Here is a 115,343-nt window from a genome sequence, read left to right as displayed (position 1 = left end):
AAACCAGCCGAACTGCTTTCTTCTTTTTGGATCGTAGGGTATGTAAAAAAGACATGATACAGAATCATTAACACAAAAAATGGAAAGAAAAGTCCTACTCCATATTTAAAAAGCAAATTCCGATGAAACATCCGAATTCTCCGTCCTCTATAGACGAAAAACTTCTTAAGCATATTTCCTCCTTTCCTTATACAAATATCTTCCTTTGGCTCATTTCTTGAGCAAAAGGAAGAATCGTATTATTTTCTGTTTTTAAATAGCCTTGTTTCAGCATGAAAGCAATATACCCGCTTACACGTTTCAACATAGCATTTTCAGTACATTTATCAATGAAGCAATCCTCTAGCTTTGTTGCTTGCTTTTTTGGATCATATCGGTATTTTGAGAACGAATAAAGTTTTTTCCCATTATAAGATTCAAGAGAATTTTCCACTATTAAGAAATATCTTGGTGCTTCTAATAGATATATCTTTTCTGAATTATCCTCCAAAACCATGAACCCCATGCTTCTCATGCAAATAGCTAAATCATCCATCGCTCTTTACCGATATTTGTGATTTCTTTCAAAATCAGCCATATCTTCAAAACTACTTGAGGGAATAGAATTCCATTCAAAACTAAGCGATGCCAGCTCTTTTTTCATTTGCTCATATTCTTCTATTGTTAAACAGCAGGTGTGAAACTTGTCCCATTTATTGTAAAAATCCATCGCAAGACTTCCAGCTCGTAATAAATCTTTTTGCGCCTGACCACCTGAGTCATAATCCCTCAAATTTTTATTAAACTTACAAGCCGAAGTCGAAAAATACGGTTTCTGATTAGCCTTTAAACTACCGTATTCAACCTGAAAATAGGTTCCTTTTCCAACACGAATTGAGACTTCAAATGACTTTTCATAATTTGCGAAGCCAGCTTCGGTTAACCGCTTATTGTTTTCATCACGAGACAAACTACTATCCCAAATATTCGACATTTGGTTGTTTTCCGTCAAAATTTCAATTATTTTCCTACCTGCTGCCAATAATTCTTCCAGCAGTTCATTTAGCAAACATCGATCTTTTTCAATTTCTTCTTCTTCAAATTCTTTTGATCTAACAAATCCCAAGTAACCTCTCATAAAAGCATCATTAATAAATGGCTTGTTATAGTTATCACGTATTAACCAATTGCCGCAATATCCAATTTTGTCACTGCCGTACTTATCTTCTAATTTTTCAGAGAATGAGACGAACGCTTTACTCTCTTCTAAATCACTCCATAAAACCGCTGAATCCATGTAGAGCCTCCAATCTTTTTTTCAAAATTAAAAGCGATAGCTCGTTTAAACTATCGCTCAAAGGTTATTTTTTGTTTTTGTCTGTTTGTGGTTGTGAAGCAGGTTGTGCGGCTTTCCCTGTTTTTTTCTTCACGTCTAACGCTTCAATTGTTACAATCATATTTGGCTGACGTTCGTTGTTAATATTACGCTCGAACACTTGTGGTTCAACTAGCTCAATTTCATCGTCCATAGAAAACTGAGACAAGTCAATCATAGGATTGTCTGTCAAGTCAATTTTCACACGAAACTCAACTCCCTGAGTTTCAGAAAGCACCTCAAAACGAACAGCCGTTGCGCCGCCACGTGAACCATCTTCTTCTCGTGCTTCTGCATCTGCAATCTGTTCCAAGAAAGTCAGCTTTCCAAATGTTTCTTCAAAATCAATGTACTCTGTCAAGTTATTCTCCGGAATTTTAATTGATGACATATTATTTTTCCCCCTTTAATTTCAAGCTATCTGCAATGATACTTCTTTCGATGAATGCGACATGATCCGTTTCTCGTTGACCTGCTGCATTTGTTCGTGATGTACTGTTTACTCTTCCGATTGACAGGAAACACGGATTTACCATTTCAATCTCTAAATGCGGTTGAACAGCCACGCCGCCTCTAGCCGGAACCAATGCTTCAAATGCGCCAAATTCAGGATTCCTTAATGAGTATGCTTTCATTGTGAGCTGCACACCATCAACCCAAACCCTACGATTTTCTACACGTCCATTCACTTTTGTACCTGCTAATTTTTCATTTTTCACTTTTGGTCGTTTTAATTCTCCCATTTCTTTTTCCTACTTTCTTTTAGTGTTATGCTTCCTGTAATTGAAGCATTAGATTTATTTTTTGATTTACTACGATGTTCCATTCTTCATAACGCTTTAAAAACAGATTTCTGAGAATTTTCATATTCATCCCTGTAAAAAAATACTGCTCTATAAACATCACTGTCGCCTCTATACCTTCTCGCTCTGCTTCATACCTGATAATTTCTTTCATTTCATCAAGTTCAACTTTATTTCTTTCTTGATTAATATTGAACTTCTTAATTTTATGATCTATTTCTTTCATCAGTTCCTCTTCAAATTGACTCCACCAATAACGCACCTCTTCCATTTCTTTTAGAATCAACTCCATAAAAAACTTTCCTTTCCATAAAAAATAAGCCTTTGTAGGCTTTTCAACATAAAACTTGACTTAATAAATTCACATGTTCAGTCGCTTTTGTTCGTAAACAGATACAGCGCACTCTTATTTTATTTTGTTGCGATCTACGTATCTCCCTATCAATCAATTTATCAACCTAATTCCACACCGACAATTTCTTCAAGATGTTTTTTATCACTATTCAATTGATCGAAAGAATACCATTCTGGTTTATCATCATCCAAAAAACTTTCTAGGATTTTTCTCATTGTAGAAAAATGTTCACTTTTTCCACCCCACAAATGATTTTCTAACAGATAATCAAACTCAGTGTTGCCATCCTCTTTCATTTCAGCAGCTAATCTTATGACATAACGAACATCAAGCCTCATTCTATCAAGTAGTTGATATCGGAATTTATCATCATGTGCCAAAACATCAAAAGCCATCTTAACACCTCTTTTCTAGCTATTCATATTTTCTAAAATTTGCTTGATGAAAGAAATTTTCTCTTTTGTTTCGTCAAGCAACCTATGTTCATGTTCTTCGAACATATCAGTTAGCCTAGACAGTGGCATACCCTCTTCTGAAAATTTATCATTGAATAATTCTTCCGCATGATATGCAGCAGAGCTAATTTCATCACTAACATAAGATTTCAGGTTATGAATATTTTTTTCATGAACAGTTATATCTAAACCGAAGTCTTGAACCGCATTATCTATTTTTTTGAATAGTTCTTTTTCCAACCCTTCCCAAATTTCGGAAAGTTGGTCTATATTTCGAATAATCACTAAACATCCCACCTTTTTTTACTAATACCTGAATAAAAAGATACAGCGCACACCTCTAATAGTTTGTTGCGATCTACGTATCTCCCTATACTTTATCTAATCTAATCTTTTTGCAGCAATTCTCTTAATAGTTTGACGTTTGTAAAATCATGAATGTTTTCATTTTGCCTAAATTTCCTCCTTGAAAGTTTTTATATTATTGCTTTTTATTATTTGATTAATTGCCAAAGTGTTTAATTTCATCACATATGATCGTTCACTTTGGCAATTCATTTTGCATTTTACTTAGCTTTTATTTAACCCTTTTCTTCGCTTCTCTTCTTAAGAAGAAGGATCATGGCGTTTCTTTCCGTTAGGGTTAACGGACAATAGACTCTTTGTCAGTCAAGCGCCCTTACGTCTGTTACCAGAGCTATAAGTTCCATCTAGCGCTATCAGCATTCCCCTTCTATTTTTCAAGCTCAGCGAACGACTACTGATTTTACAAATGCTTCAGCAAGCAGCCAACAGGCAGATTTTACAAAAATCATTTCATCCCTTATACTTAAAACACCACATTTTATGCAGGAGGGAAACCTCTTGTAGTAGGAGTATTGATCATTTCTGATTAATACTCCTTATTCATTTTTCAAGGATCAACAAGGCGATTCAGCCTTATCAGAATATCCATATTTTTTTACAGATACTCTCATAAAGAAAAATTGCTCATTTTACAAGGTGTTCTGCTGTTCAAGCTCTTACCACCTTATCTTAAAAGTAATCCTGATAATTTTTCTACTAACCAAAAAGCAATATAAAGAGCCATGTAAGACAAAACCATTGCTAAAGGTAGTTTGATTGTTTTCCAAAATAAAAGTAGATTGCTTTTGCCTTTTTCCATCATCACGCCTCATTTCTTCTTTACATCTATGCCTTTTTTGGGAGCAGTTTTTTTCTCAGCCCATAATTCTCTATCCCAATACATCTTTTCTAAATCGCTCATCATTTCATAAGATTCCCAGTTCAACAATTCATGCTTAAGGTACTTATGAAAATCGGCGCTATAGATTGCTCTTAAGCAACGTTCCTTATCTACTACACTTAGCTTCTTATAGTCCGAAAATGTAAACCATGATCTCGATTCAACATCATCCGGTTTTTCTTTAGTTGATTTCAGTTTCAAAAATATCGTCAGGGTCGCTAAAGGTAAAATAATGATTGTACCTAATGGCAACCAGATATTTGAGATTAGTAGCCCATAGACACACCATAGGATCGTATTGATCGCTACAATGATTTGAGTAGCAATGCTGACACCTGAAAGCGCCTGTATGTTATTCCGATTCTTCCACGTCGTCTTTGCTTGCGGAACCCATAGAATCAAACTAGTGAGGTTTGCAATAGCGCCTAAGATGTTTATAATCATTTAACTTCTCCTACTTCTGGAAAGTCAGCATCAGCGACAAAATCAACATTCCCCACAATTTCAAGTTCTCCATCCGGGTAAACATCTAGCCAATCTCTCAATCCGATAAAGTCATTGTTCGCTGTAAGCCCTGTTGTTTTGTGACGATGGTTAAAACCTTTTTCAATCAAAAGCATTTCTCCATTAGATAATCGGCAAACATCATGATATTTGATTACCTTTCCGTGTTTATCTTTGACCTCTTCAACACAATTTTTGTATTTTTCAATATTCATTTTCTGTTCCTCCGTTCATTCTGCTAAGTGTACGATCTTTTCATGAACAAACTAACATAGTCGGTTATTCCATAAAAATTTTCATTCATATAAAAATCTATCGGCTGAAAGTTATGCTTAATATGCATGAGAATAGATTTTTTGTTTTTTATACTCACGTGAGAAAATAAATCTTCTTGATACTTTTTTTGCAGAAAATCAACCATAGCAAACGCAACACCTTTTCGTTGATACTCCTTTAAAACAAGTATTTGTTCTATATAGAATCCCTCATGTGGAAGTACACCTCCAACATTTCCAATTTGAACATAATCATAAATTCTTGAAAATGCACAATAACCAATAATTTCTTTTTCAACGCTTGCTACAATGAGTATTTCTGCATCATATATAGCTATTTCACTTAGTATCCCTTTCCCATCATTTTTAACGATATTTTCATTCATCAAAGTTTCACATATTTTAAAATCTCGATCCGCAATGACAATTTCATATATTTCCAAATTATCCATAATCCTATTCCTTTCTGTTACACAACCATTAGTTGATATACTCTAGCATTATATGAAGTTATCCTTTCAACCCTTGAATTTTACTTTTCCTGTTTCGTGAAATATAATTGGTACAGGTGGGGGATTAGCACTAAAGCCTGATTCTTTAGGCTTCCTGAACAGGCCTAACTCTTTGATAAATATCAGCCCCCCACTTTTGTTCTGTTATTTTTTTGATTCTTCAATAGTTCTCAACTCTTCTTCTGTAAATTCCTTCACTTCTATTTCGAGCCAGAACTTATCTTTCAGTTTTTTTGCCATCGTTTCAGCTCTTTTTTTTGATTGATATACCTTAATTCGACGTGTATTATAACCGCCTACAAATTCGGTTGATAAAAACTGCTCTCCTTGAAATGTATACTCGCCAATCACAAATCCTTTCAGATTAATCGCCTCGCAATATAACCCATACATACTTATTCATCCTCTCTTGGTGGGGTGGTTGCTACTCTTCATCACTCTTTTCACATAAGGAAGCAAAATACTTTTCTCGATAATCCAAAAGTGCAGGGTATTCAGAATCAGTTGTATCAAGATAATATTCTCCTTTACCTTCCATCATTTCATTCAAAAAAGTAAGCCTACACAAATTGTCAAAAAATTGATATTTATCTAAAACATCGCTTATACTTTTCACTTGAATTAAACTACTCATTTTTTCATCACTCCTCTCACAACGTAGGGTGGTTGCTCAATCTAAACGACTAGCCCTCTTAATATCTGAATGTAACTTGTCCATTTCAAGCCACTTTTCTTCCAGCAATCCTTGATAGAATTCATAGTCTCTTCTCATTCTTGAAATAGATTCTGAATCAGACGGAACTTCTGTAAATTTTGAATGAAAATCATTTTTAAGCCTTTCTACATGTTCAGCAGCATCTTTGTATTCTGCAATTAATTTATTCATCTATATCTCCCTTTCTATCAGTGGAGTGGTTGCTATTCTATATAAATACATGACCCATCAACACTCAATGTGGCGTGATATGCTGTTTTCCCATTAATATCTGCTATAAATTCTTCAACACAGACCTCTCTTTTCTTAAAAGAATACGTTATAATCGTAAGCTGCTTTTCTCTTCTCAATGTTTCGATGCAATAGTTCCAAGCCAAGCCATATCTCGCAAGAATCGCTCTAAATACTTCAATTTCTTCCATTTCTTTCATCCTCTCTTACACAATTAGTTGGGACGGTTGCTATTTATCTATATTCATATTCTTTATATAGATATCTATATTCTTCAAGCCAACATCGAGCAGTCTTTGCAGGTTTGTATCCCAACTCTTTCCATTCCCCTTCATCCCACATATCGAGTTCATGTAAAACAGAAAAATATGTATCAGCGAAATTGTTTTCACTACTCGGATCATAGTTACGGAGGCTATTTATTTTTAATCTACTCAATCTATCCATAGCCTCTATGCAGCGACTATCTTTTGAACTATCTTTAAATTCTTCTCCACTCATTTCGAGTCTCAGCCTCGATTGTTCTTCAAGAATCAACTCCCTGATTTGATCAAACTTTTCCATTTTTGGAGGTAAAACAACCCTTTCAAACACTTCACTCATATTTTGTTCGGTTGGTTTAGTGAATCCTTTTACCTCAACAAATTTGTACGCATAATGCATTAAACTAGTTGGCATTTTTTTCATCCTCTCTTGTGTAGGTCGGTTGTTAATTACCACTACCCATTAAACCTGTTCATTCTTTCGAACAAATAATTTCATGATAACGACCTTCATTTGTGGTGCATGAAAACTTTGACTTAATACACTCATTTCCATGTTTCAAAACATCTTCATTTTTTAACAAGACATGTACTGTACCACGCACCCAATTTCCATTTGAAAAAGTAATATGACATTCGCTTGCTGATCCTAAACGTTTCAGTTTTCTAATCAATAACACTGACATTCGAATCATCCTTTCTCAATGCGATGTGATTTTTTACTCTATATAAATGAACCGCTGATTTGTACTCAACGTAGCATGATAAGCAGTTTTCGCATTAATATCTGCTATAAAAGAAAAACCACTTAAGCCTTCCTCTTCAAAATGGAACGAAGGTACTACGATCTGTTCTTCTTTCAACATCTTTTCTCCGTAATGAATATGGCTCAAACTATATCTCGATAAAATATTTTTCAATCCTTCAATTTCTTCTGACATTCAACCTTTCCTTTCTTTATGCCGGGGCGGACGCTACTTTTCAGATTCGAAGGTTCGTGTCACAAAGCCTTCCTCATCTTCATTTTTATGAAATCCTTTTTTTATTGCCTGTAGAATATAGACTTCTGTTGAATCTTCTGACATTTGAGAATAATGATCACATTCCATATCAAATATTTTTTCAGCTTCATCTAACGAAGAGCATTCATGTGTTTCGCCACCTAAAGTAGAATGGACTAAAAATAAATCAGCATTCATTCTCTTTCTCCTATCAATCGTGATAAAAGGATCATATTGTCAGCAATTTCTTCAACTAGCCACTGAACCTTGTCTTCATCTTCTGCTCTTCTCGCCGATTCCATTGTTACCTTACTTTTCAGATTAATTGCTAAATTATACAATTCTTGTTCTCCCATTTAGTTCATCCCTTCTTTGTTATCTCATTTCACTTGCCCGTGATTGTTTAGTCAATTTGCTGTTCTGTTACCCAATCAGCACATTTATTTTTATTGTAGAATTTTCTTTTTCCTATACATCCAAAAGGCATTCCCAATTTTTCGTATTCCCTTACAGTTGTGGGGCTGATTCTTAGATAGTCAGCAATCTCAACTTGGTTTACAACTTGTCTACCTATACTAGAATCAAACCTTGCTTTTTCAACTTCTTCTGTTATTAAGGAATAAATCATCGATTTAAATTCTTCTGCTTGATTATCTTCCAACAAAACTTTGATTGCCGACATTTTCTAACCTCCTTTTCATATTGCTGTTCTTTGATCTTTTCTATATGTATAACTTAAAGTTGACAAGCTCCCAAAAAAAATATAGTTTTCAGAAACTTGATAGATTGAACACAAGGCTTTAGCCAAATTAATTGGCACATCCGTAGAATCAAGTTCATATTCAGACAGCTTTTGCCTTGTCACAGAAACGTTGTAACCATCGTTCAGAATACTTACAACTTCATTTAAAGTTAACGATCTATTTACACGAACAGCTCTTAAACTTAGTTGTATCATCTCTTTCAACCTCGCTTTCTTTATTTGATAAACCAATAATAATATAACTTTAAGTTATTGTCAATAACTTTGTATAACTTTTTTTATTTTAGATTGTTGAAGAAAATAACTCAATGTTATATAATGGTACAAGAAGTTATACAAGGAGGTTATCATGCAAAATAGGGATAATATAGGAAAACAAATTCAAACATTACGGACAAAAAAAGATTTAACTCAGGAAGAACTGGCTGGGCAACTGAACGTTTCGAAACAAACTATTTCAAATTGGGAAACAGGAACAAAAACTCCTCGCATGGGAGCTATTCAAAAACTTGCTGATTTTTTTAATGTACCAAAGAGTTATATTGTCGATGGAGAGGAAAGAAGCTCGGATAGTCTAACAATGTATAACTTCAAAGACGACGAGAAGGAACTACTCAGAAGATATAGGACGCTTTCTCAAAACTCTAAGGACACTGTTTTAAGATTTGTTATCGACTTAGAATTAAGAGGAACTGAACAAACGCAAGAAAATATCGACTACTTGTCATTGGCTAAAGAACTATCTAGTAGTAACATTATTTCTATTAGAGAACTTGCCATTTACACGGCTCGTAACCTTGAAAATAACGGTAAGGTTAGAGAATCAATCAAGAATTTATTATTTAATTGCAAAGTCTTTGTTGATGATAATAAAACTAACACTGCTGAATTTATCAATGTTAAGCGTAAAATTTACGAGACACTTCTACCGTTAAGCATGTTTTCAGTCGCTTACGAAAATGGCATTTCTACAATTCAGAATTTCGCTAAACATTTCAAACTTTCTGAGGGATTTCTGACTGAAGCACTAAATTATTACGCAGCAATTAAAGGAACTACTTTCGAATACAACAGTAGTTTAAATGATTTCGTTATTGATATAAGTAACATCCCTTTAGAATATGTAGATGAAAAATCTGGAAATGCTGAAATCCTTATTCAAGTAAAAGAAAAAAACTAGACAAATGTCTAGTTTATGCTGAATACATCTTCAACTGTAGATTCCAAGGCAACCGCTAGTAACATCGCAAGCTGCAAACTAGGAATATATTTCCCTGTTTCAATAGCAATAACTGTTTTCCAATATAACCTTATATTCAAATTATATTTATTTTTCGCTAGTAACTCTACCTTTTCAGCAAGACCTTTCTGATCGAGCTGTAGTTGTTCCCTATACTCTTTCACATTATTCCTACTTGAGTAATTTTTCTTTTTATTAAACATAAATATGTACTCCCCCTATTAAAACTATGTAATGACACATGATTTCTATTGTAATCAAACACATGCGTTTTTTAAATAGGGGCATTTATTGTATTAGAAAATATTAATTTATGAACTAACCTTAAGTTCCACTTTCGTTTCTTATAGTAAGATGTAAGCATGTTCATCGTTATCTCATTTCACTTGCCCGTGGTTAGATAAGGAGAATGAACATGGCAACTTTCAAACAATACAAATTAAAAACAGGAGAAAAGAAATGGCTTTTCAAAACCTATCTGGGGATCGATCAATCAACAGGCAAGGACATTAACACAACTCGACGTGGTTTTTCAAGTAAAAAAGAAGCTCAACTTGCTTGCAATAAATTAATTCTCGATTTTGAGAAAAAAAATATCTTAACAGACCAATCTCAAATCAAGACTTTCGCTGCTCTATATGAAATTTGGTTCGATCAGCATAAAAAAGAAATCAAGCTAACCACTCAGCAACGAATAAGAATTTACTTTGATTTACACATCTTACCAGTATTAGGCAATATCAAACTAGCAGATGTCACACCCCTATTTTGTCAAAAAACTATTAACAAGTGGCATGAACAATTTGCGACGTATAAGCAATTACGTATATACACTAGCATGGTTTTCAAATATGCAATTCTCATAGGCGTTATGAATGATAATCCTATGGAGCGTACCATTACACCTAAAAAAAAGAAAAGCAATAAAAAAGAATCTGATAATTTTTATTCAAAAGAAGAACTAAAAGAGTTTTTCTGCTGTTTAGAAAAACTAGAGGACAAAAGAGCTTTTGCATTCTTTAGAATCCTTGCCTTTGCAGGATTGAGAAAAGGCGAGGCAATGGCTTTGCTTTGGAAAGACATTGATCTAACGAACAGGACTATCAACATAGACAAAACGTTAGCAGAACTCCAAAGCGGAACAGCAATCATCCAAGACACAAAAACAGAATCATCCGATAGAGTTATTACGATTGATACAAAAACTTGTTCGATTCTTAGAGAATGGAAAAACCACACCATTCAACAAAAACTTTCTCTAGGAATTAGAGATAAAGATTTTGAAAATAATGTGGTCTTTTGCAACTCTGTTCTAACAAATAAAAATCAGTATCTTTATAAATCGTATGCTAATAATGTAATGAAAAAAGTTGAAAGACATTTTCCTGATATGAAAATAATTAAAGTTCATGATTTTCGAAAAACTAATGCTTCGTTACTTTTTGAGAGCGGCGCAAGCATCAAAGACGTATCACAAAGGCTAGGTCATAAATCTTCAAAAATCACTACTGATATTTACATCATGGTTACTCAAACCAAACAGGATCAGACCGCAGATGAATTCGCTGAGTATATGGCATTTTAAACTGGGTCAAAAACTGGGTCACTCTTTGTTCTGGTGTATATAGAACAAGCTAAAAAGCTTTATTTCAAGGCTTTTCAGATGATACTTTTGCTATTTTTCCTTGTTCGATATACACCATCAAGATACTAATGTCTGCTGGATTTACACCACTGATCCGGCTAGCCTGAGCGATGGTTTCCGGTTGGATTTTCTGCAATTTCTGTCTGGCTTCTGTCGCCAAGCCATTGATTGCTTCATAATCAATGTTTTCAGGAATCCGTTTCGCTTCCATCCGTTTCAATTTATCCACTTTTTCAAGGGCTTTTTTGATGTAGCCTTCATACTTGATTTGGATTTCGACTTGTTCGATTACTTTGTCTTCCAACGCTTCATCAGGCTCAGCAAGAAACTGCTGTACTTCCTGATAAGTCATTTCCGGACGTTTTAGGAAGTCCGCAGCAAGAACGCCATCTTTTAATGGTACAGAGCCTTTTTCAGCTAAGAAAGCCTGCACATTATCTGTTGGTTTTATCCTTATAGTGTTCAGGCGCTTGATTTCTTTTTCTACTGCTTCTTTTTTAGTCAAATACGCCTGATATTGCTCTTCTGTCACCAAGCCAATGTCATGACCTTTTTCCGTTAAGCGCAAATCAGCATTATCATGTCGTAAAATCAAACGGTATTCTGCTCGTGATGTCAATAAACGATACGGCTCGTTCGTCCCCTTCGTCACAAGATCGTCGATCATCACGCCAATATATCCGTCGCTGCGCTTCATTACAAAGGGTTCTCTGCCTTGAACCTTCAACGCAGCATTGATTCCGGCAATCAGCCCTTGACCTGCGGCTTCTTCGTAACCACTCGTTCCATTTGTTTGTCCTGCGGTGAACAGGTTCTCGATAACCTTTGTTTCCAGCGTTGGACGCAGCTGATGTGGAACAACGACATCGTATTCGATGGCATAGCCAGTACGCATCATTTCCACCTTTTCCAAACCGGCAATTGAGTGAAGAATGTCTGTTTGTACGTCTTCCGGTAACGAGGTAGACAATCCTTGTACATACACTTCCTCTGTATTCAATCCTTCAGGCTCTAAAAACAGTTGATGGCGAGGCTTGTCAGAAAAGCGAACGATTTTATCTTCGATCGATGGGCAATATCTGGCGCCTACTCCTTCTACGATCCCTGTGAACATCGGCGCGCGATGCAGATTGTTCTGGATGATTTCATGTGTTCCTTCATTGGTATACGTCAACCAACATGAACGCTGTTCTGTGTTATAGGCACTATCAGGGGTGCTGAAGCTGAAATGATTCGGTACGTCATCACCAGGCTGTTCTTCTGTCACAGAATAATCAATACTGCTTGATTTTACACGCGGTGGTGTGCCTGTTTTGAAACGGTCCATTTCAAGTCCCAGCTCTTTAAGATGATCTGCCAGCCCAATAGACGGCAGTGAGTTGTTAGGACCAGACGAGTATTTCAGCTCACCGATGATAATCTCTCCACGAAGTGCTGTACCAGCAGTAATGATCACTGCGTTACTATGATATCTTGCACCAGTTGATGTCACAACACCTTGGCAAATTCCATCTTCCACAATCAGCTGTTCTACGATACCTTGACGTAGTGTCAGATTTTCTGTCCGCTCGATCGTGTGCTTCATTTCTGATGCATACGCATGTTTGTCCGCTTGCGCACGCAACGCGCGAACTGCAGGACCTTTCCCTGTATTCAGCATCCGCATTTGAATATATGTTTTATCAATATTATGACCCATTTCGCCGCCTAATGCGTCGATTTCTCTTACAACGACACCTTTTGCCGGTCCTCCAACTGAAGGATTACAGGGCATAAATGCGACCATATCTAAATTGATTGTCAAAAGCATGGTTTTACTACCCATACGTGCAGCAGCCAGCGCAGCTTCTGATCCGGCATGTCCTGCTCCAACAACGATGACATCGTACGTTTCTGCATTGAATTGATTCATCTAGTTTGATTCTCCTTCTCTATTTTCCTAAACAGAATTGACTGAACAGCTGTGTGATCAGCTCATCCTGCACACTGTCTCCAACAATCTCACCTAAATAATCCCAACAGCGAGTCATATCGATTTGAACCAGATCAACAGGCATTCCAGACTGAATCCCAAAAATGACCTCATCCAGGGCTATAACAGCTTGATCCAGCAAAGCGATATGACGAGTATTCGACACATAAGTTGCATCTTTTTCGCCTGTTTCTCCACCGAAAAACAGATCAGCAATTTTCAGCTCTAACTGCTCCATACCCGTGCTAGATAAAACAGAAACTGGTAAAATTTCTTCATTTTCTGCCAATTGACGCAGTTCGTCCTTCTCTAATTCAGACGGAAGATCCATTTTGTTCAACAGAATGATCCGCTTCAAGCCCTTTGTTGCTTCAAGTAATTGTCTGTCTTCTTCTGTTAGTGCTTCATTTTGATTCAGCACAAGCAAAATCAAATCAGATTCAGCTAAAGCTTTTCGGCTACGCTCTACACCGATCCGCTCAACAATATCCTCAGTTTCCCGAATACCAGCTGTATCGATCAATTTCAAAGGTACGCCACGAACATTGACATACTCTTCAATCACGTCACGTGTTGTTCCTGCAATATCTGTAACGATCGCTTTTTCTTCCTGAAGCAGATGATTCAGCAGACTTGATTTACCAACATTTGGACGGCCAATGATCGCTGTACTCAAACCTTCACGTAAAATTTTCCCTTGCTTGGCTGTCGTCAGCAGGCTTTCAATCTGAGCTTTGACAAATTCAGCCTTTTCCAACAAAAGCTTGGTTGTCAGTTCTTCAACATCATCATATTCAGGATAATCAATATTTACCTCTACCTGAGCTAACGTTTCCAAAATCTCCTGACGCAAAGAACGGATCAAACCAGATAGATTCCCATCCAACTGATGTAATGCTACCTGCATCGCTTTATCGGTCTTTGCTCGAATCAGATCCATCACGGCCTCCGCCTGAGATAAATCCATCCGCCCATTCAAAAAGGCCCGCTTCGTAAACTCGCCAGGCTCCGCCAAACGTGCGCCCTCTCTCAATAACAGCTGCAGCAGCTGGTTAACAACGACGATCCCGCCATGACAATTGATTTCCACAACATCTTCTCTAGTAAACGTTTTTGGCGCCTTCATCACTGAAATCATCACTTCATCAAGCAACTCTTCGTTTCTTGGGTCAATGATATGACCATAGTGGATTGTATGTGAAGGGACTTCCTTTAGTGATTTCGTTCCAGCACGATAAACCTTATCGGCTATAGCAACAGCATCCTCGCCGCTCAATCGAACAATACTGATGGCTCCTTCTCCCGGAGGCGTGGATATAGCGGCAATCGTATCGAATTCCAGTGTTACTTGCTGCATGTTGTTCTTCCTTTCTCTATGTACAACTTTTCGAGTTTTCCTATTTTAGACTACAAAAAAAGCGCCCACTCCACCCCTTGATTCAGGTGGATTTAGCACTTTGACTGCTTTATTCCGTCTGTTTTTACTGGAAATAGAATAGCATATTTTCTATCGATTGGCAACTTTCTAAAGTACGTTATACTTAGTCCAACAGCATTTCAAAGAAAACAGACGGGTTTACCCACCTTTCTTTTACGCCTCAAAAAAGAGCCCTCCTTGGTCACTGAGAAATATTTTATACCTTTACCTCTTAACTTTGCTTTTCTCCCTCATTATCATTACAATAGGGGTAAGGAAACACCAAAGGAGGAAAAGAATATGCCTTTTTCAAGTAAAAGAGATAGTGAGCGCGAGCGCACGATTATGGAAAACCGATACAACAGCATTACTTTATCTACAGGAAACGTAAACAAGAAATACGTTCTTCGTGATATCATTTTTGCCACTGATCGCGTGGAAATTGATTTATTCGCTGAGGAAACCAATCCAAACGAAGTTTTCCAGAATGTTTGTAAAAAGCTAAAACAGATGGCTTTCGAATATGAAGCAGACGCTGTGATCAACTGCCATTTCGAAGAAAAATTCATCGTAAAAGACAGCAAAAAATACGTAGAGATTTTTGCCTACGGCACAGTCGTTCAATTCACACAAACAACGATTGGTTAATACGAGCTTACAAAACACCACCTGATAAATCCTTTTATGGATGTTGTCAGATGGTGTTTTATTTATCCTATAGAGATCAAAGAATCAATACCACTTGATTTCGTATTCACAGGTTACTCTATGGTGTGCATAACCCATATCTGCATCCTCTGAATCGATTTCAAATTCTGTATCCTTTTCAATCGTCATTGTCAGTGTTTTCGCATCTACTGGAATATCTGTGATATAGAACATATCATCTCTTACCACTATACTCACTGTTGCACCTGTATCAGTTTTGATCCTCAGCTGTGCATTGGGCTGGTTAGAAAAATGAGTAGAGTAGATGATTGGGTTCGCCATAACTAAAGCTTTGTTGCTTCTTGAAACGCCGATCTTACCGCTAGTTATAGCTCTATCGTCTCCCTCATTATCAATGTTGATTCGTTCCATTGTCGGAATAGAATCAAACGCCGATAAGTCTGTCACATTCATGACCATATGGAAATTCTTTAGCTTTGTGAAACCGTCTAAAAAGCTTAAGTCTACTGCATTATCATATGCAAGATCAAGCGATCCAGGACTGTAATGATCGATTACCTCTACACTATCCTTTGCACCACGTAATGGTCTGAAATCAGTGACACCACTACCACCATTTAACATAATTGTCTTTACATTCTTGACATAATCCAATCCTTCAAGAGATTCACTGACTGCTCCTTCATCATGTCCAACCATAAGCAATAAACTTTCATCATGCTCTGTGATCGTTTCAAGTTGTGAAATGGTAGGAAGCTGATTTTCAACCTCATCTGGATGGAGTCCTGCTCCTTGAAGAAGATACTGTCGTACATAAGCATTTGGAATATACACCTTCTGCTCATCTGCACTCGAAATACCTGCCAGACCTAATAACCCAACTGTAACCAACCCAACGCCTAAAATTTTATTAACTTTCACATTGATACCCCTTTCTTTTAATAAGAAAAGTATACCATTTAATAATTTTAGAAACTCATAAAATACAAGTATTATTAATCATTTTCGATATAAATATACTGTTTTACTGAACAAAAAAACACCCGATCCATAAAGAATCGGGCTGGGAGAAGCATCTCTGCTTCAACTACTTTATCATCGTATTTTGGTACGCTGATAAGAATGATTTCGTATAAAATATACGTTGTTTGACAGCATTTGTCAATGTGTTTCGAGAGAATACTGCGAGAATCTCTGATTTATCATCACATTTTTATCATAAAATAATTGGGATTTTTGTACCTATTTTTAATCCTATATAGATGAATCCTGTTAAACAAATAACAACTGCTCCCTATCCCTTTGCTTTATACTTTGGGCAAAGGTCACTTTTCGTGCAATGAAGCTTTAACAGGATTTATGTGGACGAATATCACTGGAAGAGGTACGATAGATAAAAATGCTTGGAGGGGTAGTATGTTCAATACTGTAGATATGCATTGCGATACGATCATGAAAATTTATCAAGACAAACAAGAGGGTATCACTGAAGGACTTAGAAAAAATACCTATCAAATCGATCGAGAAAAGCTGGAAAAAGGCGAATACTTATTGCAAAATTTTGCTTTGTTTATGGATAGTCAAGAAACAGAAGATCCCTACACAACCTGTAAAGAAATGATTGAATGCTTCAATAACGAAATGAAGGAGAACCAAGACTGGCTTCTTCCTGTCACCACTTATAAGGAAATCATAACAAATCAACAAAATAACAAAATCAGTGCTTTACTTACCATGGAAGAAGGAGCACCCATCGAGGGTGACCTCAAAAAGCTAGAAGAGTTCTACCAAGCCGGTGTACGAATGATTACACTGACATGGAACTATCCAAACGAAATCGGCTACCCAAATGCTTCGTTTTTCGATGAAAAACTCCAGCAACTCGCAGTAGACCAACAAGGACTGACGAAACAAGGCATTGCTGTTGTTCAACGGATGGAAGAATTAGGAATGATCATTGACGTTTCTCATGGCTCCGACCAGCTAGTAGAAGATGTTCTAACCTATACAAGTAAGCCTTTCGTTGCCAGCCATTCCAACGCACGAGCAGTCTGCCCTCATTTCCGTAACCTGCCGGATCATCTGATCAAGAAAATCGCTGAACGAGGCGGCGTGATCGGGATGAACTATTGTGATCTATTCATCACTGAAGACGGCAGCGACTCGTTGATCGACGGCTTAGTGAAGCATATTATGCACTTTCGCACCATCGGCGGAATCGACTGTATTGGTTTAGGTTCTGACTTCGATGGCATCCCTGTTACACAAGAACTGGCAGATGCCTCCACTGTTAGCAAACTTTATCAAGCATTAGAGCTTCAAGGTTTTTCCAGCGAAGAGTTGGAAAAAATATTTTCCGGCAATGTTTTAAGATTATACAATGAAATCCTTCATTGAAAAAAGACGGGTACAATAATCAGGATTTTACTGATTATTGTACCCGTCTCTAATATTAATACTCTTAGTAATACTTCTTCACAGGCTCAACTACCAAGTAACGGTAAGGCTCATCACCCTCAGAATGGGTTTTGATATATTCATCCTTACTCAATGTGAAGTGAATCTGTTTTCTTTCAAATGCAGGCATTGGCTCTAAAAATACTGGTTGGCCTGTACGCTTTACTTTCTCAGCTGTACGCTCAGCCAAGCGTTTTAAGATCGCCTGACGCTTTTCACGATAATCGCCTACATTGACAACTACAGACAGCTTGTTTGCCGCTGCACGATGGATGAAGACCTGTGCCAGATACTGCATTGCATTCAGTACCTTACCATGTTTCCCAATCAGGATACCTGGTTTTTCAGTATCTAAATGGAAAATCATGTTATCTGCTGTACGTTCAAGTCTAACTAGTGCCGGAGCATTCAGCTCTTTTGAAATAGTTGTCAGATAAAGTGCTAATTCAGTGATTGCTTCTTCATCTGTCAGCTCCTCCAACGATTTTTCCTGTCCAGCTGTCGAAGTAGAATCAGAAACTACTGCTTGTTTGACAGCTTCCTTCATTCCTATTTCTTCATCCACAGCGACAATATCTTCAATCGTCTCTTCTACAGCTTCTGAAACTTGCTCACTAACAGTTGGCTCAATAGAAACCTGTGCTGCTTTTTTACCAAATCCAAGAAACCCTTTCTTACCTTCGGATAAAATCGTGATTTCTACTGCATCTTTTTTCAGCTGTAATGCACGCAGACCATTGGCTGTTGCTTCCTCGATCGTATTCCCTTCATATACCGGCATATCAAAACCTCCTCTATTTTAGCGTTTTTTCACTCGTTTTTTCTTAGGATTCTTTGCTTTTTCCAAAGCTTTTTCAAGATCTTTCTGTTGTTTCACTTTTTCTGCTCGCTCTGCTCTGATTTTGAATGGATTGTTCAGTAGTAATGTCTGACCTACTGAGAATGCGTTAGAGATCACCCAGTACAGTGACAGACCACTTGCCAGACTCAGACCCATCATAAAGATCATGACCGGCATAACATAGTTCATGATTTTCAATGATGCATTTGATTCCAACTGACTCATACTTGTCAAGTAGCTGCTGGCAAAGGTAAATACCGCTGCTAAAATCGGCAAAATCAGATACGGGTCAGGAGAGGCTAGATTTAGCCATAAGAAGCTTCCTTCTTTCAGCTCCGGAACACGTGAGATAGATTGATACAGTGCCATCATGATCGGCATCTGAACTAACATCGGTAAACATCCTGCATAAGGATTTACGCCATTTTCAGAATATAAACGCTGCTGCTCTTCTTTGAACAGACGCTGCGTCTCAGAATCCTTTGATGAATATTTTTCTTGCAAGGCTTTCATCTGCGGCTGCAGCTCCTGCGTTTTCCGCATACTCTTTGTTTGGAAATGCATCAATGGAAGCAGAATCACCCGAATGACCAATGTGAAGAGAATAATCCCAATCCCGGAATTTCCTCCAACTGACAGAAACTTGATTGCTTCTGCAAAATAATAAACAATATAGCGATCCCAGATCCCTGTACTGCTTTCGCTGATCGGTGCGGTACCACAGGCTGATAAAACAAAAACTAGCATGACCAGACCGGCCATTAATAATAAGCGCTTATACTTTTTCACAAATCTATTCCTCTCTCATTTCAAAATTTTTGCAAGCTTCAGGACATGTTCCAAATTCGTCATAACTTCTTCTGAAGACAGTTCTTCTACACCCTGTCTCGCGATGACGATAAAATCATAAGACGCATCTATTCTGTCCTTCAATGCATAGACAGATGTGCGTATCTTCCGCTTTACAGCATTTCTTGTCACTGCATTCCCGATCTTTTTCCCTACGGAGATCCCAACACGAAAGTGCTTCTGATCCTTTTTCAACACGTAGACAACAAATCGTCGATTCGCGCAGGACTGCTTTTTCAAAAAAACATCTTGAAATTCTTTTTCCTTCTTTACCCTGTAGGATTTTTTCATCTGCATCCCTTGTTTCTCTTCTTTTTACTTACCATACAATGATAGCATATTACCGATTTTTTTTTTAGATTTTCTTCGTTTAAAGAAGCGAAAGATTTTTATTGACTTCAACTGTATATATTATCATTACTGGCAACATTTTTCATCTGTTATTTCATTTTTCAAAGTGAAAAAGAACCCTTTATTATCTCTACATCAACTGTGTTGTATAAGATAATAAAGGGTTCTTTATTTATAAGCGTTATAAAAGTTGATTTGCTATTACGCTGAAATTACTTTTCTGCCTTTACGACGTCTGCTTGCTAACACGCGACGACCGTTTTTAGTACTCATACGTTTACGAAATCCGTGTACTTTTTGACGTTTACGTTTATTTGGCTGATATGTTCTTTTCATTCTGATTCCACCTCCTGGATTGCCATCTATCCATCATTAATATAGACATACTTTGATAGTATAACGAATCCGCCCCCGATTTGTCAATAAATCTTCGCGAATTAATTCCCAATATTTGAGCGAAAGAGGGAGAAAAGTTATCCACATTTTTTTTAAACCCGTGAATATATTGTGGATATCTTATTTATACAATTCGGGTTATTCTGATTTTTCAATTGGTTTTTACACAAAAAAACAGGCTGTGAAAAAGTTTTCCACATCTCTTTTTCTGCCTGTGGATAATCACTTGTTTTCTTTGATTTTACTGGATTTGTTATCCCTATTGTTTTGTGGATAAGTAAATTTCAAGAGAGTTTTCCACGATTCTTTTATCTGCTGGGGATAACTTTTTCCCGTTTTGTTGATTTATTTTCCACAATTCTTAATTGCCTGTGGAAAAAGTCCCGAAAAAATGCTAAAATCTTATTTGCGAATCATCTATATATATCCTGTTACTTTCTGCCGCTCACGAAAAATTGCCTGTCCTGCTTATTAGGTAGGAACAATTTAATCAAATGGCAGGTAAATGAAGGCAAGCTGAAGATCATTCGAGCCTTCCATACCTTCATTTCCGCCAATTCTCAAGGCTTTTAATACCTATGATCACCAGACACAGTCATGTCGTGGTACGATCGGAATTAGAGAGACATATGTTTGCAGCATGAGACAACGGCAGAATCAGCGTCGTTTGTTTAGCAGAATTTATATAGTTATACACAAGACTTTTCATACCCACTTACGAAGGAGGTCTCATAATGACAGATGTGGAAAGTTTCTGGAAAAGTTTAGAAACAGCCTACCAATCCGTTCTGTCGGCACCCAGCTTTGATGCATGGATAAAAACTACCAATCCGCTAAAACTGGAAAACAGTCAGCTTTGGCTTGAAGTTCCCTCTGCAGTTCACAAAGATTACTGGGAAAAAAATCTGGCGGCTAAAATCGTTGAAATCGGTTTTCAGCTGACTGGAACTGAAATCATTCCTCATTTTGTTGTCAGTGGTGATTCTTCCATGATGGCACCTGAATTGGAAGAGCCGAAACCTGAACCAAAAGAATATGCAGATCATGGAAAAAAAGCCTTACTGAATCCCAAGTACTCCTTTGACACCTTTGTCATCGGAAAAGGAAACCAGATGGCCCACGCTGCGGCCTTGGTTGTTGCAGAAGATCCCGGCTCTATTTATAACCCTCTGTTCTTTTATGGAGGAGTTGGTCTTGGGAAAACTCACTTGATGCACGCAATTGGTCATCAGATGCTGCAGAATCAACCACATGCAAAAGTCAAATACGTCAGCAGTGAAACATTCACTAACGAATTCATCAATTCGATCCAAACGAAAAAGTCAGAAGAATTTCGTAACGAATATCGGAATGTTGACCTACTGTTAGTTGATGATATTCAGTTTCTTGCAGAAAAAGAAGCGACACTGGAAGAGTTCTTCCATACATTCAACGATTTGTATAATGAAAACAAGCAAATCGTATTGACCAGTGACCGTCCGCCCAATGACATTCCTAAGCTGCCGGAAAGACTGGTTTCACGCTTTGCCTGGGGACTTTCTGTCGATATCACACCACCTGATTTAGAAACGAGGATCGCGATCCTGCGGAAAAAGGCAGATGCTGAAAGACTTGAAATCCCTGATGATACACTCAGCTACATTGCTGGGCAAATCGATTCTAATATCAGAGAACTCGAAGGGGCTTTAGTTCGCGTACAGGCCTTTGCTACAATCAACGGACAGGATATCACAACTAGCTTAGCTGCCGATGCACTGAAATCACTCAAGGCTGCCGGTAGTAAAAACGACCTGTCTATCCTTCAGATACAAGAGGAAGTAGCGAAGTACTATCACATTCATTTGAAGGATCTAAAGGGGAAGAAGCGAGTCAAATCTATTGTGGTACCGAGACAAATATCCATGTTTCTTTCACGGGAAATGACAGATAGCTCCTTACCAAAAATAGGTGCAGAATTTGGCGGTAAGGATCACACAACAGTGATTCATGCCCATGAAAAAATCCAACAGCTGATGGAAAAAGACCCAACGATCCAAAAAGAAGTCAATGAAATCAAAAATCTGCTGAATCCTTGATTGTGGAAAACTTTCGATAATCATTAAAAGTTATCCACATATTATCCACAGGGGAAAACTCTTGATTTTATCGTGTCTTTTTACTTTTCCACAGAATTAACAGGACCTACTACTTTTATTATCTTTTAATATATAATATAAGAGTAACTATATAAATCTGATTAAAGATTCTATGCTTAAATAATGACCGTGGCAGACAACATGGACAAGAGACGATTGTTTCTTTAATATGATTTATATATGCTATATTTTGATAGCTATTATTCTAAATAAGAAGGAGTGTCGCTAACGATGAAATTAACGATCAAACGTAGTATTTTCCTACAGGAGCTGCAAACAGTTCAAAGAGCTATTTCTTCAAAAACGACAATCCCTATTCTAACAGGGGTAAAAATCGTACTGACAGAAGAAGGATTATCATTAACAGGTAGCAATGCTGATATTTCTATAGAAAGCTTTTTAAGCGTAGAAGATGAAAAAGCACAAATGACGATTGAAAAAACAGGGAGTATTGTACTGCAGGCACGTTTCTTTGGAGAAATCATTCGTAAATTGCCTGAAGAAACAGTGACCTTGGAAGTTCTGGAAAATAACCAAGTAGCAATCACTTCCGGAAAAGCTGATTTTACAGTGAATGGATTGGATGCAGAAAATTATCCACACCTTCCAGTAATTGATGCGAAAAATCAAATTCAGCTGCCGGTTCATCTGTTGACAAAAATCATCAACGAAACCAGCTTTGCTGTTTCTTTACATGAAAGTCGTCCCATCCTTACTGGGGTACACTTTGTTTTAGAAAATCAAAAGCTTTTAGCTGTAGCAACAGATTCTCACAGACTGAGTCAACGAATCATTCCAATCGAACAAGCTGTGGAAAACTTTAATATCGTTATTCCAGGAAAAAGTCTATTGGAATTGTCACGCTCCTTTACGGATGAAGAAGAAATGGTTGAGATCAGTATCATGGAAAATCAAGTACTGTTCAAAACGAAATCTATGTACTTCTACTCCAGACTGTTGGAAGGGAACTACCCTGATACAAATCGTCTGATTCCTACAAGCTTCAACACAGAAGTAGATATCTATGTACCGGAATTTCTATCAGCGATTGAACGGGCATCCCTGCTGTCTCACGAAGGGCGTAATAACATCGTTCGTCTGGCGATCACTTCTGAGTCTGTATTCCTTTATGGTAATTCTCCGGAAGTCGGAAAAGTCGAAGAATCACTGAGCTATGAAAAAGTGTCAGGTGATCCTTTGGAGATATCCTTCAATCCGGATTATATGAAAGCGGCATTACGAGCATTTGGTGATACATCGATCACGATGAAATTCATTTCTCCAATTCGTCCGTTCACATTAGAGCCGACAGGAGCAGATCTTGATTTCATTCAGCTGATCACACCTGTACGAACAAACTAATTTAATGAATAAAAGTGAATCGACCATCAATGATTGTAATCCAATCATTGATGGTCGATTATTCTAATGTTGATTTATTCGAATGTTCTTCCCATAAAGCCACAGGAACAGCTGTCCAACCAACGTGATCAGGCTGAGAATAATAAAAATTTCCTTGAAGCCTCCTGAAGGAGACGCCTCGATCAATAATCCACCAACAATCGGCCCAATAGTATTTCCGATACGAACCGTTTCAGATAGACCGAAGTAAAGACCTTTATTCTCCTCAGTAGAAAACGAATCGACTGAATAATCAAAGTTGCTGCCCAATAATACTTCTCCTAAGCTAAATGAAAGAACCATTACTAGGAAATATCCCCAATTGCTGCTTTGAGGTGTCAGCAGTAAACTAAAACTGAACAGGACATTGCTCAGCATCAGGAGCTTCAATGGAGGAAAACGCTGAGTCACACGCAGAACCGGAAATTGTAAAATCAAGATCAATAGAGCATTCATGGAAAGCATGAGGCTATATTTACTGTTTCCGCCAACGCCAAACTCTTTAGACGTGAAAAATAAGGAAACTGTAGATTGAGATTGGGCATAAGCAAAATAAGAAAAAGCGATTCCTAATAAGAAGCATAGGAACAACAGTAAGTTTTTCCTATCTGTTGCTGATGAAGCGGCAGTATTTATAGGCGGTGTCTTTTCAGCTGGAGGACAATCTTTAAAAAAGCATCGATTGAGAAGAGCAGATACAAGGTAGGTCCCTCCCAGTAATACATACATATGAGCAGTAGAAGTTTTTGGAAATAGAAGCTGCAGCAACGGGCCAAGAAAAGCACCAACAGCTAAACAGGTGTATCTGAGATTGAATACCAGTTTTCTATTGTTCAGTGTGGAATTAAAAGATAATACTTTTTTGACGGTCGATTCATACGTCACATAGCAAATCCCATTTAGACCATTCAATAGCAGGAAGACCGGAAATGTGGACGCCGCAGCAAACGAAAGAAAGATCAGCCCCCAGAAGAAAGGAACGATGTAGAGGGTTTTGCTGCGACTGATTTTATCGGTCAGTCGACCGCCTAATGGACCGAAAATTACTGTACATAATGGGTTGATCCCTATGATCAAGCTGAGCTCTGTTGCTGAAAAATGAAACCTGTTGGATAAGTAAATCATTAGAAAAGGAACACTCATGAACATAGTGATGCGTGTAGCAATTGTTTCTGAAAGTAGTAAAGCGATTTGTTTATTTCTTGTGTCTATCATACTCACCTCTTTTTTTCTTATGGTATCATTGAGAAAAAAAGAACTGATTTTTTGTGAGTGTACTCACTTTTCGGAAGGGGGATGGCGATGAAGCATTACGGTGAAACGATCAAGGAGCTGAGAGTATCGAGAAATTTGAGCCAGCAGGAGCTGTGCAAAGGGATCATGAGTCGCTCAAATCTCTCACGTTTTGAAAATCAGGAATATGTTGCCGGATTTGATAAGGTCATTCAATTATTGGACAGTCTTGGTGTGGAAATGGATGAATTCTTATATATCACTAATGACTATCAAATCAGCGGTTACGAAAAGTATTACAGTCAGCTGATTTATGCTGAAAATAGAAGAAACAGTGTAGAATTGACTCAGACAGCAGCAGCAATCAAGCTAGCCGCTGAGAAACATCCAACGAGGCGTTTTTATGAGCTGTACTTACTTTCTCAAATGGCATTATTAGAAAGCAATCTATCTTCTGAGCTGACGATCGATCAGATTTCTTCTCAGATGAGGCCAGTATTGCTTGATACAGAAAACTGGCTGTTCGCTGATTTTAGACGCTTGAATAACTTTCTGAGAATCTTTAATGTGGAAGAAGCGATTTTTTTATATGGACGAGCAGTAAAGGAATTTGAAAAATATGAAGAATTTCCCAGAGAAAATAATATTCGTATCTATTTAGCCTTGAATTTGGGACAGCTGCTGGTGGAGCATGGTCAAGGGGAGAAAGCGGCGTTTTATTATGAAGAGGCCAAGGACTATGCAGGAAGAAAGAATAAGTTGTTTCAAAAGCTGACAATCGAAGCAGCACTGGAAAAAGTGACACAGACTCAGATAGACCACCAATATGTCAAAGGCTTCTCAGAGCTTTTAACTGTTTTAGATGAGATGGGGTATGAAGATACGGTATCTGCGCTGAAAAACTATCATAACTAACGGTTTGTAGGATGGCGTCAACGTATGAAATTAAAAAGGATCAGACCTCCTTGCTTGGCAGCATGTGGTTCGATCCTTTTTTATTAAGTAAATTAAGTAAGAAGAGGGATGCAGCTGCGATGCTAAAGTCGATAAATAATAGTAGAGCATCAAAAAGTTATCGAATCTCTGCCAACAGCTGCTGTATTTTTTTCGAATCGATCAGATAGTGAGTCCCTTGTTTTTCGATCAAGCCGGCATTTCTAAAGTTTTTGAGTGTATAAAGCAGATGCCTGTAGCTGACGCCGAGGTATTCAGCGATTTCTGTATGTTTTTCCTTATAACTATTGTCAACGGAAACAGTCAATAGAAGCTCAGCCAGCCGATATTTTAGTTCAAAGGTCTGGTTAGTTGTAAAATGCTCCATTCGTGCCAACAGCTTTTCCCCGATATAACAGCTTAGTTTTTTTACAAAGGCAAGATCATTCATTAGTTCTTCCGCTGCATAGGTCATAGGAAGTGCCAGACAAATAGTTTTGCCAATTGAAACAACATCTTTTGTTAAGCTTTCTGCACCGACAAGCGTCAGCTCGCCAATAAAATCCTGCTCCCCAAGAAATTGAAGGATCATTCGTTTGCCATTCGTCTGATTTTTCAGGATTTTTGCTTTTCCATCGAGGATATAGAAGAGATGATTCAGTTTTTCCGTTTCCTTATGGATGAACTCGTTGCCGTTGAATTCAATGATCCAGCTTTGAGCTAAAATCTCACGTGTAAAAAAACTATCAGGAGCAACCAAATTTTTTTGAGTAGAAACAGGATAGGCTGTTTTTTTCATGAAACTCCTCCTTATATATGAGATATCTCATACTGTGTTTTACCTATTCTAGCATATACTTGCTGTAATAAAGGTTTAAGGAGTGTTGAAAATGACTGCTAAAAAAATTTTATGGTCTCTATTTTTCTACCTTATCAGTGCATTTGGTATTAGTCTGACAATCAAAGCAGCAGTTGGGGTAAGCAGCTTCAATTCATTGAATGTGGCTCTTTCAGAAGTTGTTGGTCTAAAAGTAGGGACGATCACTACCATGATCAATCTGAGCTTTTTGCTCATATGCTGGCTGTTGGATAAGAAGCGGAATTGGAAAGGCTACCTGCTGATGCTGTCTGCACTGCTTTGCTTTGGAACAGTGATCAACCTCATCCTGTACAATGCTCTAGCTCATGTGTCGATCACCAGCTATTTTTTAAGAATCCTGCTGTTTATTGTGGGAACATCGATTGCCGGTTTTGGTACAGGACAAGTTTTAGTGCTGAATTATCTGAAGTTCCCAATTGAGAATTTTTGTGTTCTGCTTTCTGAGCGAACGGATAAAAGTTTCAAATTTTATCGGTATTCTATTGATGTCGTCAGTGTTTTTCTGTCGTTGTCTCTGTCAGCAGTCTTTCACTTACCGATTGTTGTTCGGGAAGGTACTCTTATCAGCCTGTTCCTTCTATCAAGTGTGATCGCCTGGTCAAGAAGAATCGAGATCATTCCGCAAGAATCAAAGGAAACGGCATTGAATGAGTAATTATCTGCAAGAAATTCACTGAAAAATCGATGGTTACTGCGTCAATTATCCGAATATGGGGGAAAGAAGAGTCTGGAATGATTTTTATTCCAGACTCTTCTTTTAGTGTAGTTTTCATAGATTTTTGAAAAAAGTTGAAAATTTTTGAAAGAGATTGTTACTTGAATTTGATTGTAAAATGCCATTTAAGAGATTTTTTTTCGAAATAATAGATTTTGTCATTTTTGCTTAGAATTGCTTAGAGCGAAAATTAGACGGATAAGTTTGTTTTATTCCTTAAAAAAGGGTATAATATTAAAGTAAAAGTGAATTTTAAAAGAGGGATGAATTTTGAAAAAAACACTTATTTTAGAAACAGATTACATGACGCTTGGTCAGTTTTTGAAAGAAATCAATGTTATCAGCAGTGGCGGTCAGGCAAAATGGTATCTCGCTGACACTAGTGTTTTTGTAGACGGGGAACTAGAGAATCGTCGGGGCAGAAAATTATATCCCGGCATGATGATCGAAGTGCCTGAAGAAGGTACTTTTTTTATGGCAAAAAAAGAAGAGTCAGCTGATGAGGCTGAATAGCATTACTCTGAAGAATTATCGAAATTACGAAGCGGCTTCATTGGAATTCCCTAAGTCGCTGACAATTTTTCTAGGAGAAAATGCGCAAGGGAAGACGAATATGCTGGAGAGTATCTATGTACTTGCGATGACGCGCAGTCATCGAACCAGCAATGAAAAAGAGCTGATCAGTTTTGGGCATGATACCGCGAAAATCGAAGGCTCTGTAGAAAAGAATGCCGGAACAGTTCCGCTTGAAATCCTGATTTCAAGCAAGGGCCGTAAAACCAAGGTCAACCATATCGAGCAGAAGCGTTTGAGTTCGTATATCGGACAGCTGAATGTGATTTTGTTTGCACCGGAGGATTTGTCGCTGGTCAAGGGCTCTCCTCAGCTTAGAAGAAAATTCATAGACATGGAACTGGGGCAGGTCAATCCAATCTACTTGTATGACCTGGTCCAATATCAATCTGTGCTGAAACAGCGAAATCAATACCTGAAGCAGCTGGCGGATAAACGCCAGACAGATACTGTTTACTTGGATATATTGACAGAACAGCTGGCTGAGTTTGGCGGCAAAGTATTGTTTGCCAGACTGGAATTTATTAAAAAGCTGGAAAAATGGGCCAATGAGCTGCATCGACGGATCAGTCATGGAAGAGAAGAGCTTTCCATAGAGTATGCCTCAAGCGTTACGCTGAGTGAGGTAGAGAACACTGTTGAAGCACTTCAGAAGGCGATTTTGCAGCAGCTGCAGAGCAATCGCAAGAGAGAACTTTTTAAAGCGACGACTTTTCTTGGTCCTCATAGAGATGATCTGATTTTTAACGTCAACGATCAAAATGTTCAAACCTATGGTTCACAAGGGCAGCAGAGAACAACTGCTTTAAGCGTCAAATTGGCGGAAATCGATTTGATGTATGCGGAAACCGGCGAATACCCGGTACTGCTCTTAGATGACGTCATGAGTGAGCTGGATGATGAAAGACAGCTGCATTTATTGGAAGCAATTGAAGGAAAAGTCCAGACATTCATTACAACGACGACACTGAACCATTTAACCAATAAAATTACTGTTGAGCCGGATATATTCCATGTTCAACAGGGAGAGATAGTGAGGGAATCATCGAATGACTGAAGAAGAAAAAAGTATGAAGGAACGCGCAAAAGAGTATGATGCCAGCCAGATACAGGTTCTTGAGGGATTGGAGGCTGTAAGGAAGCGTCCGGGGATGTACATAGGCTCTACTAGTTCAGAAGGGCTGCACCATTTAGTATGGGAGATCGTAGATAACTCAATCGATGAGGCACTCGCAGGTTTTGCGACAAGCATTCAGGTTATCATCGAGGCTGACGGCAGTATCACAGTTATTGATGATGGTCGGGGAATTCCAGTCGGTATTCAGGAAAAAACCGGTCGTCCAGCGGTTGAAACTGTCTTTACAGTGCTTCACGCAGGCGGAAAATTCGGCGGCGGCGGATATAAAGTATCCGGCGGTTTGCACGGAGTAGGATCGTCTGTTGTAAATGCGTTGTCGACTACTTTGGATGTAAAAGTCTACAAGGATGGAAAAATCCATTATCAGGAATTTCATCGCGGCGCAGTAGTCAGTGATCTTAAGGTGATTGATGAAACAGATCGTCACGGGACAACCGTCCATTTCGTACCTGATCCGGAAATTTTTACCGAAACAGTTGAATTTAACTTTGATAAATTAGCAACACGGGTTCGCGAGCTGGCGTTTTTGAATCGCGGCTTGAGAATTTCCATAGAAGATAAGAGAGAAGAAGCACCTAAGCTGAAGGAATACTACTATGAAGGTGGTATAAAGAGCTATGTGGAATATCTGAATGGAGCTAAAGAGGTTCTTTTCCCTGAACCGATTTTTATCGAGGGAGAGCAGCAGGACATTACGATCGAAGTGTCTATGCAGTATACAGAAGGGTTCCACTCCAATATTCTGAGTTTTGCAAATAATATTCATACGTATGAAGGTGGTACGCATGAATCAGGCTTCAAGACTTCTTTGACACGGGTAATCAATGACTATGCGCGTAAGCAAAAGATCATGAAGGACAATGATGAGAATCTGACAGGGGAAGATGTCCGTGAAGGACTGACAGCTGTTATATCCATCAAACATCCGGACCCTCAGTTTGAAGGACAAACGAAAACAAAACTGGGAAATTCAGAGGTTCGTACAGTAACGGATCGTCTGTTCTCTGAATATTTCGGCAAATTCCTGATGGAAAACCCAACAGTGGGTAAGCAAATCGTAGAAAAGGGAATCCTTGCCTCAAGAGCTCGCCTAGCTGCGAAAAGAGCACGTGAAGTGACTCGTCGTAAAGGCGCTTTGGAAATCAGCAATCTTCCAGGAAAACTGGCAGACTGCTCTAGTAAAGATCCGGAAAAATGCGAATTATTCATCGTCGAAGGAGATTCAGCCGGTGGTTCAGCGAAGCAAGGACGAAGTCGTGAGTTTCAAGCGATCCTGCCAATCCGTGGGAAAATCCTTAACGTTGAGAAAGCCAGCATGGATAAAATTTTGGCAAATGAAGAAATCCGTTCATTGTTTACAGCGATGGGAACTGGTTTTGGCGGCGACTTTGATGTAGCGAAAGCACGTTACCACAAACTAGTGATCATGACCGATGCCGATGTCGATGGCGCTCACATTCGTACATTGCTGCTTACATTGTTCTATCGCTTTATGCGTCCGGTTGTTGAAGCGGGATATGTTTACATCGCACAACCACCATTGTATGGCGTGAAGCAAGGAAAGAAAATCACGTATATCCAGCCTGGGAAAAATGCGGAAGAAGATTTGGCTAAAACGATCGAATCACTACCAGCCTCTCCTAAGCCGACTGTTCAACGATACAAAGGTTTGGGGGAAATGGATGACCATCAGCTTTGGGAGACGACAATGGACCCTGAGAGACGTCTGATGGCACGTGTAAGTGTCGATGATGCTATTGAAGCGGATCAGATATTTGAAACCCTTATGGGGGATAGAGTAGAACCACGTCGAGCATTCATTGAAGAAAATGCACACTACGTTAAAAATTTGGATATTTAAGAGGAGGTTGTGTCACATGCATTTAGGCTTGAGAATTAAGACGGGATTTTGAAAAATTGTTTTACAGATTTTTACAAAATATTGACTTAATTCCGAAGAGCCTGCATGTGAAACACCGTTTAAACCAGGAGGTCGGGACACACTAGTATCCCAATCCTATATAGAATAAAGCAATACCAATGGATATCGGATGTCAAAATGTTAAGGAGAAAAATTTATGAGTGAAGAGTTGCATGAAAATATTCGCGACGTCAACCTGACCAATGAAATGAAAGATTCCTTCATAGATTATGCGATGAGTGTTATTGTTGCTCGGGCATTGCCTGATGTACGTGACGGCTTGAAGCCTGTGCATCGTCGTATTTTGTATGGAATGAATGAGTTGGGTGTTACTCCGGATAAACCGCATAAGAAATCAGCACGTATCGTTGGGGATGTTATGGGTAAATACCATCCTCACGGTGACAGTGCGATTTATGAGTCGATGGTTCGTATGGCACAGCCCTTCAGCTATCGTTACATGCTTGTAGATGGTCACGGAAACTTCGGTTCTGTCGATGGTGACGGAGCAGCGGCAATGCGTTATACAGAAGCTCGTATGAGTAAGATGGCGTTGGAAATGCTGCGGGATATCAATAAGAATACTGTTGATTATCATGGAAACTATGATGATTCAGAGCAGGAACCAGATGTTTTACCAGCACGTTTCCCTAACCTTTTAGTCAACGGAACTACAGGGATCGCAGTAGGGATGGCGACAAATATCCCGCCTCATAACCTCAGAGAGGTTGTTGCAGCAATCGAGTTATTGATGGAAGATCCTGATGTAACAACGAATGAGCTGATGGAAGTACTGCCTGGACCTGACTTTCCAACTGGTGGGTTGGTCATGGGGAAATCAGGTATTCGTCGTGCCTATGAATCAGGTAGAGGATCGATCATCGTTCGTGCAAAAGTTGAATTGATCGATATGCCAAACGGCAAAGAACGTATTTTAGTTACAGAACTGCCGTATATGGTCAACAAAGCAAAACTGATCGAGCGTATTTCAGAGCTTCATAGAGATAAGCGTATTGAAGGTATCACTGACCTTCGTGATGAGTCTTCACGTGAAGGAATGCGTATCGTTATCGATATTCGTCGAGATATGAGTGCATCAGTTATTCTAAATAACTTATACAAGATGACGGCTTTACAGAGTTCTTTCGGCTTTAATATGCTGGCAATTGAAAAAGGTGTTCCTAAGATTCTTGGATTGAAACGTATCCTTGAAAATTATGTGGAGCATCAGCAAATCGTTATTCGTCGTAGAACAGAGTTCGAGAAAAACAAAGCAGAAGCACGTGCCCACATTTTAGAAGGCTTGCGGATCGCTTTGGATCATATCGATGAAATCATCAAGATCATTCGTGGAGCTTCTTCAGATGATGAAGCGAAGACAGCAATGATCGAACGCTTTGAATTTTCCGACCGTCAGGCTCAGGCCATTCTAGATATGCGTCTGCGTCGTCTGACTGGTTTGGAACGTGAGAAAATCGAGAATGAATACCAAGAGCTGTTGAAGCTGATCAATGAATTGAAGGATATTCTTGCGAAGCCGGAGAGAATCGATGCAATCATCCGAGAAGAGCTGCTGGAAATCAGCGATAAATTCGGTGATGATCGTCGAACAGAGCTTTTAGTTGGTGAGGTATTGAGCCTTGAAGACGAAGATTTGATCGAAGAAGAAGAAATCGTGATCACATTGACAAATAACGGCTATATCAAACGACTGGCAAACAGCGAATTCCGCGCACAGCGTCGTGGTGGTCGTGGTGTTCAGGGAATGGGCGTACACGATGATGATTTCGTGAAAAACCTTGTTTCCTGCTCGACTCATGATACGTTATTGTTCTTTACGAATACAGGGAAAGTATATCGTGCGAAAGGGTATGAAATTCCCGAATACGGAAGAACTGCGAAAGGGATTCCAGTAATCAATTTGCTGGGAATCGATTCCAGCGAAAGTATCCAGGCGATCATTTCTGTTACAGGACAGGCTGAGGATGGACATTATCTATTCTTTACTACAAGAAAAGGGACAGTGAAGCGCACAAGCGTAACAGCCTTTTCTAATATTAGAAGTAACGGTCTGATTGCTATCGGCTTGAAGGATGAGGATGAGCTAGTCAATGTTTCTATGACTGATGGCGAGCAAAATATGATCATTGGTACCCATAATGGTTATTCTGTTACCTTTGATGAAACGACTGTTCGTGACATGGGAAGAAGTGCATCTGGTGTTCGAGGAATCCGCTTGAGAGAAGATGACTATGTTGTCGGCTCAGCTGTTTTAGGTGCGGAAGACGAAGTGCTGGTAATCACTGAACAGGGCTACGGTAAACGAACCAAGGCTTCTGAATATCCAGTCAAAGGTCGTGGCGGTAAAGGGATCAAGACAGCAAACATTACGGCGAAAAACGGACCGTTAGCTGGATTGACTACTGTTACCGGAGCTGAAGATATCCTGTTGATCACTGATAAGGGTGTAATCATCCGTTTCAATGTTGCAACAGTTTCTCAAACAGGTAGAGCAACATTAGGTGTCCGCCTGATGAGAATGGAAAATGATGCCAAAGTAGTAACAATGGCAGTAGTTGAACCGGAGGAAGCCGCTGATACTGACAGTGAAGAACAACCGGCAACTGAAACACCAACAGAAGAATAAAATAAGTAGAGGTTGAAGGGACTTCCTTCAACCTCTTTTTTGTGATAAAAAACTTTAGGAATAATAGATAATAATTGCGTATTATTACTTTGTAGACACTTGCTAGTGGTATCTACAAGCATGAATATGAAAAAGAGTTGCTGCTGCGTGCTGCAATAAAGAGTAGGATTGCGGGTACTCGCTTGTAGTGGAATCTATCGCCATGCAATCTGTCATGATGAAGGTGCATATTTTTTGATGGAATCAGAAATATTTAACCGTGTATATGTACTTGGGGTTACTCGATTCAGAGAGTTGAAAACAGATTATTTCTCAGGATAAAACCAGAGAACACTTCCACTCAAAATCCTAATAGATACTATTTTTTTAATGGGAATAAAACTAGTGAAAACACTTGATTTCATAAGGTTTTCCATGTATAATGAAAAATTGTGAGTAGTCTAATTTATTAGATAACTCTCCTTGCTCTTAGCAAACTAAGAGCCTTAAAGTCCACAGGGAGGTGAAAATCAATGAGTCAAGTTACGAATTATGAAGTTATGTACATCATTCGTCCGAACATTGATGAAGAAGCAAAAACTGCTTTAGTAGAACGTTTCGACACGATCTTAAAAGATAACGGAGCTGAAGTTATCGAATCAAAAGATTGGGAAAAACGCCGCTTAGCATATGAAATGAACGGATTCCACGAAGGCATCTATCATATCGTTAAAGTATCTTCTCCATCAACAGCAGGCGCAATCAACGAATTTGATCGTCTTGCTAAAATCAATGATGATATCATTCGTCATATGATTATTAAAGAAGAAGCTTAAATTGTTTCACGTGAAACATTTATTAGACGAAAGGAGATGCTAAAATGATTAATAATGTTGTATTAGTTGGAAGACTAACAAAAGATCCTGATTTACGTTATACTTCAAGTGGTTCTGCAGTTGCTACTTTTACGTTAGCAGTCAATCGTAATTTTACGAATGCAAGCGGGAATCGTGAAGCAGATTTCGTCAATTGTGTAATCTGGCGTAAACCAGCGGAAACTTTAGCTAACTATGCTCGAAAAGGAACTTTATTGGGTGTTGTAGGTCGTATTCAAACACGATCTTATGATAATCAACAGGGTCAAAGAGTTTATGTTACTGAAGTTGTTTGTGAGAATTTCCAATTACTAGAGTCTCGTTCAGCATCTGAGCAGAGACAGTCTCAAGATAATTCTACCTTTAATTCAGGTGGCGGCGGATCGTTCAACAACAGTCAACCGCAGAATAATTTTACAGGCCAAAATAACAACAGCTTTAGTAATAATCAATCATCTCAACCTCAGTCTAACAACGGTAGCAGTGGTATGCCTGATTTCGATAGAGATTCCGATCCATTCGGTGGATCAGGTTCTACTATTGACATTTCAGATGATGATTTACCATTCTAAGAATTTTTGATAGGAGGGAAAAAGAATGGCACAACAAAGAAGAGGCGGACGTAAACGTCGTAAAGTAGACTATATTGCAGCTAATCACATTGAGTATATCGATTATAAAGATGTTGAATTGTTAAAAAAATTCATTTCTGAACGTGGAAAAATTTTGCCACGTCGTGTAACCGGTACTGGTGCTAAAAACCAACGTAAATTAACAATTGCTATCAAGCGTGCTCGTATTATGGGATTACTTCCATTTGTAAGTGAAGAGCAATAAAATAGATAATCAAACGGACTGGATATTTCCAGTCCGTTTTTACTTTCTGGAAAATGAATTGATAAAAGTAAGGAAAGAGTTATAATTAACTATAAAAATGTTTTTATAGTGTTTGTCATTATGAATAAGGGGACTGGTAGAAGATTATGAATGAAGCAATGAAAAAAGAAAATATAGAAGAGTACATAAAGAGTAATGAATTGGATTTGGAACTGAATCAAAATTTTCTTTATGCACAGATAGATGCCAAGCTATGGAAATATGCATTGTTTCAAGCTGCAGCAGTACTGGACATTTCCCATTTATTACTATTTTTTGGTGAAAAAGAGTTGACCATTGTTGGGCTAACGACAGTTGGCAATTTTACTTCGGATGTTTTTAGTATATCGTATGATCAGATAAGTGATTTCAAGTTTAAAAAAGGAATGCTGCTTCAGAGCACATTGTCCTTTTTACACAAGAAAGAGAAGTATATATTTAAAATTCCAAATGTAGTGTTAGTGGCGAAATGGCAGAAAGAAAATTTGAATTATTTACAAAGAGAGGGTTTCATACCTAACTAGAGAGAAGTAAATCAAGCTGAATGAACTTTGAAAATCAATTGTTTAGCATCATAAAGGGCCTTGGAGAATGATTGAAAAACAGGAAATGTTTCACGTGAAACATTTCCTGTCTAGGTATGATTCGCCTATATTAGGCTAAATATGGTAAAATAGCTAGGACATGTGTACAAAATTCGTTAGCAGAGTTTTCAATCACATCCTAGTACCCTTATAGGATTCACACACTTTGGAGGCTATATAAATGAAACAGACAAGACTAAAAAGAGTCTTTCTTTTCTTTGTTTTCCTATTCATTTTGGAGATGGGTCTGGTTTTTTTCCTTAATAATAAGATAATAATCATAGCTATTTTAGCTGTGATCAATCTGTACTTAATCAATCGGATTTTAAATTTGATTAGAAGATTAGAATTGTCGAACATAGAAAAGATAAGAGAAGCAACTATCAATGCGGAGGATTCTATTGATTTCGCAATTAAGGAAGTACCTGTAGGGATCATTACGTATAATGCAGAAACCAAACAGCCAATATGGTTAAATCCATATGCAGAAGAAGTATTCTATTCAGATGATCAACAGCTGTTGCAGCTTACGAAAGAAGATGTGCTAAACTACTTATCACTATTTGAAAAAGGAAAAGATATATTTAAGGTAGGCAATGAAATTTTTCGTTTTAAAGTAAACGTTGAGCAACAAACACTGACCTTTGAAAATATCACACAAGAGAATACATTATATCAGGAAAAGAAAGCGATGCAGACGGCTATCGGAATAGTCTCTGTTGATAATTATGATGATGTTACTGACAATATGGATGTAAAGCAAGTATCTTATCTCAATAGTTTTCTGACTACGATAATTTCAGATTGGCTGGAGGAATATCATGTATTCTATAAACGCCTCAATGCTGAAAGATACATATTTGTCAGCCAGTTAGAAGATATTGAAAAGATGATGGACAGTAAGTTTCAGATTCTGGATGAGATACGAAAACGGACGATTGAACAAGGCATCATGGGCATCACTTTGAGTATTGGCATTTCATATGGAGGCGAGAGCTTAAGTATAACTGGAACAGCTGCTCAAACGAGCTTGGACATGGCTTTAGTAAGGGGCGGTGATCAAGTCGTTGTAAAAGAAGCAAATGGAAATAGTAAGCCGATATACTTTGGTGGAAAATCAGCTTCTGTTGCGAAGAGAACGCGCGTTCGTTCCAGAGCGATGAGTACTGCCATTCAAGGATTGATCAATGAATCGCCGGATGTTTATATCATGGGTCATCGGTTTCCAGATATGGATGCGATTGGTTCAGCGTTCGGTGTAGCTAAGCTGGCTAAGTTCTATAAAAAAGATGCTTGGGTCATCTTAAATGATGAGGAGAATATTCCAGATATTTACCGCGTTATGGAAGAGTTGAAAGAGTACCCAGAACTGCATCAGCAAATCCTTACGCCTAAAGAGGCAATGAAAAAAATGCAGAGCAATAGTCTGCTGATCATGGTGGACTATCATAAGCCTTCCTTATCGATTTCAAAAGAACTATATGATAAGTTCAATCGAGTTGTGATCATCGATCATCACAGACGCGGCGATGAGTTTCCTGACAAGTCTCTACTGTCCTATATAGAATCCTCTGCTTCCTCTGCGTCAGAACTTGTAACGGAGCTGTTGGAATATCAAAGCAACACAGATAACAGCAAACTGGATAAATTTGATGCTACTTTGCTGTTGGCGGGTATTGTAGTAGATACGAAAAGTTTTAGTGTACGAACGACTGCACGAACTTTTGATGTTGCCAGTTATTTAAGAACTTGTGGAGCGGATTCATCTTTAGTACAATATTTATTAAGCTCTGACTTGACCAGCTATTTGGAAATGAGTCAGTTGATATCTAAAAATGAATATGTCACTGAAGATACGGTTATTGTTGTCGGGGAAGAAGATAAGGAATATGATAGTGTTGAGGCAGCTAAAACAGCAGACACCTTGTTGTCTATGGCAGGGATCAATGCAGCTTTTGTAATTACGAGAAGGGTTGATAAAAAAATTGGGATCAGCGCCCGCAGCAACGGGGCAATAAATGTTCAATTGATCATGGAAGCATTAGGCGGCGGTGGTCATTTCACGAATGCAGCAACGCAAATTTCTTCCGGTAGTATAAATGATGCAAAAATTAAATTGCTGGAAGTCATTCATAAAAATATAGATGAAATGTATGATAAGGAGTGACAGTGTAATGAAAGTAATATTTTTAGAGGATGTAAAAGGTAAAGGAAAAAAGGGCGATGTCAAAGAAGTTCCAACTGGTTATGCACAAAACTATCTGATTAAAAACGGCCTGGCACAAGAAGCAAACAAAGGCAGCATCAGCGCCTTATCAGGACAGAAAAAAGCACAGGAAAAACATGCAGCTGAGATTCTGGCAGAAGCTGAAAAAATGAAGGAGTTTTTGGAGCAAGAGGATACGGTCATTGAGATCAAAGCGAAGGCCGGAGAAGATGGACGCCTTTTTGGTTCAATCCCTTCGAAACAAATCAATGAAGCGTTGAATAAGCAGTATAAGGTAAAGCTGGATAAGAGAAAAATGGAATTGTCTCAACCGATCCGCACGCTTGGGTTTACAAAAGTTCCTGTGAAGCTCCATCATGATGTGACAGCAGTGTTGAAGGTTCATGTAGCAGAAGAATAAAAAATTAGGAATGGCTGGACGATGTGTTCTAGTCATTCTTTACTTTTTGGTTGAAATAATTTGTTAATAGATATTCAAGTTCCTTTACTCTTTTATACACAATAAAAGAAGAGCTTCGAGTCTGAGTTGAAGGTTTTAAGCATATACATTTTCTTTGATTCTTGTTAGAATAGAAAGACTAGAGAAATTCATTGTAGGAGAGATAAATAGATGAATGAAGTATGGCAGGATCGAGTACCTCCTCAAAGCATAGAAGCAGAGCAAGCAGTTTTGGGTTCTGTTTTTTTGGATGCGGAAGTAATTATTGATGCAATGGAATACATAGAGCCAAAGGATTTTTACCGCCGTAATCATCAATTGATTTTTCAAGCAATGATTACCTTAAATGAGCGGAACGAAGCGGTCGATGTCGTGACCGTAAAAAACAAGTTGGAGGAAGACAATCTTTTAGAAGATGTAGGCGGCTTAAGCTACCTATCAGAGCTGGCGTTGTCTGTTCCGACTGCTGCCAATATCGCCCACTATGCTAAGATCGTGGAGCAGAAATCATTGCTGCGCAATTTAATCCATACAGCGACGGAGATTGTGACCAAAGGATTTGAGCAAGGGGAAGATGTTGAAACAATTCTGGATGACGCAGAAAGAAGCATACTGGAGGTTTCAGAAAAGAGAAACCGCAGCGGCTTCCTGTCCATTTCAGAGGTATTGAATACAACGATTGCAAACATCGATCAGCTGTATCAGCAAAATGAAGATATCACAGGCTTGCCGACAGGATATCAGGCACTAGATAAGATGACCGCCGGACTGCAGGCAGAAGAGCTGATTATTTTGGCCGCTCGACCAGCCGTAGGGAAGACGGCCTTTGCCTTGAATATTGCCCAAAATGTCGGTACAAAAACAGATCGTGCCGTAGCAATCTTCAGCTTGGAGATGGGGGCGGAGTCATTGGTAAACAGAATGCTCTGCGCTGAGGGCTCCATAGAGGCCAGTCACTTACGAACAGGACAATTATCGGAAGAAGAGTGGCAGAACCTGATCATCGCCATGGGCAGCCTCTCAAGAGCAAATATATACATCGATGATACACCGGGGATCAAAATATCTGAGATCCGTGCAAAATGCCGTAAGCTGGCACAGGAAAAAGGCAATCTTGGTCTAATCCTGATCGATTACCTTCAATTGATTGAAGGATCAGGGAAAGAAAACCGCCAACAAGAAGTTTCCGATATTTCCCGTCAGCTGAAAAAGCTTGCTAAGGAACTAAAGGTACCTGTTATCGCTTTGTCTCAGCTTTCCCGTGGCGTGGAGCAGCGACAAGATAAACGACCTGTATTGAGTGATATCCGTGAATCCGGATCGATCGAGCAGGATGCGGATATTGTTGCTTTCCTTTACCGTGATGATTATTATGAGCGTGGTGGAGAAGATGATGACGATAGAGAACCGCCTGAAATCGATAATGTGGTAGAAGTAATCATAGAAAAAAACCGTAGTGGTGCTCGAGGAACAGTAGAGCTGCTGTTTATCAAGGAATACAACAAGTTCTCTTCCCTTTCACCACGAGACGAGTTTTAAAGATTGGATAATAACTTGAGGTGTCGGGACGCAGAATCCCATTACCTCAAGTTGTTTTTGAATCCATCTAAATAGGTCGAATGGTATGAAAAATAGTGAAAGCTGTTTTGTATCATTCGATCTTTTTTTGATGTTCTGTATTTTTCTAGAAATTCATCAGATTTTACTGACTGTCAAAATAGCTATAAAATTCGCTTTTTTTCATTTATTTTCTGAAACAAAAAAATATTGTTCGTCTTTTGGCGCTAAAACTTTTTTTATTTCGATTAATATTCGATTTTTCGTTGAAAACTTCATTCATTGTTGATACAATGGACACGGACCAAATAATATAGAATGAGGTGCTTTAATGTCATCTGTAGTAGTAGTTGGAACGCAATGGGGCGATGAAGGAAAAGGAAAGATCACGGATTTTTTAAGTGAAAATGCGGAAGTGATCGCACGTTATCAAGGCGGAGATAATGCCGGACATACCATCAAATTTGACGGCACAACCTATAAGTTACACCTCATCCCATCAGGTATTTTTTATAAGGACAAAATCAGTGTGATCGGTAATGGTGTAGTAGTCAATCCGAAGTCATTGGTCAAAGAGTTAGCATATTTAAAGGAAAATAATATCGTAACGGACAATTTGAGAATTTCTGACCGTGCTCATGTTATTCTTCCTTATCATATTAAATTGGATCAGCTGCAAGAAGATGCAAAGGGCGATAACAAGATTGGAACAACCATCAAGGGAATTGGTCCAGCGTATATGGACAAGGCTGCTCGTGTGGGTATCCGTGTTGCTGATTTACTGGATAAAGAAATTTTTGAAGAACGCTTGAAAATCAACTTAGAAGAAAAGAATCGTCAGTTTGTAAAAATGTTCGACAGCGAAGCGATTTCATTTGATGATATTTTTGAAGAATATTACGCATATGGACAGGAAATCAAGAAATATGTGACGGATACATCGGTGATCCTGAATGATGCATTGGATGAAGGCAAACGTGTTCTTTTCGAAGGTGCTCAAGGCGTCATGCTTGATATCGATCAGGGAACTTACCCATTTGTAACCTCTTCAAATCCGGTTGCCGGTGGTGTAACAATCGGAAGCGGTGTTGGTCCTTCAAAAATCAACAAGGTCGTTGGGGTTTGTAAAGCTTATACATCACGTGTGGGAGACGGCCCATTTCCTACTGAGCTATTCGATGAAACTGGAGACAGAATCAGAGAAGTCGGAAAAGAATACGGAACAACAACAGGTAGACCGAGACGTGTCGGCTGGTTTGATACAGTTGTCATGAGACACTCAAGACGTGTTTCCGGTATCACTAACCTCTCTTTAAACTCAATCGATGTTTTAAGTGGATTGAAAACAGTAAAAATCTGTACAGCATATGAATTAGATGGGGAACTGATCTATCATTATCCGGCAAGCTTGAAAGAGCTAAGTCGTTGTAAGCCTGTCTATGAAGAGCTTCCTGGTTGGGAAGAAGATATCACACAATGCAAAACATTATCTGATTTACCATTGAATGCAAGAAACTATGTGCATCGCATTTCTGAGCTGGTAGGTGTTCGTATCTCTACATTCTCAGTGGGACCTGACCGTAATCAGACAAACGTCTTGGAAAGTGTTTGGGCGCAAATCTAAACAGCGATTGAATCATCCTATAAAAGAACTGAAATGAGCCGAAAGGTCTGTTTCAGTTCTTTCCTTATTCTAATAGTAAATATGTAAGTGTATGAAGGATTTTATGATAGAATATAATGAGCAAGGAGGGAAAATAAAATGACATTCAAAATAACAACAGATTCATGCTGTGATTTACCATATGAGTTATTGAAGGAAAACGATGTATCGTTTATCAGTATGACAATCACGATAGACAATCATGAACTAATAGATGATTTAGGCGAAACGTTTGACTATGCTGCTTTTTTAAAAAGTATTCAGGAAGGGGCATTGCCGACGACGTCTCAAGTCAATGTCGGACGCTACTTAGAATTCTTCAGATCCTTTGTCGAGGCAAAACAGCCAGTATTGTATCTGGCGTTTTCTTCCGGCTTAAGCGGTTCGTATCAAAGTGCTGTTCAGGCAGTAGAGATGCTGAAGGAAGAGTATGAGCAGGTCGATATTTTTGTAGTAGACACGAAGGCTGCAAGCTTAGGACAAGGTCTGCTGGTTCATAAAGCAATCGAAATGAAGAAAAATGGGCATTCACTGGAAGAGATTCTTCAGTGGATGGAAGACAATAAGATGAAGGTCCAATCTTGGGTTACGGTGGATGATCTAAAGCATCTGGAACGGGGCGGAAGAATTTCAAAAACCTCTGCTGCAATCGGTGGGCTGATGAATATCAAACCCCTTATCACTGTAGATAAGGCTGGCAAGCTTCAAAATGTTGGAAAGGTTCGCGGACGTGGCAAAGCACTAAAAAAAGTTGTCGATGAAACTGTACAGCGAATCAAGCATCCTATAGATCAAACGCTGTTCATTGCCTATGCGGGAGATAAAGAGAGTGCCGTGAAGGTCAAGGGAGAGTTAGAGGAAAAGATCCAGGTCAAGGAGATTCTTCTATTCCCATTAGGACCAACAATCACCAGCCATACCGGCTATGGTTGCATTGCGTTGTTTTCATTAGGAGAGACAAGATAATAATTTAAAAGAGGTCAAGGCTGAGAAAGAGTAAAGCGAGACCCTATAGTGAGACTACATACCGACAGGAGAAATCCGGTCGGTATTTTTATGTAGTTATTCATCTGCGAAGTAGAGCAGAAATTGACTAGGATTGTTCTGCTTCATGAACTAGCTCCTCTCAACACTAAGTCAAATCCATCTACAGGATAAAGGACATCCTGTGCTGTATCTGTCTTATTGTTCGGGAGCTACTCAAGTTCATTCAGCTTTTCTATTTGTCTAGCTTCACAAGCAAGCTCAATCGACAATAAGATAAACTGTTATCAGTGATAAAGAGCATCACTGAACCAGTTTCCTATATTGCTCATGAGCTGCCAAGCTTGTTCAGCTTTTCTATTTGCGCAACTTTTTTTATAAGATGATTCGATGTCTGTCTCGTATAATAAGCTCATCAAGTAAATCGCTAGAGGGTCAAGCGACTGCGAAGGCAGTGACAGGTTCGATTCCTGTATTACTTTTAAAGACACGAACAGCAATCAAAAAACTCTATGTGGGATAGCAGAAACCGTGTCTTGTCAAAAGAGCGTTTACAGCAAACAAAAATAAACTCTTTTCCAAGAAGAAGACCAACGCTCTGTAAAAAAAGGGGGTCGGCGGAGATGACGATGGATCATTTCCGCTGATGAAAAATTAAGGAGGAAACAACATGTTAGAAGAATTGAAGAAGGTATTTAACATAAAAAAAACTGAAAATGATGCGTATACACTGAAAAGCTCGCTGAATGCGCTGGTGGATCTTTTTGCTTTAGGCGGTGCCTATCGCTTGAAATCTGAACAGGAAGTACTGGCATTGTTCTATACTGCTTTTAAGGAAGATAAGGATCTAGCGATGAAAACTCTATTTTATCTGCGGGATATTCGCGGCGGGCAGGGCGAACGACGTTTTTTCCGAATCGTATTGATGGATATGGCAGTCAAAGAACCAGCTGCAGTTCGACAAGTTTTGTCTTATATTCCTGAATATGGTCGCTGGGATGACCTACTTGTATTGTTGGCGACACCGCTGAAAGAAGAGGTGCTTGCAATAGTAACAAAGCAATTTCAAGAGGATCGAAAGAAAAATGAAAAAGGCGAAGCGATATCTCTGCTCGCTAAATGGCTGCCGTCTGTTTCCGTTAGAAACAAGGAGCGAAAGGCTCAGTTGATGATTCTTTTGGATGCATGGAAAATGAATCAAGCTGCTTATCGAAAAATCCTAAGTCGACTGCGTCAGTCACTGGATCTTTTGGAAACAAAGCTTTCAGAGAGTGATTATGACGCGGTTGATTATCAAAAGCTGCCATCTGTTGCAGGGATGAAATATCGTCAGGCTTTCTATCGTAATGATATGGAACGCTACATGACCTTCTTGGAACAATTGAAGACAGGTGAAGCAAAGATAAATACCGCTGCGTTGTACCCAGCAGATATTGTAGGAAAGATTCTTCAAGCAAGAGGTGTTGTAGAACAACGGGAATTGTATAATGGCATGTGGGCGAATCTACCTGACTACATTGGCGATCGTACAGAGAAATCATTGGCTGTAGTCGATGTATCCGGATCGATGACAGGTAAACCAATGGAAGTGGCTATCGCATTGGGTATCTATTTGTCTGAACGAAATCATAGTGAGTTCAAGGATTACTTCATGACCTTTTCAGAGGAGCCGCAGCTATGTGCATTGGAAGGTGTAGACTTTGTTGAAAAGGTTCAGAACCTGAGTCGTGCTTCATGGGGCTATAATACGAATCTTGAAAAAGTATTTACCGTGATGCTTTCAGCAGCGAAGCGGGCACGCCTGTCACAAGAGGAAATGATCGATAAGCTGTACATCATTTCCGATATGGAATTCGATGCGGCCGTCTGCGGAAGGAATCGTAATTTTCGGAGAGATACACTGTTCAAGACGCTGAAGAGTATGATGCGTCGAGCAGGATATCAAATGCCGGAGATCGTTTTCTGGAATGTCAATGCACGTCAACATCAGCTGCCTGTCTCTGCTTCAGAGGAGTACGTGAAGCTGGTTTCGGGATATAGTCCATCATTGTTCAAGGATTTGATTGAAGACGCAACGATCACACCGGAAGAGTTCATGCTGAAGGTGATCACTTCAGAAAGATATGAAGCAATCAAAGCAGCATAAAAAATAGAGTAAGGTAATCATGGAAATGTAATCTCCTTGATACCTTGCTCTATTTTTCTTCTATTAGCGGTTATCTTGGCATAACATCTGCTGGAATCGCTGAGCGATAAGAGCCGCCTACTTTTTGTTCATGCTCTGCTTTGGCCTGTGCCAGCAGTTCAGGGTTGGACAGTAGGTCATAGGCTGTTGCTGCAATAACTTTTCCTGCTGAAAGTAGTCCTTTATGGGCAACAGAGGATTTTCCGTTTGCTACCCATTGCCAAGAATGTGGAGGTGTTCCTTGAGGCTCACACCCAATCAATACTTGTGCTGTAGGCACAACCCAGCTGACATCTCCAACATCGGAAGAGCCGGAGGTCTTGTCTGAAAAGCTTAGCGGCAGAACTTCATCAAAAATTGGTCGTTTTCCGATAGCAGCTGCTTCTTCTTCACTTAAATCTGGGAAGCAAACTTTTGCTCGCTGGATCAATCCTTGCTTTGTTGCATCTGTTAAGCTGTCATAGTAGCGTTGCTCATAGGATTGGTCTTCTTCAGTGATGCCCATATCTCCAACTGCTGTCAGATTTTGATACATGGCTGTTGTGATGGCCTGATTAGGAATATAATCTGCACAGGCGGAATCAAAATCGATTTCCAGCTCTGTTTCGGTCATCAATGCTGCTCCTTCAGCAATTTTATTCACTCGTTGATAGATGGCATCTGCCTGATCCAGTTTAGGTGCTCGGATAAAATAGTATAAACTTGCTGTTGGCTGAACCACATTGGCAGACTCTCCACCAGCATCCATAAATGCATAATGCACACGCCCTTGATCGATGATGTGTTCTCTTAGAAATTGTACACCGATATTCATCAGCTCTGCAGCATCTAAGGCACTACGTCCTTGTTCCGGTGCTGCTGCAGCATGAGCAGAAGTTCCTTTGAAGTTGTAATAAACCTGATACACAGCCAAACTACTGTCTCCCCAAGCGGAGGTTACATCCATGGGATGCCAAGTCAAGGCAGCATCGATCCCGTCGAATACGCCATCTCTTGCCATAAAGGCTTTCCCATAACCACTTTCTTCTGCCGGACAACCAAACAGCTTGATTGTTCCTTCCAGCTGTTCCTGCTTCATATATTCTTTGATGCCTATTGCTCCTGCCAAGGCACCAGTTCCTAATAAATTATGTCCACAACCATGTCCATTTCCACCTTCGATCTCTGCCTTTTGCTGACCTAAGTCGGCCACTTGACTAAGATTACCCAATGCATCATATTCTGCCAGAATCCCGATTACTGGCTTTCCACTACCGTATGATGCAACAAAGGCGTGTTCCATATTTGCCACACCTTTTTCAAGAGAGAAGCCCTCATTTTCCAGAATTCGGTAGTAATGCTGAACAGAGTCCTTTGTAGCAAACCGAGTTTCCGGTGTTCCCCAGATAGCATCAGCGGCTTCAATCAATTCTTTTCGTTTGGCTTCAATCAGTGCAGCAATTTCTTCTTTTGCGTTCATTGTCATTTTCCTCTCCTCTTATTCTATTTTTTATCATACATAATCTATAAACACTTTTTCATATAGCTCCCTTTTTTCCATTAAATCAAAGTGGTTCTTTTTGCTATATATCGGACTATCGATCGATGCCGAAAAGCTCTTTGGCAATTCGTTTTCCGGTTGCTGTTCCAGCCAGGCCCCCAATGCCTGTTTCCCGAATATCCGCAGACATGTTTCTTCCTACTCGATACATTGCTTCAATTACCTCATCAGCAGGAATTTCACTTTCTACATCTGCCAGCGCCATTTCGGCTGCTGCAATAGCATTAGCAGTTCCTCCAGCGTTTCTTTTGATACAAGGAATTTCCACCAGACCTGCAACAGGATCACAGGCTAGTCCAATCAAATTTTTTAGAGCAATGGCAAAGGCATGTCCTGCTTGGCGAGGCGTGCCTCCTGCTAATTCGACTAATGCTGCTGCTGCCATCGCTGAAGCTGAGCCAATCTCAGCTTGGCAACCACCTTCAGCACCGGAAATCATTGCATTATTTGCTACGACAAAACCGCAGGCAGCTGAAGTAAATAAAAATTCCAGCATGGCTTCCCGTGTAGCAGTCAGCTTTTCACTAAACGCAAGAAGAACACCGGGAACGACACCGGCAGATCCAGCAGTCGGTGTTGCACAGATCATTCCCATCGCAGCATTTACTTCATTGGTTGCTACAGCATAGCATAGTGCTTTAACAAAGGTAGTATCGGTTAAGACCGTTTTTTGATCCAAGTATTTCTGCAATCTTTTTGCATCATAGCCTGTTAATCCTGAATGTGATTTCACGCCTTGAATCCCTTTTTCTGCCGCCGCTTCCATTGTTTCTAAGTTTATTTCCATTTGCTGCATGATCTCTTTGCGGCTACGACCGGACATCTCTATTTCCTGAGCAATCATGATCTCTGCCAGCTTGCAGTGCTGCTCTTCCGCTCGTTGTATTAATTCTTCTATTGATTCAAACAAAAAATCACGTCCTCCAATTAACCTGTTGTCGCCATAACAGTCGTAATACCAGGTAAATTTTTTATTTTTGCCAGAAGTTTCTGGCTGATATCACTTACTGTTTCAACAAAAATGATCGTCTCTTTATTCAATTCCTGAACTTGAATAAACTCGGGACTCTCTAGTGCCTCTCTGACATTTGGCAGAGTGATCTGCGGCTCGAAGGTGGTCAATAATAACCCATTCCCTTGTGAATGCTCCAACAGTGTTGAATGGTGGTTGATCTCAGTCAATTGAATACTGCCTCCACCAATAGAGATGGCTGTGAGGTTTAGTAGTTCCGTGTTATCGATCAACTCTAAATTTACTGTATTGGCATGGTCAGTAGGTGTCCTGCTGACTAAAAATTCTACGTGAACACCTTGCTGCTCAGCTATTTCAAGTGAATCAGGTATTCGTTCGTCATTTGTTTCAAAGCCTAAGACACCGGCAACGATCGCTACAGCAGTTCCATGTCCCTTATAGGTTTCAGCGAATGAGCCAAAAAAAGTAACAATCAGCTTGCGGGGCGTATGCTTGAATAAATCTCGTGCCATCTTGCCGATGCGAACAGCACCGGCAGTGTGAGAACTGGAAGGACCGACCATGATTGGTCCGATGATATCGAAGGCACTTTTATACTTGAATTTTCTCTTTGTCATGCGTTTTCTTTTTTCACTCCTAACACAGTTAAGCCGCAAAGCAAGCTGGCTGCTGCCATGAATCCAAAGGCTAAAGTAAAGGAACCGCCCGCTGATTTAATCAGTTGTCCTAAGATCAATGGCGCTAAAAAGCCTCCTAGAGTACCCCCAGTGTTGATGATCCCAATCGATGAGCCGATGATCGAAGGGTCCATGATTTTATGAGGCCAAGTAAAGATTGCTGTAAAGGCGCCTACAGAAACCATACTTACTAAAATCAACGAAATCATAGATAGGATCAGGTTATTAGATGTGACGAATACTAGGATCAATCCTGCTGACAGGACGGTTGCACCGATAATAAAAATCCGTTCTTTTCCAAGAAATAGTTTGGATAGCAGCATACCGGCAAACATAGTTGCTAATGTTTGAAAAACAGCATTGACTGCTAATAGATAACCAATAGTCTTGATATCTAATGTAAATTTCGTTGCAAGGAAGCTAGGAAGCCATGACATATTGCCGTATAAAAGGAAGTTCAACAGCAACATAGCAATGAAAAGGACCAGTACGTTTCGATTGGTCAATACTTGTCGGAAGGTTACTTTTGGTGCTGTACCGTTTGTTTTCTTTTCGCTGACGGCTTGCGTTGGAACAAAGATGCCGACTAAAACTAATGCCACTGCAAACAAGGTACCTAAAACAAGATAAGCATACCGCCAATTGGCATTGATCAGGTTCGCTCCTAAGGTAAATGCTAAGATCCCGCCAATCCCGGATGTTGAAAGGATCAGGGATTGAATGAAGGTTCGACGTTCCTGCGGAAAGTTGTCTGCAATCGATTTAGAACAGCTTGGCGGATAACCGCCATGCCCGATTCCTGCAAAGAAGCGAACAGCCATGAAGAGCATCAAGCTGCTGACAGTTCCAAAGGCAAATGAAAAAATTGAAATAATTGCTAACGACAGCATCAAAACTTTTTTTGCACCGATCTTATCAGCTAACCAGCCCCCGGGAATCTGCATCAACGAGTAGCCTAAAAAGAATGCAGACATGATCAAACCTGTCTGACCGGCATCAAGACTGAACTCTTCTGCGATTGGCAGTACGGCGGTGGAAATCATACTCTTGTCCATATAGACCATTGAGTAACCAGCCATCAGCGCAAAAATCAAACCAACACTACTTTTTTTAGTACCCTCTTTCTCAATTTGTGTGTCCATTTTTTTCCTCCAATATTCATTTGTAGAAAACGTTTTCTGGTTTTTAGTATAAAAAAGATATGGCAATTAAACATTCTCTTTTTTGCGTATTAGAATGAAAATAGTTGGATATAAAACAAAAAAATATCCATTGAGCAAAAACAAAGAGGTTGTTTTTGCTCAATGGATAGGTTGAAAAATATAAAGCTGGCAGGCGTTCAAGGTCAATGTCGAATCAAGCGTGAAGCCTTCAGGCGAAACACATTCTCTAGATAGTTCAAATTTCGGCATGATTTTCTTTGTCAGATAGGTCAAAAGCTCCAAATCAATTTCAGTCTGACCACCAACACGAATCCAGTCATTGTAAATCCCGCCATGATCTTTATCAAGGACATAGTGTCTTAGTAGATAATCACCGGCAGGCATATTGTTCAGATGAACAGCCATTTTCTTTGATTGATACTGAACCTGATAAGAATCAACGGAATACATCGGGTCTAGATAACTAGAGTTATAAAGCAGCAGCTGGTAATGACTGTTGTGCTGAGTCAGCAGATAGCCATCACCTTTAGAAATCAACTGTCCAGACATGCGATCCAAAAATGACAGAGAAAAGAATAGCGGTCGTCGTAGCTCTTCGTAGAGAAATACAGACAGACTGCTGTCTTCTCGGCGATGTGTCTGGCGTTCCTTCACTTTGATGTTCAACCAAAAGGCCATACCTGAAATTTGTTCAGACAGCTCAATGATTGATTCCAGAATCAACGCTGAGCGGAAGAATGTTCCCGCTAGTGTATCTCCTTCGCCGACTAATGTGTTCCAATTGGTTAAATAAATTTCCGGCTGCCAACCCATGTCCTCTTCTGATTGAATGAGAGAGATACCGACAAGAACTCGGTCCAAAATATTTTTTTGATACTCTTTGAAATATAGTGAGTGTTCCTTTTTTATTTGGTAGCTGTCATAAGGGTCCGCTTGAAAGCTGATGAACCCAGGCAGGCAATGCTGTTCCTTTTGTAATTGAAGAAATTCACAATAAGAAGAGTACGCCCGATCATCTAAAGAAGTCAGTGCTTGAAAGCCAATCGTACACTGGGGAATCAGTTGTTTCAATTTCCGATAGAAATAATTATATCCCCAATAACTGGCAGCCTTCTGTTGTTCATTGTCTGAACCAGAAAGATGCCATTCGAGAAACCATTGGTCCATTTCTTCATATCCATATCGATTCAAGAAATGGCGCAGCATTTTCAATTGTCGGTCACACCAAACTTGCATTTCTTTTCGATGGAGAAGCTGTTCTGATGGAATGAGCTGAATCATTGGTTTTAGCTGAATCTGTACTAAAAAATCGAACCATTGATTATTCCTTATATACTCTGAAATCAAATGAACATCACTTTCAAAATTAGACTCTTCACAAAAGCCGGTAAATTGAATCAAATCAAAATGACTTTCTTTTTGCAGACTGTTCAATTCTCGTTGAACCGTGTTGGATAATCCTTCAGATGCCTGACCGATTTTAATGATTTTTTTAGTCTGTCGGTATTCCGGCTGTGCAGTATTTGGAATAGTTAGTGATAGTTCTTGCTTAATGACCACACTTTCATCATCAATATCGTTTTCCACTAAATATTTGGCAAGCTCCTGTAAAGCAATCGTTCCTGAAAGTTCCTGAAAATCAGCCGCATCGTCAGTATTTTTCAGTAAGTTTCTGTCCGCAGAGTGTTCCTTTCGATAGACTGAGGGGGTCAGCCCATATTTCTTCTTGAACACCTGATGAAAATGCTTAACGCTGGCAAAGCCATTATTCAAGGCAATTTTTACGATTGCATGATCTGTTAGTAAGAGCTCCTCTGTTGCATGGATCAGCTTGATTTGATTTTGATACTCTGTAAATGTCACGCCCACCTGTTTTTTGAATAGGCGAGACAGATGATAATAAGAAAGGTCAGCTGCCTTGGCCAGCTGTTCCAATGAAATCGGCTCATCATAATTTTTTTGGATATGCTCAATAATAGCATTGATTTTTTCGTCGGTTGTCGTGATGCTTAATGGGTGTGTCGGAATAGCTGCCTTTTTGAATTCTTTTATTAAGCAGGTCAGTAGAGTAAATAAATACTGGTAGACTTCTAAATCAGTTTCTTCATTTTTCTTGAAGTAAGCGACCATTAAGCGAGCTAAAGTCTCTCTCAGCTTCTTGAACTGCTCTTTTTTAGTTTCGGAGGCATCCAAGGAACAGCAATCAAAATAAGGAAGCTCCGTCAATGAAACATGCTGAGCCATTTGTTCTCTGGAAATTTGTAAATATAAAAAGAGATTTTTTTCTGTCCCGACTATTTTGTATTGTTGAAAAGGATTGATGATCAGAAGATCGTCTGTGTGCAGTAAATACTCCTGATCGGGCGTACTGATATTGATTGAACCGTTCAGCATCAAAAATAAATTAATGCTGTCATTCATTTGTGTTGGAATAACAGTTGCATTCATCAGGCTCATTCTAAAGGGAAACTGTTTAGACAGACGCATAGAATCGATCACTCCTCTTTTTTCTTACTCGTTAGTTGTATCAAAATATAGCATCTATCCATCCGGTAAACAAGTTTTTCTTTTTTGAACAGCAGTTTTTTTGCTTTTCCACACAAAAAAATCAGGTGTGAACGTTGTACGTTCTCCACCTGATTTTTTTATTGATTATTAAATAATTTGGGATTTATATCAGTTAATGAAGTATTTTTTATATGGTTCAAGGTCATTATTTCAAAGCATAAAATAACAGGATCAGGATACTGCAGCACTTTTTTATACTGATCTAAATGCTTTGAGATGGAGTCGTATTTACTAATGGAGTCGATGGTTAACAGGCCCTTCAGTAAAAGACTTTCATATGTATCAGACTGAAGCACACAAAGGCTGCCTTTGCTGTTTTTATGTGCATTTTTAACAGTTTGACTGCTCGCGCTCAAGTAAAATTTCATCGAGTGATAGCTTTGCCTCAGTATGGGTTGAGAAATAATTTTGGAATGAGGGAATCCGGCTTCATCACTTGTGCTCAATATCATGAAATCACTTTCGCATAAGATTCGTTCAGCATCGTTGTTCATATTATTCTCTCCTTTCAAATTATGAGAATAATATATCAGAAATATATTATTAAATATAAAATAATGCGTTCCAAAAAGTTATTTGAGAGAATTATGTCATTAAATAAAAACAAGGCTTGAGATTCAGCGAATCTCAAGCTTTGTTTTGGATTTTCAGGTATTAATATTCACCATTGAATAATTGATCCAGCTGCTTTTGAACGTCCTTGTTGTCAAGGAACTCATCATAAGTTGTATCCGCTCGGTCAACGACTCCTTTATCGGAAACGGCAATGATCCGATTCGCCAGTGTTTGAATGAACTGGTGATCGTGAGAGCCGAATAGAATAGCACCAGGGAATGCAATCAACCCATCATTCAGGGCTGTGATGGATTCTAAGTCTAAGTGATTGGTTGGATCGTCCAGCACAAGCACATTTGATTTAGAAAGCATCAGCTTAGAAAGCATAACACGTACTTTTTCTCCACCGGAAAGAACCTTCACTGATTTCAGGACTTCTTCACCTGAAAACAGCATTCTACCTAAGAAGCTTCGCAGGAATGTATTGTCATCTTCTTCCTTGCTGGCAAATTGGCGCAGCCAATCAAGAATCGTTAGATCTGTATCGAAATCTTGGCTGTTGTCCTTCGGAAGATAGGCTTGACTAGTTGTTACACCCCAACGGACGCTTCCGCTGTCAGGAGTGATTTCACCCATAAGAACTTTGAATAATGTTGTAGTGACAATATCATTGTCTGCAATAAAGGCCACTTTATCATCTTTATTCAGCGTGAAGCTGATATTATCCAGCACTTTTTTTCCATCTAATGTAACAGACACATTTTCTACTTGAAGCAAGTCATTCCCGATTTCTCTTTCAGGCTTAAAGCCAACGAAAGGATAGCGGCGAGAAGAAGGTTGAATATCATCTAATGTGATTTTATCCAGCATTTTCTTCCGTGAAGTTGCTTGCTTCGATTTAGAAGCGTTGGCACTGAATCGTGCAATAAAGTCTTGCAGTTCTTTGATCTGCTCTTCTTTTTTCGCATTAGAATCAGATTGCAGTCTTGCAGCTAATTGACTGGATTCCAACCAGAAATCATAGTTCCCTACATATAGTTTGATTTTTCCAAAGTCTAAATCGGCCATATGTGTACATACTTTATTCAAAAAGTGACGGTCATGGGAAACGACAATAACAGTGTTGTCAAAGTTGATCAAAAATTCTTCCAACCATGCGATCGAACGAGTATCCAGTCCATTGGTAGGCTCATCCAGAAGTAAGACATCTGGCTTACCGAACAGAGACTGGGCCAACAGGACTTTGATTTTTTGTCCGGCTGTCAATTCACTCATTTTCTGGTCATGCAGGCTTTCAGGGATGTTCAGCCCTTGCAGCAAAACAGCCGCTTCCGGTTCAGCTTCCCAGCCATCTAATTCAGCAAATTCGCCTTCCAGCTCAGCCGCACGAATGCCATCTTCGTCAGAAAAATCTTCTTTCATATAGATCGCATCTTTTTCTTTCATTACTTCGTATAAACGCTTATGTCCCATGATAACTGTTTCAAGAACGGTATATTCTTCATAGTCAAAATGGTTCTGTTTCAGTGTTGCCATCCGTTCGTCCGGCCCCAATGTTACGGTCCCTGTTGTTGGCTGGATGTCACCAGACAAAATTTTCAGAAAGGTTGATTTTCCGGCACCATTTGCGCCAATCAAGCCATAGCAGTTCCCGGGGTTGAATTTAATATTTACATCATCAAAAAGTTTGCGGTCAGAAAACAACAAACTTACATCATTTACAGTAATCAATCTTTTTCCTCACTTTTCTATTATTACTATTAATAAATCCCACTAAATAGAGAAGCATGTCTCACATGTCTTTTGCCGACGGTACAAACAAAAGACATATTTTAGGCAATGTATCATTTAAATAGGATTTATATAGAGCCTCTTTGCATTATAGCGAGGAAACCCTTATTTTTCAAGCAGTTTCAATGGATTCTTAGATAGAAGAAGAGTGAAGAGAAAGAAAAGAATAAAAATCTATGGGCTAACTAAGGAAAAAAGGAGAAGACAAAGGGATTATCAACTAAGCGATCAAGTAGATATTAGTGTACTTTTTTGAGGATACACTGTATGATACACATGAGGAAATAGTGTATCATTGATAAATGAGGGGATAAATAATGAAAAGAATCGAGAGAATCTATCTGTATGTAAAGGAAAAAACAGAAAAGTTGTCTTCTTCAGAGCTATCGATGGGGTTTGGGGTCACTACTTCAGAGCTGTCAGAGGCAATGGATATCCAGCGAACAAATGCTAGTAAGGATTTGAACCAGCTTGTTCGGGAGGGGCTTCTTGAAAAAATCGATGGTCGTCCGGTAAGGTATGTTGATAAGTCGGTGGTTCATTATCAGCCGTTGAAGGGTCATGTAAAAAGTTATCGGGAGAAGGCGCAGGAGTCAAAATCAGCAAAGACTGCTAGAGCGGTATGGTCCAATAGCGAACCGGACAATAGCCAAAGCAGCTATCCGTTGGATGATATTTTCCAAAAGATGATCGGAGCGTCCGGTAGTATGAAGACACCGGTTGAGCAGGCCAAGGCAGCAATTCTATATCCGCCGAAGGGCTTGAATTGTCTAATTGTTGGACCGACAGGCTCAGGAAAGACTTATTTTGCCCATGCGATGTTTCAGTTTGCCCAAATCAACAATATTGTTCATGACCAAAAAGAACTGATTGTTTTTAATTGTGCCGACTATGCTCATAATCCGGAGCTGCTGATGTCTCATTTATTCGGTTATGTAGAAGGGGCGTTTACTGGGGCGACTACAACAAAAGAAGGCTTGATTCATGAGGCGAATGGTGGGATTCTGTTTTTAGATGAGGTCCATCGTCTCCCTCCGGAAGGCCAGGAAATGATTTTCTATTTTATGGATCATGGCACGTATTCTCGCTTAGGAGAAACGACGAAAACCAATCATGCGGATGTTCGAATCATCTGTGCGACGACAGAGAATCCGGCATCGGCGTTACTGAATACCTTTGTTCGACGGATTCCAATCATTATTCAATTGCCCCATTTTAATAACCGTCCTGCCAAGGAAAAGGTTGAACTGGTCAAAATCATGGTGGCGATGGAAGCCAATCGAATCCAACGGAAAATCACTCTGTCTGAAGATGTGGTCAAAGCCTTGATCGGAAGTGTGACCTACGGGAATATCGGACAGCTTAAATCGAATGTTCAGCTGGTAACTGCCAGGGGATTTTTGAACCACATCGATCAGCCGGAACTGGTGATCACTATGACTGAGCTGACTGATGGAATCAAAGATGGGATGCTGCAGCTGGCCAGCAATCGCGAAGCACTGGCGGAGCTGTCTCAGTACTTAGAGCCTAAGATGGTGGTCTCTCCAAATGAATCATTGGTTACTGTTCAATCCGATTCCTATGAGCTGCCTTATAATCTGTATGAGATCATTGGAGATAAAGCTGCACTTCTTAAGGCAGATGGACTGGATCAGGAAGTAATCAATAATTTCATCACGACAGATATCAATGTTCATTTGAAGTCATTCTATCGAAACCACGGCTTTACCTTCGATACAGAAAAGAAGCTGGCAGAGATCATGGATCAGCAAATTATCGATATTACCAGAGAAATTTTCAGTCTTTCCAAAGCAAGACTGGGGTATGACTTCCAATCGAATTTCATTTATGCGATGAGTTTGCATATCAGTTCGTTCCTAAAACGAATCCAAATTGGAGATAAAAGACAGCATGACTTAAATGAAAACTTGAGAAATATGGTGCTGGACTATCCAAAGGAGTTTGAAACAGCACAGGAAATCAAAGAAATGATCGAAGAGGTCTATCAACTTTCCATTCCGGAATCGGAAACCTACTACATTGCTGTTTTGCTTATTTCTTTGAGAGAAAACAAAAGTGCCGGCAGAATCGGTATTGTTGTTGCAGCACATGGCAAGAGTACAGCAACAAGCATGGTTGAAGTCGTAGTAAAGCTGCTGAATGTCGATAACTTGAAATCTGTCGATATGCCGCTTGAGATGAAGCCACAGGAAGCATTGACGGAAATCGTTCAGGCTGTAAAAGCAGTTGATGAGGGAAGTGGTGTGATCCTATTGGTTGATATGGGCTCATTAAGCACCTTTTCAGATGAGATCATTCGGCAGACGGGGATCGATGTACGGACGGTCGATATGGTCACGACACCGATTGTGTTGGAGACGGCCAGAAAGACAACGCTGCTGGACACCCATCTGAACGATCTGTACGATTCTTTGAAAAATTTCCACGGTTATGCTGGGATGAATACACTAAAGAATAAAAAAGAATTGGGACTACCGCCTATCAAGAAAAAGATGATCCTTGCTATCTGTGCTTCCGGAGAAGGAACAGCACAGCGGATGAAGGAACTGATTGAAGGGTATCTGACGCCGCAGACAGAGCAGCATCTATCGGTCGTTCCTTGTTCGATTCTGGACGTTCAAAAGAGGGCAAGGGAATTGCATCAGCAATACCATATCATTGCGGCGACAGGGATCACTGATCCTAAAATCAATGTTCCCTTCATTCCTATGGAAACCTTCTTTTCCGGTGAAGCTGCTGAGGTGATCGAGCACCTTGTTTATGACGATGAGCTGGCGATCCATGACATGAGCATTGACGAGCAAGCAGCGAAGCGAATCTGTATTGATTATATGGAGCAGAGCTTTACCTTTATCAATGCGCAGAAAGTCCTGCCGCTTTTATGGCAGTTTGTGGATACGGTCCAGACAAAGCTGAGTTTGGAAGAGTCCTATACCTTCTATATAAATATGATCATGCACATGGCAGGGGTATTGGAAAGAGCATTACGGCAAGATCCTTTAAGTGTAGAGCCAACACTTTTGGAGGAAATGAAAGAGGATGCCTTTTATGGAGAGATTTCAAAAGCGCTGCTCTTTTTGAACGAGTCCTTTAAGTTGGTGATTGCAGAGCCGGAGATTTACTACATGGTCCATATGGTTCATAACTCACAGAAGGATATACAAAAAAATACAGATGATTTATTCGACTGAATACACAAAAAAGATACACTGTATAAATAATACAGTGTATCTTTTTTATTATGAAAACCTTAATATATATGAGTTTTAAACAAGATACACTAAGTTGGCACGATACTTGCTTATAATAAGACGAACCAACATTCCAAGAGTCAAAGGGCTTTATTTTGGCAATATCTTTCAGAACATAGTATTTTAAATGTAAGTTGAGAGAACAGCCATCTGAGTAATGCCTTCTTCCCCAAAAGTATAGATGATTGGATAAAAAGGAGTGCAGGTTTAGATGGATATTCGTCTAGCAAGAATTGATGATCGGCTGATCCATGGTCAGGTCGCTACTGTATGGACTAAAAGCATGAATATCAATCGTATCTTAGTAGTCAGCGATACAGTTGCTCAAGATATGCTGAGAAAAAAGCTATTGATCCAAGCAGCGCCGCCGGGTGTCAAAGTAAATGTCATTACAGTGGATAAAATGATTCAAGTGTATCCCGATGAACGTTTTGACAGCAGCTTTAGAGTGATGCTATTGTTCACAAATCCTGAGGATGTTGAGCGGGTCGTGAGAAATGGTGTTCAGCTGGATTCGGTCAATATTGGCGGAATGAGCTTCTCCCATGGAAAAAAAATGATCACAAATGCAGTGGCCGTTGATGCGCAGGACATTGAAGCTTTCAAGTACTTGGATTCTTTGGGAATTACTTTGGAGATACGAAAAGTAGTGGCGGATGGGAAAGTACACTTGATTGAGCTGTTGAAAAAGGAACAACTATTGTGAGGCAGATACTTCATATCGAAGTTGTCTATAAATGAAAAAGTCAATACAGGACTTTTCAAGCATTGAAAGGATGTGGTTTGTTAGGGGCCTAATATGAAACGCGTTTATTACTGTATTGTTTTCAACTGTTTTTATTTCTACTATCTTAAATAACTGAACTTTTTATTTCATATGTGTGTGAAGGAAACATGTTGAAAGGAATCAGAATAATACAAAAGAAAGTAAATAAGCATAGGAGGTATACAAATTATGGTAGGGATTATTCTTGCAAGTCACGGAAAATTCGCCGAAGGAATTTTACAGTCAGGTTCCATGATCTTTGGTGAACAAGAAAATGTACAAGCTGTGACATTAATGCCCAGTGAGGGACCAGATGATTTAAAAGCAAAATTGACTGAAGCAATCGCAACATTTGATAGTGATGAGGAAGTACTATTTTTAGTTGATTTGTGGGGCGGTACACCTTTCAATCAGGCAAACAGTCTTTTTGAAGAACGTAAAGACAAATGGGCAATTGTCAGCGGGTTGAATTTACCAATGCTGATCGAAGCGTACTCTTCTCGTTTTTCAATGAATTCTGCACAAGAAATTGCTGCGCATGTTTTAACTGTTGCTAAAGAAGGTGTGAAAATCAAACCGGAAGAACTGGAACCGGCAGAAGCACCAAAAGCTGTTGTTGATGATGGACAACCGAAAGGCTCATTGCCTGCAGGAACAGTCGTTGGAGACGGTAAAATCAAATACGTTCTGGCACGTGTAGACTCTCGTCTGCTTCATGGTCAGGTCGCTACGGCTTGGACAAAGTCAGTACAGCCTAACCGGATCATCGTAGTTTCAGATGCAGTATCAAAGGATGACCTTCGTAAGAAGCTGATCGAGCAAGCTGCGCCTCCAGGGGTTAAAGCAAATGTTATTCCGATCAACAAAATGATCGAGATCGCAAAAGATCCTCGCTTCGGCAATACAAAAGCATTATTGCTGTTTGAAAATCCAGAAGATGTTGTAACAGCAGTAGAGGGCGGCGTAGACATCAAAGAATTGAATGTCGGCTCAATGGCCCACTCAGTTGGTAAAGTCGTGGTAAGTAAAGTGTTGTCTATGGGCGCAGAAGATGTCAAAGCATTTGAAACATTGGAAAGCAAAGGCATCAAGTTCGATGTACGTAAAGTACCAAACGATTCTAAAGCAAACATGGATGAAATCTTGAAAAAAGCGAAGACAGAATTAGCAGACGCATAATCGTATATGAATGCGGCTAAATAAGCGACACGAAATAGGATTGCCGTTGTCAGTATCCTAGATAATAGCTTTTCTACTAAGGATGAACTGTTTAGCAGAATTCATATAGAAAAAAATCATATTTAATAGGAGGTCTATCATGTCTATTATTTCAATAATTTTAGTAGTATTAGTTGCCTTTCTAGCTGGTATGGAAGGAATCCTGGATGAGTTCCAGTTCCACCAACCACTGGTAGCTTGTACATTGATCGGTTTAGTAACCGGTAATTTAGAAGCATGTATCATTCTTGGCGGTACCCTGCAGATGATCGCTCTTGGATGGGCAAACATTGGAGCAGCCGTAGCACCGGACGCAGCCTTAGCATCAGTCGCATCAGCAATTATTTTAGTATTAGGTGGACAAGGTGATAAAGGTGTTGCATCAGCGATTGCAATCGCAGTTCCTTTGGCAGTTGCAGGTCTGTTCTTGACAATGGTCGTTCGTACATTAGCTGTACCGATCGTTCACTTGATGGATAAAGCCGCTTCAGAAGGTAATATCCGCGGTGTGGAAATGTGGCATATTATTGCTGTAATCATGCAAGGGTTGCGTATTGCAATTCCTGCAGGTGCGTTACTATTCATCCCAGCTCATACTGTACAATCTGTTCTGGAATCAATGCCGGCATGGTTGACAGATGGTATGGCAATTGGTGGTGGTATGGTCGTAGCCGTTGGTTATGCATTGGTAATCAACATGATGGCAACAAGAGAAGTATGGCCATTCTTCGTTATTGGTTTTGTCGTAGCAGCAATTTCTCAATTGACACTGATTGCACTTGGTGCTTTAGGTGTAGCATTAGCATTGATTTACTTGAACCTGTCTAAAATGGGCGGTTCTTCAAACGGCGGCGGTGGCGGAAGTCATGGTGACCCGTTAGATGATATCCTGAATGACTATTAATCTTGAAGGAGGAGAAAAAAATGGCAGAAAAAGCTCAAGTAGCAGAAAAAATTGAATTAACAAAAAAAGATCGTTTAGCCGTTGCATGGCGTTCTACCTTCATTCAAGGTTCATGGAACTACGAACGTATGCAAAATGGTGGTTGGGCATTTGCAATGATCCCGGCGATCAAGAAACTATATAAATCAAAAGAAGACCGTACTGCAGCATTACAGCGTCACTTGGAGTTCTTTAATACTCACCCGTACATTGCTTCACCAATTCTTGGTGTAACACTTGCATTGGAAGAAGAACGTGCGAATGGCGCGGCTGTTGATGATGTAGCGATTCAAGGGGTTAAGGTCGGTATGATGGGACCTTTAGCCGGTGTCGGTGACCCAGTATTCTGGTTTACAGTAAGACCGATGTTAGGTGCCTTAGGTGCATCATTGGCAATGGGCGGCAACATTCTTGGCCCAATCATTTTCTTCGTTGCATGGAACATCATTCGTTGGGCATTCATGTGGTATACACAAGAATTCGGTTATAAAGCCGGTTCTAAAATCACAGAAGACCTTTCAGGTGGTTTACTGCAGGACGTAACAAAGGGTGCATCTATTTTAGGGATGTTCGTATTGGCGGCATTGGTTCAACGATGGGTATCCATCAAGTTCCTGCCGGTCGTTTCTACGGTAAAACTGGACGATGGCGCGTATATCGAATGGGACAAACTTCCTTCCGGTGGTGAAGGGATCAGACAGGCATTTGAACAAGTCAATTCCGGTCTGGCACTGTCTTCAGATAAGGTAACAACATTGCAGAACAACTTGGATCAGCTGATTCCTGGTTTGGCAGCATTACTGCTTACTCTGTTGTGTATGTGGCTTCTTAAGAAGAAGGTTTCTCCAATCGTTATCATCCTTGGCCTATTCGTAGTAGGTATCCTTGGACACGTGATTGGACTTCTATAATCCAAGCAAAAGGGTCATGTAGTAATACTGATCTGACTATAGAACTGTTGGAGGGGCTGGACAAATCGTTTTGTCCCAGCCCCTTCTTGCTTAATAGAAGAGAGGCCTGTCGGAGCGATAAACACAGGGTTAAAATAGCTTTATCACACGGATAAATGTATAATAAATGAATCAAAATAACGGGAACGGAGCGGATATGATGGTTCAATCACTGAATACAAAAATAGATTTGGTAATGGATGCAACTGCATATACAGGACTTACGGATTATGGGCAGGTCATGATTGGCGATAAGGGGTTTGAATTTTACAACTCACGTGATTCGCGCAAATATGTTCAGATTCCATGGGAAGAAGTGGAGTATGTGATTGCTTCAGTAATCTTCAAAGGAAAATGGATTCCTCGATATGCGATCGAAACGAAGCAAAACGGCACCTTTACCTTTGCCTCAAAACATCCGAAACAAGTTCTGCGGGCAATAAAGGAGTATATTCCTTCAGATCGCATGGTACAGTCTCTAGGTTTCTTTGATGTAATCAAACGCGGTGTCCGTGCGAAATTCAAAAAGAGTTAGCAGTTTAAAAAGTATTGGAGCAACACAGCTATCTCTTGGAAACTGAGGACAAGGCAGCGTATTGATATTATTCCATTTATTTTTTGCAGGCTGAAGGGTATCAGGGGAAAAGAGGGTCAGGTGCTGCTGTTTCAATGAGCATCCTATAAAATTCAAGTGAGACAATGATGATGTATAAAATGAAATCGAAATACTATGGTAATTTTCGCAAATAAAACAACTGGAATGTGCAATAGGATTCCAGTTGTTTTTTTCATTTTCTGAAAAAATAGTGAGTTTTCACATCATTATTTTTGACCGAAATTCTTTATCGGAGTACCATGAATAATGTAAGAATAAAAGAAAGAGGTGGAAAAAATAATGGATAGAAAAGCATCAGGATTGGATTGGGGTTCACTACTAATAGGTATTCTGTTTGTAATTATTTCGTTGATGTCCTTCCAAGATCCGGCAGGAAATTTACTAGCGATTGTCATGATTTTTGCGGTATTTGCCATTATAAAAGGAGTATTTGAAATCTTTGTGCGAAACCGTCTAAAGGAATTAACAGGATATAAATCTTATATGCCGCTGGTTTTGGGTGCGATCGATATCATTTTAGGTATTTATCTCCTGCTTAACTTGCAAATCGGAGTATCTGTTTTACCGTATGTGTTTGCGATTTGGTTTATTCTGGATTCCTTCTTTAATCTGTTCACATTGGATTTGGCAAAAGCATTCCATACAGGCTATTATTGGTTTAGTTTGATTGTAGATGTACTGGGTATCATATTAGGATTTGTCCTATTGTTCAATCCACTGTCCTCAGCATTGACGTTGAGCTTTTTAGTCGGATTCTACTTTATGATGTTTGGGATCACCTATATCGTTTATGCGTTTCATTGATAGGATGAGGCGTCAGGTAGTATAAACATTTGCTGTTCAGCAAGTAAAATAGTAAAAGCTTCACTCCGCGAATCATCGCAGGGTGAAGCTTTTATATTTCAGGAGGTCGGGAGTAAGGAAAGTAGCGCCTCCTTCTTTATTTATATAAAGTCTTGTTAATTGACGGATTTTCAGGTGCTTAGTAGTATCTGCGGCATTTCTTTTGAGGGCTGGCAATCAAATGCACCAACCATACTGCAATTGCCAAAGGAATAGCGATTTTCACTGCAAACCATAGGAGTGTTCCCACAACACTTAGTACCATGCTGATAGCGATACTTGCTACGATAAAAAGTCCAACCAATCTAAAAATGTTTCCCACCAAATTATTATTCATTTTATATTCTCCGTTCTCTGTTTGTTTTCTATACTAAGAGTATAGCAAGGAGTGGAAAAACGAACATCGACCTCAAGACTGATTTCCCCTCCATCTTTAGGAGGGCATATTAATTGTTTTTACAGTAAAAGACAGTAAAATGGGGATGAATGGGGTGTTGAACATGTCAAAGACAAGAATAGAAGCATTTACAGATGCGGTTATTGCAATTATCATGACGATTCTGGTGTTGGAGCTTCTACCGCCAAAGACAGACAGCTGGCAAGCGCTGTATGAGATCAGTCATAAAATTTTTATCTACGTTATCAGCTTTGTAATGCTGGCGATATATTGGAACAACCATCACCATATGTTTCAAATGGTGCATAAAATCAACGGTAGGGTTTTATGGGCAAACAATTTCTTTATCTTCACACTGACGCTGGTCCCCTTCGCTACGGCATGGGTTGGAGATTTCCTAGACAGTCTCGTACCGGAACTGTTGTACGGCTTCGTCATATTATTGGCAGATGTAGCTTACTACATATTGATGAAGGAACTGATTCGGGCAGAAACAAGTAATTCAAAATTGAAGGACGCCCTCGACAAGTATTATAAGATTTATTTGTCTATCGGCTTCAACCTTTTAGGTCTGCTGCTGGGCTGGTTGATCCATCCCTATCTTGTGCTGATTGTTAATATCGGTATTTTGATCATGTGGTTTGTACCGGAAAAGCGAATAGAGAAAGAATATAGAGGCTGAGGTTGTGCCGAAAAAGTTCCCATACTTCAATAATCAGTTCTTGAATGATCGCGTATCTGCAATTCTTGATTTGTATAGAGCGTGGAAGACTGTTATTTGGTTACAAGAGATTACGATATACGTACGTTAAAGCCCTATTTATCAGGTATAGAGGACAGTGATTTTTCACTGTTCTCTATTTGCTGTAAGCTGTTGTTGAGTTGAGGCTGTAAATATTATAAAATAGAGTATATGCATTCCTTTAAATTAGGGAGATAGAGCTGTTATCGATGCCTGAAAACCAAGTATTCTCAAATATTTTATGAAATCAATTATTTTATGAAAAGAATCTTCTTTTTTTTGGTGTAAAATAAACAATGGGTAATAGCGCAGAAAATCAGTACATATAGAGTGAGATGAATATCTACAATAGATAAAATGACAGATAGATATGAAGGGATCATTAATCGATTATGGAAAAGTTAAATAGGCAGTCATCAGGGAACAAGAAAATCTTTTTAAGAAAAGAGATCGAGCAGGAACGTTTAGGTGAAGAAATCTACGTTGAAGATATTCTATGCCAGTATTCTGTTTATTTGGTGAGAAAGTTTGAAGAAAAAGAAGACTATCTGGAATTATCACAGATGGAGCGTTTGCTGACTGATTTGCCGGAGCGGTTCAATCAGGAATTCCAGGATGCAGTGGTTAAAAACCTGTATGTTCGTACGACAGCAAAGGCTGTTTATGTGACGCTGCTGCTGGCATTACCGCAGCCATTGAGCAAATTTCAAATCACGGAGTTGAAAGACTGGATGGATACCCTCGAGGTTCCGCAGCTGGCTCTTGAACATACCTCAAATTTTGCGGCTGCTGACACAGGCAGTAATGTGATGGCTCGTGAATGGCAGGAAACAACCAGTGAGGTTCTGCTTTTGACGGAGATGATGAATCAGTTCAATGAAAGCTTGAATGAGGTCTACTCGGAGCTGCAGGTCATGAAAAATCAGAAAACACCGCCTAAAATGCGTGTCGTTAAAAGTGAAGCAGCAGTCAAGACGGTAAAAGAAAAAGAAAATGAAAACAGCAAGCGCTTGGATGAGGCTGTTGCAAAAGTAGATAAGATGAACGCTGCTTTTCAGGAGTTTCAAGAAAACGTCCTGAAGCAGATCGAAGAGATTGAAAAAATCGAGAAGCAGCCGGCTGAAACGAAAACACCGCCGAAGTTTAAAATATTTTTTGATGGACAAAGGGAAGAGGGTACTAAGCTTGAACAGCGACTGAATCAAGTGTTGAAACGTGTGGAGGTCTTAGCTGATCGAACAGATTTCTCTCAAAAGGAAGTCGAAAAGCTGGGGATGAAGGTAGAGAAAGAGTCGCGGAGAGCCAGAGAATTGTATCGGGCACAGAATGACAATATTCAACCTGTGGATGATCAATCGAAGCTGGAAGAGAAGATGGCTTTGACCAATAAAGACATCCTGACGATTTCCAGACAGCTAAAGGAAATCAATAAGAAGCTGACGACTGTTGAGACCAAGGTTTCAGAAGCGGAGCAATCACCGGAAGAAATCGCTCAAATCGAGAAGGATCATGATAGACTCCATGAGACAGCGTCTGAAACGATGAAGCTGAATCAGGTGATCGACCAACTGACTGCAAGAGTCCAGACGGTGCAAAGTGAGTTGACAGATGTCAAGCAAAGTAAAAAGAAGATTCCTGTAATGAAGCTCAAGAAGAGCGAATCTCAGCAAAAATTGGCCGCGCAGCATCATCACGACCAAGAACAGTTGAAGGCTAACGCAGTTGAAATCAAAAAACTAAGTCAGACTGTCGGTAAGGTAGATGTTCAGCTGATACAGGCACACCAGAAAATTGCTGAGCTGGAGCAGAAGATTCGAACAAATGATCAGCTTTCTTCCAATCGAAGAAGAGAGCTTGAAGCAACGATGATTTATCAACAGGATGGGGATGCTGAACCTCAGTCTGCTGAGGTACAACCTACTCAGCCGGCCGGACCTCAGCAACAGCGTCCTGTTTCGCAGGAGTTTCCATCCACACCGCCGCAGATGCAGCAGCGTCCAGCGTTGACAGGAAATCCAAATCAGAGAAATAATCAAAATATTCCGTCCGGTTCCAGAGAGTTTCCATCAAAATCGGACTTCTTACAGGCTTCCAGACCGATGCCGCGCTATCAACAACAGCCGAGTCCGGCGCAGCAAGGAACGCCGCCAGCACCTCAAGAAGAACCGTCAACGGTGACATTGTCGATTGAAGAGATGCTGAATCGTGTTTCAGACCATCCGAAGCCGGAGCAGCTTCCTGCAAATTCGGTTGTTCCAAAACAGAATAAAACCACACCGACCTCTTTACGTCGCTTGAAGAAGCTGGAATCAGATATTTCTGCCTGCTTCAAGAGAGTGAAGGGCGGGATTGGCAGTCGAGGAATGATTGCTAAGGAGGATGTTTATGCAAATATCCGCCAAATCGAAGTGTTGCCGTATCTTTGGTCGATGATTCAAAATAACAGCACTAATCCACAGGATATTCGTTTGAATAATGAAATCAGCTGTCAACAGCTGGTCAACGGTGTTCCCCAGTTCCTCCAAGAGGTTGAAGAAGTTGCTTCTAAGAGAAAAGTGATGGGCAAGTGGATTTATGCGCCAAAAGAGCTTGAGCAGAAAATGGAAGGCTATAAGCTGTTGAATGAATATTTTGAGCTGTATCTTTCCAATACACCAAGCTGATTTTGACTACAACAAAAAGAATAAATAAAAATCCCTCTTTCCGATGCAGAGCTGATCTGTCGTGGAAAGAGGGGTTTTTCTATACTAGCCAATCTGCCAGCTTTCCAAAAACCTTGAGGACCTGATCGTCCTGCGTCTCCTTTAAGAAATCGTGTTTTAGATAGTACACAGGGACAAACATGTCACGAGTATTCTTCCGAATCAAAGCCTTACTATAATGAAAAGGAACCTCTTGATCCGCAGTACTGGCTGTGCTGAAGATAGGCGGGAATGGCTGTCTCTGCGTCTCAGTTATTGTGAAGTCTGCACTTGTCTGTTCTGTTATCCCGTAGTAGCTTGCCAACTTTTGATGTTGTACAGCGTAGATATATAACAGGTAACGCTGCAGCAAAGGATCGTCCCAAACTGGAGAGGTAGTATCGATTGCCTGAATTTCCTTTTCTGTAACAGGGATATCAACTAATTTTCTTTCGCTTGTAATAAATGATAAATCTGTATAACCGTAAAAATTGATCAGCTGCTCTGGTTGTTCTTCTGGTTCGTTCTCTATTAAGTATCTAGTCAAAAGCAGCATAAGATAACTACCGGCAGAACGTCCGCAAAAGCTGAAGGGGGCGTGCTCAATCTGATCACAGATAGCATGGAAGGTTTGGACTAATGCTGAGAAAAGTTCTGTTAAGGTATTGTTTGGTGTTAACAGGTAGTCCATCGTGATCACCGTATATCCTTTATCCAAAAACAGCTGTTTCAATTCCTTTGGCAAGTCGTTTTTACTGCCGTAAACGAGACCTCCGCCATGAAAATAAATCATGTATTTCTTGACCAATACATTTGCATGAAACAGCTCAATCGTTTCGCCTGTAGTGAGTTGTATTTTTTCCGACATGATGCAGTCTCCTTTATAGTTTTGTTAGAGTTGTTTGATTGTTCCCAGAGGTATCTTTACGACTTTTTCATTTTCAATAGATAGGCTCCTATTTCAAAGTTCAGAACCTGTGTGGGATTTGTCAGATCGATTTCCAGATAATCTTCTATTTTGTTTAAACGATAACGAATCGTTTTGGAATGCAGAAACATGGTTTCTGCTGTTTTTTTATAGTTGCGATTACTTTTAAAGAAGGTATAGAGTGTTTCAAAAAGATCGTAATTCTCAAGGCTTAAAGCAACCAGCTTAGAAGGAATCAGTTTTTCAATTGCCTCTAATTGATTGTCATCCATGAAATAGCGAAATATCCCCAGCTCAGAAACTGTCACGACCTGATCGATGTAAAAGGCCTGATTGAAGCGAATCGTGTCAAGACATTCAATCAATACAGCCTTCAGCTCTTCTTTCTTTTTAACCGAACTGACAGCAAAGGTCAGCTCTTCATATTCGTCAAACACATCTTTAAACATGCGCTTCAACTCATTTTTTTGAATCGCCTGTTCAGGGGAAGCCAGATTATAAAGCAGCACCAGATAGTTGTGGTGCTCAAAGAAAATCACATGCTCCTTCAATGTCCTCAAGGAATTACGAATTTCCTTTTGCAGCAGCTTGCTGGTCAATGTGTTGGTTGAGAAGGCGACTCCTTGATAATAGGGATAACTGTTCATGTCAGCCTCATTCAGCAGGCTGTTCAGCTCGTCCAAATTTCCCGGTGTATTCTGTAGGATTGCATCTGCCAAATTGTTCAGTCGTGTAAATCGGTCTTTTTTGATTAGGTACTCCATTTGAAGTTTTTCTTGTAAAATATCGATCGCATTTTCAATGATCATCAAGTCGGTCTCTTTGAAATCTGCATCGGTTTGATAAACTAGCAGAATACATTTATCTGTGTATTGATTGAGGATTTCAGCTTTCAAAGCAGTGATTTCCTGTGCGCTCTTTTGGGAAAACAATGTCAGCAGCTCATAATGATTTTTAGTAAATTCAGTATTTTTCATTGTGGTCTGACGTGTTACAACCAACTCCTCGTTGAGTGTACCATAAGTAATATTGATTCCGCGATCAGGAATTTTTAAGGCGCAGTCTTTTTTGATCAGCAGATGAAATTCACGCATGATTTGGTCGAAGGAGGAGAGATTTCGCTCGATCTTTGTAAACCGTTGTCGAACATCATAATAAGTCCGTAGAACATGGGACTGGTAGTTGAGCATTGGTTCATAGATTGCCAGCATGATTTTTTCATAGGTCAGGTCCTGTTCAACCTTGATCAAAGGGATTTGAAACTCAAAGCAGAGATCGATCAGCCATTCAGGAATCATTTTGATCAATCGATCCATTTTTACAACCAGTCCGCTGATTCCGATGTTGTGCATTTTTTCAAAAAAATCAGTCAGCTCTTTTTCTTCAAGGTTATTGAAGGCATAGAAAGAAGTGAGGATCAGCTGATTCTGCTTGCTCCATTTTTCAATATCGATGGCTTCCAAGACCATCGCTGAGTCAACCTCATTTTCCAAGCCAATCTCCCCAGTCAATAATTTACTGGTTTTAAAAATCTCAAGGGACATCAATTCTTTTATTCTCATCATTTTCTCCTTTTTGCGCTATTTGGATAAAAACACCTTCTCTATTTTAGAATATCATCTAATGTAAACGCAAACAACAAGTTTTAGAATATGAGTGTAAAGAAAAATAGAGGAGGATAACGATGCTAAAGACAGTTATTTTAAAAAATAATTATCAGGATTCGATTAATTTGATGTTGCTGACCAACAGCATCAATGCGCTTGATGAAGTGACGATGAGTCAAATCATGATGGGAACTGATGCCAATAAGGATATACTTCAAAATACGGATCTTTTAACGAAGGAGGCGGCTTCTGCGTCACCAAATGATTTAATGATTGTTGTAGACAGTGATCAGGAGGAAATCATGGATCTGGTGCTGCCGGCTGTTCATGCGTTCCTTGATGATTTGTCGGCGAAAGGAAGTAGTGAGAAGCAAAGTGTATCTACATCATGGCAGGAGGCTCTTGAGCGTTTGCCGGATGCCAATGTAGCATTATTCAGTATACCGGGAGAATACGGTGCACCTGAAATGGAAAAAGCCTTGAACAATGATTTACATGTGTTTTCTTTTACAGATAATGTAGCGCTTGAGGATGAGGTGCGCTTGAAAAAGCTTGCCCATGAAAAAGGCTTGCTGATGATGGGACCTGATTGCGGGACAGGAATTCTTTCCAGTATCCCGATTGCCTTTACTAATGTAATCAGTCCGGGAAATATCGGTGTAGTTGGTGCTTCAGGCACTGGGATTCAGGAAGTGACGACAATCATCGATCGTTTGGGCGGCGGTGTAGTTCATGCAATCGGTACTGGTGGTCGTGATTTGAGTGATAAAGTTGGCGCGGTCACTGTGAAGGATGCCATTGTTGCTTTGGAAAATCATGAACCGACCGATGTGATTTGTGTCATTTCCAAACCGCCGGCAAAAGCGGTTCGTGATGAAGTAGTGCAATTGCTTCAAAGTGTTTCCAAGCCTGTCGTTGCAATTTTCCTTGGTGAAAAGCCCACAGAGCATGAGGGGAAAGTCTATCTTGCACATACGCTAGAAGAAACAGCGAAAATTGCTGTGGCATTGGCAAATGATGAAGCAGTTCAGGAAAATTATCAGGAGGCGATCGTAAAACCAGCTGTTCCGATATTATCAGAGGACAAGGTTGTGAAGGGGCTGTATTCCGGAGGCACACTAGCTGCAGAGGCAGGGATGTTGATTTCAGAAGCATTGAATCTGGAAGGGCTGATTAAAAAAGAAGGATACATTTTGCAGTCACATGGCTATGATGTGATCGATTTAGGCGATGATATCTATACACAAGGGAAACCCCATCCAATGATCGATCCGGATGTACGAATCAGTAAAATTCATGAATATGGACAAAATCCACAGACGGGTGTGATCCTTCTTGATGTTGTTCTCGGATATGGCGCACATCCGGATATGGCGAGAGCTCTGCTTCCTGCTATTCAGGAAGAACAGGCGAAAGCGAAGGCGGAGGGTCGAGAATTATACTTTGTGGCAACTGTTGTTGGGACAACAAAAGATCCTCAGAATTATGAAGCAACGGTTCAATTGTTGGAAGAAAATGGAGTGTTTGTACAGGAAAGTAATGCTAAAGCTGTCCAGTTGGCATTGATGCTGAAAGGAATCGATTTGAAAGAAGTGGATAAAAAACAAATTCCATATCAAGGGGAGACGGTAGAAATTCCACAGGTCAGCGACAAAGTAATGGATCTATTGAATACGAAGCCGCGAATCATCAATGTTGGACTTCAAAGCTTTAATGAATCGATTCAGGAATTTGGCGGGAAGTCTGAGCAGTTCAATTGGAAGCCTCGTGCGGGCGGCAACAAGCGAATGATCAAGCTCTTGAATGAACTGGATAATTACTCAGAAGAAATCGAGCAGGAAAATCAAAAGGTCACAGATAAAATCAAAAATGCACAGCCGTTTCTTGTCGATGTCGTTCCTGCGAAAAGTGTTATTCCGGAATTAAATGAAACACAGAAGACATTGCTTCATGCCGGACCTCCGATTCGTTACGAAGAGATGACTGGACCGATGAAGGGCTCTTGTATCGGTGCAGCGCTATTTGAAGGCTGGGGAGATAATGAAGTGGACGTCAAGAAGATGCTGGAAGCCGGAGAGGTTCGTTTCATCCCATGTCATCATGTACATGCAGTAGGACCAATGGGGGGAATCACCTCTGCAAATATGCCGGTACTGGTCGTTGAAAATCGCTTGGATGGCGCAAAAGCTTACTGCACAATGAATGAAGGTATCGGGAAAGTGCTGAGATTTGGCGCTTACTCTGAGGAGGTTGTTACACGTCTGGCATGGATGCGTGATGTTTTAGGACCAACGATTGCTCAAGCGTTGAAAAAAACGGAAGAAGGCATCAATCTGAATGTATTGATTGCACGTTCAATCACAATGGGGGATGAATTCCATCAACGAAACATCGCAGCATCTCTGAATTTCCTGAAAGAAATCTCACCATTGATCATCGAGCTAAGCATCGATGAACAGCAGAAATATGATGTTATCAAGTTCCTGGCAGATACAGATCAGTTCTTCTTGAATATCATGATGGCTACTGGAAAGGCAATCGTTGATACAGCAAGACAGGGAACGAAGGGAACGATCGTCACAACCATGACACGTAATGGTGTTGATTTTGGTGTACGAATCGCAGAAACCGGTGACCGTTGGTATACTGCTCCGGTAAATACACCAAAGGGTTTATATTTCACAGGGTTTACTGAAGCGGATGGGAATCCGGACATTGGCGACAGTGCCATCACAGAAACGGTTGGAGTAGGTGCGATGGCGATGGTAGCTGCACCGGGAGTCACACGTTTCGTCGGAGCGGGCGGTTTTCAGGATGCATTGGAAATCTCAAATGAAATGGCTGCAATCTGTGCCGGACATAATCCGACCTTCACGATCCCAACCTGGGATTTTCAAGGTGCATGTCTGGGTATTGATATTCGTAAGGTTGTTGAGACAGGAATCACACCGATCATCAATACAGGGATCGCCCATAAAAAAGCCGGAGTTGGTCAAGTGGGTGCTGGTACGGTAAGAGCACCGCTGGGCTGTTTTGAAAAAGCTCTGGAAGCCTACGCTGAAGCGCTGGGCATCCGAATTGATGACTAAGATACGAATCAGTGAAGGAATCTTTCCGATTGATCGGTTTGGAAAAATGGGCAAAGTGCACAGTGTATTTCAGCATTCCTTCAATATCAAAGTCAGTGGACAGCTGATCAATATCTCGAGTTATCCAGATTATCTGTCCGGCTTTGGTATCTATATACCTGATTTTCTATTTCAGGAAGTTTATCCCTATATACAACAGGGAAATATTGTAAAAATCGTCAATGAGGAATTGTCTGTCTATAGTTTGACAGGTGTCAGATCGATTTCGTTGAGCGAAGTGGAGGTCGTCTCCCTGAACATCACCTGCTTCACGATTCAACAAACCCAACTATCCCAATTGACAAAGATGCTTGAAGCCTGTCATTTAGAAAAAACGATCGGCTTAGAGTATGATTCTAAAGCAATGGAAGTTTTTGGTTGGCTTCGTCATGCTGAGGGGATGTGTTCATCCGCTGATTGGCAAGAGGTATTGACCTATTTGATTGGACGCGGGAAAGGGTTGACCCCTAGCGGTGATGATATCTTAACGGCTTATCTTTCTATTCTATATTTGGTTGGTGATCCGCAGGCTGAAGTCTTGGCTTCAGCCCTCACCAATCATGAACTGTCGACAACTGATATCAGTAACGCCTACATTATTAGTTCTATCCATGGTTATGTGAACTCATTAGTTTATCAATTATTTTTAGACTTACAGAATCAGGAGAGTATAGAAGTACTGGAAAGTGCGGTTGAGAGAATCAGAGAAATTGGTCATTCATCAGGAACAGATTTGTGTTTTGGGTTATTACTGGGACTTCAAAAAATAAACAATAGATGAACACGATGAAATATGCGAGAGTGATGCTCCTTGCGGCATAGATTATTTCGTGGGATTCATATGGAAATGAGGAGAAATTATGGAGAATACAGCAGTAAAAGTAAACGATCATTACTGGAAAAAAGTTGTCGCCATTTTCTTTGTCGGTTGGATATTGATGTATGCGACACGGACAATTTTTAATCCGATCATGGGAGTCGTCGGCGAGCAATTTGGTTTAAGCAACACACAACTGGGGTTAGCGAACAGTATGTTCTTCCTGACCTATGCGATTGCACAGATTCCTTTCGGGATGATTGGAGACAAAATCGGTCGTAAGTTAGTTATTGCTATCGGTTTCGTGGTGCTAGCTGCTATGACTTATTTAAGTGGACTTGCAACGACATTCATCATGTTCTTGATGATCCGTGCGTTCGCCGGTATCGGTCAAGGGGCGTACTATGGCCCGCAATATGCGTTGTCGACAGAAGCAATTCCTACAAACAAACGAACATTAGGAAATGCAATCATCAACAGCGGGATGGCCTTTGGTACATCAGGCGGATACTTGCTTTCAAGTAAATTGGTTTTGGAAAATGGGGAGCATTGGAGCAAGCCGTTCTTTATCATGGCAATTCCAACATTGATCGTAGGGATTCTATTCTATACAGTTTTGAAGGAAAAAGTGATTCGTCCGGAAGATGAAGGCCAAAAGCATGCTGAAAATGGAGTAAAAGAGAAGATTTCATTGAAGTCGATATTCTCTAATAAAAATTTATTGGCAGCCTTTATTCTATGTTTTACCAGTATTTATGCCAACTTTGTGATCATTACATGGCTGCCGCAGTTTCTGATTGCGGAACGTGGTTTTGAAGGTGCAAGTGTCGGTTTCATCTCTTCTCTTGTACCATGGGCGTCTATTCCGGGCGCATTGATCTTCGCTCGTTTGAATGATAAGACTGGGGCAACCAAACGATTGGTATACACATTAGTTCCTTTAGCAGTATTATCAGTTTTCTCTATTGCATTTGTTACGGATCGGACATTACTGATTGCTGTACTGATCCTTTATGGATTGACTGGGAAATTGGCGCTTGATCCAATCCTAGTGACATTCGTTACTAAGAATGCACCAGCAGGAGCATTGGGAACAACGCTAAGTGCATATAACTTTATCGGAATGTCTGGTTCTATTCTGGCACCATATGTCACAGGTTATCTGGCAGACTCTGTTGGGTCGATGCAAATTGGTTTCTACCTGTCCTGTGTTCTCTTGATTCTTGGATTGCTGGCCTTTGCTGTACTGGCTAAAGTCAAACCATTGAAAGAGCAGTAGTGACGTTTGGGTGCGAGCTGAGCTCGTCTACCTTTCTTGATTATCCAGCTTCACAGACTAACGTTCTCAACAATAAGATAGCTGTCCAATGCTGATAAAGAGCATCAGTATGTCAAGCTTCTATATTGCTCTGAAGCTGGCTAGCCTGCTCCGCTTTTCTTAAACAAAATAAAAAAGGAGTTTTTCTATGAGTTTGAATGTTATCGCCTTGGGAGGAAATGCGATTCTGGAAACAGATCCGACCGATGAAGGGCAAAAAGCAGTAATAAAGCATGCAGCGAAGTCAATTGTCGATTTTGTAGAAAATGGGGAAGAGGTCATTGTTTGTCATGGCAATGGTCCCCAAGTAGGCAACTTGCTGCTTCAGCAAAAAGCCGGGGAAGATGAAAAAAATCCTGCGATGAAGTTGGATTCCTGTGTCGCCATGACACAGGGGAGTATTGGGTACTGGCTCCAGAATGCGCTGATCAACGAGTTTGCCAAACGAGCTGTCGCAAAATCGGTCGTCTCGATTGTGACACAGATCAGAGTAGATGAAGCAGACCCATCTTTTCAGGAACCGACAAAGCCAATTGGTCCGTTTTATAGTAAAGAAGAAGCTGGAATCGAGTCTGAAAAGGACGGTTCTATTTTTAAAGAAGACGCCGGTAGAGGATATCGTAAGGTTGTTGCTTCTCCTATTCCACAAGAAATCGTAGAGAAGGAAGCGGTTCAAGCGCTGGTCAATGCAGGAATATTGACGATCTGTGCTGGGGGAGGAGGCGTACCAGTCATTAGAAATGGCAATCAATTGATAGGTGTAGAAGCGGTAAATGACAAGGATTTTTCTGCCAAGGTATTGGCGGAAGCCGTCGAAGCAGATCGATTGATCATTTTAACCGGTGTCGATAATATCTATATCAACTATAATCAGCCGAATCAAAAAGCATTAGAAGAAATCACCGTTGCTGAAGCGGAGGGATACATCAACGAAGGGCATTTTGCTGCAGGAAGCATGTTGCCGAAGATCGAAGCTGCGGTATCCTTTGTGGAAAATCATGCAAATCGGAAAGCGGTCATTACATCGATCGAAAATCTAAAAAATATCAGTGATGGTGCAGGGACGACAGTTATCGGCAAATAAACGGGGGAAAAAACGATGGTACCAAAGAGAATTTCTATGATTACCCAAATCGTTATTGCAGTGATACTGGGCATTATTTTTGGTCTGGTTTTACCAGACGCTGCGCACTATTTGAAGCTGGTTGGAGATATTTTTCTAAAATTGATGCAGATGGCGATCCCTTTACTGGTGCTGGGACAAATTGTTCAAGCTGTTGGCGGAATCAAGCCTAAAGAGCTGACAAGTCTTGGAGGACGTACCATCCTTGTTTTCGGTATATCCTCTTTCCTCGCTGCTGCCTGGGGCATTGCTATGGCTGTGTTCTTGAATCCCGGAGTTGGCGTAACAATGGATCGAGTGGAAGATTCGTCCATAAAGGCACGGGAGCTTTCGTTGACAGATACACTCTCCGGATTTTTTCCAAAGAATATTTTTGAGTCCTTAGCTGAGGGTTCGATCATTCAAATCATTGTGTTTGCACTCTTTTTCGGATTAGCGTTGAGCAAGTTTATGGCTAGTCGTCCGGAATCAAAGCTGTTTCAGCTGATCATCGACTTCAATGATGTGATCATCAATATTATTCACTATGTGATGTTTCTTGCGCCGTTTGGGATTTTTGCTCTGATTTCTTCAACAATCAGTAGTTTAGGGATAGCGATCATTTTACCGCTTTTGAAATACCTGCTGGTCTACGGGATTGGAACGGTTTTGCTTTTAGGGATTTGGATCGGCTTTATCAGTGTGTATTGCAGAGTGAGTCCGATGAGGCTGATTCAAAATATGAAAAGTATGTCCATCATGGCGCTGGCAACGACCTCGTCGGCAATCACTTTGCCGATTGCTATGGAGGAATCTCGTAATAAGCTGGGACTAAGTGATCGAATCACCAATCTTGTACTGCCGCTGGGTATGTCGCTGAACAGTAATGGTTCTGCAATGCATATGAGTATTACGGTCATGACGATTGCCCAGATGTATCAAATGGATTTTGATTTTCAACGAATGATCTATTTGGCGATAACAGCTACCTTTGTGTCTTTGGCAAATGCAGTTGTTCCGGGAGCGGGGCTGGTTTCCTTAGCCATCATCGTTCCTCAGATGGGGCTGCCGATCGAGAGTATTGCAATATTCGCCGGAGTGGAATGGTTTGTGGGGATGCTGCGAACAATATTGAATGTAAACTCTGATGTATACTCAGCAATTGTTGTTGCAAAATCAGTCAACGAAATTGACTATAAAGTGTTTAATGCTGGGACAAAAAAAGAAGGATAGAAGATACATGTAAAAAAAAAGAGAGTGGGACAATAATCTGTTGCCACTCTTTTCCATACCCTAAATCCGAATAAACGGCGAGTCAGAAGCAGCTCCTACGACAATAAGCCGGAATTCAACAAAAATTTGTGAAACAATTTTCGTGAATTCCGGCTTATTGCTTGTAGCTAAACACTTCTGTCTCAGCCCCTTTTTCTTTCAGATCGCCATGAGATTCAACACATACAAAAAAATGAGTGGAGAAATCACGCCCCACTCATAAAAAGGAGTATTACTCATAAGAGTAATGAAATAAAAGGTTGTTGGTTAGTACCTTTATATAATAATATATTCATTACACAATGTCAAACAAAATGTTTTTTATTTATAACAAAAATAGAATTAATATAATGAACAATTAGTGAAATGCATCAAGTGGTAAGTCATTTGCTCAATAGACAGATAACAGGTACTATTAAGGGGATAAGAAGGAGGGAATAGCGATGGAAACAACTTCTGCAAGTCCAAAGAAATATAAAAAGAGTACCAGATTCAGGCAGATCACGGGAGTGTTTATGAAGTACAATGTGTTGCCGAATATTATGAAGCAGACCCATCCGGAAGAGGTTCGAAAGGCATTTGAAGAGCTGGGTCCTACATTTATCAAAATTGGGCAAATGCTTTCTGTTCGAACAGATATTTTACCTCCTTCTTATACAGAAGAGCTGAAAAAGCTGCAGGATAACGTGAAGACGGATGATTATTCAGAGGTCAAGCAGATTGTTGAAACAGAAACAGGTCAAGCGATAACAGAGCTATTTTCTTCCTTTGAGGAAGCGCCGATTGCATCAGCATCTATGGGGCAAATCCATAGAGCTGTTTTGCAGACGGGAGAGCTTGTGGCAGTCAAGGTGCAGCATGTCGGGATACGTGAAGAGATCATGTTGGATTTATCCTTATTGGAACGAGCACTTCCACTGATCAAATATATACCGGAATCAAAAGTAATTGATCTCAAGGATATTTTCTTAGAGATCAAACAGTCTCTACAAAAAGAGCTTGATTCCCTTCAGGAAGCCGCAAACGGCGAACGCTTTTTTGAGTTGAATGACGGCTGGGATATCATCAGAGCGCCGAAAATTTATTTGTCCCACAGCACAACGAAGGTTTTGATCATGTCGTTTGTTGAGGGGAAGAGCATTCGAAGCTTTTTCAGAGATCCTTCAAAGCAAGAGGAGCATCCAAAGCTAAGAAAAGAATTTGGGGATACACTGGTTCGGAATTTTATCAAACAGGTATTTGAAGACGGCTTTTTTCATGCTGATCCTCATCCTGGTAATATCTTCGTTCAAAAGGTTGACGAAGATAAGGAGGAAACACGGATTCTGAAGGATCGACAGATGAAAAAAGATTTTGGCAATGTCGATTTGGGTTTTCTTTATCGTGAAGAAGAGCCGCTATTGCCGTATCGTCTCGTCTATCTTGATTTTGGCATGATGGGGCAGCTGAGTGACAGTATGATCAAGAAGCTGACGGCAGTCATGGATAGTCTGTATAGAAATAATCCCAAAGCGACAGGCAGAGCAATTTTGCAGATTTGTCGGCAAATCGGACCGATGGATGAGGAACTATTTTATGAGCAGTTAGGCTCTTTATTGGATCGGAATTATGGTGTAAGTATTGGTGAACTGAATTTACAGACACTCTTTCTTCAGATCATCGCGATTTGCCATGAGAACAACCTGCAGGTGCCTCAGGAGGTAACGATGCTGGTCAAAGCTGTGATAACCTTTGAAGGAATGATTCGGGAGCTGGACCCAGATATTTCTTTGGTAGAGATTTCAGCTCCCTTTGCACAGAAATATTTTACTGAAAAAATCGATTGGTCAATGGAGTTGAAGCGTGCAGCACTGGATATGCTTTATTCAGCTAAGGCAGCGCCACAGATCCCTAGTCGAGCATTAGATGTATTGGATGATTTGGCAAAAGGAAAATCGAAGGTTAATGTGGAGTTGAAAAAGCAGGATGAACTGTTGAATCGTATCGAAGGAATGGTCAATCGTCTGGTCATCGGATTGATTCTATCGGCATTAATTATTGGCTCTTCTATGTTGGTTGAATTTCATGACGGTCTTACAGGGCAATTTGTTTCCATCTTAGGGATTTTAGGCTACGCCATTGCTTTCTTTGCTATTCTCTTCTTGATTTATGATATTTGGCGAAAGCATAGAAAAAGAAAGTAGCTGGTATGGATTAAAGCAGATGAAGATAAAAAAGGGAGAACACCTTCTTAACCGAGGTTTAGAAGGTGTTCAAGGGGAGATAGTTAGAAAGAAGTTTACTACGCTCGTCTTTCCACTAAAGTCAGTATACCAGAAAATTTCTTGAAATAGCCTTTCAATAAAGTGAGACAAATTTTCGGTTTTTGCAATTTTTTTCACAAGATCGACTGAACCGCATGGCTTAAAAGATATTCCCATGGGGTTCTTTATCATGTATTTAAATCAAATAGAACGGTATCGACGTCTTTTACATAATAACGTATGTTTTTACGCCCTCGCTTGATAATAGTATGTCCCTCTTTTTCCAGCATTATTTTCTGCTGCTCAACGCCTCCTGGAAACTTCGGATGCAGTTCGCCATGAGCCTTCAGTGTCCGCCAATAGGGAGTTACGTCAGTCTGACGTTGACTACTGGCCCATGCAGCAATAGATATAAATGCCCCGGCAGTGATCGGTTCGGTAAAATCGGCCTGATTTAGTGTTGCAAGATATGCTCTGATGGCTGGTATTGTAATGACCTTTCCTTCCGGAATTCGTCTCATCTGTTCATCATAAGTGATGGGTGGAGCAAAATACATCTTCTCACCACCATACTTTTCAATTGCTTTTTGATCCGTGATAATCTTGAATTTTGGCATATCCTTCGGGTCATGCAGCATCGCATTGAAGTCCTTTTTGTCTTCGTTCGCCATGAATGTCTCCTCCTTTAACTAATCCCGCAGTACGCAATTCAACGCCCTTCCTGCGTTTCTTATTAAGAGTTGATGATCATCTGTCTCTTCAAGCTAAAGATAGCATAAATAGACAGGGTGGACAATGAGACAGTTGAAAAAAATAAAAGAAAACACCTTTGAAGAATTTGAGTAAAGGTGTTTTTTTACGGATGATTTTCGAATTTTTCGATTGAGTTTAAGTGATACTATTTGCTTGTAAAGCTCCAGCGCTGAAAGTTTTATAAACATGCTCGTGAAAGGAGAAAAAATGGCTACACAATTGGAAACTGCAACACAGATTTGGACATACCTTGTCAATCGAGGCTGGACGCAGGAATCTGTTGCAGCAGTATTAGGCAATATGCAATCTGAAAGCGGCATAATCGCTGACAGATGGGAATCTGACAATGTGGGAAATATGTCAGGCGGCTATGGACTTGTGCAATGGACACCGGCGACCAAATACATTGATTGGGCAAAACAAAATGGTTTGGTCTATCAAGATGTTATCAGTCAATGCAAGCGGATTGAATGGGAAGTGGAAAATAATGTCCAGTTTGCTCATCCAAGCATGTCTTTTCGGGCTTTTACCCAAAGTACCCAGACACCTGAAGTTTTAGCGGATATTTTCATTCGCTACTATGAACGTCCGTTAAACCCAAATCAACCGGCACGACAAACACAAGCCAGATACTGGTACAACAAGTTAAAAAATCAAATAACAACACAGAAAGGAGAAACGACAATGCAATGTTTCTTTAAACCAGATGGAGAGAATACCGTTTACTATTTTGATGGAAAAGGGCTGACAGGAATTGTGAATCCTGATGAAAAAAATATTTTGAATACTATTTATAAAGAGAACAACGGGAAAGATATGCCATATATCAGCAGATCAGACGCGTGGTTCACTCGTTTGAAGGATGTATCAAAACGAACAATCTTAAAATAGGATGCTCGTAAGAAACAGCCGGCATTTATGATGAATATCTTAGGAAAGGAGCGATAAAATGGCAAACGTTGATACAATGATCAAATGGATGACAGATAGAGAAAATAAGGTTGTCTATTCGAATGCTCGACCATGGGGCGGCGGCAATCCGGCACAATACGATTGCTCGGCAGCTGTCATTTCAGCTTTACGAGCAGGAGGCTTCGTATCGTCTGGTTCTAATGAAGGCTGGACAGGGTCACTGCATGATAATATTTTACCTGGCATTGCTACGAAAATTTCACGAGCTGAATGCAAAAAGGGCGATATATTCTTAGCGAAGTATTGGGCCTTTGATGGTCATACAGGAATCTTTTTGGATAATAACAGAATTATTCACTGTAATGCAGGAGACATGACGATTCGTACAACAGCAGCTGATGGAAGAATGGGACCTACTCCTATTGAATACTATCGACTAAATGGAAATACAATTCCAAATACTACTAAAAAAGGAGAAACGACAATGCAATGTTTTTTTAAACCAGATGGAGAGAATACCGTCTATTATTTTGACGGAAAAGGACTAACAGGTATTGTGAACCCTGATGAGAAAAATATTTTGAATACTATCTATAAAGAGAACAACGGAAAAGATATGCCGTATATCAACAGATCAGATGCGTGGTTTACTCGCTTGAAGGATGTATCAAAACGCGGGATTGTTAAATAGCTTATTGACGATGCTGAGAATATATTTATTCAGAGGCATTAAGAATTAAAATCAAAAAAAATCCTCCTAAAGCTTGCTTTTTAAACAGCTTTAGGAGGATTTTTTATGGAAAGCTTGATCAGGATGTTCGGTAGCTATTTCAGGTTTTAGACATATCCTGATTAAGAAGTCGTTTGCTTACGTCGTTTTTTTCTTTTCGGTTCTTGTTGTTGTGGTTTGCCTGTGAATCTTACAAACAAGACAAAGCCTCCGATACATAAAACAAATAGCGTAGCCCCTATTTTGAAGCCTTCCGGCAGATATACCAGTTTGATTTCATGTTCGCCTTCACTGACAGGGAAGCTGACAAAAGCATCCTTGAATGGGGTGACGTCAACCTTTTTTCCGTCAACGTAAGCTGACCAGCCTTTATCATAAGGGATCGTTGTTAGAACAACCTGATCTTTTTCAGCGGTAACAGTTCCAGTCGCTTTTCTTCCGGAAGCTGTCAAATCAACACCATTGTCCTTAATGGCAGTGACGGCTGATTCATAGGCCTGCAGATCCAGTCCTACTACTTTCGGATCTGCAAAACTTACAGCTTCAGTTCCATAGAAACTGACAGAAAAAGTAACTGTCGTCGGCTCTTCATAATAGCCAATATTATAATACTGGCCAGTAATATTGATCTGTGATTTTTGACTGATTCCATTGACTGTGATCGTTGCACTGGAGCTTTCCAGCTGACCAAAATCTGTTGGGAACAGGCTGAGATAGGCTTGCGTATGCGCGGGTACAGTAACATTCCAAGTGATTTCCTTCGCTACCTCTCCTTGTACCTCACGATAAGTCACAGAGTTTGCATTTTCTTCGATTTTTACGTTTTGCTGACCGATAATCGTCGGAGTATAGAACGTAAAGTAGTCCAGTTGTTGTTGTGCCAGATGGTTGAACAGTTCAGTCTGACTGCCTAAGTTATCATTTTCAGGCTGCTCAACATCATAGATGGATTCATCCGTCAGAAAGCCTAAAGGCAGAGCGTAGCTGTTTTCATATAAAGTCAGGCTGCCGGATTCACCTTTTGGCGCAAATCCAAATTTTAACGGATCGTTTTCAGCCAGGTTATATTTGATCCCAACTAAAGCATCCATCAATAACGTATTGTTTGGATAGCGGATATTCAGACTGGTTCCTCGTGAACGGAAGCCTAAGGAATCCAAATAAGTCGAGGAGTTTCGATTTCGAATTGAAGAGAATAAGCTGACACCGCTGTATCCATAATTGATGCTGTCATTAGAAGAAACAGGGTCTAGGTTTTCCAAACGGTAAAACGTATCATTTTCCTCTTTTGTCTGATCAACCAGTTTTTTGATATCTGGGTATGGGTCACTGTACAGACTGCGTGAAGCGTAGTTCCAATCCTCAAGAACACCATTGATCATCGCGCTTGTATTGATTGTTGCTTCTGCGCTGACTAATATCAGCAGTAATACTGTGAGATAGCGCCCAGGAACCTTTTTCAATTGGTAAAAGCTGATTCCCGCAAGATACAGGATAAGAAACAGCACAGTAATAATAAAGGACGTGATCGAGATATAGTCATAGCTTCCAGCTGCTTTTGATCCTTCAGCTAAAGCGAAAAAGGCAATTAGTAAAATCCCTGTTCCTGAAAGAATCCCAAGGTCGTCAGTTTTGAATTTCTCCCAGCCATAACCGGCTAATAAAACAACAAGGAACGAGAACAGGAAGCTGTAGCGGAATAAAAACATATTCGGCGCATGCATCCCGTGCCAGAATAAATTCAGCGGAACGATATAAAAGCTGGCAATCAAAACAGCGAACAGACTACCGAAAAGCAGCTTGTTCTTTAAAGGAACCTGCCGAGTAGTGAAATAGAAAATGGCAAAAAGTAAAGGCAACAATCCGACATAAATGAACGGGATCGACCCGTATTTTGTTGTATCGTAGACACCCACCATATTTTTCATCAGGATATCCCAGAACGCGGTTGCTTCCGTTTTGAACTTGGTTACCTCAGATAAGGTTTCACCATTTGACTGCAAATCAAACAATGTCGGTAAAATAATGATCATTGAAGCGCCGCCCGCCAACAGCGAAGTGATGCCGTAAGGTAGGATGGTTTTATTGTACCTCTTCCAGTTTGTCAGCATTCGTGCAATAAAATATAGTACAGAGAAAATACCGATCATAAAGCCCATGTAAAAGTTTGTAATGAACAATAACAGGTAGCTGACGAAAAGCATCGTTGGTTTTCTTTCATCCATCAGACGATGAATGCCCCAAACCACCAGTGGTAGATAAACGAAGGCATCCAACCACATGATCAACTCAGAATGAGCCGTCGCAAAGGACATCAACGCATAAGGAACACTGAGGGTGACATGTGCCCATTTATTGATTTTGAATGTGTGAGAGGCAAAGAACCAAAAGGAAAGCCCCGCTGATCCAATCTTTAACAGCGTGATCAGATACAGTGCATCCGGTATATTCTGGTTACTGAAAAAGAAGACGATCGGCGTGAATAAACCGCCCAGATAATAGGAAATCAACGACAGATAATTCAATCCCAGAGAAGCATTCCAGGTATAAAAAATACTCTGTTTGCCATGCAGGACATTATTGAAGCTGGCATGAAAATTTGAAAACTGTGAAAAAGCATCACTGGCAAGCACACTCCGGCTGCTGCCGGGGTAGATGCCGATACTTAAGTAAACCAAGACCATTATAAAAAAAGGAATGAAAAAGCTGGCAGCCATGTACGGCCAGTTTTCCTTGATAAATTGCTGTACTTTATTTTTCATTAGAAGACCTCACAACCCGATTAATATTCGTATATGAATCAACTAAATAAATGATTCCCTTCCAATAAAAGTGTTGAGTATCCCAATGACCATTCAACCTGACTTTTATGTGCCTGTCATTCCAATAAACAGCTTTGGAATAGACGGATTATTTAGTGAAATTCATATAGTATCTAGTTTAGCACATTCAAATAAAATATAGCCAATAGAAGGAAAATTTCATAAAATATTCATGAAATCCATTCAATAGATATAAGATTTATTAAAGGATTGCGACAAGTTCAATTGTTAAAGACCTATTTATTTTCTGATGGTGTCGTGAAGCTGAGTTATTAGAGGAAGCTGTTTTTGTGTCGACGGTCCTCGCTATGCTCTGATTATCGAAACACATAGAAATTGTTCCACACTCGTTTTTACCGATTGTTTCTTACTATCGGCAGCTATTGAGGTTTTTTTCAATATGAAGAGCAAGAAAGGCGAACTCATTGTCAGGTAAATCAACATTAAATATGTTCGTTATAATGGTTCGCAGTTTACTCGTAACGGCAAAGGCATCAGGATATCTTCTTTGGATGAAGCAATAGAGTTCACTGCTTTTTGAAATCTGCTCATCATGGTTATATAAGATTCTAAATGTAAGGAACTGAATATGACGTAAGAAATCGGGCTGATTCTTTTTCAAAAGGTCCACAGAGGTTCCCAACTGCTGACAGATTGCTTTTGTGAAACAGTCTAGTCCCATGATAAACCTACTTAGTTCAGACTCAGCTAATGACAGCTGCCAATTGGAGCAGAGAATAATTTCTAAAAATAATAGGAAGTCTGAGCTGGTGAAGGGCTCATCGGCATAGCTGTTAAGTATAGATAAGGCTTTTCTGACAAATAAATATTCTTCTTCAAAAAACGGATGGATGGTTATCATCTGTTGATCAGTAAGTGTTGGCTCAATCGATAGTTCCTCTGTCAAAGCAAACTGCAGCGTATGTTCAAAAAGCGAGCCTGATCGAAATGGAAATTGCTCACTATATAGCGCTGTCAGCAGTTCAATCAAAGTTTGCTTGTCCAGAGTTGTCGCTGAAAAAATGGAATAGGGTGCGTTTGAAGATTTACAAATAGTCATGATCGATGACCTCCTTTTTGTTGGTGGATTTAATAGTTCTTCTATCTTTTATAAAGAAAGTACGTGTTCTTCTCTCTGCTTTAGTGTAAACTGTCTAGTAACTAGACAGTCAATGGATTTTTGAAAAACATTTAGAAGAAATAAGAGGAATCAATGATGAGTAATAGGACGGATTATCTATCTATCAGTGAGTTTGCAGAGCTATCAGGGATAAAAAGAAAAACATTGATTTACTACGATCAAATCGATTTGTTGAAGCCGCGAAAAGTCAGCGATAAGGGCTATCGTTATTATCACTACCAGCAGCTGTATGCGGTAAACATGATTATTTTTTTCAAAGATATTGGCATGTCCTTGGAGGCAATCAAGGAATACAGTCAGCTGAAATCAGCAGATCAGATCATTGAACTGATTCAAAATCAGAAGGAAAAAATCAGGCAGAAACAGCTGTACTACAATCGAATGGAGCAGATGATCGATCTTCAAATCCAGTCATTGAAGGAGACTGAGAATTTCAATGACACATCGATTTCGTTAGTGGAGTATGATGAGGTGGCGCTTTTCTTTAGTGAAACGATCTATCATGGCGTGCATTCTCGAGTATCAGTTTCTTTGAGTGAACTTTACCAACAGTGTATAGCTGCTGGATATGAATTTCCTTACCCTTCAGGAATGGCTATGTACATGGCTGATGATTGGAATCCGGAGGCTTCTGCTGCTCAATATTATGTGAAGGTTCCTGACTCGTCGAGTGTCCGACCAAAAGGCAGGTATTTGGAATGCTATGTTCAAGGACATGCAGAGTATAAGACAGGGTATGAGAAATTAATCAACTATGCACAGAAGCACAAACTCTCTATCATGAACACACTCTACATCGATTTCATCCAAAATGAATTAGTTGCTCAGAATTTTGATGACTTCATTATGAAGATGATGATCCAGATTGAGGAAAAGAAATAGCAGGTATTCATGACGGAAATGACGAGAGATTGATTTTTTGAGCGGTGTGTATGCTATACTATTGTGAAAAAAAGGAGTGGAGCACATGGAAGAGATCACGCTTATTGTTCCTACAATGGCTTATGAACAACAAATCAAGGAATACAGAAATGAATTTTTAGCAAACAAAGACAGCATGGATGGAACCTCTTTTTTAAGAGAGTATGAACATGTTCCGGAGTGGCTGGCATTTATAGAACAGAATAGTCATGAGGAAACAGTGACAGAAGGCTTGGTTCAGGCAACGGAGCTTTTGGCTGTTCGTTCCTCTGATGATAAATTGATAGGTATGATCGATATTCGTCATAGCTTGAATGACTATCTGTTGAAGTTCGGTGGGCATATCGGCTACAGTGTAAGAAGAAGCGAGTGGAATCAAGGCTACGCGAAGGAAATGCTGCGGCTGGCTCTGGATGTTTGTCGGACGATAGATTTGAAGCAAGTTCTTGTTACCTGTAATAAAACCAATATAGCTTCCGCAAAAGTGATCCTGTTCAATGGTGGGAAACAGGAGAATGAAACCTTGGATGAAAGTGATGGGGAAATCGTTCAGCGGTATTGGATAACATTATAGAAGGATATCACTAAATCAAGAAACAATTAAATATAGAAAAAGAGATAAGCATTGAAATATTCATTTTTTCGATGTTTATTTTTTATTTTCTGGAATGTGATAATGAAAAGGAATCCGTTCCTGTTCTTTTTGTGATTATGTTATTTTTCAGTCAAATAGCTTTGTTTTGTTAATTTATTGTCTTGTTTATTTGTATGATTTTATCTAAACTAAAATGAAGGACGGCTAAAAAATGAGAAAGTAAGCTATCGTGTGGATGCAGAGCCTGATTCTAATAATATTCATGTGCAAGCAAAAGGTGGAGGAAATGGATCATATAAAAAGGAAATTGATATATCCATGATTACTGATAAAAAGAGTGTTTATAATTTACTGCCTAATGCCGTCAAAAAAGGGTTAGGTAAGGGTAAACTTGATGAAATAGTAAATAATATTTGGAGAGCCTATATATGGATAAAAGCTTAGTAAGGAGGAAAATTTTTGATCGTTCATTCTACAATAGAAAAACAAGAAATGCGTTTGGACTACATGAAGCTAGCTGAAAAGATGTGGTTTAAAGAAGAAAATGGAAAGAAAATAGATCCTGACCATGGTGGTAATACTGAAATGCTGCAAACAATTTTTTCTCTTTCTTTAGGGCTACCTAAATGGAATTACGATAAACAATGGCGTGGTAAGGAAATGAACAATGAAGATTTAAGCTTTTCTCCAGTTTCCACACAATCAATGAAAGAACTGGAATTCATCACAGATCATGTAAACATTTTAACAGTAGATAGGCGAGCCTTCTATATCATGATTCTTGAGGTGACGAGAGAAGTCCAAGGCAAAATAAGTGAAGATAATCGCCAGACATGGATAACACCAGATGAGTTTGAACGAAAACATCAGGACATTTTATCTCTGAGTTATGAGGAGGCAAATGGAATCAGCTTGAAGGAAGTCGATAGTATCCAAGTTGTTGACGAGCGCGATCCAGAATGCTGGAATGAAGAGGAAGACACATTTTTAGAGAATTTAGGAGACATGTTAGAAGAACAGCAGATGACGCTAACAGTACACGCTAAAAAGCTTGGGATGACTATTGATTATCGATATTTGGCATCAAAAATGTGGGGGAAAGCGTCCATTGATATTATCGATTATGATGAAGAGGTGTTAACCAATAACTTCTATCTGGCGATAAAACGTAAACATGATTTTCAATTCATCAATCCCAATTATAAAATGCTCAAGTATTGTGCGTTGTATGTAGATGGTGAACAAGAAAATACAATTAATTTCTATACAACTTTTACAGAAATCACATTAGAAGATCGGCATGCTTTGTATACGATGGTAGCTGAAATTGCCCGATTGACAGATGGAGTGATCAGTGAAGATAAAGAAAATTGGTTGACTATACCGGAGTTTAAGAAAAGACATGAGGAAGTTTTTAAATGAATATACGGGTAAAGCATATATTGTTAGAGGCATAATATGAAGATGGAATTGATTTAGAAAAAATTTTTACAGAAGATCCTACCTTGTTTTTAACTTTATATTGTAGAATTACTAAACTCTGAGAAGGGGAGAATATAGCTAAAACCAAAATAAGTATTTTGGGAGCGAATGATAATAAAGTAGTGCCCATAGCACTAACTAAATAAAAAGCCGTTGAGATTTAAAATTCTCAACGGCTTTTCCACATGTGCATAACTTATTTATTTAACCAATGTTCGACTTTTCCGTAATCTGAGCCAATATCTGCTAAAGAATGGGTGTCAGATCCGTAAATTAAAGGAATCCCTAGAGCATAAGCTTTCTCTAAAACCCAAGCCTGTGGATAACTTTGTGTATAACCCTTTTTTCGGAAGCCTGCAGTGTTTAAATCTAGCTGATAGTTTTGTTCTTTTACCTGCTGAAGCAAGTCGTCGATCAGAGTAACAGCTTTTGGCGAATAATCGATCGGTTCATCGAAAAATCGTTCGAATTTTTGACATAGAGAGATGTGTCCCAAACGTGTGGGTTTCCATCTGCCAAGATCAGCCTGTAAGGAATGTAAAACCCTTTGATAGTAAAGGATTTGGGCGTTTTGGAAAGAACCTGCCGGCTCAGTGATTCCGTCACGATATTCTTCGAAAGAGTAGTCGATTCCTCGTAAACCACCCTGTCCGGGAAGAAAGTGAACAGAGAGAACACCATCGTCTGTAAGAGGGCCGTATTCATTCAGAAAATCTGTTGTCCAGCTCTCAAATTCAGGGAAGTAATCAAGCTCGAAGCCAATGTGGATAACTAGATCGGAAGCATACTTTTTCCGTAGTTTATCCATACGTGTGAAATAGTTATCCACATCGTTTAATGCCATAGAAGCAGTTGTCCACATTTCTGGATCACCACCGGCTAGCTCGCTGATTGCTTTGGGCAGCGGTGCATGTTCTGTGATGCTGTATTCCTTGAATCCCAGTTGAATGGCTTTTTGAATCAAAAGCTCCGTGTCCTCTACTGTACCATGTGGACAGTATTCAGTGTGGGTATGTCCATCATACTTCATAAAACCAGCCTCCTTCTTATTGACGATACTGGCCATCGCCGTAGACGATGTACTTGGTAGAAGTCAGCTCTGCTAATCCCATAGGACCTCTGGCGTGTAGTTTTTGTGTGCTGATGCCGATTTCTGCACCGAAGCCGAAGACAAATCCATCTGTAAAGCGTGTAGAAGCATTGGCGTAAACTGCTGCTGCATCAACTTGCTGCAGAAACTGCTGTGTCGCAAAATAATTATCACTGATAATGCTTTCAGAGTGTTTTGTGTTGTACGTATTAATGTGAGTGATTGCTTCCTCCAACGAATCCACTACTTTGACCGCTAGAATGTAATCCAGAAATTCTGTTTCCCAGTCCGCTTCAACTGCTGGGACCGCTTCTTGGAAAATGGCCAATGCTCGTTCGTCTGCTCGCAGTTCAACATGATACTCATTCAGTGCTTTTTCAATGACTGGCAGAAATTCTTCTGCAACATCCTTGTGGATAAGTAATGTTTCCGCTGAATTACAAACAGATGGGCGCTGACACTTGGCATTGACGATGATGTCTGTTGCCATTTGCAACTGTGCATCCTTATCGATGTATACATGGCAGTTTCCTGTACCTGTTTCAATCACTGGAACAGTTGCAGTAGCCAGAACGGTTTTGATCAGATTGGCTCCGCCTCGTGGAATCAAGACATCTAGATAACCGTTCAAAGTCATGAGTTTTTTCGCAGTTTCTCGAGAGGTGTCGTCCACAAATTGAATGGCAAATGGCGAGTGCCCCTCTTTCTCCAAAGCCTTTTGCAGGACAGAAACTAAAATCTGATTTGAATGAAAGGCTTCTTTTCCACCTCTTAGGATCACAGCATTTCCAGATTTGAAGCAAAGACTGGCAGCATCTGTCGTTACATTAGGTCGAGATTCATAAATGATGCCGATCACGCCAAGGGGGACACGTTGCTTTCCAATCATCAGACCATCTTCGTTTTTCCACATTTTTTCTACTTCGCCGATTGGGTCTTCCAAGGAAGCCACTTGCCGAATACCATCTGCCATTGCAAGGATACGCTCATCTGTCAGGCGCAAACGATCCAGCATGGTTTCAGAAATTCCATGATCTGCAGCGACGGCCAGATCCTTCTCATTTTCCACCAAGATATCAGCTGTGTGGGCTTCGATTTCCTCTGCCATATGGAAAAGAAGATTGTTTTTCGTTTTTGTATCTAGTAATCCAAGCTTGAATGAAGCGGCTTTCGCCTGTTTGCCCAGTTGTATTAAATCCGTCATTTCTATTTCTCCCTTCCTGTTGATTCCTTCAGCGGTGTTTCTATAAATAATGTGCCGATTGTTTCGCCGGCTAAAATATCAAAAATGATTTGAGGCTGTTTGCCGTTTGCAAGTACCATCATACTATTGTGTTCTAATACTCGTTCGGCTGCTTTCAGCTTACTATACATGCCGCCGGTACCAAAACGACTGCCTTTTCCACCAGCTTGCTCAAGCAGGACGTCATCGATTTTATTGATCTCTGAATAAAGCTGTGCATCCTTATTAGTCAGTGGGTTATCGGAAAAGAAACCATCAATATCAGAAAGCATGACCAGCGCGTCTGCATTAATCAGCTGCGTAACAATGGCTGATAGCTGGTCGTTATCCCCAAACTTCGTTAGATGGTCCAACTCGTCGATTGCCACAGTATCATTTTCATTGATGATAGGAACGATGCCCATTTGCAGCAGCTGCTCCATCGTGTTGACCACGTTTCTGCGGCTCTCAGGAAATTCAATGACATCTCTAGTCAGCAACAATTGTCCGATTTGTTGGCTGTAAATTGAAAAGCGATGGTTGTAGATATTCATCAGCTCTGTCTGTCCAACTGAGGCAACCGCCTGCTGTTCGGGGATGGTCGGGGGTCGTTGATCCATATTCAGTTTGTTCAAGCCGACGCCGATAGCTCCGGATGAAACAAGAATGATTTCTTTTCCCTGATTTTTTAGATCAGTGAGTGTAAATGCCAGCTGGTCGATCGCCTTCAGATTGATATTGCCATTTGGGTAAATCAACGTACTGGTTCCAACCTTGATAACGATCCGTTTTGCATTTTTTAACTGTTTACGCATAGTATCCCTCCGCTTGTTCCCGATAAATAAGAGTATGAAAGAAGTGCGCTTTCCTGAGACTGCTCGAATAGGAGTCTGATGGAGAGCAATCGAATATTGCTGCCAAATAGTATGTAACTACCCGCTGAGCCTTGAAGCTGTTTGCTTTGCCTCGAACTTCTTGTTTCTGGTTACTTATCTTTTTTAGGTTCTAAGAAAGCCGGGACTATGTGCAGACATAGTTCCCAGCTCTCTGGATTGTTCTTCTATTTTACTGCTTTATTACGATTTTGTCTCTAGATCGTGCAAAAATAATCCGCTGAGCAGTTTTGGCTCAAACCATGTTGATTTCGGCGGCATGATTTTTCCAGCATCAGCTACATTCAACAAATCGTCCATCGTCGTTGGATAAACAGCAAAGGCAGCCGTCCATTGTCCGCTGTCGACAAGCTTTTCCAGCTCAGCCATCCCACGAATCCCGCCAACAAAATCAATACGTTTATCTGTTCGAACATCTTGAATATCAAAGATGTCAGCAAAGACATGATTCTGTAAAAGTGAAACATCTAAGCCGTCCACCGGATCATCAGATAAAATATGCGGTTTGGCTGTCAGCTCGTACCATTGCTTGTTTAAGTACAAACCGAAGCTTTTCGGCTGCGTTGGTTTTCCATCCGTCGTTTTTACAAAAGTGAAATTCTTCCCCAGACGCTCGAAAAAGTCATCTGTGATCGGTACATTCACGACACGGTTATAATCAAGGATTTCCAGCTCCTCTTTTGGAAAGATCACTGAAAGGAAGAAGTTTACCTCCTCATCAGTACCGGTTTCCGGATGTGCATCCTTGAACTTTTTCCCAACCTTTACAGCTGATTCTGTCCGATGGTGACCATCAGCAATGTATAGTGCCGGTACTTCCGCTGCAAAGGTCGTTACCAACTTCTCTATCAAAGCAGCATCGTCAATGACCCAGACTTTATGAGCAACTTCGTGGAAGCTGATAAAATCGTAAACAGGTGCATGCTTCTGTTTCCATGTATCCATGATTTGCTGAATATCATTTTGTGACCGATACGTCAGAAAAATTGGACTGGTATTGGCATCACAGGCTTCGATATGGCGAATACGATCGACTTCTTTTTCCGGACGAGTGAACTCGTGCTTTTTGATAGTCCCTTCTGTGTAATCATCGATGGATGTACATGTTACAAGACCAGTCTGGGCACGTCCGTTCATTGTCAGCTCATAAAGGTAAAGAGCTGGCGTGTCTTCTTGGATCAACCACTGCTTTTGTAGAAAAGCCTTCAGGTTTTCGGCCGCCTTTGCATAAACCTGATCATCATAGGGAGACAAATCTTCCGGCAGGTCGATTTCGGCTTTATCGATGTGAAGGTAAGAATAAGGATTATCTTGTCCTAGTTCACGTGCTTCGGCTGAGTTCAATACATCATAGGGCAGTGTTGCGATTTTATCGCTGAGCGTATCAGTCGGTCGGATACCTTTGAATGGATGGATCTTGACCATTAATAGCTCACCGCCTCATTATTTTTGATTGTTCTTACCTTGATGATATTTTCAGATTGCTGGATTTTTTCTGCTACATCCGCAATTTTCTGTTCATCTGTTTCAGCAATGTCAACCAGTGTGTAGGCGTAATCGTCACGGCTTCTGTTGATCATTGTATCGATGTTGATGCCGAGGTCAGCAATTCCTGTAGAAATCTGTCCCAGCATATTCGGTACATTTTTATGAATGATCGTGAAACGGTATGGCGAGTTGAAGGCCATTTCAACAGTCGGGAAGTTGACAGAGCGCTTGATATTTCCTGTCTCAAGGAATTTTTTCAAGGTACGAGCCGCCATTTTAGCACAGTTGATCTCAGCTTCTTCTGTAGAAGCACCTAAATGCGGCAGTACCATGATTTTATCATTGTGAAGCAAGCGTTCGTCAGCAAAATCTGTGACAAAATTACTGATTTGACCGTTGTTGACTGCTTCAATGACTGCGTCGGAGTCAACCAGCTCGCCCCGTGCAAAATTCAACAGTACCGCTGTCTCTTTCATTTTAGAAAGCTCATCTTTACCAATCAGATGATGGGTATTTTCAGTTAAAGGAACATGAACTGTGATGAAATCACAGTTGGTAAAAATCTCGTCCATATTTTGTGCACGTTTTACCCGACGAGAGATGCTCCATGCAGTATCAACAGAGACAAATGGATCGTAGCCTGTAACATCCATACCCAATCGGTACGCATCATTGGCAACCATGGCACCGATTGCGCCCAAACCGATGACACCGAGGCGTTTACCCTCCAATTCAGTTCCGGCAAATTGTTTCTTTTCTGCTTCTGCCTGACTTTCAACATCAGGGCCAGACAGAGTTTGTACCCAATTAGCCCCCTTCAAGACAGGGCGAACAGACAGTAACAGGCAGGCAACAACGAGCTCTTTTACTGCGTTGGCATTAGCCCCGGGCGTATTGAATACGACGATGCCATTTTCTGTGCACTTCTGTACAGGAATGTTATTCGTACCTGCTCCGGCACGAGCAACGCCTAAAACAGAAGAAGGAAACTCATAATCATGCAGTTTTTGACTGCGTAGAACGATTCCAGCAGGCGCTTCTGTTTGATCGACAGAGAACTGCGGGTCATTGAATCTTGCTAAACCTTCCGGCGCAATGGCATTGAATGTTTTGATATCGAACATATTAGTTGTTTCCTCCATTTTCTGCTTCAAATTTTTTCATAAATGCAACAAGGGCTTCCACGCCATCTTTTGGAAAAGCATTGTACAGGCTGGCACGCATGCCGCCGACAGAACGGTGTCCTTTAAGATTTTCAAAGCCTTCCTCCACCGCTTCCTGATTGAACTTCTTGTCCAGCTCATCACTTCCAGTAACAAATGGAATGTTGTTGATAGAGCGGAACTTAGGATCAACAGGAGAAGAGAACAAATCTGACTGTTCAATCTCGTCATATAAAAGCTGCACTTTTTCGGTATTTAGTTTTTCCATTTGAGCGACACCGCCCAATTCTTTGATCCATTCAAAAACTAATTCTGCCATGTAAATTGCAAAGGTCGGTGGTGTGTTATATAAAGAATCGTTTTTCGCTTGGATATCATAATCAAGCATAGCACTTAAGACATCTGTCTGACCAATCAAATCATCGCGAACAATCACAACAGTTAAACCTGCCGGCCCGATATTTTTCTGGGCCCCGGCATAAATCAAACCGAAATCAGCCACATTGTAATTGATGGATAGAATATTGGAAGACATGTCTGCTACTAAGGGAACATCACCTGTATCCGGTAATTCATAGAAGGTTGTTCCTTCTATTGTATTATTCGTTGTGATGTGCACATATGCTGCATCTTGTGGAATATCCTCTCTTTTTACTTCGGGTATATAAGTAAAGTTCTTGTCTTCGCTTGAAGCGATGACTTCTACTTCAACATTGTCGATTTTCTTTGCTTCGCTGATGGCCTTCTTAGACCAAGAGCCTGTGTTTACGTAAAGAGCTTTTTTATTATTAGCCAGATTCAGCGGAATCATCGTGAATTGAAGACTTGCCCCGCCTTGAAGAAATAGTACTTTGTAATTATCCGGAATATTCATTAGCTCTCTCAGTAAGGTTTCGGCCTTCTGGATGATCGTTTCGAATAAGGAGGAACGATGGCTTAACTCCATAACGGACATACCGCTGTTTTGGTAATTCACTAACTCCGATTGCGCTTTCTCCAAAACACTTTTTGGTAAGATAGCTGGGCCTGCAGAAAAATTGTACACTGTTTTCATACGTTTCTCTCCTTTAATTTCATGGTTTCTTCATTTTGAAGGTCCGATGTTTTCTACCTCTAAATTTTCATTCACACCAGAGTAGAGGCTCTCTTCATTGCTTATCAGTCAAGTAATACTAAATGTGAAAACCATTATAACAGAAAGCCAACATTAAAAAAAGATTAAAAATGGAATGAATGCGCTATTTTTGAATATTCTGACAAAAGAACATATAATTAATCATTGTGTAAACAATTATTCTCTTTTTTTGTCTTTGAAAGGGAGAGAGGTCAAAAATTTTTGAACATCTAAAAATACCATTGTTATTTTATTTTTTGAATGCGTTTTCTATGTCGTTTTATTGCGAAGAAATGCTCTTTTCTGCTGTTGCAATCTAGTATTATAGTCGGTATTATTATATATGTGGGGAAAGGTTCTTTTTCTTTATTAAGTTGATTAAAAATATAGGAGTGTTAGAAGTGAAAAAAAAATTAGTGTACATGCTGTTGAGTGCATCATTGTTAGCCGGTTACGGTGGGCCGATGTTTGCATACGGAACAGAAACGACCGATAGTACATCTCTTATCCAACGGGTGGATGAAACCTCTAATCAAACGGAGGAGTCAGAGAATCAATCGATTAAAGAGACAGAGAGTTCTGTCGTTGAAGAAGTAGAGGAAGAATCTTCGGAACAGGAAAGTCAGGTGCAAGAGAGTCAGCCTGAAGCAACAGAGGTATCCAAAACTGAAGAGATCGAGGAACCTGACGTTCAGCCTGCTGAAACGGCACTGGAACTATTTTCAGCAACAGTTGTTCAAAAAGGAACCTACAACATTTATTCTGTGGGAAATTCAGCAGCAATGTTGAGTATCACTGACGCATCGAAGAAAAATTCGGTACGCGTAGAACTGAACAGACAACTGTATCAGGAACGTGGACAATTTGAAGTTGTGCCGGTTGATGGTACATGGTATGTCATAAAGAATAAGTATTCCGGTTTGGTACTGGATGTAGCTGGCGGCTCAAAAGCGAATGGGGCGGCTGTTCAGCAGTATAAGCAAAACAATTCAGATGCACAGAAATGGCAGTTTGTAGATGCAGGTAATGGTGCATTCTACATTCAATCTAAGCTTGGAACAGTTCTGGATTGCCCAGGAGGAAAAACAGCTTTTGGTACAAAGCTTCAGACGTACAAACTAAACCGAAGCAATGCGCAGAAATGGCGTTTTGATACAAATATCAATCCTGTTTTGAAGGATATTGCAGAAGGAACCTATCAAATCACAGGTTCTGGAACACCTAAAACATTTTCTTTAAATGGACTGGTCAAAAATGACTCGGCTAAAGTGTCTCTATATTCTACTTCATATAATAAAGCAAATCAGTTCAAGCTGACGAAAACATCGGATAATTGGTACTATATCGCGAATGTTTATTCAAATAAAGTATTGGATATAGCTGGCGGAAGTATAGCAAATAATATTCAGATACAGCAATACAGTAAAAATAATTCCAGCGCACAGCAATTTAGATTTATTGATGCAGGCGGCGGATATGTTTATATCCAATCAAGAGTAGGTTCTGTTCTTGATCGAGCTGGGGCCAGCACTGCAGAAGGTGCTAAAATTCAGACGTACACGTTGAATTATTCAGCTGCACAAAAATGGTTGATTGAAGCACCGAAAGAGCCGAATACTGCTTCTGTTCAAGATGGTGTACGTTACTTCCTATCTTCTAATGTAGACACAAACCGTGTTGTGGAGATATCTGGAGGAAGTACTGCAAATGGCGGAAATGCTCAGATCTGGGTAGAGAATGCAGTGAAGCAGCAGAAATTCATCATTGAAGCAGCCGAAACAGGCTGGTACAAATTAGTCAATGAAAAATCAGGTAAGGTTCTTGATGTTGCCGGAGGAAGTGTGGCAAACAAAGCAAATGTACAACAATATACATGGAATAATTCAGATGCACAGAAGTTCAGATTCATTGATGCAGGTAGTGGTTTATGCTATATCCAAAGTAAATTAGGCACCTATCTTGAGGTAGATGCTGGACTGAATAAAAATGGTGCGAACATTCAGATGTATCGTCTGAACCGCACGAATGCGCAGAAATTCCGCTTAGATGGGTTAAATAAAATCAACTATGTCCGCACAACGATTTTGAGCAGTACAACTGCGAGAGTCAGCGTCTTTAATTCGAGTGCTAATGCTTCTTCCATGAAGTTTCCAACATGGAGTGATACTAAGGGGCAAGACGACATTAAATGGTTGAATGGGAGTAAAAGCTATGATGGTTCATGGTCAGTTGTTGTAAACAGTACAGATTTTCGTGATGGTGGAAAATACAACACGCATGTCTATGCCAACGGCAGTAACTATCTAGGAGCGACCTCTTATACACTGAAGAAAAATCGTACAGCCTTGCAGCAATCTGCGTATAACGTATTGAATTCAGTTGGTTGGGATTTGAAAAAAGCTTTCGACTGGACACGAAACACGATTGGGTATCAAACCAGCACTTACCCGGCAGCTAATGCAGGGGCGGCTTTTGCCAATGAACATGCATCGAGAGGATTTAATCAGCGTAAAGGGAATTGCTATACGTATGCAAGTACCTTCTATTATCTAGCAAAAGAATTGGGCTATGATGCTCACGTAGTTGTCGGTAAGGTTGTTCAAAATTCTGGTACTCTAGGAGATCACGGCTGGGTGGAAATTGATATCAACGGCACAACATATGTGTTTGATGCAGAGCTAGGTAGACCGGCCTATGGGGGTAAATACCCATATTATTACATCACGTATAACACAGCTGGGGCTGTTAAGTATAGAAACTATCGCCGAATCAACTAAAAGGAGCAGCTATTTAAATGAAAAAGAATATATTGGTTTTGACTCGAGCAGCTGTTTTGTGTCTCAGTGTGCTGACACTGGCGGCTTGCCGGTCAAATAAAGAAGACAGCAATACAGCTTCTTCATCCGACACCTCTGTTTCGACTGAGTCGGACTCTTCCGGTACAGCTGCGACAGCGGGACAATCGACCTTGACTGAAAAGGAAAAGAAAGCGTTGAAGGTCATTGGAACGAAAACCGGAGATAAGAATGAATACGAGATTGTTGTAGAAAATTATACTGGAACAACCATCGAGAAAATGGCAGTCAAGAACATCACTGATTCTGATTTTGAAGGGGATTTACTGGAAAAGACGACACCGTTCACACATAAAGAGCAAGGGCTTCTGTATTTCACTCCAACGTCAGAAGAGACAACTGATACCAGCGAAGATCCTGATAGCTGGGCTGTCACAGAGGGGTATGATCTTTCTTTTACTGTGGAATCCGGACAAGAATACATTGTCCACAGCTTCCCGTTTGAGGATGCACAAGAAGTGACTTTGTTTATTGAAAAGGATACGGCTTATCTTGAGTATGTAAGTACAGCAAGTGGTGAGTCAATTAATACACTTGAAATGGAAAAAGCGATACTTGAGTCAAGCGTCAACGGGTAAAAAATGAAGCTTTAGAAAGTGTTAGAGGGGAAGACAACGATGGTTTTTAGTTCAATGACATTCTTATGTGTCTTTTTACCGGTTTTATTTATGCTGTATTATGCAGTTAAAGGGACGAAGCTTCGCAATTTCTTATTGATTGCATCGAGTCTGTTGTTTTATGCATATGGCGAGCCGGTTTATATCATACTGATGATCATCAGTACGATGTTCAATTATCTTTTTGGGCTTATGTTAAGTACTGAAAAGGAGAGGCAGCGTAAGCTGATCCTCTTCTTTTCTGTCTTGATCAATTTGGGACTCTTGGGCGTGTTCAAATACACGGACATGGTTGTAGAAACCGTCAATGCGTTGGCTGGTACGGCTTTGCAGGCTCCGGGCATAAAGCTGCCGATAGGGATTTCTTTTTATACCTTTCAGGCGATGTCTTATGTGATCGATGTCTATCGCAAGGAAGTTGATGTACAAAAAAATTACTTCAATATTCTATTATATGTATCGTTTTTCCCACAGTTGATTGCCGGACCAATCGTAAAATACCACGATGTACAGGAACAGATCAATCAACGTCATGCAGATCCTGAGCGTATTGCTAAAGGGATGCGTCGCTTTATTCTAGGACTGTCAAAGAAAGTGTTGATTTCCAATACTGTTGCAGCCGCAGCGGATGCTGTTTTTGGTTTTGGCTTAGGGGATATCAATATTCTCTCTGCGTGGATCGGAGCGATTGCCTATGCTTTACAAATTTACTTTGATTTCAGCGGATATAGCGACATGGCGATTGGTTTAGGGCATATGTTCGGCTTTCATTTTCTGGAAAACTTTGATTATCCTTATGTTTCACGGTCAATCAAAGAATTTTGGCGCAGATGGCATATTTCTTTATCCACTTGGTTCAAGGAATATTTGTACTATCCGTTAGGCGGAAATCGTAAGGGAAAAGCACGAACAGTTACCAACAAATGGATCGTCTTCTTCTCTACAGGCTTGTGGCATGGAGCAAGTTGGACATTTGTCGCTTGGGGACTATGGCATGGTCTGTTTCAGATGATTGAAGAATTTTTACCAATGAACAAATTGCCGAGATTACTAGGACATATTTATGCATTACTAGTTGTCATTGTAGGGTTTGTTCTGTTTCGTGCAGAGAGCTTCGAACAGGGGCTGCATGTGATCAGTCAGATGTTTACTGGTTTTCATTTTGGGGAAACACAGCAGATGTTGGCATTTGAACAATTGACGCCGGTTTTTCTTTTGATGTCAGGATTGGGGATCATTATTAGTATGCCTGTTCTGCCGCAGATGCAGATGAGATTAACACCGGGGAGTACATTGGAAAAAGCGATTATTCCACTGACGTATGTTGGTACGATAGCCTTATTACTTCTTTGTATTCTCAGCTTATCCGGCGGGACGTACAATCCATTTATTTACTTTAGATTTTAGGAGGAGCAGTAATTGAAAAAGAATACGTATGCTGTGGTGTACCTTGTCTTGATTTTTATGATATTATTGGTTCCTTTTGCCGGTATGACCTTTTGGGCGACCAATGAAACAGCGGAGAAGACAGAGTTGGCAGCATGGCCAAAGCTGACTGACGAAGGAAAATGGAATGAGAATTATCTTCAGGAAATGGGTACATATTTTGAAGATCACTTTGCTTTTCGGGAAAAGCTGGTCACAGCAAATGCGGTCATTCGCAGTAAAACTGTAGGAAGTGCCGTGCTGGATCGAGTAATTGTCGGAGAGAATGATTGGCTTTATTTTAAAGGAACACTACCGGATTACCTCGGAAAAGATCAGCTGTCAGATCGTCAGCTGTTCATGGCTGTCAAAAATTTGAAAATCATGCAGGACTATACAACTACTAGAGGAGCGCAGTTTTTATTTGTTTCTCCATTCAATAAAAATACAGTCTATGATGAAAATATGCCGGACAGATACCTGAAAGCCGCTGAAAATAATTTGGATCGGCTGGAACCGCTGTTGTCAGAATATGGCGTAAATTATCTTGACCTGAAAGCAGTATTTGAAGAACAGGATAAGCCGCTGTATTTTGCCAGAGACACTCACTGGAACAACGAGGGAGCATTGTTGGCTTACCAGTCGATCATGGACTATTTTAGTTTATCTTATGAGACGTATTTGAATGTACCATCTGAGGAAAGAACCGATCATATCGGCGACATTGATGAGATGCTGTATCCAACTTCTCCAACACCGGAGAACAATAGATATTATTCTCACCATTATGCAACGGTTGGCGAGTTCACTGACAACATGGATGCATGGATCGAAACAACACGTGCTGAAAAAACCAATCGTTTATTAATGTACCGAGATTCCTTTGGAGAAAGTTTATTGCCGTTCATGGCAGATGAATTTGCACAGAGTTATTTCTCCCGCTATGTTCCATATAATCTGTTACAGATCGATCAATATCAGCCTACACATGTAGTGATAGAGCGAGCGGAAAGAACTTTGGGGAATCTGCTGACAGATATCCCAATCATGACAGCACCAATCGTAGCGATGGTTAGCGGTGAAGCAATTGAAACAGCGACCGAATTTTCCATCAAAAAAGACAATGATTATTATTACATTGAGGGCAGCATCGATCCGGATCATCTTAAGGATGAGACAGAGATTTATCTATCTGTCCGTGATAATGCTGTTGGTACGACAGTCAGCTATCAGCCTTTTTATGCAGCAAAGGATGAAAAGGATGGTTCAGGGTATCAGCTGTATTTAGTTGATGGTCAGCTGCCGGAAAATCACCATATAGAAGTTTTAACGGTATCTGATGGACAGACATCCGTTGTCTATGCAGCAGATTTGATAAAAAGCGACATACAATAGGAAAACAAATTAGGAGGAAGAACGAATGAAAAAAATGATGCAGATTTTAACACTATCAGCATGTGTATTGGGAATGGCCGCTTGCGGCAGCAATAAGGAGGATGCTGCCGCAAAAGAAAGCAGTGAGACAACTGCCAGCAGCACGACAACGACGACAAGCAGCTCTGCTGAGAAGGAATACCAGACCGTTGGAGTGAAGTCTGATACAGCGCTGGAAGCATTGGTCAAAAACAACACAGGAAAAGAAATCAAGGCTGTAGCAATCAAAGCAGAGGATCAAGCTGATTTTCCTGAAAATATGATGGCTGAAGATGACACAATCAAAAACAGTGATACAGTTGAGCTTTTCTATACACCTGAGAATAAGGACAAGCAGGAAAAATATCTTATGCAGATCACATTTGCAGATGACACAGTAAAAGAAATTCGCGACCTTGATTTTGCAGCAGTAGCAGCAGATTCTGAAGTTGAGTTGAATTTTGCAGATGATGTAGCTTTCTTGAAATATAAGAATAAAGATGGCGTAATGGTCGATACGAAAGAAACCGAAGTAGCTGTTAAGAATCAGAAAGAGCAGGAAGCGGCAGCAACTCAAGCGGCAGACACTCAAGCCCAAGCAGACGCGGAAGCAGCGGCAGCGGCTCAAGCACAAGCAGCAGTTGATGCAGATGCAGCAGCAGCGGCAAATGCCCAAGCGCAAGCAGATGCAAACGCAGCAGCAGCAGCTCAAGCCCAGGCAGACGCAAATGCAGCGGCAGCAGCCCAGGCTCAAGCGCAAGCAGCAGCAGACGCAGCAGCGGCGGCAGCTCAACAGCAGCAACAGCAACCAACACCGGCGCCAACACCAGACCAAGGAACAGACAACTGTCTGGATTTATAAGAACAATAAGAATCGAAAGAGGTCGGAATTTTTCCGCCTCTTTTTTTTATGAAAGTTGAGGAGGACAGAAAGTTTTTTAAAGAAAATTATTATTTTTTCTATAGTTCAGTCATACATTATTCATAATTGGCGACTAGAATAAGAATCAAATAAAAGACTTTTCTTCAATTTCATTTTTCTCCTAAACGGCTGAAAACCTCCTCCGGTTTTCAGCCTTGTGTGTGTAAATAAGAAAACCCGCTCCGGCAAATTGTATGCTGGAGCGGGTTTAAGTATGGATAGGATTAAGGCTTAACCGTTGGAAATTCAGATAACATAGAAGGAAATGAGCGTCAGTTCGATAGAGAAGTCTTTGTAGCACCTATGAGCTAAACGACTCATTCCGCTTTTTTAATTGTCTAGCTTCATGAACTAGCTCCTCTCAACAATAAGGGGAACTCTGCCTCATGACAAAGAGCGTCATAGGTCAAGTTCCTCTTATTGTTCGGGAGCTGCCCGAGTTCATTCCGCTTTTCTAATAGTCCAGCTCCACAGACCAACTTCTTCGGTAATAAGATAACTTGCTTTCAATGGTAAAGAGCACCATTGCATCAAGTTCCTTTATTACTCGGAAGTTACCGGTCTGTTCCGCTTTTCTAATAGTCTAGCTCCATGAGTCAACTCACTCAACGATAAGATAAACTGTTTTCAGTGATAAAGAGCATCACTGAACCAGTTTCCTATATCGTTCATGAGCTAAACGACTCATTCCGCTTTTCTAGTCATCTATTTTTTTCTTTCCGTTTTGTTCGGCGAGCAGATCACGGATTTCTGCAAGGTAGTCTTCTGTGGTTGGTTCGTCTTCTGTTTCTTCTTCCGGCTTCTTCATCTTGTTGGCTGTTTTAACGATCAGGAACAGAACGAATGCGGTGATAACAAAGGTGATGATTGCACTGATGACAGAGCCTACGTTGAAATCAACGCCCTGAACATTGAATACCATAGAGCCGAATGCGTCGTCTGCACTGGATTCTCCTGTAGTCATGACAATAATCAAGCTGACGATTGGTGTAATCAGACCTTCTACAATCTTGGTAACAATAGCAGTAAATGCACTACCTATAACGACCCCGACAGCAAGATCAAGGACATTTCCCCTCATCATAAATGCTTTAAATTCTTTGAACATGTGATTCCCTCCTCTATATATTTCAGTATACTCAAAATTAGAATAATTTTAAACGAAAAAAGTTTGAGCGTCTAAAAGTATGGAAAGCTATGCTATAATTGTAAGGAGTTGCAGAATATTAAAAAAGTCTTTAAATCCTTGGAGTTAATTGAATTTCAATAGGATATTGATTACTATAAAACAACAAAGAAAGGGTTGAGAAAATGTCAGTTAAATTAGCTAATGGTGTTAATCTGCATGTTCTTCCGACTGAAAAATATAAAACCGTACGTATCTTTATACGTTTCAATACATTACTGGATCGCAAGACGATCACAAAACGGACATTACTGACCAGTATGTTGGAGACAAACAGTCTTCATTATCCAACTCAGACTCAAATAAGTGAAAAACTTGCTGAGCTATACGGTGCAAGCTTTGGTTTGAATGTGAATAAGAAGGGGAACCTGCATTGGTTGAACCTATCTATGAGTATTGTGAATGATAAATATTTGAAGAATACTACTGTACTGGAAGAGTCTGTTGCTTTTATCAAGGAGATTCTTTTTTATCCAAACATCACGGATGGTCATTTTGATCAGGAAACATTTGATCGAGAAAAGGAAAATACTGCTGCTTATTTGAAAAGTGTTGTCGAAGACAAGCAGGCTTATGCAGCACTTTCACTGCAAAATCTTTACTTTAGTGATTCAGAGGATCAAAAAATCCCAAGCTTTGGGACACTGGAAGATTTAGAAAAAGAAACAGCGACAAGTCTTGCAGCATATTATCAGCAAATGATCGAAGAGGATCAGGTGGATATTTTTGTTCTAGGTGATGTCGAGGAGAGTCATATCCAGCAGCTGTTTTCTGATTTGCCGTTTACGGATCGTGAGGAAGGAATCGGCGAAGTATTCTATCGTCATTCAATCGATAATATTATCAAAGAACGTTCTGAAAGAGAAAAACTAGCCCAATCGAAGTTGAATATCGGCTATGATACAAATATTTTTTACGGCGAAGCTTCTTATTTTGCCCTACAACTGTTTAACGGAATTTTCGGAGGATTTCCCCATTCCAAGCTATTTATGAATGTTCGTGAAAAAGAAAATCTGGCTTATTATGCGTCAAGTAATGTCGATACTTTCCGCGGCATGCTGAGTGTGCAAACCGGGATTGATGGGAAGAATCGCGAGAAGGTCCTGCGATTGGTTTCAGAAGAATTAGAAAATATTCGTCTTGGAAAAATCTCTGAAGAGGAGCTGCAGCAGACGAAAGCAATGCTGAAAAACCAGTACCTATTGTCACTGGACAACGCAGGTGCTGTCTTGGAATCTGCTTACATGGCGCTTCTTCTGCCGGATACGTATCTGGAACTAGAGGAATGGATTCGTCGAATGGAAGCTGTTACGGTGCATGATATTCAAGAAGTAGCGAAGCAAGTGAAGATGCAGGCTGTATTCTTTTTGGAAGGGGGAGCAGAATAATGGAGAAAAAAATGTATCCTCAAATCAATGAAGTCCTTTACACAGAAGTATTGGACAATGGGTTGACAGTCTATCTGCTGCCTAAGAATGATTACCATAAAACATACGGCTTGTTCACAACGAATTACGGGTCGATCGATAATGAATTTGTTCCACTAGGAAGCTCAGAGTTTACCAGAGTACCTGACGGGATCGCACATTTCCTTGAACATAAAATGTTTGAGAAGGAAGATGGCGACGTGTTTCAGGCTTTCGGCAGACAAGGAGCTTCTGCGAATGCCTTCACCAGCTTCACGAAGACCAGCTATCTTTTTTCTACAACAGATCAAGTGGAAAAAAATCTTGAGACCTTGTTGAATTTTGTTCAAGAGCCTTATTTTACAAAGGAAACGGTAGATAAAGAGAAGGGGATCATAGGACAGGAAATCCAGATGTATCGTGACGATTCAGACTGGCGCCTATTTTTCGGGATTCTCGGTAACTTATATCCGAAGCATCCCTTGCATATTGATATTGCCGGAACTGTAGAGAGTATCGATCAGATCACTGCAGAGGATCTTTACACGTGCTACCATACCTTCTATCATCCAAGCAACATGACCTTGTTTGTTGTCGGAAAAATGGAGCCGGAAGAGATGATGGCCTTTATCCGTGAAAATCAAGGAAAGAAATCCTTTGAAAAAGCTGTACCCATCAAGCGGCATTTTCCTTCAGAGACGGCAGCAGAGATCGTTCGTGAAAGCTCGATCACAATGCCGGTTCAGAGGAAGAAAGTCTTAGTTGGCCTAAAAGGTCTGGATGAAGTACCGGAAGACGGAGCAGCACTCCTGAAATACAAAACAGCGATGAATCTTCTCTTACAGCTGTTGTTTGGAAATACTTCTCAAAACTATTTGAACTTATACAATGCCGGATTGCTTGATGACAGCTTCAGCTATGAGTTCAGCTTGGATCGTAGTTTCCACTTTGCTGACTTTGGTGGAGACAGCGATCAGCCGGAAAAATTGGCAGACGAAATTGAAAAAATCTTGCTTAGTTACGAAGAAAGTACAGAACTGACAGAAACGAACTTGAACTTACTGAAGAAAAAAATGATTGGGAAGCATTTCCAATCATTGAACTCTCTAGAATATATTGCGAACCAATTTTCGCAATCCTTGTTCGGCGAGCTTACGCTGTTTGATATGCTTTCAGTGATCGATGACATCCAACTTGCTGATATCAAAGAAGCTGCTAAGGCCTTTGTGAAAGAGGATGGCTTGAGCAGATTCTATATGTCTCCTGAATAATTGAGAATCATGGTACTGCGAACTATAGTAAAGAGATAAATGTATGAGCTGGAAGGTTCTTTATTCCAGCTTCATTGTTTGTTGTCGATGCTCATTTGCCAAGGGACGAAGCCGCAGAAGAACATGTTGACTATGTAAGCTGACGATGAGATCAAAACGGTTATTCCAGCGGTGTTTGCAGTATAAGGCGGCTCCCTATATTCCCATTATCATGAAAACAGAGAAAAAGCAGAAAATTTGGTAAGAAACTTTCAAAAATGTTACCCTCAGCAGGAAATTTTTATGGTATCCTTAGATATGTTGGATGAGGCAACACTTCCAGCTTTTTTTAGACTAATTATTTCGAGTAGCTGCCGTGTTTTTTTCGGTGGATGTACTTGTTGCGGTTTATTGACAAATTAGACAGAGAGTATTTGTCTGAGCTTAGAATAAAGAAGTTAATGACATTCTAGGAGCCATAATGAATATGGTAGTAGAGAGGGTCATATACCAACAATAGAGAAAAGAAAAACGAAAACAACTAGAAGAACAGACAGCAATCGGAAGAATGGCTCGACCGGTGGAAAGTACCGGAATTGCAGCTTTTTTACTTTCTGATTAGGCAGATTATATAATTGGAGCGACCGCCTCTATCGATGGGGTTGGTATTGAGGAATTTAGAAGGACTGGAGAAGATGAGTAAGTGGCCAGTGTGAATATAGGAAAAAAATTAAGAGAAGCACGACTACAAATGAATATGTCATTGGACGAGCTGCAGCAAATCACGAAGATTCAGAAGCGTTACTTGATGGCGATCGAAGAAAATAATTTTGATTCCATGCCTGGTACATTTTATGTGCGTGCATTTATTCGTCAGTATGCCAGTGCAGTGAATCTTGATGGAGAAGAACTTATCAATTATTTTGATGGAAAAGATCTTCCGGAAGACGTCGAGTTGGCAGCGCAATATAAAGATTTGGAAGAATCACGGATTCAGATTTATGAAGAAGAGCATGAGAATCGCTTGTTCAAAAGTCTTCCGGCAATTATTCTATCGTTATTTGGTCTGGCAATCGTTGTTGTTGTATTTTATGCGATGTGGCAGGATCAAAAGGCGAACCCGATCATCGATGTTCCTGAATCAACAGTAACAATCGAGCGGCCTTCAGAATCAAGTACAACGAGTGAGAGCAGCAGTTCTTCAACATCAGAAAGCTCAACGATAGAAAGCTCGACAGTAGAGAGCGTGGAGCCGACGGCCACAGTTGCCTATGTCAGTGAAGCAAATCGATTAGTGAATATGACGGCCACAGATGTGGATGCGCCTGCGAAGTTTACCTTTACAGCAACAACTGGTAATTCATGGGCTGGTGTGATCATCAATGGTGCATATGTATTCCAATACACAGTTCCAGCCGGGCAAACACAGGAGTTTGAGATTCCAGCAGGAACAACTGAAGTGACAATTGCTTTAGGTGCATCGGAGTATATGGACATGAAGCTGAACGGACAGCCAGTTCTCTTCAATCCACAAGATACAGGAATTGGTGAGCGCAATATCGTCATTACAATTGCTTATAAGCAGTAAATCATAGCTGGTCATTCAATGCGGAATAGGGTTTGGGAGTGGTGCCTCGTTTGTCCCACTCCTTTTTTCCGTTTTACCGATCGTGAGATTTTTTTGTTTTTTAGTTGTTTATCGTGACAGTGAAAGTTGAATAACGTAGAATAGAGTAGGAAAGCGAGGAATGAAAGTTGAATTTACCAAATAAATTAACTGTACTGAGAATTTTTATGATTCCGATATTTATCGTCGTTGTCAGTTTACCAATGGATTGGGGAACTGTAACTGTTGGAGATACAGTACTTGAAATCACACAACTAGTTGGGGCAGTGATTTTTGCTGTAGCTAGTATCACAGACTGGCTGGATGGGAAAATTGCCCGTGCACGAGGCTTGGTAACGAATTTCGGGAAATTTGCTGATCCGTTGGCAGATAAAATGCTGGTGATGACTGCCTTTATCATGCTGATTGAACAGGGAAAAGCACCTGCTTGGGTAGTAGCAATCATCGTCTGTCGTGAATTAGCAGTAACTGGTTTGCGTCTGCTTCTTGTAGAAGGCGGAGAAGTGATGGCAGCTGCATGGCCGGGGAAAGTTAAAACAGCAACACAGATGGTTGCAATTATTCTATTGCTTATCAACAATATCCCATTTAATTTGATGGGAATTCCAATGGCAGATATCATGTTGTATGCTTGTCTGATCTTCACGATCTATTCCGGTGTCGATTATTTTGCCAAGAATCTTGACGTATTCAAAGGTTCAATGTAAAAATGATGTGAAAAAAAGAACTGAAACGATGCTCCGATTGAGCATTGTTTCAGTTCTTTTAGTTTACTGCTGATTCTTTTAAAATGGCAGCCAAGGACCTAAAATAAAGGTAGCGCCACCGATAAGAACAGCGGCCAGAAGCAGAATAATACTAGCGAAAAAAGCTCCTTGCCTATGCGCTGTGGACTGTTTTCTGGTTTGTCGAGATTTACTCCCTGTTGTTCTTGAGAATAGGAACAACAGAAGTGAGAGAAATAGAGCAACACCGGCTGCGGCATATTCCCGCCATGAATGCTTGACCGTACCAACAAGTGAAGTCGCTGCTTTTGAGGCGTTATTTTCTTCTTCTTTTTCCTCTTCTTTTACTTGATACTTGACGCTTGGTGCAGGAACACTAGATGATACCTCCGTCAACTGGTTGGAAAGAATCAGCTGCTGATTATCCGATAGGATATACTCTGGCTGAGTACCGTTGCGTAGTAAACCGTAAAGCTCTTGTTCTAAAATGATTTCTTTATCATTGATGACTTGTGTACCGGCTTCAAGTAATTTCTTGTATTCAAAATTAGTAAAGCCGTAATCGAATAATGCATTTCCGAATGCATGACGTTGATTCTCGCCTTCCGCATCATCCCATGTGCCGACACCTAGGACAACTTCAATCAGGCGCAAATCGCCTCGCTGAGCTGTAGCAGCGTAGTTGTAGGCACCCTCGGGACTGGCACCGGTTTTCAATCCGTCTTCTCCTTCGTAGCCGTAAAGGCCGCCGGGAATCGATTTATTTGAGTTTTCCAGCACTTCTGCGTAGTCAGTATTTTCCATAACAGTGACTTGGAATTTATTTGTGTATTCCAAAACCTCTGAATGCTCCTTCAGTAGGTGATAAAACATCAATGCTAGATCTCTTGCAGTGGAAACATTATCTGCCTCGGGATCGATCCCCTCTGGCGCATAGTAGCCGTTAAAAGCACTGGCTGCTGCTCCACTGGGGTTATAGAACGTCGTATTCGTCATACCCAATTGCATCGCTTTTTCGTTCATCATTGCGATGAAGGCTGCTGCATCATTGTTGGAAACGAGATTAGCCAGCATGACAGTTGCTGCATTGGATGAAGCAAGTGTTGTCATATAAAGCAGATCTGAGACAGGGTAAGCAACGCCTGCAACGATCGGAGTATTACTTAATTCATAGATTTGTGAAATTGCTTCATCAGAGGCGGTTGCTGTAACTGGTGTATCCAGAGCCAGCTTTCCTTCCTTGATTGCATCGAACAACAGATAGACAGTCATCATCTTGGCGATGCTGGCGGGATACCAAGACAGGTCTGCTTGATCCTCCCAGACAACTTGCCCTGTGTTTGCTTCGATCACGATCGTGGCAGCGGGACGGTAATAATCATCCACTGGGTAGCCGGCGTTTCGTGTAAGTGTCATGATATCCTCCGGTACTGGAGGTACTTCTGTTTCCTGTGATTGTTGGACCGCTTCAGAAACTGTTGTAGTGGTTCCTTCCTCAGCAAAGGCTGAAGAGAAAGGAACAAAAAGAGCAGCAGTCAATGAGAGCAGCATAGTGAATAATAGGAAATGTTGAATTTTTTTGTTCTGCATAGTTACTCCTTTTAAGATTAGTAAGAATTTAGAATATCGATAACAAGTGCATGTTCACCGATAGCATCCAATGACGGGATTTCTTCTGAGTCCCAATTTTCTCCATAAATCTGATGAAGTCTATCTTCCTCGTCAAAAGCAAAATACAAAAGCTCATCCTGTTCATTGGTCAGTGCATAGACTATCTCATTATAGTCCATACCCACCTGATATAACCAGCCATTTCGAAAATTTTCCGGGATTGGCAGCTGAAGATTTTTTTCCATAGTCATTCTTAAGGTTGGCGAGAAGTAGACGCCGTAGTTTTCGAGAGTTTCCGCCCGATTTTCAGCAAATAGGAACTCTTTGATAAACAAAAAGGCGATCTCTTGTTTTTTCACACGAGAAAAATTGACCATGCCCTCCAACTCTTTCTCCGGTACTTGTGTCCAATCTGCGCCATAGACAGCTGTGATCGTATCGTTCGCTGCATCTACTGTGATGAGATAAAGAAATTCGTCCTTATGGTAAACACTGATATACCGGAGCATCTCTTGCCCATCCAGTCGTGAATAATAGGAGAACTCATCACTCTCATAGTCATCCAGCTGCACAGTAGTTTTCTTGGCATCAAGCTCTGCCCGAAGCTCTTCTGTAGCAAATAATCCCTCTACATTGACCTCTTCGTCGGAATAGAGAGCGTTTGTAAAGGTTCGTGCCTGCTCATTTTTCTTCTGTAAAGCAAGTACAGACTGAATGAGTTGGTTGTTAGCAGTCTTGTTCTCATCTTGAATTTTTTTGATCAATTCCATATCGACCTTTGAGACTGGTTTCGAGCTGTTTCTTGAGGTCCCAAGAACACCGCATATGATCAAAATAATGACTGCAACAGCAAAAACACCACGAATAAAACTGGATTGTGTTGCCTTTTTCTTTTTATACTGTTCGGTTTGTTTGTGCAGATGTTTGTTCAGCTGCACTAGCTCGTTCTGCTCTTTTTGAGGCAGATGCTGCTTCACTTGATTATATTTTTTCAACCTGGGCAGTCGCTGATCTCTGGATAGTTTCTTCCATGTAGTAAAGGCTGCAGTGTATTCCTTCTGTTGGAAGAGCATACTTTCATAAAGAATATGGATCAGCGGCTTCGGTACAAGTAACAGATCGGTTTCCCATTCGATTTTCTGTGATGGTGCCTGCTCTTTTTTCTCGATGACCAGTGTATAGTAATCCAGTAAAAACAGAAGCGTTTGATTCTCAGCTCCAGACGCTGTTCCTTTGTTCAGTGAATCACTGAAATACTGCTTTTCAGCATCTGTCAGTTCGACGCCGTTTTTATCAATCAGCAGCTTCATCAACTGTAAAGCATAGATTTCAGGATCATGCTGTATCAATGCCAGACAATCATCGATTCTCTGACTGAAGGGGTCCTCTGCATAAATGTGACTGCTAGTCAGTAATCGATACGCTTCATAGCGCGTAGCAAAGTATCGCTCCCGCCATTGCTGCAGGATATCGTGCCAGACATCGAACGAAAATACCGGTACATTTTTGATTGTGGCTAGATGGTACTTGAAATCATCTGAAATATATTGTGACTGAATGATTTGCTCGTTTAAATCCTCCAAATCAAACACAGCCACCAGATAATGAATGACCTCTTTGGATAGCCAACGGAAATTATTCAGAAGAAACAGTTGAACCAAGTATTGATTTTCCCAATATTCATCTGTACTCCAATCAAATATCTGATCAGTTAGCTCTTCCCACATGGACAAATCATTGAAATAGTTTTGTTCTTGCTTTAGCTTTTGCAGGTCAACTGAAAAAATCCTCAACTCGCCCCAATCGAAGAAGGCCTGTTCTACTTCATCATCTTGCTCAAGAATAATCGGCTGTTCAATTTCTGTTGTGAATCGCACAGCTGCAGGTTCTTCTTCATTCGCACCTGATCGAGCATGGATAAGGGCTAAATCAAAGGCGGCTTTCAGCTCCTGAAATTCCTCCATTTGCTGATCGATATTCAATGCCTTCAGCTTTGCTGCATAGGCTTGTTTGATTTCTCTAATGTCTGTCGTAGGTTCTATATTCAGGATTTCCCAAATCGTCAGGTCCATAGCTCTTCCTCCATTGCATTCAGCTGTTGAAGGATCTTGACGGATAGACGTTTAGTTTCCAACTCATCCTGCTTATCCATAGTCTGCTGAAACTCAATGATCAGCTGTTGGATATATTGCCGTTTTCCACCCAAGGCTTCAGTATAGGCACGTTCGAGTTTCGCCAAAAGTAGACGGTTTTCAGCTCGATCTCGGGGATGGATTTTCAAATCAGTCATTTTCTGCAGGCTTTCCTGCAGCTGCTCTTCACTCAGCTTGCCGGGGTGGCTTTCGATGACCAGCTGATTGCTGTTTCCTTCAACATCCGTCACGAGGACTTCAAGAACGCCATTAGAATCGTAGGTGAAGCGGCAGTCAACAGGCGTATCCACTGGTTTAGGGGATACGTTGATCACCAGCTCACCAATTTTCAGATTGTTTTTGACCATAGGGTTTTCTCCCTGATAAACAGAAAAGACGACTTTTTCCTGGTTGTCTTTAATCGTCCAGAAGGTTTTGACTTTGCTGACAGGGATCGTCGTGTTGCGTTCGATGATCGGTTCAAAAACACCACCAATAAATCCATTAGGCCCTTGATTAACCACTTCTACACCAAGACTGTGGGCACAAACATCCGTCATCATCAGCTCGTTGACCATTTCCTGCTGAGTTTTCAAGGCAGCCTGAATGCCGGCACCTCGTCCGACAGCTTCATCGGGATTGATCTGTGTATAGGGAATGATTTTCATCAGTCGTGAAAAATAATTTTTGATCAATGGGTTCTTAGTGGCACCGCCAATCAGAATCATTTGATCGATGCTGCTGCTTTCGATCCGTCCATCGCTTAAAACTCTGCCAATCGGCTGTCTCATTCGCTTCAGCAAAGGCAGACATAACTGCTCATACTCTTGAACAGTCAATTCATAATGGAAAAGGCTTTGGTCTTTTTCAAATGAGAATTTGCCCTTTTCCTGTGAAGACAGCTCAATTTTTAAGCGTTCGGCTTTCTTATAAATCACCGCCTGAAGCTCAGCAGATAAGAGCTCTTCTGCCAGATCGTTTTGTCTCAAACAGTCCTGGATGATCATCTGTGTGAAGTCTTCGCCGCCCAGTTGATTGTCTCCTGAAATGGCTTCAACCTGCATCACACCGGAAAACATTTCCAATAGTGACACGTCAAAGGTACCACCGCCAAGATCGATCACTAAAATGGATTGATCGACATCCTTATGAAGACCGTATGCCAGTGCTGCAGCTGTGGGCTCACTGATCAAGCTTTGAACCGTCAATCCAGCCAGCTTGGCTGCTTCGATCGTCGCTTCTCTTTCTATGTTGTTGAAATAAGCCGGCACGCTGATCACAGCTTCAGTGCAGGGCTCTTTCAAATATTCTTCAGCGTCTTCCTTCAATGTCTTCAAGACTAAAGAAGACAGCTCTGTTGGTGAAAAGGAATGCGCCGCCAGTTGATACTGCTTTGAGGTTCCCATAAAGCGTTTGAAGGCTGCGGCAGTTAGTTGAGGATGGCTGATCAGCCGTTCCTTAGCTATTTCGCCAACAAGAATTTTTCCATCATCATCTACACCTATAACAGAAGGTGTCAGCACCTTGCCGAAACGGTTGGGAATCAGCTTGGTTTGCTCTCCATCCCAGTAAGAAACCACACTGTTTGAAGTGCCTAAATCAATTCCAATCATTTTAATACTCCCTTTTTTATAACATATACTTCTATTTTAGCGGAAAAGAGGCGGAAGGTGGATGTTTTTTTCATTTTATAGAAGGAATTTTTGTTGATCTGTCAGGAACAAGAGAGATTTCTACGAATAACGGAGTATTTTTCTATCTATCGCTTGTGATCAGCAAAAGAAAAAACAGCTGAAAGCTCTAGCGCATTTACAGAGGATACTGCGCAGCTTCTGACCTTCGCTGTTCTTGTGGGACATATTCATTTTAGTTTATAAGGTAATAGATAGAGCAGTTCATCCAAATCTTTCTCAGTATGAATCTCAATCAGGATACTGCGCCCCTCAGCATAAGCGGTCGTCTCTTCAATTTTCGTTTTTAGTGTGTCACTGAGTTCGCTGCTGTCCAGCACAGCATTGACTGAGGCTTCGCCCAGAACAATTGTTGCGCGAAAATGGTTTTCACAGGGTTGTCGATAAAGCATTACGCTCTTTTTCTGTGCATCAATCCAAGTCCAGCCTGCTTTTTTCGTTGGGAATTTCCAATAGCCTGTAAGCTCCGGACATAGAGTCAGCAACTGTTCATCGGTCTTTTCCCATAATGAAAAAGTAGTACCAAGAATATCAGGAAGTTCACTTTTTTCCGGTTGTTTCTCTTTGTCGCCAAAATAACTGATTGCCATACATTTCCCTCCATTGATCAATGATTCTCCAATTTCTTCTAATGATATATGCGATTGGAATGCCGGTGCAAGGGGTACACGAATAACCTCAGCTGTTTCAGAAAAATCATCACTCACCAGTCTTCTTACAGCATTCTTCCCTCTGATTATACCTATTTATTTCTGACAATTCTATCCTGTTTTGATAAAAGAGAAGAA

Annotated in this window: 108 protein-coding genes (1 of these 108 only partly in view); 52 read left to right on the top strand and 56 right to left on the bottom strand. The window is 40.3% G+C overall.

What is annotated here, in order from left to right:
* The 22 genes from I6N96_RS12640 to I6N96_RS12540 all read right to left on the bottom strand — a co-directional run.
* Nucleotides 1–131, bottom strand: partial view of a cell division protein FtsK gene (locus I6N96_RS12640; RefSeq protein ID WP_245186961.1) — the 5' end (the start) only. The gene continues 1,399 nt to the left of window position 1, outside the view; only the first 131 of its 1,530 coding nucleotides appear in the window; it begins with the start codon at nucleotides 129–131; its stop codon lies beyond the left edge, outside the window.
* A 56-nt stretch (nucleotides 132–187) separates the two neighbouring features.
* Nucleotides 188–535: a hypothetical protein gene (locus tag I6N96_RS12635; RefSeq protein ID WP_209557902.1), complete on the bottom strand. Its 348-nt coding sequence runs from the start codon at nucleotides 533–535 to the stop codon at nucleotides 188–190.
* Between the two features lie 6 nt (nucleotides 536–541).
* Entirely contained in the window at nucleotides 542–1,276 is a 735-nt protein-coding gene (locus tag I6N96_RS12630; RefSeq protein WP_209557901.1) for a hypothetical protein, read from the bottom strand.
* Between the two features lie 64 nt (nucleotides 1,277–1,340).
* Nucleotides 1,341–1,745: a DUF961 family protein gene (locus tag I6N96_RS12625; RefSeq protein WP_209557900.1), complete on the bottom strand. Its 405-nt coding sequence runs from the start codon at nucleotides 1,743–1,745 to the stop codon at nucleotides 1,341–1,343.
* Nucleotide 1,746: 1 nt separating this feature from the next.
* Nucleotides 1,747–2,097: a hypothetical protein gene (locus I6N96_RS12620; protein WP_209557899.1), complete on the bottom strand. Its 351-nt coding sequence runs from the start codon at nucleotides 2,095–2,097 to the stop codon at nucleotides 1,747–1,749.
* Between the two features lie 25 nt (nucleotides 2,098–2,122).
* Nucleotides 2,123–2,449 carry a hypothetical protein gene (locus I6N96_RS12615; protein ID WP_209557898.1) on the bottom strand — a complete coding sequence of 109 codons (327 nt, stop codon included), beginning with the start codon at nucleotides 2,447–2,449 and terminating at the stop codon, nucleotides 2,123–2,125.
* A 161-nt stretch (nucleotides 2,450–2,610) separates the two neighbouring features.
* Entirely contained in the window at nucleotides 2,611–2,907 is a 297-nt protein-coding gene (locus I6N96_RS12610) for an LPD11 domain-containing protein (RefSeq protein WP_209557897.1), read from the bottom strand.
* Between the two features lie 15 nt (nucleotides 2,908–2,922).
* Entirely contained in the window at nucleotides 2,923–3,252 is a 330-nt protein-coding gene (locus tag I6N96_RS12605) for a hypothetical protein (protein WP_209557896.1), read from the bottom strand.
* A 745-nt stretch (nucleotides 3,253–3,997) separates the two neighbouring features.
* Nucleotides 3,998–4,132 (bottom strand): hypothetical protein, encoded by a 135-nt coding sequence (locus I6N96_RS19915; protein WP_283811197.1) that lies wholly within the window; start codon nucleotides 4,130–4,132, stop codon nucleotides 3,998–4,000.
* 9 nt (nucleotides 4,133–4,141) lie between these two features.
* Nucleotides 4,142–4,657: a SemiSWEET family sugar transporter gene (locus I6N96_RS12600; protein ID WP_209557895.1), complete on the bottom strand. Its 516-nt coding sequence runs from the start codon at nucleotides 4,655–4,657 to the stop codon at nucleotides 4,142–4,144.
* Nucleotides 4,654–4,932 (bottom strand): hypothetical protein, encoded by a 279-nt coding sequence (locus tag I6N96_RS12595; RefSeq protein WP_209557894.1) that lies wholly within the window; start codon nucleotides 4,930–4,932, stop codon nucleotides 4,654–4,656. The genes I6N96_RS12600 and I6N96_RS12595 overlap by 4 nt, the downstream gene beginning before the upstream one ends.
* 23 nt (nucleotides 4,933–4,955) lie before the next feature.
* Nucleotides 4,956–5,444 carry a GNAT family N-acetyltransferase gene (locus I6N96_RS12590; RefSeq protein ID WP_209557893.1) on the bottom strand — a complete coding sequence of 163 codons (489 nt, stop codon included), beginning with the start codon at nucleotides 5,442–5,444 and terminating at the stop codon, nucleotides 4,956–4,958.
* Between the two features lie 204 nt (nucleotides 5,445–5,648).
* Nucleotides 5,649–5,897 (bottom strand): hypothetical protein, encoded by a 249-nt coding sequence (locus I6N96_RS12585; RefSeq protein WP_209557892.1) that lies wholly within the window; start codon nucleotides 5,895–5,897, stop codon nucleotides 5,649–5,651.
* A 31-nt stretch (nucleotides 5,898–5,928) separates the two neighbouring features.
* Nucleotides 5,929–6,138 (bottom strand): hypothetical protein, encoded by a 210-nt coding sequence (locus I6N96_RS12580; RefSeq protein WP_209557891.1) that lies wholly within the window; start codon nucleotides 6,136–6,138, stop codon nucleotides 5,929–5,931.
* Between the two features lie 36 nt (nucleotides 6,139–6,174).
* Entirely contained in the window at nucleotides 6,175–6,390 is a 216-nt protein-coding gene (locus I6N96_RS12575; RefSeq protein WP_209557890.1) for a hypothetical protein, read from the bottom strand.
* A gap of 32 nt (nucleotides 6,391–6,422) precedes the next feature.
* A complete protein-coding gene (locus I6N96_RS12570; protein WP_209557889.1) occupies nucleotides 6,423–6,641 on the bottom strand; it encodes a hypothetical protein in 219 nt (72 codons plus the stop codon).
* Between the two features lie 43 nt (nucleotides 6,642–6,684).
* Nucleotides 6,685–7,128 carry a hypothetical protein gene (locus I6N96_RS12565; RefSeq protein ID WP_209557888.1) on the bottom strand — a complete coding sequence of 148 codons (444 nt, stop codon included), beginning with the start codon at nucleotides 7,126–7,128 and terminating at the stop codon, nucleotides 6,685–6,687.
* A 58-nt stretch (nucleotides 7,129–7,186) separates the two neighbouring features.
* Nucleotides 7,187–7,399 carry a hypothetical protein gene (locus I6N96_RS12560; RefSeq protein ID WP_209557887.1) on the bottom strand — a complete coding sequence of 71 codons (213 nt, stop codon included), beginning with the start codon at nucleotides 7,397–7,399 and terminating at the stop codon, nucleotides 7,187–7,189.
* A gap of 33 nt (nucleotides 7,400–7,432) precedes the next feature.
* A complete protein-coding gene (locus I6N96_RS12555; RefSeq protein ID WP_209557886.1) occupies nucleotides 7,433–7,654 on the bottom strand; it encodes a hypothetical protein in 222 nt (73 codons plus the stop codon).
* A 33-nt stretch (nucleotides 7,655–7,687) separates the two neighbouring features.
* Nucleotides 7,688–7,912 carry a hypothetical protein gene (locus I6N96_RS12550; protein WP_209557885.1) on the bottom strand — a complete coding sequence of 75 codons (225 nt, stop codon included), beginning with the start codon at nucleotides 7,910–7,912 and terminating at the stop codon, nucleotides 7,688–7,690.
* Entirely contained in the window at nucleotides 7,909–8,070 is a 162-nt protein-coding gene (locus I6N96_RS12545; protein ID WP_209557884.1) for a hypothetical protein, read from the bottom strand. The genes I6N96_RS12550 and I6N96_RS12545 overlap by 4 nt, the downstream gene beginning before the upstream one ends.
* Before the next feature lie 47 nt (nucleotides 8,071–8,117).
* On the bottom strand, nucleotides 8,118–8,396 hold the full coding sequence (locus I6N96_RS12540) for a MerR family transcriptional regulator (protein WP_209557883.1): 279 nt from the start codon (nucleotides 8,394–8,396) through the stop codon (nucleotides 8,118–8,120).
* 430 nt (nucleotides 8,397–8,826) lie between these two features.
* Between I6N96_RS12540 and I6N96_RS12530 the strand changes: the two genes are divergently transcribed.
* The gene (locus tag I6N96_RS12530; RefSeq protein WP_245186960.1) at nucleotides 8,827–9,657 is read left to right on the top strand and encodes a helix-turn-helix domain-containing protein; all 831 of its coding nucleotides are present in this window, start codon (nucleotides 8,827–8,829) and stop codon (nucleotides 9,655–9,657) included.
* 8 nt (nucleotides 9,658–9,665) lie between these two features.
* Here I6N96_RS12530 and I6N96_RS12525 read toward each other — a convergent pair whose 3' ends face one another.
* Nucleotides 9,666–9,920, bottom strand: coding sequence for a helix-turn-helix transcriptional regulator (locus I6N96_RS12525; RefSeq protein ID WP_209557881.1), 255 nt, complete (start codon nucleotides 9,918–9,920; stop codon nucleotides 9,666–9,668).
* A gap of 212 nt (nucleotides 9,921–10,132) precedes the next feature.
* Between I6N96_RS12525 and I6N96_RS12520 the strand changes: the two genes are divergently transcribed.
* Nucleotides 10,133–11,302 (top strand): site-specific integrase, encoded by a 1,170-nt coding sequence (locus tag I6N96_RS12520; RefSeq protein ID WP_209557880.1) that lies wholly within the window; start codon nucleotides 10,133–10,135, stop codon nucleotides 11,300–11,302.
* Between the two features lie 64 nt (nucleotides 11,303–11,366).
* Here the strand turns inward: I6N96_RS12520 and mnmG are convergent, their stop codons facing one another.
* Nucleotides 11,367–13,274, bottom strand: coding sequence for a tRNA uridine-5-carboxymethylaminomethyl(34) synthesis enzyme MnmG (mnmG, locus tag I6N96_RS12515; protein ID WP_209557879.1), 1,908 nt, complete (start codon nucleotides 13,272–13,274; stop codon nucleotides 11,367–11,369).
* A 19-nt stretch (nucleotides 13,275–13,293) separates the two neighbouring features.
* Nucleotides 13,294–14,691 carry a tRNA uridine-5-carboxymethylaminomethyl(34) synthesis GTPase MnmE gene (gene mnmE, locus I6N96_RS12510; protein WP_209557878.1) on the bottom strand — a complete coding sequence of 466 codons (1,398 nt, stop codon included), beginning with the start codon at nucleotides 14,689–14,691 and terminating at the stop codon, nucleotides 13,294–13,296.
* Between the two features lie 360 nt (nucleotides 14,692–15,051).
* Between mnmE and I6N96_RS12505 the strand changes: the two genes are divergently transcribed.
* Nucleotides 15,052–15,399 (top strand): heavy metal-binding domain-containing protein, encoded by a 348-nt coding sequence (locus I6N96_RS12505; RefSeq protein WP_430650154.1) that lies wholly within the window; start codon nucleotides 15,052–15,054, stop codon nucleotides 15,397–15,399.
* A gap of 84 nt (nucleotides 15,400–15,483) precedes the next feature.
* Here the strand turns inward: I6N96_RS12505 and I6N96_RS12500 are convergent, their stop codons facing one another.
* A complete protein-coding gene (locus I6N96_RS12500) occupies nucleotides 15,484–16,341 on the bottom strand; it encodes a hypothetical protein (RefSeq protein ID WP_209557877.1) in 858 nt (285 codons plus the stop codon).
* A gap of 495 nt (nucleotides 16,342–16,836) precedes the next feature.
* On the opposite strand from I6N96_RS12500, the gene I6N96_RS12495 reads away from it, so the two are divergent.
* Nucleotides 16,837–17,817 (top strand): dipeptidase, encoded by a 981-nt coding sequence (locus tag I6N96_RS12495; RefSeq protein ID WP_209557876.1) that lies wholly within the window; start codon nucleotides 16,837–16,839, stop codon nucleotides 17,815–17,817.
* A gap of 64 nt (nucleotides 17,818–17,881) precedes the next feature.
* Here I6N96_RS12495 and jag read toward each other — a convergent pair whose 3' ends face one another.
* From jag to rpmH, 4 genes are all read right to left on the bottom strand, one after another.
* Nucleotides 17,882–18,658 carry an RNA-binding cell elongation regulator Jag/EloR gene (gene jag, locus I6N96_RS12490; protein ID WP_209557875.1) on the bottom strand — a complete coding sequence of 259 codons (777 nt, stop codon included), beginning with the start codon at nucleotides 18,656–18,658 and terminating at the stop codon, nucleotides 17,882–17,884.
* Between the two features lie 18 nt (nucleotides 18,659–18,676).
* On the bottom strand, nucleotides 18,677–19,507 hold the full coding sequence (locus tag I6N96_RS12485) for a YidC/Oxa1 family membrane protein insertase (RefSeq protein ID WP_209557874.1): 831 nt from the start codon (nucleotides 19,505–19,507) through the stop codon (nucleotides 18,677–18,679).
* Between the two features lie 15 nt (nucleotides 19,508–19,522).
* Nucleotides 19,523–19,858, bottom strand: a complete 336-nt coding sequence (gene rnpA / locus I6N96_RS12480; protein ID WP_209557989.1) for a ribonuclease P protein component — start codon at nucleotides 19,856–19,858, stop codon at nucleotides 19,523–19,525.
* A gap of 261 nt (nucleotides 19,859–20,119) precedes the next feature.
* Entirely contained in the window at nucleotides 20,120–20,254 is a 135-nt protein-coding gene (gene rpmH, locus I6N96_RS12475; protein WP_002356012.1) for a 50S ribosomal protein L34, read from the bottom strand.
* Between the two features lie 794 nt (nucleotides 20,255–21,048).
* On the opposite strand from rpmH, the gene dnaA reads away from it, so the two are divergent.
* Both dnaA and dnaN read left to right on the top strand, forming a co-directional pair.
* Nucleotides 21,049–22,389 (top strand): chromosomal replication initiator protein DnaA, encoded by a 1,341-nt coding sequence (gene dnaA, locus I6N96_RS12470; protein WP_209557873.1) that lies wholly within the window; start codon nucleotides 21,049–21,051, stop codon nucleotides 22,387–22,389.
* Between the two features lie 291 nt (nucleotides 22,390–22,680).
* On the top strand, nucleotides 22,681–23,811 hold the full coding sequence (gene dnaN / locus I6N96_RS12465) for a DNA polymerase III subunit beta (protein ID WP_209557872.1): 1,131 nt from the start codon (nucleotides 22,681–22,683) through the stop codon (nucleotides 23,809–23,811).
* A gap of 63 nt (nucleotides 23,812–23,874) precedes the next feature.
* Here dnaN and I6N96_RS12460 read toward each other — a convergent pair whose 3' ends face one another.
* On the bottom strand, nucleotides 23,875–25,065 hold the full coding sequence (locus tag I6N96_RS12460; RefSeq protein WP_209557871.1) for an MFS transporter: 1,191 nt from the start codon (nucleotides 25,063–25,065) through the stop codon (nucleotides 23,875–23,877).
* Nucleotides 25,066–25,152: 87 nt separating this feature from the next.
* Between I6N96_RS12460 and I6N96_RS12455 the strand changes: the two genes are divergently transcribed.
* Nucleotides 25,153–25,998, top strand: coding sequence for a helix-turn-helix domain-containing protein (locus I6N96_RS12455; RefSeq protein ID WP_209557870.1), 846 nt, complete (start codon nucleotides 25,153–25,155; stop codon nucleotides 25,996–25,998).
* 157 nt (nucleotides 25,999–26,155) lie between these two features.
* On the opposite strand, the gene yeiL is transcribed toward I6N96_RS12455, so the two are convergent.
* Nucleotides 26,156–26,815, bottom strand: coding sequence for a transcriptional regulator YeiL (gene yeiL / locus I6N96_RS12450; protein WP_209557869.1), 660 nt, complete (start codon nucleotides 26,813–26,815; stop codon nucleotides 26,156–26,158).
* Between the two features lie 91 nt (nucleotides 26,816–26,906).
* Here yeiL and I6N96_RS12445 point away from each other — a divergent pair, with 91 nt between their 5' ends.
* From I6N96_RS12445 to I6N96_RS12375, 15 genes are all read left to right on the top strand, one after another.
* Nucleotides 26,907–27,551, top strand: a complete 645-nt coding sequence (locus I6N96_RS12445; protein ID WP_209557868.1) for a YczE/YyaS/YitT family protein — start codon at nucleotides 26,907–26,909, stop codon at nucleotides 27,549–27,551.
* Between the two features lie 330 nt (nucleotides 27,552–27,881).
* On the top strand, nucleotides 27,882–28,124 hold the full coding sequence (gene yaaA, locus I6N96_RS12440) for a S4 domain-containing protein YaaA (RefSeq protein ID WP_202059247.1): 243 nt from the start codon (nucleotides 27,882–27,884) through the stop codon (nucleotides 28,122–28,124).
* Entirely contained in the window at nucleotides 28,111–29,241 is a 1,131-nt protein-coding gene (recF, locus tag I6N96_RS12435) for a DNA replication/repair protein RecF (RefSeq protein ID WP_209557867.1), read from the top strand. The genes yaaA and recF overlap by 14 nt, the downstream gene beginning before the upstream one ends.
* The gene (gene gyrB, locus I6N96_RS12430) at nucleotides 29,234–31,183 is read left to right on the top strand and encodes a DNA topoisomerase (ATP-hydrolyzing) subunit B (RefSeq protein ID WP_209557866.1); all 1,950 of its coding nucleotides are present in this window, start codon (nucleotides 29,234–29,236) and stop codon (nucleotides 31,181–31,183) included. Before recF ends, gyrB begins: the two co-directional genes overlap by 8 nt.
* 217 nt (nucleotides 31,184–31,400) lie before the next feature.
* Nucleotides 31,401–33,890: a DNA gyrase subunit A gene (gyrA, locus tag I6N96_RS12425; protein WP_209557865.1), complete on the top strand. Its 2,490-nt coding sequence runs from the start codon at nucleotides 31,401–31,403 to the stop codon at nucleotides 33,888–33,890.
* A gap of 512 nt (nucleotides 33,891–34,402) precedes the next feature.
* Nucleotides 34,403–34,705 carry a 30S ribosomal protein S6 gene (gene rpsF / locus I6N96_RS12420; RefSeq protein ID WP_209557864.1) on the top strand — a complete coding sequence of 101 codons (303 nt, stop codon included), beginning with the start codon at nucleotides 34,403–34,405 and terminating at the stop codon, nucleotides 34,703–34,705.
* Between the two features lie 44 nt (nucleotides 34,706–34,749).
* Nucleotides 34,750–35,316 carry a single-stranded DNA-binding protein gene (ssb, locus tag I6N96_RS12415; RefSeq protein WP_209557863.1) on the top strand — a complete coding sequence of 189 codons (567 nt, stop codon included), beginning with the start codon at nucleotides 34,750–34,752 and terminating at the stop codon, nucleotides 35,314–35,316.
* A gap of 25 nt (nucleotides 35,317–35,341) precedes the next feature.
* A complete protein-coding gene (rpsR, locus tag I6N96_RS12410; RefSeq protein ID WP_154776992.1) occupies nucleotides 35,342–35,581 on the top strand; it encodes a 30S ribosomal protein S18 in 240 nt (79 codons plus the stop codon).
* A 158-nt stretch (nucleotides 35,582–35,739) separates the two neighbouring features.
* Nucleotides 35,740–36,144: a hypothetical protein gene (locus I6N96_RS12405; RefSeq protein WP_209557862.1), complete on the top strand. Its 405-nt coding sequence runs from the start codon at nucleotides 35,740–35,742 to the stop codon at nucleotides 36,142–36,144.
* 241 nt (nucleotides 36,145–36,385) lie between these two features.
* Nucleotides 36,386–38,371, top strand: a complete 1,986-nt coding sequence (locus tag I6N96_RS12400; RefSeq protein WP_209557861.1) for a DHH family phosphoesterase — start codon at nucleotides 36,386–36,388, stop codon at nucleotides 38,369–38,371.
* Nucleotides 38,372–38,378: 7 nt separating this feature from the next.
* The gene (rplI, locus tag I6N96_RS12395; protein ID WP_209557860.1) at nucleotides 38,379–38,831 is read left to right on the top strand and encodes a 50S ribosomal protein L9; all 453 of its coding nucleotides are present in this window, start codon (nucleotides 38,379–38,381) and stop codon (nucleotides 38,829–38,831) included.
* Nucleotides 38,832–39,041: 210 nt separating this feature from the next.
* Nucleotides 39,042–40,409: a replicative DNA helicase gene (gene dnaB / locus I6N96_RS12390; protein WP_209557859.1), complete on the top strand. Its 1,368-nt coding sequence runs from the start codon at nucleotides 39,042–39,044 to the stop codon at nucleotides 40,407–40,409.
* 349 nt (nucleotides 40,410–40,758) lie between these two features.
* Nucleotides 40,759–42,051, top strand: a complete 1,293-nt coding sequence (locus tag I6N96_RS12385; RefSeq protein ID WP_209557858.1) for an adenylosuccinate synthase — start codon at nucleotides 40,759–40,761, stop codon at nucleotides 42,049–42,051.
* 138 nt (nucleotides 42,052–42,189) lie between these two features.
* Nucleotides 42,190–43,056 carry a DegV family protein gene (locus I6N96_RS12380; protein ID WP_209557857.1) on the top strand — a complete coding sequence of 289 codons (867 nt, stop codon included), beginning with the start codon at nucleotides 42,190–42,192 and terminating at the stop codon, nucleotides 43,054–43,056.
* A gap of 688 nt (nucleotides 43,057–43,744) precedes the next feature.
* A complete protein-coding gene (locus I6N96_RS12375; RefSeq protein WP_209557856.1) occupies nucleotides 43,745–45,220 on the top strand; it encodes a DUF2828 family protein in 1,476 nt (491 codons plus the stop codon).
* Nucleotides 45,221–45,290: 70 nt separating this feature from the next.
* Here the strand turns inward: I6N96_RS12375 and I6N96_RS12370 are convergent, their stop codons facing one another.
* The 7 genes from I6N96_RS12370 to I6N96_RS12340 form a co-directional block, all read right to left on the bottom strand.
* Nucleotides 45,291–46,718: an amidohydrolase gene (locus I6N96_RS12370; protein ID WP_209557988.1), complete on the bottom strand. Its 1,428-nt coding sequence runs from the start codon at nucleotides 46,716–46,718 to the stop codon at nucleotides 45,291–45,293.
* A 115-nt stretch (nucleotides 46,719–46,833) separates the two neighbouring features.
* Nucleotides 46,834–47,709: an L-serine ammonia-lyase, iron-sulfur-dependent, subunit alpha gene (gene sdaAA, locus I6N96_RS12365; RefSeq protein ID WP_209557855.1), complete on the bottom strand. Its 876-nt coding sequence runs from the start codon at nucleotides 47,707–47,709 to the stop codon at nucleotides 46,834–46,836.
* Between the two features lie 17 nt (nucleotides 47,710–47,726).
* A complete protein-coding gene (sdaAB, locus tag I6N96_RS12360) occupies nucleotides 47,727–48,389 on the bottom strand; it encodes an L-serine ammonia-lyase, iron-sulfur-dependent subunit beta (RefSeq protein WP_209557854.1) in 663 nt (220 codons plus the stop codon).
* Complete coding sequence (locus I6N96_RS12355) at nucleotides 48,386–49,591, bottom strand: MFS transporter (protein ID WP_209557853.1); 1,206 nt, start codon at nucleotides 49,589–49,591, stop codon at nucleotides 48,386–48,388. The genes sdaAB and I6N96_RS12355 overlap by 4 nt, the downstream gene beginning before the upstream one ends.
* Nucleotides 49,592–49,750: 159 nt before the next feature.
* Nucleotides 49,751–52,099: a helix-turn-helix domain-containing protein gene (locus I6N96_RS12350; protein ID WP_209557852.1), complete on the bottom strand. Its 2,349-nt coding sequence runs from the start codon at nucleotides 52,097–52,099 to the stop codon at nucleotides 49,751–49,753.
* 158 nt (nucleotides 52,100–52,257) lie between these two features.
* Nucleotides 52,258–52,674: a pyridoxamine 5'-phosphate oxidase family protein gene (locus I6N96_RS12345; protein ID WP_209557851.1), complete on the bottom strand. Its 417-nt coding sequence runs from the start codon at nucleotides 52,672–52,674 to the stop codon at nucleotides 52,258–52,260.
* A 160-nt stretch (nucleotides 52,675–52,834) separates the two neighbouring features.
* A complete protein-coding gene (locus I6N96_RS12340; protein WP_209557850.1) occupies nucleotides 52,835–54,466 on the bottom strand; it encodes an ABC-F family ATP-binding cassette domain-containing protein in 1,632 nt (543 codons plus the stop codon).
* A gap of 377 nt (nucleotides 54,467–54,843) precedes the next feature.
* On the opposite strand from I6N96_RS12340, the gene I6N96_RS12335 reads away from it, so the two are divergent.
* From I6N96_RS12335 to I6N96_RS12305, 7 genes are all read left to right on the top strand, one after another.
* Nucleotides 54,844–57,738: a sigma-54-dependent transcriptional regulator gene (locus I6N96_RS12335; RefSeq protein WP_209557849.1), complete on the top strand. Its 2,895-nt coding sequence runs from the start codon at nucleotides 54,844–54,846 to the stop codon at nucleotides 57,736–57,738.
* A gap of 271 nt (nucleotides 57,739–58,009) precedes the next feature.
* The gene (locus I6N96_RS12330; RefSeq protein WP_209557848.1) at nucleotides 58,010–58,504 is read left to right on the top strand and encodes a mannose/fructose/sorbose PTS transporter subunit IIB; all 495 of its coding nucleotides are present in this window, start codon (nucleotides 58,010–58,012) and stop codon (nucleotides 58,502–58,504) included.
* A 249-nt stretch (nucleotides 58,505–58,753) separates the two neighbouring features.
* Nucleotides 58,754–59,743 carry a mannose/fructose/sorbose PTS transporter subunit IIA gene (locus I6N96_RS12325; RefSeq protein WP_209557847.1) on the top strand — a complete coding sequence of 330 codons (990 nt, stop codon included), beginning with the start codon at nucleotides 58,754–58,756 and terminating at the stop codon, nucleotides 59,741–59,743.
* 139 nt (nucleotides 59,744–59,882) lie between these two features.
* The gene (locus tag I6N96_RS12320; RefSeq protein WP_209557846.1) at nucleotides 59,883–60,686 is read left to right on the top strand and encodes a PTS mannose/fructose/sorbose transporter subunit IIC; all 804 of its coding nucleotides are present in this window, start codon (nucleotides 59,883–59,885) and stop codon (nucleotides 60,684–60,686) included.
* Nucleotides 60,687–60,706: 20 nt separating this feature from the next.
* Nucleotides 60,707–61,636, top strand: coding sequence for a PTS system mannose/fructose/sorbose family transporter subunit IID (locus tag I6N96_RS12315; protein WP_209557845.1), 930 nt, complete (start codon nucleotides 60,707–60,709; stop codon nucleotides 61,634–61,636).
* Nucleotides 61,637–61,835: 199 nt separating this feature from the next.
* Nucleotides 61,836–62,210: a DUF956 family protein gene (locus tag I6N96_RS12310; protein WP_209557987.1), complete on the top strand. Its 375-nt coding sequence runs from the start codon at nucleotides 61,836–61,838 to the stop codon at nucleotides 62,208–62,210.
* A 360-nt stretch (nucleotides 62,211–62,570) separates the two neighbouring features.
* The gene (locus tag I6N96_RS12305) at nucleotides 62,571–63,095 is read left to right on the top strand and encodes an HdeD family acid-resistance protein (RefSeq protein ID WP_209557844.1); all 525 of its coding nucleotides are present in this window, start codon (nucleotides 62,571–62,573) and stop codon (nucleotides 63,093–63,095) included.
* 178 nt (nucleotides 63,096–63,273) lie between these two features.
* Here the strand turns inward: I6N96_RS12305 and I6N96_RS12300 are convergent, their stop codons facing one another.
* A complete protein-coding gene (locus I6N96_RS12300; RefSeq protein WP_209557843.1) occupies nucleotides 63,274–63,471 on the bottom strand; it encodes a hypothetical protein in 198 nt (65 codons plus the stop codon).
* Nucleotides 63,472–63,634: 163 nt separating this feature from the next.
* Here I6N96_RS12300 and I6N96_RS12295 point away from each other — a divergent pair, with 163 nt between their 5' ends.
* Nucleotides 63,635–64,213 (top strand): TMEM175 family protein, encoded by a 579-nt coding sequence (locus I6N96_RS12295; protein WP_209557842.1) that lies wholly within the window; start codon nucleotides 63,635–63,637, stop codon nucleotides 64,211–64,213.
* A 452-nt stretch (nucleotides 64,214–64,665) separates the two neighbouring features.
* Nucleotides 64,666–66,936, top strand: coding sequence for a proline-rich domain-containing protein (locus tag I6N96_RS12290; RefSeq protein ID WP_209557841.1), 2,271 nt, complete (start codon nucleotides 64,666–64,668; stop codon nucleotides 66,934–66,936).
* A 79-nt stretch (nucleotides 66,937–67,015) separates the two neighbouring features.
* Here I6N96_RS12290 and I6N96_RS12285 read toward each other — a convergent pair whose 3' ends face one another.
* The gene (locus tag I6N96_RS12285) at nucleotides 67,016–67,822 is read right to left on the bottom strand and encodes an alpha/beta hydrolase (protein WP_209557840.1); all 807 of its coding nucleotides are present in this window, start codon (nucleotides 67,820–67,822) and stop codon (nucleotides 67,016–67,018) included.
* Nucleotides 67,823–67,878: 56 nt separating this feature from the next.
* Complete coding sequence (locus I6N96_RS12280) at nucleotides 67,879–69,444, bottom strand: PucR family transcriptional regulator (protein ID WP_209557986.1); 1,566 nt, start codon at nucleotides 69,442–69,444, stop codon at nucleotides 67,879–67,881.
* Between the two features lie 122 nt (nucleotides 69,445–69,566).
* On the opposite strand from I6N96_RS12280, the gene I6N96_RS12275 reads away from it, so the two are divergent.
* The 6 genes from I6N96_RS12275 (at nucleotide 69,567) to I6N96_RS12250 (ending at nucleotide 79,309) form a co-directional block, all read left to right on the top strand.
* Complete coding sequence (locus I6N96_RS12275) at nucleotides 69,567–72,578, top strand: bifunctional FdrA/YlbE family protein (RefSeq protein WP_209557839.1); 3,012 nt, start codon at nucleotides 69,567–69,569, stop codon at nucleotides 72,576–72,578.
* The gene (locus I6N96_RS12270) at nucleotides 72,571–73,398 is read left to right on the top strand and encodes an oxamate carbamoyltransferase subunit AllH family protein (RefSeq protein ID WP_245186958.1); all 828 of its coding nucleotides are present in this window, start codon (nucleotides 72,571–72,573) and stop codon (nucleotides 73,396–73,398) included. Before I6N96_RS12275 ends, I6N96_RS12270 begins: the two co-directional genes overlap by 8 nt.
* Before the next feature lie 79 nt (nucleotides 73,399–73,477).
* Nucleotides 73,478–74,713, top strand: a complete 1,236-nt coding sequence (locus tag I6N96_RS12265) for an MFS transporter (RefSeq protein ID WP_209557837.1) — start codon at nucleotides 73,478–73,480, stop codon at nucleotides 74,711–74,713.
* A 187-nt stretch (nucleotides 74,714–74,900) separates the two neighbouring features.
* Nucleotides 74,901–75,836, top strand: a complete 936-nt coding sequence (arcC, locus tag I6N96_RS12260) for a carbamate kinase (RefSeq protein ID WP_209557836.1) — start codon at nucleotides 74,901–74,903, stop codon at nucleotides 75,834–75,836.
* A gap of 15 nt (nucleotides 75,837–75,851) precedes the next feature.
* Nucleotides 75,852–77,087 carry a dicarboxylate/amino acid:cation symporter gene (locus I6N96_RS12255; protein WP_209557835.1) on the top strand — a complete coding sequence of 412 codons (1,236 nt, stop codon included), beginning with the start codon at nucleotides 75,852–75,854 and terminating at the stop codon, nucleotides 77,085–77,087.
* Nucleotides 77,088–77,569: 482 nt separating this feature from the next.
* A complete protein-coding gene (locus tag I6N96_RS12250) occupies nucleotides 77,570–79,309 on the top strand; it encodes an ABC1 kinase family protein (protein ID WP_209557834.1) in 1,740 nt (579 codons plus the stop codon).
* A gap of 248 nt (nucleotides 79,310–79,557) precedes the next feature.
* Here the strand turns inward: I6N96_RS12250 and I6N96_RS12245 are convergent, their stop codons facing one another.
* A complete protein-coding gene (locus I6N96_RS12245; protein ID WP_209557833.1) occupies nucleotides 79,558–80,040 on the bottom strand; it encodes an MGMT family protein in 483 nt (160 codons plus the stop codon).
* Between the two features lie 289 nt (nucleotides 80,041–80,329).
* Here I6N96_RS12245 and I6N96_RS12240 point away from each other — a divergent pair, with 289 nt between their 5' ends.
* Nucleotides 80,330–81,013: a phage tail tip lysozyme gene (locus tag I6N96_RS12240; RefSeq protein WP_209557832.1), complete on the top strand. Its 684-nt coding sequence runs from the start codon at nucleotides 80,330–80,332 to the stop codon at nucleotides 81,011–81,013.
* Between the two features lie 58 nt (nucleotides 81,014–81,071).
* The gene (locus I6N96_RS12235) at nucleotides 81,072–81,725 is read left to right on the top strand and encodes a peptidoglycan amidohydrolase family protein (RefSeq protein WP_209557831.1); all 654 of its coding nucleotides are present in this window, start codon (nucleotides 81,072–81,074) and stop codon (nucleotides 81,723–81,725) included.
* Nucleotides 81,726–81,886: 161 nt separating this feature from the next.
* Here I6N96_RS12235 and I6N96_RS12230 read toward each other — a convergent pair whose 3' ends face one another.
* Nucleotides 81,887–84,526, bottom strand: coding sequence for a YfhO family protein (locus tag I6N96_RS12230; RefSeq protein WP_209557830.1), 2,640 nt, complete (start codon nucleotides 84,524–84,526; stop codon nucleotides 81,887–81,889).
* A 430-nt stretch (nucleotides 84,527–84,956) separates the two neighbouring features.
* Complete coding sequence (locus I6N96_RS12225) at nucleotides 84,957–85,646, bottom strand: PRD domain-containing protein (protein WP_209557829.1); 690 nt, start codon at nucleotides 85,644–85,646, stop codon at nucleotides 84,957–84,959.
* Nucleotides 85,647–85,799: 153 nt separating this feature from the next.
* Here I6N96_RS12225 and I6N96_RS12220 point away from each other — a divergent pair, with 153 nt between their 5' ends.
* The 4 genes from I6N96_RS12220 (at nucleotide 85,800) to I6N96_RS12205 (ending at nucleotide 88,665) form a co-directional block, all read left to right on the top strand.
* Complete coding sequence (locus I6N96_RS12220; RefSeq protein ID WP_209557828.1) at nucleotides 85,800–86,609, top strand: MerR family transcriptional regulator; 810 nt, start codon at nucleotides 85,800–85,802, stop codon at nucleotides 86,607–86,609.
* 85 nt (nucleotides 86,610–86,694) lie between these two features.
* Entirely contained in the window at nucleotides 86,695–87,222 is a 528-nt protein-coding gene (locus tag I6N96_RS12215; protein WP_209557827.1) for a GNAT family N-acetyltransferase, read from the top strand.
* 252 nt (nucleotides 87,223–87,474) lie between these two features.
* The gene (locus tag I6N96_RS12210; protein ID WP_209557826.1) at nucleotides 87,475–87,687 is read left to right on the top strand and encodes a hypothetical protein; all 213 of its coding nucleotides are present in this window, start codon (nucleotides 87,475–87,477) and stop codon (nucleotides 87,685–87,687) included.
* A gap of 15 nt (nucleotides 87,688–87,702) precedes the next feature.
* A complete protein-coding gene (locus I6N96_RS12205) occupies nucleotides 87,703–88,665 on the top strand; it encodes a hypothetical protein (RefSeq protein WP_209557825.1) in 963 nt (320 codons plus the stop codon).
* Nucleotides 88,666–88,921: 256 nt separating this feature from the next.
* Here I6N96_RS12205 and hisJ read toward each other — a convergent pair whose 3' ends face one another.
* From hisJ to serC, 6 genes are all read right to left on the bottom strand, one after another.
* Nucleotides 88,922–89,755 (bottom strand): histidinol-phosphatase HisJ, encoded by an 834-nt coding sequence (hisJ, locus tag I6N96_RS12200; protein WP_209557824.1) that lies wholly within the window; start codon nucleotides 89,753–89,755, stop codon nucleotides 88,922–88,924.
* Nucleotides 89,756–89,771: 16 nt separating this feature from the next.
* On the bottom strand, nucleotides 89,772–91,019 hold the full coding sequence (locus I6N96_RS12195) for a glutamate-5-semialdehyde dehydrogenase (RefSeq protein ID WP_209557823.1): 1,248 nt from the start codon (nucleotides 91,017–91,019) through the stop codon (nucleotides 89,772–89,774).
* A 2-nt stretch (nucleotides 91,020–91,021) separates the two neighbouring features.
* Nucleotides 91,022–91,852 carry a glutamate 5-kinase gene (gene proB, locus I6N96_RS12190; protein ID WP_209557822.1) on the bottom strand — a complete coding sequence of 277 codons (831 nt, stop codon included), beginning with the start codon at nucleotides 91,850–91,852 and terminating at the stop codon, nucleotides 91,022–91,024.
* Between the two features lie 261 nt (nucleotides 91,853–92,113).
* Complete coding sequence (locus tag I6N96_RS12185; RefSeq protein WP_209557821.1) at nucleotides 92,114–93,355, bottom strand: DUF1015 domain-containing protein; 1,242 nt, start codon at nucleotides 93,353–93,355, stop codon at nucleotides 92,114–92,116.
* Nucleotides 93,355–94,542, bottom strand: a complete 1,188-nt coding sequence (locus I6N96_RS12180) for a phosphoglycerate dehydrogenase (RefSeq protein ID WP_209557820.1) — start codon at nucleotides 94,540–94,542, stop codon at nucleotides 93,355–93,357. The genes I6N96_RS12185 and I6N96_RS12180 overlap by 1 nt, the downstream gene beginning before the upstream one ends.
* 1 nt (nucleotide 94,543) lies before the next feature.
* Nucleotides 94,544–95,635: a 3-phosphoserine/phosphohydroxythreonine transaminase gene (gene serC / locus I6N96_RS12175; RefSeq protein WP_209557819.1), complete on the bottom strand. Its 1,092-nt coding sequence runs from the start codon at nucleotides 95,633–95,635 to the stop codon at nucleotides 94,544–94,546.
* A 461-nt stretch (nucleotides 95,636–96,096) separates the two neighbouring features.
* Here serC and I6N96_RS12170 point away from each other — a divergent pair, with 461 nt between their 5' ends.
* Genes I6N96_RS12170 through I6N96_RS12150 form a run of 5 tightly spaced genes read left to right on the top strand, consistent with a single transcriptional unit; the run spans nucleotide 96,097 to nucleotide 102,867 of the window.
* Entirely contained in the window at nucleotides 96,097–98,472 is a 2,376-nt protein-coding gene (locus I6N96_RS12170) for an RICIN domain-containing protein (protein WP_209557818.1), read from the top strand.
* Nucleotides 98,473–98,489: 17 nt separating this feature from the next.
* Entirely contained in the window at nucleotides 98,490–99,128 is a 639-nt protein-coding gene (locus I6N96_RS12165; protein ID WP_209557817.1) for a hypothetical protein, read from the top strand.
* 39 nt (nucleotides 99,129–99,167) lie between these two features.
* The gene (locus I6N96_RS12160) at nucleotides 99,168–100,574 is read left to right on the top strand and encodes an MBOAT family O-acyltransferase (protein WP_209557816.1); all 1,407 of its coding nucleotides are present in this window, start codon (nucleotides 99,168–99,170) and stop codon (nucleotides 100,572–100,574) included.
* 12 nt (nucleotides 100,575–100,586) lie between these two features.
* A complete protein-coding gene (locus I6N96_RS12155) occupies nucleotides 100,587–101,987 on the top strand; it encodes an alginate O-acetyltransferase AlgX-related protein (protein WP_209557815.1) in 1,401 nt (466 codons plus the stop codon).
* 25 nt (nucleotides 101,988–102,012) lie between these two features.
* Nucleotides 102,013–102,867 carry a hypothetical protein gene (locus I6N96_RS12150; protein ID WP_209557814.1) on the top strand — a complete coding sequence of 285 codons (855 nt, stop codon included), beginning with the start codon at nucleotides 102,013–102,015 and terminating at the stop codon, nucleotides 102,865–102,867.
* 757 nt (nucleotides 102,868–103,624) lie between these two features.
* On the opposite strand, the gene mscL is transcribed toward I6N96_RS12150, so the two are convergent.
* On the bottom strand, nucleotides 103,625–104,035 hold the full coding sequence (gene mscL, locus I6N96_RS12145; protein ID WP_209557813.1) for a large conductance mechanosensitive channel protein MscL: 411 nt from the start codon (nucleotides 104,033–104,035) through the stop codon (nucleotides 103,625–103,627).
* 203 nt (nucleotides 104,036–104,238) lie between these two features.
* On the opposite strand from mscL, the gene yfmF reads away from it, so the two are divergent.
* The 4 genes from yfmF (at nucleotide 104,239) to pgsA (ending at nucleotide 109,103) form a co-directional block, all read left to right on the top strand.
* A complete protein-coding gene (yfmF, locus tag I6N96_RS12140; protein ID WP_209557812.1) occupies nucleotides 104,239–105,501 on the top strand; it encodes an EF-P 5-aminopentanol modification-associated protein YfmF in 1,263 nt (420 codons plus the stop codon).
* Nucleotides 105,501–106,790: an EF-P 5-aminopentanol modification-associated protein YfmH gene (yfmH, locus tag I6N96_RS12135; protein ID WP_209557811.1), complete on the top strand. Its 1,290-nt coding sequence runs from the start codon at nucleotides 105,501–105,503 to the stop codon at nucleotides 106,788–106,790. The genes yfmF and yfmH overlap by 1 nt, the downstream gene beginning before the upstream one ends.
* A 682-nt stretch (nucleotides 106,791–107,472) precedes the next feature.
* A complete protein-coding gene (locus I6N96_RS19955; protein ID WP_209557810.1) occupies nucleotides 107,473–108,357 on the top strand; it encodes a RodZ domain-containing protein in 885 nt (294 codons plus the stop codon).
* A gap of 167 nt (nucleotides 108,358–108,524) precedes the next feature.
* Nucleotides 108,525–109,103 carry a CDP-diacylglycerol--glycerol-3-phosphate 3-phosphatidyltransferase gene (gene pgsA / locus I6N96_RS12125; RefSeq protein WP_209557809.1) on the top strand — a complete coding sequence of 193 codons (579 nt, stop codon included), beginning with the start codon at nucleotides 108,525–108,527 and terminating at the stop codon, nucleotides 109,101–109,103.
* Nucleotides 109,104–109,181: 78 nt separating this feature from the next.
* Here pgsA and I6N96_RS12120 read toward each other — a convergent pair whose 3' ends face one another.
* The 4 genes from I6N96_RS12120 to I6N96_RS12105 form a co-directional block, all read right to left on the bottom strand.
* Nucleotides 109,182–110,711 (bottom strand): DUF1958 domain-containing protein, encoded by a 1,530-nt coding sequence (locus I6N96_RS12120; RefSeq protein WP_209557808.1) that lies wholly within the window; start codon nucleotides 110,709–110,711, stop codon nucleotides 109,182–109,184.
* A gap of 17 nt (nucleotides 110,712–110,728) precedes the next feature.
* Complete coding sequence (locus I6N96_RS12115; RefSeq protein ID WP_209557807.1) at nucleotides 110,729–112,804, bottom strand: hypothetical protein; 2,076 nt, start codon at nucleotides 112,802–112,804, stop codon at nucleotides 110,729–110,731.
* Entirely contained in the window at nucleotides 112,795–114,477 is a 1,683-nt protein-coding gene (locus I6N96_RS12110) for a molecular chaperone HscC (protein WP_245186956.1), read from the bottom strand. Before I6N96_RS12110 ends, I6N96_RS12115 begins: the two co-directional genes overlap by 10 nt.
* Before the next feature lie 248 nt (nucleotides 114,478–114,725).
* Nucleotides 114,726–115,262 carry a DUF3788 family protein gene (locus I6N96_RS12105; RefSeq protein ID WP_209557806.1) on the bottom strand — a complete coding sequence of 179 codons (537 nt, stop codon included), beginning with the start codon at nucleotides 115,260–115,262 and terminating at the stop codon, nucleotides 114,726–114,728.
* Between the last annotated feature and the right edge of the window lie 81 nt (nucleotides 115,263–115,343).

Source organism: Enterococcus larvae (genome assembly GCF_017830045.1).
Classification (GTDB): domain Bacteria; phylum Bacillota; class Bacilli; order Lactobacillales; family Enterococcaceae; genus Enterococcus_L; species Enterococcus_L larvae.
This window is presented reverse-complemented; position numbering and strand designations above follow the sequence as displayed.

Coding starts and splice junctions, on each gene's coding strand:
- I6N96_RS12635 (WP_209557902.1), bottom strand. CDS start 535: ATGGATGATTTAGCTATTTGCATGAGAAGCATGGGGTTCATGGTTTTG.
- I6N96_RS12630 (WP_209557901.1), bottom strand. CDS start 1,276: ATGGATTCAGCGGTTTTATGGAGTGATTTAGAAGAGAGTAAAGCGTTC.
- I6N96_RS12625 (WP_209557900.1), bottom strand. CDS start 1,745: ATGTCATCAATTAAAATTCCGGAGAATAACTTGACAGAGTACATTGAT.
- I6N96_RS12620 (WP_209557899.1), bottom strand. CDS start 2,097: ATGGGAGAATTAAAACGACCAAAAGTGAAAAATGAAAAATTAGCAGGT.
- I6N96_RS12615 (WP_209557898.1), bottom strand. CDS start 2,449: ATGGAGTTGATTCTAAAAGAAATGGAAGAGGTGCGTTATTGGTGGAGT.
- I6N96_RS12610 (WP_209557897.1), bottom strand. CDS start 2,907: ATGGCTTTTGATGTTTTGGCACATGATGATAAATTCCGATATCAACTA.
- I6N96_RS19915 (WP_283811197.1), bottom strand. CDS start 4,132: ATGGAAAAAGGCAAAAGCAATCTACTTTTATTTTGGAAAACAATCAAA.
- I6N96_RS12600 (WP_209557895.1), bottom strand. CDS start 4,657: ATGATTATAAACATCTTAGGCGCTATTGCAAACCTCACTAGTTTGATT.
- I6N96_RS12595 (WP_209557894.1), bottom strand. CDS start 4,932: ATGAATATTGAAAAATACAAAAATTGTGTTGAAGAGGTCAAAGATAAA.
- I6N96_RS12590 (WP_209557893.1), bottom strand. CDS start 5,444: ATGGATAATTTGGAAATATATGAAATTGTCATTGCGGATCGAGATTTT.
- I6N96_RS12585 (WP_209557892.1), bottom strand. CDS start 5,897: ATGTATGGGTTATATTGCGAGGCGATTAATCTGAAAGGATTTGTGATT.
- I6N96_RS12580 (WP_209557891.1), bottom strand. CDS start 6,138: ATGAGTAGTTTAATTCAAGTGAAAAGTATAAGCGATGTTTTAGATAAA.
- I6N96_RS12575 (WP_209557890.1), bottom strand. CDS start 6,390: ATGAATAAATTAATTGCAGAATACAAAGATGCTGCTGAACATGTAGAA.
- I6N96_RS12570 (WP_209557889.1), bottom strand. CDS start 6,641: ATGGAAGAAATTGAAGTATTTAGAGCGATTCTTGCGAGATATGGCTTG.
- I6N96_RS12565 (WP_209557888.1), bottom strand. CDS start 7,128: ATGCCAACTAGTTTAATGCATTATGCGTACAAATTTGTTGAGGTAAAA.
- I6N96_RS12560 (WP_209557887.1), bottom strand. CDS start 7,399: ATGTCAGTGTTATTGATTAGAAAACTGAAACGTTTAGGATCAGCAAGC.
- I6N96_RS12555 (WP_209557886.1), bottom strand. CDS start 7,654: ATGTCAGAAGAAATTGAAGGATTGAAAAATATTTTATCGAGATATAGT.
- I6N96_RS12550 (WP_209557885.1), bottom strand. CDS start 7,912: ATGAATGCTGATTTATTTTTAGTCCATTCTACTTTAGGTGGCGAAACA.
- I6N96_RS12545 (WP_209557884.1), bottom strand. CDS start 8,070: ATGGGAGAACAAGAATTGTATAATTTAGCAATTAATCTGAAAAGTAAG.
- I6N96_RS12540 (WP_209557883.1), bottom strand. CDS start 8,396: ATGTCGGCAATCAAAGTTTTGTTGGAAGATAATCAAGCAGAAGAATTT.
- I6N96_RS12530 (WP_245186960.1), top strand. CDS start 8,827: ATGCAAAATAGGGATAATATAGGAAAACAAATTCAAACATTACGGACA.
- I6N96_RS12525 (WP_209557881.1), bottom strand. CDS start 9,920: ATGTTTAATAAAAAGAAAAATTACTCAAGTAGGAATAATGTGAAAGAG.
- I6N96_RS12520 (WP_209557880.1), top strand. CDS start 10,133: ATGGCAACTTTCAAACAATACAAATTAAAAACAGGAGAAAAGAAATGG.
- mnmG (WP_209557879.1), bottom strand. CDS start 13,274: ATGAATCAATTCAATGCAGAAACGTACGATGTCATCGTTGTTGGAGCA.
- mnmE (WP_209557878.1), bottom strand. CDS start 14,691: ATGCAGCAAGTAACACTGGAATTCGATACGATTGCCGCTATATCCACG.
- I6N96_RS12505 (WP_430650154.1), top strand. CDS start 15,052: ATGCCTTTTTCAAGTAAAAGAGATAGTGAGCGCGAGCGCACGATTATG.
- I6N96_RS12495 (WP_209557876.1), top strand. CDS start 16,837: ATGTTCAATACTGTAGATATGCATTGCGATACGATCATGAAAATTTAT.
- jag (WP_209557875.1), bottom strand. CDS start 18,658: ATGCCGGTATATGAAGGGAATACGATCGAGGAAGCAACAGCCAATGGT.
- rnpA (WP_209557989.1), bottom strand. CDS start 19,858: ATGAAAAAATCCTACAGGGTAAAGAAGGAAAAAGAATTTCAAGATGTT.
- rpmH (WP_002356012.1), bottom strand. CDS start 20,254: ATGAAAAGAACATATCAGCCAAATAAACGTAAACGTCAAAAAGTACAC.
- dnaA (WP_209557873.1), top strand. CDS start 21,049: ATGACAGATGTGGAAAGTTTCTGGAAAAGTTTAGAAACAGCCTACCAA.
- dnaN (WP_209557872.1), top strand. CDS start 22,681: ATGAAATTAACGATCAAACGTAGTATTTTCCTACAGGAGCTGCAAACA.
- I6N96_RS12460 (WP_209557871.1), bottom strand. CDS start 25,065: ATGATAGACACAAGAAATAAACAAATCGCTTTACTACTTTCAGAAACA.
- I6N96_RS12455 (WP_209557870.1), top strand. CDS start 25,153: ATGAAGCATTACGGTGAAACGATCAAGGAGCTGAGAGTATCGAGAAAT.
- yeiL (WP_209557869.1), bottom strand. CDS start 26,815: ATGAAAAAAACAGCCTATCCTGTTTCTACTCAAAAAAATTTGGTTGCT.
- I6N96_RS12445 (WP_209557868.1), top strand. CDS start 26,907: ATGACTGCTAAAAAAATTTTATGGTCTCTATTTTTCTACCTTATCAGT.
- recF (WP_209557867.1), top strand. CDS start 28,111: ATGAGGCTGAATAGCATTACTCTGAAGAATTATCGAAATTACGAAGCG.
- gyrB (WP_209557866.1), top strand. CDS start 29,234: ATGACTGAAGAAGAAAAAAGTATGAAGGAACGCGCAAAAGAGTATGAT.
- gyrA (WP_209557865.1), top strand. CDS start 31,401: ATGAGTGAAGAGTTGCATGAAAATATTCGCGACGTCAACCTGACCAAT.
- rpsF (WP_209557864.1), top strand. CDS start 34,403: ATGAGTCAAGTTACGAATTATGAAGTTATGTACATCATTCGTCCGAAC.
- ssb (WP_209557863.1), top strand. CDS start 34,750: ATGATTAATAATGTTGTATTAGTTGGAAGACTAACAAAAGATCCTGAT.
- rpsR (WP_154776992.1), top strand. CDS start 35,342: ATGGCACAACAAAGAAGAGGCGGACGTAAACGTCGTAAAGTAGACTAT.
- I6N96_RS12405 (WP_209557862.1), top strand. CDS start 35,740: ATGAAAAAAGAAAATATAGAAGAGTACATAAAGAGTAATGAATTGGAT.
- I6N96_RS12400 (WP_209557861.1), top strand. CDS start 36,386: ATGAAACAGACAAGACTAAAAAGAGTCTTTCTTTTCTTTGTTTTCCTA.
- rplI (WP_209557860.1), top strand. CDS start 38,379: ATGAAAGTAATATTTTTAGAGGATGTAAAAGGTAAAGGAAAAAAGGGC.
- dnaB (WP_209557859.1), top strand. CDS start 39,042: ATGAATGAAGTATGGCAGGATCGAGTACCTCCTCAAAGCATAGAAGCA.
- I6N96_RS12385 (WP_209557858.1), top strand. CDS start 40,759: ATGTCATCTGTAGTAGTAGTTGGAACGCAATGGGGCGATGAAGGAAAA.
- I6N96_RS12380 (WP_209557857.1), top strand. CDS start 42,190: ATGACATTCAAAATAACAACAGATTCATGCTGTGATTTACCATATGAG.
- I6N96_RS12375 (WP_209557856.1), top strand. CDS start 43,745: ATGTTAGAAGAATTGAAGAAGGTATTTAACATAAAAAAAACTGAAAAT.
- I6N96_RS12370 (WP_209557988.1), bottom strand. CDS start 46,718: ATGAACGCAAAAGAAGAAATTGCTGCACTGATTGAAGCCAAACGAAAA.
- sdaAB (WP_209557854.1), bottom strand. CDS start 48,389: ATGACAAAGAGAAAATTCAAGTATAAAAGTGCCTTCGATATCATCGGA.
- I6N96_RS12355 (WP_209557853.1), bottom strand. CDS start 49,591: ATGGACACACAAATTGAGAAAGAGGGTACTAAAAAAAGTAGTGTTGGT.
- I6N96_RS12350 (WP_209557852.1), bottom strand. CDS start 52,099: ATGCGTCTGTCTAAACAGTTTCCCTTTAGAATGAGCCTGATGAATGCA.
- I6N96_RS12345 (WP_209557851.1), bottom strand. CDS start 52,674: ATGAACAACGATGCTGAACGAATCTTATGCGAAAGTGATTTCATGATA.
- I6N96_RS12335 (WP_209557849.1), top strand. CDS start 54,844: ATGAAAAGAATCGAGAGAATCTATCTGTATGTAAAGGAAAAAACAGAA.
- I6N96_RS12330 (WP_209557848.1), top strand. CDS start 58,010: ATGGATATTCGTCTAGCAAGAATTGATGATCGGCTGATCCATGGTCAG.
- I6N96_RS12325 (WP_209557847.1), top strand. CDS start 58,754: ATGGTAGGGATTATTCTTGCAAGTCACGGAAAATTCGCCGAAGGAATT.
- I6N96_RS12320 (WP_209557846.1), top strand. CDS start 59,883: ATGTCTATTATTTCAATAATTTTAGTAGTATTAGTTGCCTTTCTAGCT.
- I6N96_RS12315 (WP_209557845.1), top strand. CDS start 60,707: ATGGCAGAAAAAGCTCAAGTAGCAGAAAAAATTGAATTAACAAAAAAA.
- I6N96_RS12310 (WP_209557987.1), top strand. CDS start 61,836: ATGGTTCAATCACTGAATACAAAAATAGATTTGGTAATGGATGCAACT.
- I6N96_RS12305 (WP_209557844.1), top strand. CDS start 62,571: ATGGATAGAAAAGCATCAGGATTGGATTGGGGTTCACTACTAATAGGT.
- I6N96_RS12300 (WP_209557843.1), bottom strand. CDS start 63,471: ATGAATAATAATTTGGTGGGAAACATTTTTAGATTGGTTGGACTTTTT.
- I6N96_RS12295 (WP_209557842.1), top strand. CDS start 63,635: ATGTCAAAGACAAGAATAGAAGCATTTACAGATGCGGTTATTGCAATT.
- I6N96_RS12290 (WP_209557841.1), top strand. CDS start 64,666: ATGGAAAAGTTAAATAGGCAGTCATCAGGGAACAAGAAAATCTTTTTA.
- I6N96_RS12285 (WP_209557840.1), bottom strand. CDS start 67,822: ATGTCGGAAAAAATACAACTCACTACAGGCGAAACGATTGAGCTGTTT.
- I6N96_RS12280 (WP_209557986.1), bottom strand. CDS start 69,444: ATGAGAATAAAAGAATTGATGTCCCTTGAGATTTTTAAAACCAGTAAA.
- I6N96_RS12275 (WP_209557839.1), top strand. CDS start 69,567: ATGCTAAAGACAGTTATTTTAAAAAATAATTATCAGGATTCGATTAAT.
- I6N96_RS12270 (WP_245186958.1), top strand. CDS start 72,571: ATGACTAAGATACGAATCAGTGAAGGAATCTTTCCGATTGATCGGTTT.
- I6N96_RS12265 (WP_209557837.1), top strand. CDS start 73,478: ATGGAGAATACAGCAGTAAAAGTAAACGATCATTACTGGAAAAAAGTT.
- arcC (WP_209557836.1), top strand. CDS start 74,901: ATGAGTTTGAATGTTATCGCCTTGGGAGGAAATGCGATTCTGGAAACA.
- I6N96_RS12255 (WP_209557835.1), top strand. CDS start 75,852: ATGGTACCAAAGAGAATTTCTATGATTACCCAAATCGTTATTGCAGTG.
- I6N96_RS12250 (WP_209557834.1), top strand. CDS start 77,570: ATGGAAACAACTTCTGCAAGTCCAAAGAAATATAAAAAGAGTACCAGA.
- I6N96_RS12245 (WP_209557833.1), bottom strand. CDS start 80,040: ATGGCGAACGAAGACAAAAAGGACTTCAATGCGATGCTGCATGACCCG.
- I6N96_RS12240 (WP_209557832.1), top strand. CDS start 80,330: ATGGCTACACAATTGGAAACTGCAACACAGATTTGGACATACCTTGTC.
- I6N96_RS12235 (WP_209557831.1), top strand. CDS start 81,072: ATGGCAAACGTTGATACAATGATCAAATGGATGACAGATAGAGAAAAT.
- I6N96_RS12230 (WP_209557830.1), bottom strand. CDS start 84,526: ATGAAAAATAAAGTACAGCAATTTATCAAGGAAAACTGGCCGTACATG.
- I6N96_RS12225 (WP_209557829.1), bottom strand. CDS start 85,646: ATGACTATTTGTAAATCTTCAAACGCACCCTATTCCATTTTTTCAGCG.
- I6N96_RS12220 (WP_209557828.1), top strand. CDS start 85,800: ATGATGAGTAATAGGACGGATTATCTATCTATCAGTGAGTTTGCAGAG.
- I6N96_RS12215 (WP_209557827.1), top strand. CDS start 86,695: ATGGAAGAGATCACGCTTATTGTTCCTACAATGGCTTATGAACAACAA.
- hisJ (WP_209557824.1), bottom strand. CDS start 89,755: ATGAAGTATGATGGACATACCCACACTGAATACTGTCCACATGGTACA.
- I6N96_RS12195 (WP_209557823.1), bottom strand. CDS start 91,019: ATGACGGATTTAATACAACTGGGCAAACAGGCGAAAGCCGCTTCATTC.
- proB (WP_209557822.1), bottom strand. CDS start 91,852: ATGCGTAAACAGTTAAAAAATGCAAAACGGATCGTTATCAAGGTTGGA.
- I6N96_RS12185 (WP_209557821.1), bottom strand. CDS start 93,355: ATGGTCAAGATCCATCCATTCAAAGGTATCCGACCGACTGATACGCTC.
- I6N96_RS12180 (WP_209557820.1), bottom strand. CDS start 94,542: ATGTTCGATATCAAAACATTCAATGCCATTGCGCCGGAAGGTTTAGCA.
- serC (WP_209557819.1), bottom strand. CDS start 95,635: ATGAAAACAGTGTACAATTTTTCTGCAGGCCCAGCTATCTTACCAAAA.
- I6N96_RS12165 (WP_209557817.1), top strand. CDS start 98,490: ATGAAAAAGAATATATTGGTTTTGACTCGAGCAGCTGTTTTGTGTCTC.
- I6N96_RS12160 (WP_209557816.1), top strand. CDS start 99,168: ATGGTTTTTAGTTCAATGACATTCTTATGTGTCTTTTTACCGGTTTTA.
- I6N96_RS12150 (WP_209557814.1), top strand. CDS start 102,013: ATGAAAAAAATGATGCAGATTTTAACACTATCAGCATGTGTATTGGGA.
- mscL (WP_209557813.1), bottom strand. CDS start 104,035: ATGTTCAAAGAATTTAAAGCATTTATGATGAGGGGAAATGTCCTTGAT.
- yfmF (WP_209557812.1), top strand. CDS start 104,239: ATGTCAGTTAAATTAGCTAATGGTGTTAATCTGCATGTTCTTCCGACT.
- yfmH (WP_209557811.1), top strand. CDS start 105,501: ATGGAGAAAAAAATGTATCCTCAAATCAATGAAGTCCTTTACACAGAA.
- I6N96_RS12120 (WP_209557808.1), bottom strand. CDS start 110,711: ATGCAGAACAAAAAAATTCAACATTTCCTATTATTCACTATGCTGCTC.
- I6N96_RS12115 (WP_209557807.1), bottom strand. CDS start 112,804: ATGGACCTGACGATTTGGGAAATCCTGAATATAGAACCTACGACAGAC.
- I6N96_RS12110 (WP_245186956.1), bottom strand. CDS start 114,477: ATGATTGGAATTGATTTAGGCACTTCAAACAGTGTGGTTTCTTACTGG.